This window comes from Pseudomonas sp. Marseille-P9899 (assembly GCF_903166565.1).
Lineage (GTDB): Bacteria > Pseudomonadota > Gammaproteobacteria > Pseudomonadales > Pseudomonadaceae > Aquipseudomonas > Aquipseudomonas huaxiensis.
The window spans coordinates 1,201,090-1,316,432 of sequence record NZ_CAESCG010000001.1 but is presented as its reverse complement, the minus strand read 5'-3'; the positions used below and the strand labels follow the sequence as shown (position 1 = coordinate 1,316,432).

99 protein-coding genes and 3 pseudogenes (2 of these 102 only partly in view) are annotated in these 115,343 nt (G+C 63.2%); 56 read left to right on the top strand and 46 right to left on the bottom strand.

Features of this window, described 5'->3' with window-relative positions:
* The 3 genes from HWV67_RS05885 to HWV67_RS05875 form a co-directional block, all read left to right on the top strand.
* On the top strand, positions 1-131 hold the final stretch of the coding sequence (locus HWV67_RS05885) for a PhzF family phenazine biosynthesis protein (RefSeq protein ID WP_175650340.1). The gene continues 664 nt to the left of window position 1, outside the view; 131 of the gene's 795 nt are visible here — the last part of the coding sequence; the start codon falls outside the window, past its left edge; its stop codon occupies positions 129-131.
* Positions 128-1,048, top strand: coding sequence for a pyridoxal-phosphate dependent enzyme (locus tag HWV67_RS05880; protein WP_175650339.1), 921 nt, complete (start codon positions 128-130; stop codon positions 1,046-1,048). The genes HWV67_RS05885 and HWV67_RS05880 overlap by 4 nt, the downstream gene beginning before the upstream one ends.
* A gap of 103 nt (positions 1,049-1,151) precedes the next feature.
* Positions 1,152-2,057, top strand: coding sequence for an SDR family oxidoreductase (locus HWV67_RS05875; RefSeq protein ID WP_175650338.1), 906 nt, complete (start codon positions 1,152-1,154; stop codon positions 2,055-2,057).
* A gap of 63 nt (positions 2,058-2,120) precedes the next feature.
* Here the strand turns inward: HWV67_RS05875 and HWV67_RS05870 are convergent, their stop codons facing one another.
* Complete coding sequence (locus tag HWV67_RS05870; protein ID WP_175650337.1) at positions 2,121-3,239, bottom strand: aminotransferase; 1,119 nt, start codon at positions 3,237-3,239, stop codon at positions 2,121-2,123.
* A gap of 42 nt (positions 3,240-3,281) precedes the next feature.
* A complete protein-coding gene (locus HWV67_RS05865) occupies positions 3,282-4,724 on the bottom strand; it encodes an amino acid permease (RefSeq protein WP_256680013.1) in 1,443 nt (480 codons plus the stop codon).
* 171 nt (positions 4,725-4,895) lie between these two features.
* Here HWV67_RS05865 and HWV67_RS05860 point away from each other — a divergent pair, with 171 nt between their 5' ends.
* Positions 4,896-5,252, top strand: a complete 357-nt coding sequence (locus tag HWV67_RS05860) for a RidA family protein (protein WP_175650336.1) — start codon at positions 4,896-4,898, stop codon at positions 5,250-5,252.
* 51 nt (positions 5,253-5,303) lie between these two features.
* Here HWV67_RS05860 and HWV67_RS05855 read toward each other — a convergent pair whose 3' ends face one another.
* The 3 genes from HWV67_RS05855 to HWV67_RS05845 form a co-directional block, all read right to left on the bottom strand.
* Positions 5,304-5,951, bottom strand: coding sequence for a helix-turn-helix transcriptional regulator (locus HWV67_RS05855; RefSeq protein WP_175650335.1), 648 nt, complete (start codon positions 5,949-5,951; stop codon positions 5,304-5,306).
* Between the two features lie 108 nt (positions 5,952-6,059).
* Positions 6,060-6,836, bottom strand: coding sequence for an ABC transporter substrate-binding protein (locus tag HWV67_RS05850; RefSeq protein WP_175650334.1), 777 nt, complete (start codon positions 6,834-6,836; stop codon positions 6,060-6,062).
* A 63-nt stretch (positions 6,837-6,899) separates the two neighbouring features.
* Positions 6,900-8,024: a succinylglutamate desuccinylase/aspartoacylase family protein gene (locus HWV67_RS05845; RefSeq protein ID WP_175650333.1), complete on the bottom strand. Its 1,125-nt coding sequence runs from the start codon at positions 8,022-8,024 to the stop codon at positions 6,900-6,902.
* Between the two features lie 169 nt (positions 8,025-8,193).
* On the opposite strand from HWV67_RS05845, the gene HWV67_RS05840 reads away from it, so the two are divergent.
* The gene (locus HWV67_RS05840) at positions 8,194-8,799 is read left to right on the top strand and encodes a DUF4142 domain-containing protein (protein WP_175650332.1); all 606 of its coding nucleotides are present in this window, start codon (positions 8,194-8,196) and stop codon (positions 8,797-8,799) included.
* Positions 8,800-8,842: 43 nt separating this feature from the next.
* Here HWV67_RS05840 and HWV67_RS05835 read toward each other — a convergent pair whose 3' ends face one another.
* Entirely contained in the window at positions 8,843-9,526 is a 684-nt protein-coding gene (locus HWV67_RS05835) for a histidine phosphatase family protein (protein ID WP_175650331.1), read from the bottom strand.
* A 252-nt stretch (positions 9,527-9,778) separates the two neighbouring features.
* Between HWV67_RS05835 and HWV67_RS05830 the strand changes: the two genes are divergently transcribed.
* The 6 genes from HWV67_RS05830 (at position 9,779) to HWV67_RS05805 (ending at position 20,051) form a co-directional block, all read left to right on the top strand.
* On the top strand, positions 9,779-10,813 hold the full coding sequence (locus HWV67_RS05830; RefSeq protein WP_175650330.1) for an ABC transporter substrate-binding protein: 1,035 nt from the start codon (positions 9,779-9,781) through the stop codon (positions 10,811-10,813).
* Between the two features lie 211 nt (positions 10,814-11,024).
* On the top strand, positions 11,025-13,931 hold the full coding sequence (locus HWV67_RS05825) for an FAD-binding and (Fe-S)-binding domain-containing protein (RefSeq protein ID WP_175650329.1): 2,907 nt from the start codon (positions 11,025-11,027) through the stop codon (positions 13,929-13,931).
* A gap of 91 nt (positions 13,932-14,022) precedes the next feature.
* Positions 14,023-15,576: a PucR family transcriptional regulator gene (locus HWV67_RS05820; RefSeq protein WP_175650328.1), complete on the top strand. Its 1,554-nt coding sequence runs from the start codon at positions 14,023-14,025 to the stop codon at positions 15,574-15,576.
* A 197-nt stretch (positions 15,577-15,773) separates the two neighbouring features.
* Entirely contained in the window at positions 15,774-17,057 is a 1,284-nt protein-coding gene (gene gabT / locus HWV67_RS05815; RefSeq protein WP_175650327.1) for a 4-aminobutyrate--2-oxoglutarate transaminase, read from the top strand.
* A 47-nt stretch (positions 17,058-17,104) separates the two neighbouring features.
* Complete coding sequence (locus HWV67_RS05810) at positions 17,105-18,553, top strand: NAD-dependent succinate-semialdehyde dehydrogenase (protein ID WP_175650326.1); 1,449 nt, start codon at positions 17,105-17,107, stop codon at positions 18,551-18,553.
* A gap of 85 nt (positions 18,554-18,638) precedes the next feature.
* Positions 18,639-20,051, top strand: a complete 1,413-nt coding sequence (locus tag HWV67_RS05805; protein ID WP_175650325.1) for an amino acid permease — start codon at positions 18,639-18,641, stop codon at positions 20,049-20,051.
* Between the two features lie 49 nt (positions 20,052-20,100).
* On the opposite strand, the gene HWV67_RS05800 is transcribed toward HWV67_RS05805, so the two are convergent.
* Complete coding sequence (locus HWV67_RS05800) at positions 20,101-20,325, bottom strand: FecR/PupR family sigma factor regulator (protein WP_175650324.1); 225 nt, start codon at positions 20,323-20,325, stop codon at positions 20,101-20,103.
* Positions 20,326-20,531: 206 nt separating this feature from the next.
* Between HWV67_RS05800 and HWV67_RS05795 the strand changes: the two genes are divergently transcribed.
* Complete coding sequence (locus HWV67_RS05795; protein ID WP_175650323.1) at positions 20,532-20,972, top strand: SRPBCC family protein; 441 nt, start codon at positions 20,532-20,534, stop codon at positions 20,970-20,972.
* Here the strand turns inward: HWV67_RS05795 and HWV67_RS05790 are convergent.
* Both HWV67_RS05790 and HWV67_RS05785 read right to left on the bottom strand, forming a co-directional pair.
* The gene (locus HWV67_RS05790) at positions 20,945-22,504 is read right to left on the bottom strand and encodes a sensor domain-containing diguanylate cyclase (protein WP_175650322.1); all 1,560 of its coding nucleotides are present in this window, start codon (positions 22,502-22,504) and stop codon (positions 20,945-20,947) included. The two genes, HWV67_RS05795 and HWV67_RS05790, sit on opposite strands and share 28 nt — an antisense overlap.
* Before the next feature lie 150 nt (positions 22,505-22,654).
* Positions 22,655-23,104 carry a GNAT family N-acetyltransferase gene (locus HWV67_RS05785; protein ID WP_175650321.1) on the bottom strand — a complete coding sequence of 150 codons (450 nt, stop codon included), beginning with the start codon at positions 23,102-23,104 and terminating at the stop codon, positions 22,655-22,657.
* Between the two features lie 177 nt (positions 23,105-23,281).
* Between HWV67_RS05785 and HWV67_RS05780 the strand changes: the two genes are divergently transcribed.
* From HWV67_RS05780 to HWV67_RS05770, 3 genes are all read left to right on the top strand, one after another.
* The gene (locus HWV67_RS05780; protein ID WP_175650320.1) at positions 23,282-23,695 is read left to right on the top strand and encodes a bleomycin resistance protein; all 414 of its coding nucleotides are present in this window, start codon (positions 23,282-23,284) and stop codon (positions 23,693-23,695) included.
* A 287-nt stretch (positions 23,696-23,982) separates the two neighbouring features.
* Entirely contained in the window at positions 23,983-24,870 is an 888-nt protein-coding gene (locus HWV67_RS05775) for a hypothetical protein (RefSeq protein ID WP_175650319.1), read from the top strand.
* A gap of 105 nt (positions 24,871-24,975) precedes the next feature.
* Positions 24,976-26,697 (top strand): hypothetical protein, encoded by a 1,722-nt coding sequence (locus HWV67_RS05770; RefSeq protein ID WP_175650318.1) that lies wholly within the window; start codon positions 24,976-24,978, stop codon positions 26,695-26,697.
* Positions 26,698-26,863: 166 nt separating this feature from the next.
* On the opposite strand, the pseudogene HWV67_RS32020 reads toward HWV67_RS05770, so the two are convergent.
* The 5 genes and pseudogenes from HWV67_RS32020 to HWV67_RS05750 all read right to left on the bottom strand — a co-directional run.
* Positions 26,864-27,379 (bottom strand): annotated as a pseudogene (locus HWV67_RS32020) (methyl-accepting chemotaxis protein); the annotation flags it as partial.
* A gap of 345 nt (positions 27,380-27,724) precedes the next feature.
* Positions 27,725-28,651: pseudogene (locus HWV67_RS32015) on the bottom strand (HAMP domain-containing protein); the annotation flags it as partial.
* Between the two features lie 343 nt (positions 28,652-28,994).
* Positions 28,995-31,394: a TonB-dependent siderophore receptor gene (locus tag HWV67_RS05760; protein WP_175650316.1), complete on the bottom strand. Its 2,400-nt coding sequence runs from the start codon at positions 31,392-31,394 to the stop codon at positions 28,995-28,997.
* Positions 31,395-31,473: 79 nt separating this feature from the next.
* Positions 31,474-32,412 carry a FecR domain-containing protein gene (locus HWV67_RS05755; protein WP_175650315.1) on the bottom strand — a complete coding sequence of 313 codons (939 nt, stop codon included), beginning with the start codon at positions 32,410-32,412 and terminating at the stop codon, positions 31,474-31,476.
* Positions 32,413-32,414: 2 nt separating this feature from the next.
* On the bottom strand, positions 32,415-32,939 hold the full coding sequence (locus HWV67_RS05750) for a sigma-70 family RNA polymerase sigma factor (protein WP_175650314.1): 525 nt from the start codon (positions 32,937-32,939) through the stop codon (positions 32,415-32,417).
* Positions 32,940-33,296: 357 nt separating this feature from the next.
* Between HWV67_RS05750 and HWV67_RS05745 the strand changes: the two genes are divergently transcribed.
* From HWV67_RS05745 to HWV67_RS05735, 3 genes are all read left to right on the top strand, one after another.
* Positions 33,297-34,166, top strand: coding sequence for a hypothetical protein (locus HWV67_RS05745; protein WP_175650313.1), 870 nt, complete (start codon positions 33,297-33,299; stop codon positions 34,164-34,166).
* A 22-nt stretch (positions 34,167-34,188) separates the two neighbouring features.
* Positions 34,189-34,500 (top strand): hypothetical protein, encoded by a 312-nt coding sequence (locus HWV67_RS05740; protein ID WP_095153388.1) that lies wholly within the window; start codon positions 34,189-34,191, stop codon positions 34,498-34,500.
* A gap of 92 nt (positions 34,501-34,592) precedes the next feature.
* A complete protein-coding gene (locus tag HWV67_RS05735) occupies positions 34,593-35,036 on the top strand; it encodes a hypothetical protein (RefSeq protein ID WP_175650312.1) in 444 nt (147 codons plus the stop codon).
* A gap of 114 nt (positions 35,037-35,150) precedes the next feature.
* On the opposite strand, the gene HWV67_RS05730 is transcribed toward HWV67_RS05735, so the two are convergent.
* Both HWV67_RS05730 and HWV67_RS05725 read right to left on the bottom strand, forming a co-directional pair.
* On the bottom strand, positions 35,151-36,521 hold the full coding sequence (locus HWV67_RS05730; RefSeq protein ID WP_175650976.1) for a heavy metal sensor histidine kinase: 1,371 nt from the start codon (positions 36,519-36,521) through the stop codon (positions 35,151-35,153).
* Positions 36,518-37,189, bottom strand: a complete 672-nt coding sequence (locus HWV67_RS05725; RefSeq protein WP_175650311.1) for a heavy metal response regulator transcription factor — start codon at positions 37,187-37,189, stop codon at positions 36,518-36,520. Before HWV67_RS05725 ends, HWV67_RS05730 begins: the two co-directional genes overlap by 4 nt.
* Before the next feature lie 146 nt (positions 37,190-37,335).
* Between HWV67_RS05725 and HWV67_RS05720 the strand changes: the two genes are divergently transcribed.
* Entirely contained in the window at positions 37,336-37,839 is a 504-nt protein-coding gene (locus HWV67_RS05720; RefSeq protein ID WP_175650310.1) for a GlcG/HbpS family heme-binding protein, read from the top strand.
* Between the two features lie 10 nt (positions 37,840-37,849).
* Positions 37,850-38,260, top strand: a complete 411-nt coding sequence (gene uraH, locus HWV67_RS05715) for a hydroxyisourate hydrolase (protein WP_175650309.1) — start codon at positions 37,850-37,852, stop codon at positions 38,258-38,260.
* A gap of 25 nt (positions 38,261-38,285) precedes the next feature.
* Here the strand turns inward: uraH and HWV67_RS05710 are convergent, their stop codons facing one another.
* Positions 38,286-39,167: a LysR substrate-binding domain-containing protein gene (locus tag HWV67_RS05710; protein WP_175650308.1), complete on the bottom strand. Its 882-nt coding sequence runs from the start codon at positions 39,165-39,167 to the stop codon at positions 38,286-38,288.
* Positions 39,168-39,278: 111 nt separating this feature from the next.
* On the opposite strand from HWV67_RS05710, the gene phnD reads away from it, so the two are divergent.
* The 5 genes from phnD to phnX all read left to right on the top strand — a co-directional run bounded on the left by phnD (position 39,279) and on the right by phnX (position 43,791).
* On the top strand, positions 39,279-40,148 hold the full coding sequence (phnD, locus tag HWV67_RS05705; protein ID WP_175650307.1) for a phosphonate ABC transporter substrate-binding protein: 870 nt from the start codon (positions 39,279-39,281) through the stop codon (positions 40,146-40,148).
* Complete coding sequence (gene phnC / locus HWV67_RS05700) at positions 40,145-40,939, top strand: phosphonate ABC transporter ATP-binding protein (RefSeq protein WP_175650306.1); 795 nt, start codon at positions 40,145-40,147, stop codon at positions 40,937-40,939. Before phnD ends, phnC begins: the two co-directional genes overlap by 4 nt.
* Positions 40,940-40,941: 2 nt before the next feature.
* Positions 40,942-41,760, top strand: a complete 819-nt coding sequence (phnE, locus tag HWV67_RS05695) for a phosphonate ABC transporter, permease protein PhnE (RefSeq protein WP_175650305.1) — start codon at positions 40,942-40,944, stop codon at positions 41,758-41,760.
* Between the two features lie 79 nt (positions 41,761-41,839).
* Entirely contained in the window at positions 41,840-42,928 is a 1,089-nt protein-coding gene (gene psrA / locus HWV67_RS05690; RefSeq protein WP_175650304.1) for an iron-containing alcohol dehydrogenase PsrA, read from the top strand.
* A 35-nt stretch (positions 42,929-42,963) separates the two neighbouring features.
* Positions 42,964-43,791, top strand: a complete 828-nt coding sequence (phnX, locus tag HWV67_RS05685; protein WP_175650303.1) for a phosphonoacetaldehyde hydrolase — start codon at positions 42,964-42,966, stop codon at positions 43,789-43,791.
* Between the two features lie 76 nt (positions 43,792-43,867).
* Here phnX and HWV67_RS05680 read toward each other — a convergent pair whose 3' ends face one another.
* From HWV67_RS05680 to HWV67_RS05660, 5 genes are all read right to left on the bottom strand, one after another.
* Positions 43,868-44,482: a dTMP kinase gene (locus tag HWV67_RS05680; protein ID WP_175650302.1), complete on the bottom strand. Its 615-nt coding sequence runs from the start codon at positions 44,480-44,482 to the stop codon at positions 43,868-43,870.
* 88 nt (positions 44,483-44,570) lie between these two features.
* On the bottom strand, positions 44,571-45,773 hold the full coding sequence (locus HWV67_RS05675) for an acyl-CoA dehydrogenase family protein (RefSeq protein ID WP_175650301.1): 1,203 nt from the start codon (positions 45,771-45,773) through the stop codon (positions 44,571-44,573).
* 46 nt (positions 45,774-45,819) lie between these two features.
* A complete protein-coding gene (locus HWV67_RS05670; RefSeq protein WP_175650300.1) occupies positions 45,820-46,872 on the bottom strand; it encodes an NADP(H)-dependent aldo-keto reductase in 1,053 nt (350 codons plus the stop codon).
* A 22-nt stretch (positions 46,873-46,894) separates the two neighbouring features.
* On the bottom strand, positions 46,895-48,247 hold the full coding sequence (locus tag HWV67_RS05665) for an LLM class flavin-dependent oxidoreductase (protein WP_175650299.1): 1,353 nt from the start codon (positions 48,245-48,247) through the stop codon (positions 46,895-46,897).
* Positions 48,244-49,506 carry an acyl-CoA dehydrogenase gene (locus HWV67_RS05660; RefSeq protein WP_175650298.1) on the bottom strand — a complete coding sequence of 421 codons (1,263 nt, stop codon included), beginning with the start codon at positions 49,504-49,506 and terminating at the stop codon, positions 48,244-48,246. The genes HWV67_RS05665 and HWV67_RS05660 overlap by 4 nt, the downstream gene beginning before the upstream one ends.
* Positions 49,507-50,048: 542 nt before the next feature.
* On the opposite strand from HWV67_RS05660, the gene HWV67_RS05655 reads away from it, so the two are divergent.
* The 4 genes from HWV67_RS05655 to HWV67_RS05640 all read left to right on the top strand — a co-directional run bounded on the left by HWV67_RS05655 (position 50,049) and on the right by HWV67_RS05640 (position 56,506).
* On the top strand, positions 50,049-51,614 hold the full coding sequence (locus HWV67_RS05655; RefSeq protein WP_175650297.1) for a sugar ABC transporter ATP-binding protein: 1,566 nt from the start codon (positions 50,049-50,051) through the stop codon (positions 51,612-51,614).
* Entirely contained in the window at positions 51,607-52,632 is a 1,026-nt protein-coding gene (locus HWV67_RS05650; protein WP_175650296.1) for an ABC transporter permease, read from the top strand. The genes HWV67_RS05655 and HWV67_RS05650 overlap by 8 nt, the downstream gene beginning before the upstream one ends.
* A 32-nt stretch (positions 52,633-52,664) precedes the next feature.
* Complete coding sequence (locus HWV67_RS05645) at positions 52,665-53,714, top strand: substrate-binding domain-containing protein (protein ID WP_175650295.1); 1,050 nt, start codon at positions 52,665-52,667, stop codon at positions 53,712-53,714.
* 407 nt (positions 53,715-54,121) lie between these two features.
* Positions 54,122-56,506, top strand: coding sequence for a TonB-dependent receptor plug domain-containing protein (locus HWV67_RS05640; protein WP_175650294.1), 2,385 nt, complete (start codon positions 54,122-54,124; stop codon positions 56,504-56,506).
* 174 nt (positions 56,507-56,680) lie between these two features.
* On the opposite strand, the gene HWV67_RS05635 is transcribed toward HWV67_RS05640, so the two are convergent.
* Together HWV67_RS05635 and HWV67_RS05630 are read right to left on the bottom strand one after the other, a co-directional pair.
* Entirely contained in the window at positions 56,681-57,145 is a 465-nt protein-coding gene (locus HWV67_RS05635) for a DUF3574 domain-containing protein (protein ID WP_110971587.1), read from the bottom strand.
* A 236-nt stretch (positions 57,146-57,381) separates the two neighbouring features.
* A complete protein-coding gene (locus HWV67_RS05630; protein WP_110971585.1) occupies positions 57,382-58,134 on the bottom strand; it encodes an SDR family NAD(P)-dependent oxidoreductase in 753 nt (250 codons plus the stop codon).
* A gap of 102 nt (positions 58,135-58,236) precedes the next feature.
* On the opposite strand from HWV67_RS05630, the gene HWV67_RS05625 reads away from it, so the two are divergent.
* Positions 58,237-59,163 carry a LysR family transcriptional regulator gene (locus HWV67_RS05625; RefSeq protein WP_175650293.1) on the top strand — a complete coding sequence of 309 codons (927 nt, stop codon included), beginning with the start codon at positions 58,237-58,239 and terminating at the stop codon, positions 59,161-59,163.
* A 7-nt stretch (positions 59,164-59,170) separates the two neighbouring features.
* Here the strand turns inward: HWV67_RS05625 and HWV67_RS05620 are convergent, their stop codons facing one another.
* The 14 genes from HWV67_RS05620 to HWV67_RS05555 form a co-directional block, all read right to left on the bottom strand.
* Positions 59,171-60,604: an aldehyde dehydrogenase family protein gene (locus tag HWV67_RS05620; RefSeq protein WP_110971583.1), complete on the bottom strand. Its 1,434-nt coding sequence runs from the start codon at positions 60,602-60,604 to the stop codon at positions 59,171-59,173.
* A 70-nt stretch (positions 60,605-60,674) separates the two neighbouring features.
* The gene (locus tag HWV67_RS05615; protein ID WP_175650292.1) at positions 60,675-62,174 is read right to left on the bottom strand and encodes a CoA-acylating methylmalonate-semialdehyde dehydrogenase; all 1,500 of its coding nucleotides are present in this window, start codon (positions 62,172-62,174) and stop codon (positions 60,675-60,677) included.
* A gap of 56 nt (positions 62,175-62,230) precedes the next feature.
* Positions 62,231-62,590: a RidA family protein gene (locus tag HWV67_RS05610; RefSeq protein ID WP_095153413.1), complete on the bottom strand. Its 360-nt coding sequence runs from the start codon at positions 62,588-62,590 to the stop codon at positions 62,231-62,233.
* Positions 62,591-62,624: 34 nt separating this feature from the next.
* Positions 62,625-63,659 (bottom strand): zinc-dependent alcohol dehydrogenase, encoded by a 1,035-nt coding sequence (locus tag HWV67_RS05605; RefSeq protein ID WP_175650291.1) that lies wholly within the window; start codon positions 63,657-63,659, stop codon positions 62,625-62,627.
* Positions 63,660-63,765: 106 nt separating this feature from the next.
* On the bottom strand, positions 63,766-64,557 hold the full coding sequence (locus tag HWV67_RS05600) for an IclR family transcriptional regulator (protein WP_095153415.1): 792 nt from the start codon (positions 64,555-64,557) through the stop codon (positions 63,766-63,768).
* A 61-nt stretch (positions 64,558-64,618) separates the two neighbouring features.
* Positions 64,619-65,788 (bottom strand): NAD(P)/FAD-dependent oxidoreductase, encoded by a 1,170-nt coding sequence (locus HWV67_RS05595; RefSeq protein ID WP_256680012.1) that lies wholly within the window; start codon positions 65,786-65,788, stop codon positions 64,619-64,621.
* Positions 65,785-67,266, bottom strand: a complete 1,482-nt coding sequence (locus HWV67_RS05590; RefSeq protein WP_175650290.1) for a 2Fe-2S iron-sulfur cluster-binding protein — start codon at positions 67,264-67,266, stop codon at positions 65,785-65,787. Before HWV67_RS05590 ends, HWV67_RS05595 begins: the two co-directional genes overlap by 4 nt.
* Complete coding sequence (locus HWV67_RS05585) at positions 67,263-68,078, bottom strand: ABC transporter permease (RefSeq protein ID WP_110971646.1); 816 nt, start codon at positions 68,076-68,078, stop codon at positions 67,263-67,265. The genes HWV67_RS05590 and HWV67_RS05585 overlap by 4 nt, the downstream gene beginning before the upstream one ends.
* A 4-nt stretch (positions 68,079-68,082) precedes the next feature.
* Entirely contained in the window at positions 68,083-68,964 is an 882-nt protein-coding gene (locus tag HWV67_RS05580; protein ID WP_095153418.1) for an ABC transporter permease, read from the bottom strand.
* A complete protein-coding gene (locus HWV67_RS05575) occupies positions 68,961-70,043 on the bottom strand; it encodes an ABC transporter ATP-binding protein (RefSeq protein WP_175650289.1) in 1,083 nt (360 codons plus the stop codon). The genes HWV67_RS05580 and HWV67_RS05575 overlap by 4 nt, the downstream gene beginning before the upstream one ends.
* 96 nt (positions 70,044-70,139) lie before the next feature.
* Positions 70,140-71,174 (bottom strand): polyamine ABC transporter substrate-binding protein, encoded by a 1,035-nt coding sequence (locus HWV67_RS05570; RefSeq protein ID WP_256680011.1) that lies wholly within the window; start codon positions 71,172-71,174, stop codon positions 70,140-70,142.
* 13 nt (positions 71,175-71,187) lie between these two features.
* A complete protein-coding gene (locus HWV67_RS05565) occupies positions 71,188-72,219 on the bottom strand; it encodes an ABC transporter substrate-binding protein (RefSeq protein ID WP_110971576.1) in 1,032 nt (343 codons plus the stop codon).
* Positions 72,220-72,349: 130 nt separating this feature from the next.
* A complete protein-coding gene (locus HWV67_RS05560; RefSeq protein ID WP_256680010.1) occupies positions 72,350-73,687 on the bottom strand; it encodes an NAD(P)/FAD-dependent oxidoreductase in 1,338 nt (445 codons plus the stop codon).
* Between the two features lie 203 nt (positions 73,688-73,890).
* On the bottom strand, positions 73,891-74,793 hold the full coding sequence (locus tag HWV67_RS05555; RefSeq protein WP_175650288.1) for a LysR family transcriptional regulator: 903 nt from the start codon (positions 74,791-74,793) through the stop codon (positions 73,891-73,893).
* A gap of 143 nt (positions 74,794-74,936) precedes the next feature.
* Between HWV67_RS05555 and HWV67_RS05550 the strand changes: the two genes are divergently transcribed.
* The 8 genes from HWV67_RS05550 to cprA all read left to right on the top strand — a co-directional run bounded on the left by HWV67_RS05550 (position 74,937) and on the right by cprA (position 85,035).
* Entirely contained in the window at positions 74,937-75,959 is a 1,023-nt protein-coding gene (locus HWV67_RS05550; protein WP_175650972.1) for a zinc-binding alcohol dehydrogenase family protein, read from the top strand.
* Positions 75,956-77,194, top strand: a complete 1,239-nt coding sequence (locus HWV67_RS05545) for an MFS transporter (protein ID WP_175650287.1) — start codon at positions 75,956-75,958, stop codon at positions 77,192-77,194. The genes HWV67_RS05550 and HWV67_RS05545 overlap by 4 nt, the downstream gene beginning before the upstream one ends.
* Before the next feature lie 31 nt (positions 77,195-77,225).
* Positions 77,226-78,443, top strand: a complete 1,218-nt coding sequence (locus HWV67_RS05540) for an MFS transporter (protein ID WP_175650286.1) — start codon at positions 77,226-77,228, stop codon at positions 78,441-78,443.
* A 117-nt stretch (positions 78,444-78,560) separates the two neighbouring features.
* Positions 78,561-80,369 carry an ABC transporter ATP-binding protein/permease gene (locus HWV67_RS05535; RefSeq protein ID WP_175650285.1) on the top strand — a complete coding sequence of 603 codons (1,809 nt, stop codon included), beginning with the start codon at positions 78,561-78,563 and terminating at the stop codon, positions 80,367-80,369.
* A 189-nt stretch (positions 80,370-80,558) separates the two neighbouring features.
* Positions 80,559-81,809 (top strand): capsule biosynthesis protein, encoded by a 1,251-nt coding sequence (locus HWV67_RS05530; RefSeq protein WP_175650284.1) that lies wholly within the window; start codon positions 80,559-80,561, stop codon positions 81,807-81,809.
* Positions 81,806-82,543, top strand: a complete 738-nt coding sequence (locus tag HWV67_RS05525) for a glycosyltransferase family 32 protein (RefSeq protein ID WP_175650283.1) — start codon at positions 81,806-81,808, stop codon at positions 82,541-82,543. Before HWV67_RS05530 ends, HWV67_RS05525 begins: the two co-directional genes overlap by 4 nt.
* A gap of 4 nt (positions 82,544-82,547) precedes the next feature.
* On the top strand, positions 82,548-83,513 hold the full coding sequence (locus tag HWV67_RS05520; RefSeq protein ID WP_175650282.1) for a polysaccharide pyruvyl transferase family protein: 966 nt from the start codon (positions 82,548-82,550) through the stop codon (positions 83,511-83,513).
* Positions 83,514-83,904: 391 nt separating this feature from the next.
* Complete coding sequence (cprA, locus tag HWV67_RS05515; protein WP_175650281.1) at positions 83,905-85,035, top strand: cationic peptide resistance protein CprA; 1,131 nt, start codon at positions 83,905-83,907, stop codon at positions 85,033-85,035.
* Positions 85,036-85,085: 50 nt separating this feature from the next.
* Here the strand turns inward: cprA and HWV67_RS05510 are convergent, their stop codons facing one another.
* Together HWV67_RS05510 and HWV67_RS05505 are read right to left on the bottom strand one after the other, a co-directional pair.
* The gene (locus HWV67_RS05510; RefSeq protein WP_175650280.1) at positions 85,086-86,417 is read right to left on the bottom strand and encodes a diguanylate cyclase; all 1,332 of its coding nucleotides are present in this window, start codon (positions 86,415-86,417) and stop codon (positions 85,086-85,088) included.
* 210 nt (positions 86,418-86,627) lie between these two features.
* Positions 86,628-87,848, bottom strand: a complete 1,221-nt coding sequence (locus HWV67_RS05505; protein WP_175650279.1) for an MFS transporter — start codon at positions 87,846-87,848, stop codon at positions 86,628-86,630.
* Positions 87,849-88,053: 205 nt separating this feature from the next.
* Between HWV67_RS05505 and HWV67_RS05500 the strand changes: the two genes are divergently transcribed.
* The gene (locus HWV67_RS05500) at positions 88,054-88,974 is read left to right on the top strand and encodes a LysR family transcriptional regulator (RefSeq protein ID WP_175650278.1); all 921 of its coding nucleotides are present in this window, start codon (positions 88,054-88,056) and stop codon (positions 88,972-88,974) included.
* 196 nt (positions 88,975-89,170) lie between these two features.
* Positions 89,171-90,418, top strand: a complete 1,248-nt coding sequence (locus HWV67_RS05495) for an IS256 family transposase (RefSeq protein WP_175650277.1) — start codon at positions 89,171-89,173, stop codon at positions 90,416-90,418.
* Between the two features lie 424 nt (positions 90,419-90,842).
* Here HWV67_RS05495 and HWV67_RS05490 read toward each other — a convergent pair whose 3' ends face one another.
* On the bottom strand, positions 90,843-91,760 hold the full coding sequence (locus HWV67_RS05490) for a LysR family transcriptional regulator (protein ID WP_175650276.1): 918 nt from the start codon (positions 91,758-91,760) through the stop codon (positions 90,843-90,845).
* Positions 91,761-91,872: 112 nt separating this feature from the next.
* Here HWV67_RS05490 and araD1 point away from each other — a divergent pair, with 112 nt between their 5' ends.
* From araD1 to HWV67_RS05415, 15 genes and pseudogenes are all read left to right on the top strand, one after another.
* On the top strand, positions 91,873-92,871 hold the full coding sequence (araD1, locus tag HWV67_RS05485; protein WP_175650275.1) for an AraD1 family protein: 999 nt from the start codon (positions 91,873-91,875) through the stop codon (positions 92,869-92,871).
* 73 nt (positions 92,872-92,944) lie between these two features.
* A complete protein-coding gene (locus HWV67_RS05480) occupies positions 92,945-94,264 on the top strand; it encodes an MFS transporter (RefSeq protein ID WP_175650274.1) in 1,320 nt (439 codons plus the stop codon).
* A 29-nt stretch (positions 94,265-94,293) separates the two neighbouring features.
* The gene (locus tag HWV67_RS05475) at positions 94,294-95,847 is read left to right on the top strand and encodes a UxaA family hydrolase (protein WP_175650273.1); all 1,554 of its coding nucleotides are present in this window, start codon (positions 94,294-94,296) and stop codon (positions 95,845-95,847) included.
* 34 nt (positions 95,848-95,881) lie between these two features.
* Positions 95,882-97,452, top strand: a pseudogene (locus HWV67_RS05470) (aldehyde dehydrogenase (NADP(+))).
* A gap of 122 nt (positions 97,453-97,574) precedes the next feature.
* Positions 97,575-98,483, top strand: a complete 909-nt coding sequence (locus tag HWV67_RS05465) for a LysR family transcriptional regulator (protein WP_175650272.1) — start codon at positions 97,575-97,577, stop codon at positions 98,481-98,483.
* 186 nt (positions 98,484-98,669) lie between these two features.
* Positions 98,670-99,572 carry a LysR family transcriptional regulator gene (locus HWV67_RS05460; RefSeq protein WP_175650271.1) on the top strand — a complete coding sequence of 301 codons (903 nt, stop codon included), beginning with the start codon at positions 98,670-98,672 and terminating at the stop codon, positions 99,570-99,572.
* 151 nt (positions 99,573-99,723) lie between these two features.
* Positions 99,724-100,182, top strand: coding sequence for a (2Fe-2S)-binding protein (locus HWV67_RS05455; RefSeq protein ID WP_175650270.1), 459 nt, complete (start codon positions 99,724-99,726; stop codon positions 100,180-100,182).
* Complete coding sequence (locus HWV67_RS05450; RefSeq protein WP_175650269.1) at positions 100,182-102,440, top strand: xanthine dehydrogenase family protein molybdopterin-binding subunit; 2,259 nt, start codon at positions 100,182-100,184, stop codon at positions 102,438-102,440. Before HWV67_RS05455 ends, HWV67_RS05450 begins: the two co-directional genes overlap by 1 nt.
* A 12-nt stretch (positions 102,441-102,452) precedes the next feature.
* Complete coding sequence (locus HWV67_RS05445) at positions 102,453-103,805, top strand: c-type cytochrome (protein WP_175650268.1); 1,353 nt, start codon at positions 102,453-102,455, stop codon at positions 103,803-103,805.
* Between the two features lie 16 nt (positions 103,806-103,821).
* Positions 103,822-104,844: an XdhC family protein gene (locus tag HWV67_RS05440; RefSeq protein ID WP_175650971.1), complete on the top strand. Its 1,023-nt coding sequence runs from the start codon at positions 103,822-103,824 to the stop codon at positions 104,842-104,844.
* Entirely contained in the window at positions 104,841-105,410 is a 570-nt protein-coding gene (locus tag HWV67_RS05435; RefSeq protein ID WP_175650267.1) for a nucleotidyltransferase family protein, read from the top strand. The genes HWV67_RS05440 and HWV67_RS05435 overlap by 4 nt, the downstream gene beginning before the upstream one ends.
* Before the next feature lie 83 nt (positions 105,411-105,493).
* Positions 105,494-106,423, top strand: coding sequence for a helix-turn-helix domain-containing protein (locus HWV67_RS05430; RefSeq protein WP_175650266.1), 930 nt, complete (start codon positions 105,494-105,496; stop codon positions 106,421-106,423).
* 175 nt (positions 106,424-106,598) lie between these two features.
* Positions 106,599-107,501 (top strand): DMT family transporter, encoded by a 903-nt coding sequence (locus HWV67_RS05425; protein WP_175650265.1) that lies wholly within the window; start codon positions 106,599-106,601, stop codon positions 107,499-107,501.
* A gap of 22 nt (positions 107,502-107,523) precedes the next feature.
* Complete coding sequence (locus tag HWV67_RS05420; protein ID WP_175650264.1) at positions 107,524-108,408, top strand: arginase family protein; 885 nt, start codon at positions 107,524-107,526, stop codon at positions 108,406-108,408.
* Positions 108,409-108,488: 80 nt separating this feature from the next.
* Positions 108,489-109,460, top strand: a complete 972-nt coding sequence (locus HWV67_RS05415) for a quinone oxidoreductase family protein (protein WP_175650263.1) — start codon at positions 108,489-108,491, stop codon at positions 109,458-109,460.
* Positions 109,461-109,506: 46 nt separating this feature from the next.
* Here HWV67_RS05415 and HWV67_RS05410 read toward each other — a convergent pair whose 3' ends face one another.
* The 5 genes from HWV67_RS05410 to HWV67_RS05390 all read right to left on the bottom strand — a co-directional run bounded on the left by HWV67_RS05410 (position 109,507) and on the right by HWV67_RS05390 (position 115,100).
* A complete protein-coding gene (locus HWV67_RS05410) occupies positions 109,507-109,839 on the bottom strand; it encodes an EthD domain-containing protein (RefSeq protein WP_175650262.1) in 333 nt (110 codons plus the stop codon).
* A gap of 60 nt (positions 109,840-109,899) precedes the next feature.
* The gene (locus tag HWV67_RS05405) at positions 109,900-110,766 is read right to left on the bottom strand and encodes a transporter (RefSeq protein WP_175650261.1); all 867 of its coding nucleotides are present in this window, start codon (positions 110,764-110,766) and stop codon (positions 109,900-109,902) included.
* A 97-nt stretch (positions 110,767-110,863) separates the two neighbouring features.
* Positions 110,864-112,219, bottom strand: a complete 1,356-nt coding sequence (locus tag HWV67_RS05400) for an MFS transporter (RefSeq protein WP_175650260.1) — start codon at positions 112,217-112,219, stop codon at positions 110,864-110,866.
* Between the two features lie 167 nt (positions 112,220-112,386).
* A complete protein-coding gene (locus tag HWV67_RS05395) occupies positions 112,387-114,039 on the bottom strand; it encodes a GMC family oxidoreductase (protein WP_175650259.1) in 1,653 nt (550 codons plus the stop codon).
* Positions 114,040-114,155: 116 nt separating this feature from the next.
* Entirely contained in the window at positions 114,156-115,100 is a 945-nt protein-coding gene (locus HWV67_RS05390; RefSeq protein WP_175650258.1) for a helix-turn-helix domain-containing protein, read from the bottom strand.
* Positions 115,101-115,290: 190 nt separating this feature from the next.
* On the opposite strand from HWV67_RS05390, the gene HWV67_RS05385 reads away from it, so the two are divergent.
* On the top strand, positions 115,291-115,343 hold the 5' end (the start) of the coding sequence (locus HWV67_RS05385) for a GMC family oxidoreductase (protein WP_175650257.1). Its footprint extends 1,606 nt past the window's final position; only the first 53 of its 1,659 coding nucleotides appear in the window; its start codon is at positions 115,291-115,293; the stop codon falls past the right edge of the window.

The window sequence follows — 115,343 nt, the reverse complement described above, 5'->3', positions numbered from 1 at the left end:
TGCGCGCCCGTCAGGGCGGCGCCCGGCGCGGGGAGTTGCAGTGCGACGTGCAAGACAACGGGCGGATCATCATCAGCGGCCAGGCCGCGCTCTACCTGCGCGGCACCCTTTACCTGGAGAATCGGCCATGAGCCTGCACCTGAACACACCGCTGCTGGAATCCCGTCCGCTGAGCCTGGCCAGCGGCCACGAAGTCTGGCTCAAGCTCGACGCCCTGCAACCGGCCGGCTCGTTCAAACTGCGCGGCGTTGGCCAGGCCTGCGAGCACCATGCGAAACAAGGCAAGCGCCGTTTCATTTCGTCTTCGGGCGGCAATGCCGGCATCGCCGTCGCTTACGCGGGCCGTTGCCTGGGCCTGCCGGTCACCGTGGTGGTGCCGGAAAGCACCACCGAGCGCGCCCGGCAACTGATCCGCCAGGAAGAAGCCGAAGTGATCGTCCACGGCAAGGTCTGGCACGAGGCCAATGAACTGGCGCTGTCCTTGGTGGGCGAGGACGATGCGTTCATTCATCCGTTCGATGATCCACTGCTCTGGTCAGGCCATGCGAGTCTGGTGGACGAAGTGGTCGCCAGCGGCTTCAAACCGGATGCGGTGGTGTTGTCGGTGGGCGGCGGCGGACTGCTGTCTGGCGTTTGCGAAGGTCTGGAGCGCAATGGCTGGGAGGACGTGCCGGTGTTCGCCGTGGAAACCTTGGGCGCGGCGTCGCTGGCAGCGGCCATGACGCAGAAGACATGGGCGGCGCTGGACAGCATCGACAGCATCGCCACCACACTGGGCGCGAAGCAGGTCTGTCGCCAGGCGTTCGAACTGAGCCAGCGGCGGCCGATCATCAGTCATGTCGTCAGCGACGGCGAAGCTTTGGACGCCTGCGAGCGTTTCCTGCTCGACCACCGCGTGCTGGTAGAACCGGCCTGCGGCGCCGCGCTGGCGTTGGCTTATGCACCGAGCGAAGCATTGCGGGCGTATCACCGGGTGCTGGTGGTGGTTTGCGGCGGCGTGACCGCGACCATTGACCAGATTCGCGAGTGGCGGGCCCAGGTCGGCTGACCGCCGGTCGGTGACGTGGGCGGTCCGGGCAAACCTTCCCGGACCGGCCCGTCTCGAACCTCACAGTAGCGCGCTGTTGCGCACCATCCTGTGGAGGTCTCCGATGCCGACCAAGAAGCACGACCAGTTCAGCATGCAGAACCCGCTGACCCAATACCCGCAACCGCCATTTCCGGCGCAGGGCCAGGAAGCACCGGGCCTGGATTCACGCATGAAACCCGAGCCCGATCACGGTGAAGACACCTACAAGGGCTTCGGCCGACTGGCCGGCCGCAAGGCGCTGATCACCGGCGCAGATTCCGGGATCGGCCGCGCGGTGGCGATTGCCTTTGCCCGCGAGGGCGCCGATATCGTCCTCAACTACCTTCCCATCGAACAGGCTGACGCCCGTGAAGTGATCAAGCTGATCGAAGCCGAAGGCCGCCGGGCGATCGCGATGCCGGGAGACCTGAAGGACGAGCGCTTCTGTAAGGAACTGGTGGACAAGGCCCACGAACAACTGGGCGGCCTCGACATTCTGGTGAACGTCGCCGGCAAGCAGGTGGCGCGCAAAGAAGTGGCCCATCTCACCAGCGAGCAGTTCGACGCGACGATGAAAACCAATGTGTATGCGCTGTTCTGGCTGTGCCAGGCGGCGGTGCCGCTGATGCCGGCCGGGGCGACCATCATCAATACCGCGTCGATCCAGTCGTATCAGCCCTCAGCGACCTTGCTCGACTACGCCACCACCAAGGCGGCGATCGTCGCCTTTACCAAGGCTCTGGCCAAGCAGGTGATCGAGCGCGGAATCAGGGTCAATGCGGTGGCGCCGGGACCGATCTGGACGGTGTTGCAGCCTAGTGGCGGCCAGCCCGCCGAGAAGATCCCGAACTTTGGCGGGCAGACCCCGATGAAGCGCCCGGGGCAGCCGGCCGAGTGTGCGCCGTTGTATGTGTTGCTGGCGTCGCAGGAGTCCAGCTATATCACTGGCGAGGTGTTTGGAGTGACGGGGGGTAATCCGTTGCCTTGACGGGCCTCATCGCTGCGGTTCGGGGCGCCGGACCGCAGCGATACGCCGCAAAGCAGCGCCCGATCAGATCTCCCGCAGGAACGCCGACACCAACGCCAACCCTTCCTTCAGCACCTCCGCGTTATTGGCATAGCCAATGCGCACATAACCTTCGATATCCAGCGCGCTGCCCGGGGTGAACATCACGCCCTTGGCGTCCAGCAACCGCACGCAGAAATCCCGCGACGACAGGTCAGTGTCGACTTTCAGCAGCGCCGTAGTCCCCGCTTTCGGCCGTACGTAAGACACCCGCGGTTCATTAGCTACCCAGGCATCGAGGATTTCCAGGTTGTCGCGGGTGATCGCACGGCTGCGGGCAAGGATATGCTCACGGTTTTCCAGGGCGATGGCGGCGAAGTGGTCGTCCAGCATGCCGACGCTGATGGTGTTGTAGTCGCGGTGGATCGACACGGCGTGGATCAGCGCTTGCGGGGCGACGATCCAGCCCAGGCGCAGGCCGGCCAGGGAGTAGGTCTTGGACATGCTGGCGGTGCTGATGCCTTTCTCGTAGAGGTCGGCCACCGAGGCGGTAAAGCCGTCGCCGTGCTGGTCAGTGCCACGATAGACCTCGTCGCACAGCACCCAGGCATCCACCGAGCGGGCGATTTCGACGATCTGCTCCAGCAGCGCACGGTCCATCAACGAGCCGGTCGGGTTGTTCGGGTTGTTCAGGGCGATGACGCGGGTCTTGGCGTTGACCATGCCGCGCAGTTCTTCGAGGTCCGGCAGGAAGGCGTTTTCTTCGCGCAGGCGCAGGATCGAGACATCGGCGCCGTAGCTTTCCGGGATCGAGTAATGCTGCTGGTAGGTCGGCGCCACCGACACCACGTGGTCGCCGGGCTCTACGAGGGTCTCGTAGACCAGCGCGTTGGCGCCGATGGCGCCGTGGGTGACGATCACGTTTTCACGTTCCTGGCTGTCGTACAGCGAGGCGATCAGATCACGCAGGCGGTCGGAGCCTTCGATGGCACCGTAGGTCATTTTCATCGGCAGCAGTTCATCGAGGATGCTGTCCTGCTTGCCGGCAAACGCCAGCAACTGGCCCAGGGTGATGGACTCCACGCAGGTTTCCGCGAGGTTGTAGCGGCACTTGTTCTCGTAGGCGTTCATCCAGATTTCGACGCCGAATTCCTTGATCTTCATGATTGCTCTCTTGTGGTTGTTGCAGGTTGATAAAAGCAGGGTTCAGGCGCGCTCGCACAGTTCAACGGGCCGTGCCTCGGGGTTTTCGTGGCGGGCGAGGCGGCTTTTGTACAACGCGGTGGCGTAGTAGCCGGCGTAGCACAGCGCGATAAACGGGATGCTCACGTAGAGCGCGATACGCTGTTGCGGATCGAAGGCGATGCCGATGCAGGCCAGGGTGCAGGACACCAGCGCGCCGAGTGGCGCCCAGGGATACCAGCGCACCCGATAGGCGAGGTCTTCGAGGCGGCCGCCGTCGCGTAGCCAGGTGCGGCGAAAGAGCATCTGGCAGGCGGCGATGCTCAGCCACACGGCGACAATCGCGAAACCGGCGATGGACACCAGCACCAGGTACACGGTGTCGGCAGCCCAGATGCTGCTCATCAAGGCAGCGACGCCGCCGAGCATGCTGAACAGGATGGCGTTGACCGGTGTGCCGCGTCGGGTCAGGCGGGCGAACAGACGCGGCAACTGGCCTTGGTCGCCGAGGCTCCAGAGCATCCGCGCGGCAGCGTAGAGGCCGGAGTTGGCGGCGGAAATCAGTGCGGTGATGATCACGAAGTTCATCACATCGGCGGCGTAGGGGATGCCGATGTTGCTGAACACCGTGACGAACGGGCTTTCTGAAAGCCCGGCCTGTTCCCGCGGCAGCAGCAGGCAGATGACCAGGATGGTGCCGATAAAGAACAGCACCAGGCGCACGACCGTGGCGCGCAGGGCGCGGGGGATGTCCCGTTGCGGATTGCGCGACTCGCCGGCGGCAATGCCGATCACTTCGGTGCCGGCGAACGCGAAGGCTACCGCGAGCAGGGCCAGGGCGATGGAGCCGAAGCCGGTGGGGAACCAGCCTTCGCGGTGGAAGTTGGCCAGGCCGGTGCTGGTCGGGTCGGTATGGCCGAGCACACCGAACACCGCCAGGGCGCCGACGATGATGAACACCCGCACGGTGATGACCTTGATCAGCGACAGCCAGAACTCGGTTTCGGCGAAGGCGCGCACCGAGAACAGGTTGTTCACGGTGACCACCACCCCGAACAGCGCGGCCCAGATCCACACCGGCACGCCCGGAATCCAGCGTTCCATCAGCACTCCGGCGCCGAGCAGTTCCGAGCCGATGGCCACGGCCCAGCTCAGCCAGTACAGCCAGGCCACGGTGTAGCCGGTGGCCGGGCCGATGAAACGGCTGGCGTAGTGGCTGAACGAGCCGGTCTCGGGCATCTGCACGGCGAGTTCGCCGAGGCAGGTCATCACGCAATAGATCATCAGGGCGCCCAAGGCGTAGGCGATCACCGCACCCAGCGGCCCGGCCTGGCTGACGGTGAAGCCGGAGGCGAGGAACAGCCCGGTGCCGATGGTCCCGCCGATGGCCAGCATCACCAGGTGGCGGGTTTGCATGTCCTTGCGGAAGCCATTCCGCGCGGCTGGGGTTTCATGGGGAATTGTCATTGTTGTTGTCTCACGAGGGCGACGCTGCGCGGCGTCACATGGGTGGTGCCCGGGTGGGAAATATTTATAGCCTAAAAGTCTACGGTAGACAATCAATCTATTTAAATGGATGATTCTTCCCGCCGGCTGACGTCCAGCCGTGCGTTTCCAGGAACAAGGAGCGGCACTGTCATGACTATCAAACGCCTGCTGACCGACGCGCGCATGAGCGCCATCGTCAAGCACGAAGGCACGGTTTACCTGGCCGGCGAGGTGGCCAACGATCTGGAAGGGGGGATTGCGAGCCAGACCCGCGAGACGTTGCGCAATATCGAGAGCCTGCTGGCCCAAGCCGGCACGGACAAAACCCGGATTCTCTCGGCGACGATTTATCTACGGGATATCGACGCGGACTTTGCCGCGATGAATGGCGTCTGGGATGAGTGGCTGCCGCTGGGCAGCGCGCCGGCACGGGCGACGGTGCAAGCGACGCTGTGCGATCCGCGCATGCGTGTGGAAATCAGCGTGATTGCCGCGGCGAACGGCTGACCGGCGAAGGAGGGCGGCGTGCTGTCCACGGGGCAGCACGCAGAAACAGCTTCAGGCGTGTGGCTGCGCCAGACCACGCTCGCCAACGGGGGCATCGCGCAGCGCCTTGACCCACTTGTAGACCGTCGCCCGGCCCATTGTCAGCACGTTGGCCACATAGTCGGCGGCACTGCGCCCTTCGAACGCGCCTTCGGCGAACAACGCCGCGATCAGCGCGCGTTTGTCTTTCATGCTCAAGGTGTTCAACGACAGTTGCCGCTCGGCCATCCACGCGTGCAGGAAGGTGTTGATGCGTTCCTGCCAGTCATCGCGGAACAGCGCTTCGGGCTGCGGAATCAGGCGGCTGACCTGGAAGAAGGCGTTCAGCGCCTCGCGAGCCTGGTCGAGCATCGAGAAATTGATATTGATGCACAGCAGCGCCTCGGGTTGGTCCTGGTCGTCGCGCAGCACGCTGGTGATTGAGCGGATCTTCTGGCCGTTCCAATTGAGTTTTTCATAGGGGCCGAGGCTGGAAACCTGATCGAAGTCGCCGGGCAACTCGTCCAGCGCCGAGTCGTCACCCAGGGTGCGCTTGGAGAAGTTGTTGGCGATGTGCACCACGGTCTGGCTGTGCAGATCGTGGACGATGACTTCGGCATGGGGGAAGAGCAGGGTGGCGATGCAGTCGGCGATGGTCTTGTAGTTGTCCAGTTTCTTCATGGTTGACGGCAGCGTCCTTGGGGTTGGATCGGGCAGTGGCGGGCATGATAGCAGTTGGTGTGCCGTCGGGCTCGCCACGCCCCGGGGTTGGCCGGTCAGGCCGGGCGCTTATTCACCGTAGACATCGAAATCGAAATAGCGCGCGTTGATAGCCTGGTAGGTGCCATTGGCCCGCAGTTGCTCCAGGGCCTGGTTGAATTGCCCGGACAACGCCTCATCGCCCTTGCGCACGGCGATGCCGATGCCGTCGCCGAAGTATTTCGGGTCGGTCAGCTTCGGCCCGACGAAGGCGAACGACTCGCCGATGGGCTTTTTCAGGAAGGTCTGGTCGAGGATCACATCGTCGGCCAGGGTACCGTCCAGGCGCCCGGCCTGCAGGTCGAGGTACACCTCGTTCTGCGAGCCGTACCGCACCACCTCGACACCCTTGTCTTGCAGTTCGGCGCTGGCGAAACGGTCGTGGATGCTGGCGCGCTGTACGCCGATGCGCTTGCCTTGCAGCCCGGAAAGGTCATCGCCGACCACCGCGCCGCGCTTCATCACCAGCCGCGCGGCACTGCGGTAATACGGGTGCGTGAAGTCCACGGCCTTGCGGCGCTCGTCGGTGATCGACAGCGACGCGAGGATGGCATCGACCTTGCGCACCTTGAGCGACGGAATCAGCCCGTCGTATTCCTGCTCGACCCATTTGCACTGCACCTGCATCTGCGCGCAGAGGGCGTTGCCGATGTCGTAGTCGAAGCCGGCCAGTTCGCCGTCGCTCTGCTTGTAGGCGAAGGGCGGGTAGGCGGCCTCGATGCCGATCTTCAGGACCTTGTCCGCGGCCTGGGCGCCAGACAGGGAAAAGCCCAGCATCAGGGTGCCGATCATCAATGCGGGTTTCATGAACGCTATACCTCGGTGTTGTTGTAGTGAGGGGGAAAGCGGTGGTGCGTTGGCGGGGACCGTTCAGATCCCCATCAGCTTGCCGGTCTGGCGACCGGGCAACGGAGTGGTGCCGGCGAGCATGCCGATCTTCTGGCCGCTGCGTGCCAGCTTGATGTGATGGCGGGCGACCAGGATGCCGTCGACATCGCTGGTCACGGCTTGACGCGCCGCGCCGGGGGCGAGGTCCAGCGCGACGATCTCGGCGATGAGTTCGCCACGGGTGACGGCTTCGCCAATGCGTTTCTTCCAGGCGACGATGCCGGTGCCCGGCGCTTTGAGGTGGCTGACGCCTTCCAGCGGATAAACCTGGATCCGTTCGTGACGCAGCGGCGTGGCGGGCTCGCCGCTGATCAGGCCTTCGTGCTGCAGAAAATCGAGGATGCCCTGGGCGTCGGCAGCGGCGATGTCGTCTTCCACATCGGCCTGGCCGCGCAGCTCCAACGTGGCGGAAAAGCCCAGGTGCGCGGTGTCCACCAGGCCCCGGCGGTGCAGCGTCTTCCAGGCCTTGGCGTAAGCCTCGTCCAGCGGGAAACCACCGGCTTCGTCTTCGAGGAACACCGCTTCGACGCCCGTTGCCGCAGCAAGATCAAGGGCGCGCTGGCGCTGATCGTGGTTGGCGTAGATGTGCAGGATGCTGGAGGTGTCGCAGTGCAGGTCGATCAGGATGTCGTGGTTCAGCGCTTCCTGCAGCAGCCAGTACTTGTTGGCCTGCACGGCTTCAAGGGGCGGCGGCATGTCCATCGCGGCGGCGAAGAGGGTCTTGAACACGGCGACGTCATTTTTCTCGAGTGCACATTGGTCGATTGCCTGTTCGAGCGAGCCGGTGATGTCGGGGAAATTGCGATTGAAGTTCTCGCCGTTGGCGAGGTTGTAGCGCCCCGGCATCTGCCCGAACACCTGCTGGCCAAGGCCCACCGGGTTGGCGAAAGGCACGATAACGATCGTACCGTCGAGACGGCCCTCGGCTTCCAGCGCCACCAGTCGCGACAGCAAATGCTGAATCACCAACAGGCCAGGGTGTTCGTCCGCATGCAGGCCAGCCTGGATATAGGCGCTGCGCCCGCCGCTGCCGAAGCGGTGTTTCAACAGACGGTGTTCGGTGCCAGGTGTGAGGGAGGGCAGGCGGATGGCTTCGCTGGTTGGCATGAAGATCAGCTCATTTGTGGAATATAAATCCACAGTAGACTTTTATGATCTATCGCACAAGCGCTGCTTCAGTCTCCAGGTGCCTGAAAAAAAGATGAACCTCTGTCAGCGCCGCTTGCTCAGATCAGTGAGTGATACGCAGATCTGGAACTGACAAGAGGATTCAATGATGAACACACTATTGCGTAGTGCAGGTTTCGCTCTGGCATTCACCCTGGCCGGCGCGGTGCATGCGGCCCAGGACGCCGATGATTTCGTCGAGGACGCTTCGGCCAAAGGCATCGCGGAAGTCGAAGCGGCGAGACTGGCGGAAGAGAAGGGCACGGCCAGCGACGTGAAGACGTTCGCGGCGATGATGCTCAAGGACCACACCCAGGCCAACGACAAACTCAAGGCACTGGCAGCGAGCAAGAAACTCGAAGTCTCCAGCGATGCCGACCTGATCGACAAGGCCAAGGCGATGATCCTGGAATTGCGCGGAGCCAAGTCGTTCGACCAAGCCTACGCCAACAACCAGGTCAACGCCCACGAAGCGGCGGTCAAACTGTTCACCAACTACGCCAAGGACGGCAAGGATGCGGAGCTGCGCACCTATGCCGAGCAGACCTTGCCGACCCTGAAAACCCATCTGCAGAAAGCCCGGGAACTGGCTGCGGCCCATGGCGGCAGTTCGGTCGATCCGCACGCCACCACCCGTGACGCCACCGACCCGGTAGTCCCCGGCCCCAACGGCGTTCCGGTGACCCCGAAAGATCACGCTGAAACCAAACCCTGAGTAACGGCCGAGCGGGGCGCCATTGCGATGGCCCCCGCAGGTTCTACGGGGCGCTGCAGAAAGGATCGGCGGGTTGCGGCAGCCCATCCGCACTGATCGGGTACAGCACCCGCCAGCCATCAAGCCCGAACGCCATCAGATAGCTCTGGCAATTGCCAAACGGCGCCGCCACATCCTGCTGGCGAAACGCGCGCATCCGCGCCGGTGTTGCTGCCTCATCGCCGTAGAGAATCAGCCAGGCCACGGCACGAATGAACTGGCCGTGACTGACCAGCAGAATGTCCCCGGCCTCATGCCGCGCCAGCCGGTCCAGCAAAACTTGGGCACGGTCCAGCAACTGGCGGAAAGACTCCGCATCCTCACCATCCCGAAACGTCGCATCGCCTTGCGCCCAGTAACCATCGGCCTGAGGTTTGCGCTGCGCCTGAGTGCTGCCATTGAAGCGGCGCGGGCTGAGGTAGGTGAACTCCTCGACGGGCCAGGTTGCAGTTGGCACATCCGGGAGTCGCTGGATGATGGGCTGGGCGGTCATGCGTGCTCGGTCGAAGGGCGAGTAGACGATCAGTTGCGGCGCATGGTCGAGGGAAGCAGCGAGCGCGGCGGCCTGTTTGTGGCCGTTTTCGGTCAGCGGGATCGTGTCTGGATCCGTGGTGACGAGGCCGGCGTTGGCGGCGCTTTCGGCGTGGCGAATCAGGCGGACGTGTTTGCGGTCAAGGGTGGGGCTCATGTTTGTGGGGCTCTGATTGTCTTCTGGGCCTGTGCAGGGCTTCGCAAGAGGAACTTCATAGTTCAAGTATCAGGTTTCCTTCCATTGTTCATGGTTCTCACCGGTAGCGGTGCCCGCCGGGCGCATGATTATATTTCCCCAGGCGCCAATAAACGCGAAACCAACAAAACCTCCAAGGCTGCCTCACTGTTTTCCCCTATTTCTTGAACGCTGCCCCAACCAATAAACGTTTGATAAAAAACAGGTGCTGCTATGAATGGCAAAGTTCTGCTGGCTCTCGTTTGCGGTGGATTCCTCTCGGGCAATGGATTTGCTGCGGATTCGGTAACCGTTATTTCCTACGGTGGGGCGAGCAAGGAGGCTCAGGTCGGGGCCTTTTACAAGCCCTTCGAGCGTCACTCCGGCAAGAAGGTGGTGGCCGGCGAATGGAACGGTGAAATGGCCAAGCTCAAAGCCATGGTCAGCACCAACAGTACGTCCTGGGATGTGCTGGATGTCGAGGACACGGACCTGGCCCGTGGTTGTGAGGAAGGCTTGTTCGAGAAGCTGGACCATGACCGCCTCGGTATCAAGGACCCGCTGGTCGAGGGCACTCGCAGCGAATGCGGGCTAGGGATCTTCGTCTGGTCGAATGTGCTGGCGTACAACGCCGACAAACTCAAGGAAGCGCCACAGGGCTGGAGCGATTTCTGGGACCTCAAGAAGTTTCCGGGCAAGCGCAGCCTGCGCAAATCAGCGCGGGGCTCGCTCGAGTTCGCGCTGATGGCCGACGGTGTTCCGCCAGCCGAGGTGTACAAGCTGCTTGCCACGCCGGAAGGTGTCGACCGGGCCTTTGCCAAGCTGGACCAGATCAAGTCCAGCATCCAGTGGTGGGAAGCCGGCGCACAGCCGCCGCAATACCTGATGGCCGGTGATGTGGTGATGAGTTCGGCGTACAACGGTCGCATTCACGCGGCCAAGACCAGCGGCGCGAATTTGCAGGTGGTCTGGTCCGGCAATCTGTACCAGTTCGATGATTGGGCCATTCCCAAAGGCACGCCGAACCTGGATGCCGCCTACGACTTCATCGCCTTCTCCATGCGCCCCGAGCAGCAAAAGCTCTACACCGAGAAAATGGCCTACGGCCCGTCCAACACGGCGGCTGCGGCGTTGCTCAGCAAGGACCTGGAGGCAGACCTGCCGACCAATCCAGAGAACATGAAGAACGCCCTGCAAATGGATGTGAATTTCTGGCTGGATCATGGCGAGGCGCTGGAGGAACGCTTCATGGCCTGGTCCAGTCGCTGAAACCACGCACGTTTTCCCTTGGCCGAAAGGCCCGTCGATGGCGCCTTTCGGGGCGCCATCGGCGTTTTTGCCTGAACACTCGATACCTTCTTGAAGTAGGTAGTTAGCCAGGGTTCTTCGTTGCTGGCGGTCGTAGAGCGACGCCGGGCTGGCGCCCTAAAGTACCGGCCTATCGACGCGACCGTGCTGATGACCGAGAAGGCTTCGCCCCATGACCAAGAACAATTCCATCCCCCTTGACCTCAATATCCTGCTCAACCTGCGCCAGAAGCTGGAGGCGCAGACCACGGCGGAAATCCGCTTCGATGCCGCGACACGCGCGGTGTACGCCTCCGAAGCGTCCAACTACCGGCAATTGCCCATCGGCGTGGTGATTCCGCGAACCCTCGAAGACATCGTCACCACGGTCGCCCTTTGCAAGAGCGCGGGGCTGCCGTTGCTGCCCCGTGGCGCGGGCACCTCCATGTGCGGGCAAGCGGTGAACGCGGCCGTGGTGATCGATGCCTCGAAATACTTGCACGGGATAGCGTTCATCGACGCCGAACGGCGGCTGGCACGGGTGCAGCCGGGCGTTATCTGCGACCAGCTCAAGGATGAGGCGGCGAAAGTCGGGCTGACCTTCGGTCCCGATCCCGCAACCCATAGCCGTTGCACTCTGGGCGGCATGATTGGCAACAACTCCTGCGGCGCGCACTCGGTGATGGCGGGCAAGACCGTCGAGAATATCGAGCGACTGGAGGTGCTGACCTATGACGGCGAGCGCTTCTGGGTCGGTCCCACGGATGACGACACCTTCCGCGAGCATCTGCAGGCCGGCGGCCAACGTGCAACGATCGTCCAGGGGCTCAAGGACCTGGTGGATCACTACGAAGACGAAATTCGCCAAGGCTTCCCGAAACTCAAGCGCCGTGTCTCGGGCTACAACCTGGATCAGCTCCTGCCGGAAAACGGCTTCAATATCGCCCGGGCCCTGGTGGGCGTGGAGGGGACCTGTGTCACGGTCCTGCAGGCGGAAACCTTGCTGGTGAAGAACCCGACGCACCGTGTCCTGGTGGTGCTCGGTTACGCGGAAATCTACGAAGCCGCGGATTCGGTCCCGCAATTGCTGCCGCTGAACCCAATCGCAATGGAAGGGCTGGATGACGGCATCATCGGCGGCCTGAAAGAACGCGGCATGAAGCTCGCCGACATCGCCGAACTGCCCGCCGGCAACGCCTGGCTGATGATCGAGTTCGGCGCCTTGTCGAGTGAAGAGGCCACCGCGCTGGCCCGTCGGGCGGTGGACATCGCGCCGCTATTGCCCGGCCAGCCCAGCGCTCGCCTGGTGACGGACAAGGGCCTGATGAACCGGATCTGGACCATTCGCGAAACCGGAGCCTCCGCGACGTCCCTGGGGCTGGACCCCAACGCGCCGGATCCGGTGGTCGGCTGGGAAGACGCGGCCGTCGAGCCGGAGCACCTGGGCAAATACCTGCGGGAATTCAGGGCGCTGGTCGGGCAGTACGGTTACAAGACCAACCTGTACGGCCACTTCGGCGACGGCTGTATTCATTCGCGGATTACCTTCGACCTCAAATCCGCCAGCGGCGTGCAGGACTGGCGTGCCTTCCTTGGTGAAGCGGCACGGCTGGTGGTGCGTTACGGCGGCTCGCTGTCCGGCGAACATGGTGATGGTCAGGCCAAGGGTGAGTACCTGCACATCATGTACCCACCGGCGATCATGCAGGCCTTCGCCGAATTCAAGGCCCTGTGGGATCCGCTCAACCGGATGAATCCGGGCAAGCTCATTCATGCCATGCCGGTGGATGCCAACCTGCGGATGGGCCCTGACTACAGCCGTCGCGAGGTCGAAAGCCAGTTCACCTACGATGCGCGACTGGGGAACAAGGGGCTGGCCCGCGAGTCGGAGCGTTGCATTGGCATGGGCAAATGCCGCTCGCTGGACGGTGGCACCATGTGCCCGAGTTTCCGCGCGACCCGCGAAGAGAAATACTCCACTCGAGGCCGCGCCCGGTTGTTCTTCGAATTGCTCAAGGGCGAGGTGATCGAGGACGGCTGGCAGAGCGAAGAGGTCAAGGACTCCCTCGATCTGTGCCTGAGCTGCAAGGGCTGCAAGACAGACTGCCCGACCAATGTGAACATCGCCCGCTACAAGACCGAGTTCCTCAACCGTTACTACGCGGATAAACGCCGCCCGGTCATGGATGCAATGATCGGCCGCATCGGCGAATGGCTGCCCCATGCCACCAAATTGTCTCCGGTGCTGAACTACGCCATGGGCAATCCGCTGGTGCGCACGGCAGGTGCCTGGCTCGGGCTGGCAAGGGACGCGAAATTCCCGAAGATCGCGCCGCAAAGCTTCCGCTCCGGCGCGACGGCGCAGCGGATTCTAAAGAGCGACGGCAGCAGCCGTGGCACCGACGTACTGCTGTGGGTGGACAGCTTCAATAACGGTTTCACCCCCAGCGTGCTGGAAGCCGGCGTACAGGTACTGGAGCGGCTTGGCTTCAGCGTGAAGCTGATGAAGCGCCACGTTTGCTGCGGCCGCCCTTATTACGACGTGGGCATGATCGATCAGGCCAAGGCCAATCTCGCGCAGATTCTCGACCAGTTGGAACCGGTACTGCAGGAGAACATGCCGGTGCTCGTGCTTGAACCGAGCTGCCTGTCGGTGTTCCGGGACGAAATGCCGGGGCTGTTCCCGGACGATGTGCGGGCGAAGAAGCTGGAAAAGTCGATCATGACCCTCAGCGAGTTCATCCGCAGCCGCGCCCTGGAACTGCCGGTGCTCGACGAGGACGTGCGGATCCACGGGCACTGCCATCAGAAATCCTGCGGCGGAATGGGCGCCGAACAAGGGGTGCTGGAGAAGCTCGGCGGCAAGGGGCAGGTGATTCAGGCCGGCTGCTGCGGTGTCGCGGGCGCCTACGCCTATCATTCCAAAACGGCCCCGATTGCCAAGGTGATTGGCGAACAGGAGTTCAAGCCGCATCTCGACCGCATCCCCGAGGAAACCCCGGTGGTCGCCGACGGATTCAGTTGTCGGGGGCAGATTCGTAATGTCAGTGGCCGCGAAGCAATGCACTTGGCCGAATATCTGGCAAAGGTCCTCTCCTAGCGTTTCATGACAGGGCAGATGGCTGCTATGGTCGCTCCACGACAGGCCGCCTTCTGCTGCGCTTTCGATACACCTTCAGGAAAGCTGGACAATGAAGCTCGACGTCGCGATTGAACATACGGTGCTGCGCGAAGCCACGGTGGTTGCCGGGGCAGGGGCGATGGACCGGGAAATCACCTGGGTCCATATCGTCGACCACCCGGAAATCACCAACTGGCTCAAACCCGGTGAGTTGCTGCTGACCACCGGTTACAACTGGCCGGAGGCGGATGAAGACTCCCGCGACATGGTGCGCCGCCTCAGCGAGATCGGTCTGGCCGGCGTGGTGCTGGCGGTTCCGCACTTTCGCGAGCACTTCACCCAGGCTGCCATCGACGAGGCCAACCGGTGCAATTTGCCGTTGCTGGAACTGCCCTGGGAGATCCAGTTCAGCGAGATCATGCACGACGTGCTGGCCCGCATCATCAATATCCAGGCGGAAACCATCCGCCGCTCGGACCTGATCCACCGCACGCTGACCGAAGCTGCGCTGGAGATGAACAACCTCGAAGGTCTCGCCAGGGCGCTGCATGCTGCCCTGGACAAGACGGCCACGGTGGTTTCCATCGATGGCACGCTGCTTGGCAGTTCCGACCCGCAGGCCCGTGAGGAATACGAGCGTGAAGTGATTCGCGACCTTACCGCGCACAACAGTCTTGCCGAATTGTTCAAGGACAACGCCCCGGTGGTCTTGCCGGGCGGTTCACGGCTAGGAGGCGCGATCAAGCTGCGCGGGGAGATTGCCGCCGTGGTGTGGCTGGAGGGTGAAACCGATCAATTCGGCGAGCTCGACACCCGGGCCCTGGAGCATTCGGTGGTCATTGCCGCCTTGCACCTGGCTTACCAGCGCCAGTTGTCCGATCAGGAAACCCGCCTCGGTCATGCCTTTGTCGCCGGTCTGCTGGAAGGCAAGTTTTCCGCGACGCCCAGCGCTATCGAGCGCGCCCGGGCTTCTGGCTGGAGTGAGAGTCGCAGTTACAGGGTCTGTCTGGTGCTGGTCAACGAGCCCATTCCACTGTCCATCGAGGGTTTCAATCGCCGCGCGAAACTGGCTGACCGGATCGCCTCGGCGATGCAGACCTTCAGCGTGGCGCCGCTGATTTCGGTGTCCCTGACCCAGATCAGCTTCCTGCTACCCGCCGAAGTAGCCCCCGAGTCGGTCTGGAAAACCATTCGCACCGAGGGCAGCGCGCTGGCAGTGAGTCGGGTTCATCGCGGCGTGGATGGAATGGCGCTGGGTTCCGAGGATGTTGCGGCGCTGCTTCCGTTATTGCGGCCGGGGAAACTCCACGATTTCGATGAAGTGCTTTTCCCCCGGGCCCTGATGGGCGACGCCGATGCCCGGCGGTTGTTGCTGGAGCGGATGATTGTGCCGCTGGAACACCCCAAGCGTGGCAACTCGCTCACCGATACGGCGTTGCGCCTGGCGCGCGAGGGCTTTCAGCTACTCAATACCGCGAAGGCACTGGATATTCATATCAGCACCTTGCGCTATCGGGTCGAGCGCATTGAAAGCCTTCTCGGGATTTCCCTGGATAACCCGGAAGATCGCTTCAAGCTGCAAGTCGCGGCGCAGATGCACAGGTTGGTCTGCGAGGAATTCTGAACCGGTCCGCACTTGAGAAACGTCGCGCCCCAAAAGCCCGCCTGGTGATAACCGGCGGGCTTTTTCACGTTCCCCGTTCGGGTTTGTCGTTCCTGTTTTGGGTGTGAAACACCCGCCTCATCCTCCTGCGCCGAGTACGTATCTGCGTCAGGGCGGTCTGAATAGCATGTGCTCACTGACACACAAAGGTGAACGCCATGTCCTCTCAACAAAAACCGCCAGTCTCCGCCCGTGCACAGCATGTCTCCAACGGCATTGCTATTGCTCACCCGATTACCGTAAGCCGCGCTGCCGGCGCCTACCTCTGGGACGACCAGGGCAAGAAGTACCTGGACTTCGTCGGTGGCATCGGCGTGCTCAACGTCGGCCACAACCACCCGCGCGTTGTCGAAGCCGTGCGCAAGCAACTGGAGACGTTCTCGCATATCTGCTTCCAGGTGGCCGCCTATGACCAATACATCGAGTTGGCTGCCCAACTGAACAAGCTGGTGGGCGGTGAAGAACACTACAAGTCGGTGTTCCTGACCACGGGCGCCGAAGCGGTGGAAAACGCCATCAAGATCGCCCGGGCCCACACCAACCGTCCCGGCGTGATCGCCTTCCGCGGCGGCTTCCACGGGCGCACGCTGATGGGCATGACCCTGACGGGCATGAGCCAGCCGTACCGGCAGAATTTCGGCCCGCTGGCGCCGGACATCTATCACACCCCGTACCCGAACGAGTACCGCGGCGTAACCACCGAAAAAGCCCTGGCGGCCTTGCAGGAAGTATTCGATACCCAGATTGCGGCCGACCGCGTCGCCGCAATCATCATCGAGCCGGTGCAGGGCGATGGCGGCTTCCTCGCCGCGCCTGTCGAGTTCATGCAAGCCCTGCGCAAGAAGACCGAGGAGCTGGGCATCGTGCTGATCTGCGATGAAATCCAGACCGGCTTTGGTCGCACCGGCAAGCTGTTCGGCTTCCAGCACTCGGGTATCCAGCCTGACCTGATCACCGTCGCCAAGAGCCTGGCCGGCGGTCTGCCGATCTCCGGCGTGGTCGGCCGCGCCGAAATCATGGATGCACCGTTGCCAGGCGGTTTGGGCGGCACTTATGGCGGCAACCCACTCGGCTGCGCCGCGGCACTGGAAGTCATCAGCATCTTCGAATCGGAAAACCTGGTGGAACGCAGCCGCGCGATCGGCGAGCGGCTGATGACCGGCTTCAAGGCACTGGAAGGTCGCTTCAGCAGCATCGGTCAGGTGCGCGCAATCGGCGCGATGGCGGCGGTCGAGTTCGTCACCGATCGCGACAGCAAAGAGCCGAATGCCGCCCTGGCGCAGCGCGTTATCGATGCGGCGCGGGAGGAGGGCTTGCTGGTGATCAAGTGCGGCGTGTACCGCAACGTCGTGCGCTTCCTTTGCCCGCTGGTGATCTCCGAACAGGATGTCGCCGAGGCGCTGGTCATGTTCGAGCGCGCGCTGGTCGCCGTTAACGCCTGATTCCGCGCTCGATCTGTCCTTTTCAAGTTTTTGATGGAGTACCTTCAGTGACGACCACTGCAGATGATGTAAAGGCGTGGACGCTGGCCTCGCTCCCCGCCGGCAGCGCCAACAACCAGTCTTACCAGGTGATCAATCCGGCGACCCAACAGGCCTGTGCCAGCGTGCCGGATTGCAGCGCCGCCGATGCAAAAAAGCTGGCCGATGCTTCAGTCACAGCGTTTGACACCTGGAAGCACACCAGCGCGTTCCACCGCAGCCAGTTGCTGCGCAAGTGGTTCGACCGGATCGTTTCCGGCGCCAATGAAATTGCCCAGGCGATTTCCAGCGAAATGGGCAAGCCCATCAAGGAAGCCGTGGGGGAGGTGATGTACGCCGCCGGCTTCGCCGAGTGGTATGCCGAGGAAGCCAAGCGGCTGTACGGCGAGACCTTTGCCAGCCAGCACGAGAACAAGCGCCTGTATGCAACCCGCCAACCGGTCGGCCCGGTTTATGCGGTAACGCCGTGGAATTTCCCTGCCGCGATGATTACCCGCAAGGTCGCGCCGGCACTGGCAGCCGGTTGCACGGTGATCGTCAAGCCTGCAGAGCAATCGCCGCTTACCGCGCTGCTGCTGGAGCAGTACTGGCGCGAAGTGGGCGGCCCGGAAGGCACCTTTCAGGTCATCACCTCCAACAACCCGGCCGAGATTTCCGGGGTGTTCTTCCAGGACCGGCGCATCCGCAAGCTGACCTTCACCGGCAGTACCGAAGTCGGCGTGTTGCTGTATCGCCAGTCGGCGGAAACCATGAAGCGGGTATCGTTGGAACTGGGCGGGCATGCGCCATTCATCGTGTTCGCCGACGCCGATATCGAGCGCGCCGCAGAAGAAATCATGGCCTGCAAGTTCCGCAACGCAGGGCAAACCTGCGTGTGCACCAACCGCATCTATGTGCACCGGTCGATCAGCGCTCGTTTGATCGATGCGCTGGCGACCCGGATCTCGGCACTGCGGGTCGGTGATCCCGCCGATGAGGGCACCCAGATCGGTCCGCTGGTTGATGAGCAGGGGCTGAACAAGGTTCGCGAGCACGTCGAGGATGCGGTGGGTCGTGGCGCCCGTGTGGTGGTCGGCGGTCAGGCGCTGGGCGGCTTGTATTTCCAGCCAACCTTGCTGTGCGACGTGGCGCCAGGCATGCGCATTCTTGAAGAAGAGACCTTCGGGCCGGTGGCACCGATTCTCGAGTTCGACACCACCGATGAGGTGGTGGCCGCAGCGAACGATACGCCGTATGGCCTCGCGGCCTATCTGTGGACGCGGGATCTGGATACCGCCCACCGCGTTTCCGAGCGCCTGGACTACGGCATCGTCGGCATCAACGACGGCGCACCTTCGACCGCGCAAGCGCCGTTTGGCGGCGTGAAGATGAGTGGGTTGGGGCGTGAAGGCGGGGTCTGGGGGATTCAGGAATACCTGGACACCAAGTTCGTCTCCGTGGCCCTGGCACCTCGCTGATTCCGTGATGCCCGTGCGAGGCCAGCGCTTGCGAAGACGCCGGCCTCGCATGCCCTTAACTACAAAAACAAAAAGGTAAACGTAGATGGACGCGAGTGTAGCTGTCGCCAAGTCGCAGCATGAAAGCCATCTGAAGGCGGGACTGAAGTCCCGGCATCTGACCATGATGTCCATCGCCGGTGTGATCGGCGGCTCATTGTTCGTTGGCTCCGGAAGCGTGATTCACAGTGCAGGTCCGGCTGCCGTTCTGGCATTCCTCACGGGTGGCATTCTCATGATGTTGATCATGCGGATGCTCGGCGAAATGGCCACGGCCTCGCCGGACACCGGTTCTTTTTCCACGTACGCCGATCGGGCGATCGGTCGTTGGGCGGGTTTCACCATCGGTTGGCTGTACTGGGGCTACTGGGTCGCGCTCATGGCCTGGGAAGCCTATGTCGCCGGCAAGATTCTCAACGGCTGGTTTCCGTCAGTCAGTGTCAACGTCTTCGTCCTGGCGACCACGTTGCTGCTGATCAGCATCAACTTCTTCAACGTGAAGAACTACGGCGAGTTCGAGTTCTGGTTCGCGTTGATCAAGGTGGTCGCCATCGTGTGCTTCCTGCTGGTGGGTTGCCTGGCCGTGCTGAACATCTGGACGGTCGGCGAAGTCAGCGGCATCAGCAACCTCACCGCCCATGGCTTTATCCCCAACGGCTTCGAACCGGTGGTGGGGGCGATGCTCGGGGTGATGTTCGCGTTTCTCGGCGCGGAAATCGCCACGATTGCCGCGTCGGAATCGAACAATCCATCCCAGCAGATCATCAAGACCACCAAGTCGGTGGTGTGGCGTGTCGGCATGTTCTATGTCGGTTCGATTTTCCTGATCGTCTGCCTGGTGCCGTGGAACGACCCGATGCTCGGTCAATCCGGCTACGGCTCCTACCGTCGCACCCTGGAACTGCTGGGCGTACCGGGCGCCGAGTGGCTGATGAACTTCGTCGTGCTCACCTCGGTCAGCAGTTGCCTGATCTCCGCGCATTACACCGCTTCGCGGATGCTGTTCTCGCTGGCCAGCCGTGGCGATGCGCCGGCGTTCTTCAAGCTGACCAAAGCCGGCACTGGCGTGCCGATGTACGCGATCATCGGCTCGTGCCTGGTGGCGGTGGTGATGGCGCTGATCAACTTCAGTGACGAACTGCGCCCACGGGATGTACTGGACACCCTGATGAACATGACCGGCACCATCGCGCTGCTGGTCTACTTGGTCATCGCCTGTTCGCAACTGAAGATGCGCCGCAAGCTGGAAGCGAGCGGCAAGGACATTCCGCTGAAGATGTGGCTGTTCCCGTGGCTGACCTGGGCGGTGATCGTGTTTATCGTGACCTGCCTGAGTGCCATGTGCTTCATGCCTGACTACCAGGTGCTGGTAATTTCCACTGGCGGCGCAGGGCTGTGCCTGGCGTTGCTTGGCATGCTGCATCAGGCGCGCTGTTCCAAGCGCGCCCGTCACCGCTGATCAGACCGCGGCCGGCCCAGTGAGGGCCGGCCGCGGTGCATTTCACCGCTCAATCCTGTTTTGCCGGGAGTGGTTGCTTGGGCAGGCTATTGCTCAATTCCCAGGTTTCAAGCACCCGGGCGTACTCGAAGGCATGCCGCGGATCGGCCTGGATCCACTGCGCAAAGGTTTCGCGTTCGGCGCTGGTGCACGCGCCTTCCTGCAGGCGCAGGCACCAGTCGGCGGCCTGGTTGAGAATCTCGTCGCACAGCGGATAGGGGAAGTAGGGTTTCATCGGGCGGCTTCCTGTCGTGACCGGGAGCGCCACCCTAAGCGGACGAACGGCAAAAAAACGTCAAAAAAACATGATCGGATCGCGAGCCTGACGTTATCCCAAAGTAGCGGTTCGCACCTGGCGTTTGCGCCATTGGGAGAATGGGGGCAGGGCGCCGGGCCTGTAACACTGGCGCTGGCCAAACAACCCAAAAGGAGCGAACGACCATGGCAACGAGTTTCCTGCACGCACAACGTCAGATCACCCTGAATGCCACACCGGACGAGGTCTGGCAGCGCATCGGCGACTTCAACGGCCTGCACCTCTGGCACCCGGCGGTCAGCGCTAGCCAGTTGCTCGCCGGCAGCAACAACCAGGCGGGCGCCGAACGGCTGCTGACCCTCGGCAACGGCGCGACCATTCACGAGCGGCTGCTGGAACACTCGGACAGCCAGCGGCTGTATCGCTACGGCATCATCGAATCACCGTTGCCGGCGCGGGATTACCAATCGCTGCTGCGCGTCGAGCCGGCAGCCGATGGAAAGACTCTGGTGACCTGGCAAGCGGAGTTCGTGGCGGACGGCGCGTCTGATGATGAGGCCTTGGCGGTTGTTGAAGGCATCTACGCTGACGGCCTCGATCAGTTGCGGCAGTTGTTTGCTTCCTGATTCAGCGTTGTTGTCGCGCTGATCAGGGGAGGGCAGGCAACCACCAGACGGTTGCGCCCACCTTCCTTGGCCGCATACAGCGCCCGGTCGGCGGCATCGATCAGGGCCTGCTGCGGTTCCAGGGCGGGCCCCGACGCGCAGGCCAGGCCGATGCTCACGGTAACGTGACCAAAGGGGCTTTCGGCATGAAGGATATCCAGTCGGTTCAGCGCCTCCAGTACAAGCTTCGCGACCACTGTCGCGCCTTCGACATCGGTGTTGGGCAGGATGATCGCCATTTCCTCGCCACCGTAGCGCGCCACCAGATCCGGCGGCCGGCGGATGCAACCGGCCAGGGCGCTGGCCACCTCGCGCAGACAGGCATCGCCGGCCGGATGGCCGTAGCGGTCGTTGTAGCGCTTGAAGAAATCGATATCGAGCATGAGCAGCGTCAGGGGCGTTGCATCCCGTTGCGCGCGGCGGATTTCCATGGCCAGGGTCTGGTCGAAACAGCGTCGGTTGGCCAGTCCGGTCAGGGCGTCGTCCATGGCCAGGCGTTCGAGCTGCTTGTTGCTGTCGAGCAACTGCTGTTGCGCCACCCGCAAATCGCCTTCCACCGTGATCCGCCGGCGGATATCACGGATCAGTAACCAGCCGATAACGCCGATGACCGCCAGCAGCCCGGATACCACCAGCAGCGACAGCATCGCCTCGAGGCGCCAGGCGGCCAACGCTTCGTGCTTGCCGAGGGCGACCGTGGTCACCAGCGGCAGGCGGTCGCTCTTGCGAAACGCATAAAGCCGCTCGACGCCGTCCAGGCTGGACGTGAATGAAGCGGTGCCCACCGTCTTGTCGACCAGGTACTTGGCGTAGATCGGCGAGTTGGAAAAGTTGCGGCCCATATCCTGTTCGCGGAACGGGTAACGTACCAACAGCGTGCCGTCGGTGTTGGTCAGGCCGATCGCGCCGTCCTGGCCAAGATCGAGGGTGCCGAACAAGCGCAGGAAGTTCTCGATACCCAGGGTGACCGCCACGACGCCGGCGAAACTGCCGTCCGCATAATTGAAGCGGCGGCTGATGGTGATCACCCACTCCTGGTTGGCGCGGCTGCGGATCGGCGGGCCAATGAAGGGCTCGCGGGACGGGTCGTCGCGGTGATGGATGAAATAGGCGCGGTCGCTGCTGTTGGCGCCGGCGGGAGTCGGTCGGTTGGACGCCATCAGCCAGCGACCTTGTCGGTCATACACGGTGATGCCGCTCAACTGCGGCATCAAGGGTTGCTGGCGGGCGACCAACTGACTCAACCGGGCGATCTGCGCAGGACCGCTGCCTTCGGTTTCCAGGCGTTCGACCAGGCCGAGCAACAGCAGCGAGCTTTGCCGCACAATCCCTTCGGAATAGGTCACCAGCGCCTGGGTCAGGTTCAAACCGTGGACATCGATTTCGGCTAGCGCTCGTTCGCGGGAGGCCATGACCTTCCACAGCGTCAACGAAGCCAGCGAACAACCGATAAGCAAAAGCAGAAGGACAACGAGCTGGATGTCACGCTTCACGTCAGTACCTGATGGAGAGTCCGGATTCCGGTGCTGACAGTCGTGGCGACCGCAGCGAAAGGCACATTCCTGGCCTGGGGCAAGAATACAGGCTGTTCCGATGGAGCAGTAGAGGCGAAGAGGAGGGCACGACGCTCTGGAACGGGGCCTTCAGGTGCCGAGGTACTTGTGATAGGTCAAGAACATGCCTTCCCTCTGATAGCCGAGAGACTCATAAAGCGCCTGCGCGGCCTTGTTCGAGGTGGCGGTGTCCAGACTGATACGATCGGCGCCTTCGGCGGTAAGCAGGGTGGTGAGGTGGTTCATCAATTGGCGGGCATGCCCGGACTTTCTTGCCTGCGGAGCGACGAACAGGTCGTAGAGCCAGTAGAAGCGCTTCATCGCCAGGGAGCAGAGCGCCGGGTAAAGCTGGGCGAAGGCGACAGTCTGGCCGTCGTCATCGAGGAGCAGGAAGATTCGCGAGCGATTGTTCTCAAGGTTGGCCCGGAGGAAATCGCGAGAGGTCTCCAGGTCATCCGGCAGTTCGTAGAAGATCCGGTATTGATTGAACAGGGTGGCAACGTCGTTCAATTGCTCGAGCGTACATTCGATGATTTGCATGGGCGGTTCCTTCTCAGATGTTCAGAGTCTTGCTGAATATAACTAAACTAAATAGACATTTAGCGTAGTTATTATTTAATTGAATAATATAAGGCCAGGGCAGGCCATTTATCTTTCTCAGTGAACCCTCATGACCACCCGTTGACCACGCAGATTTGCTTGAACTGTGCGTTGAAAATGAATCCGTTGATTCCTGAGCTTATCGTCTCTGACCTGCAACGCAGCCTGGATTTCTACTGCCAGGTACTGGGATTCAAAATCGAGTACCAGAGGCCAGAAGACAAGTTCGCGTTTCTTTCTTACCACGGCAGCCAGTTGATGTTGGAGGAAGATTATGAGGACGAATCTCCTTGGCGCGTTGGCCCTTTGGAGCGTCCGTTTGGCCGAGGGATGAATCTGTCTATTGAATGTCCGGACTGCGAGGTTCTGTCGCTGGCGATTGAAAGCGCAGGCCTACAGTTGCGTAAACCCATTGAAGAGCGCTGGTATCGCGACAATGACCTGATGCGCGGGCAACTCAATTTCCTGGTGCTTGATCCTGATGGTTATCTGTTGCGGTTCAACCAGAGTCTTGGATCGAAGGCTGTGTGAGGGTCATGAGGGTTTTCAACGGCCGGTGCGTGGCTTGCAATCGGCTTCACACTGGCCCAAAAAGCGTAACAAGTTGTTACGCATAATGTATATTATGTTAAATGATATGTCATGCTCAGTGATCATTCCCCTGAATGGCAGCCCTGCAGAATTACCAAATTTCAGTGATATCTTATTGCCACCAACTCTTGTCCAATCGTCCTATCAATGGCGCGCTGGGCTTCTTTGCATAACAGTCGGCCCAGGCGCTCCCATTCGCTGATCGCGACAATGGAAGGACTGACTTCATGCAACTGGACAGAGGAATCAGCGCACCCGGCATTCAAAAAGTCATGCGCCCCGCCAGGGCACTCATTGGCTGGATGAACGAATCCTCGGCCATACGCATGCTTTCCCATGCCCCCGGCGCGCTCTCGGAGGCCGACCGTCTCGGCCTGATCCACGCAGCCCAGGCCCGTGTGGCCGAACGTGAAATCGGCGTGGACCAGAGCGACGCGATCATCGAACCGCCCGCTGAACTGGACGACTACATCAAGGCCCTGCGCCAACATGCGGTCATGGAGCAGTTCACCAAAGAAGGATGGCGGGTCTGCCTGGCCAACTTGCGCAAGCTGTGCAGCATTCAACCCGCGGTGTTTCTCGATCATGCCGCCGAACGTACCCGCACCGCCCGGCCGGACGACCTCAACGCACTGGCGCGGATCACCCTGCCAATGGAGCAGTCATCGAGCGAGTTCTCCACTGCGTTCGATGACACCCACCAGCGCTTCATCCTGACCTCGCGCAACCCGAATTTCCGGATCGTCGGATCGTTCAACAATGCCATGGCCGCCAAGGGCCAGATCGGGATTGCCGTGGGCTTCGTGAATGTCACCACACTCTCCCTGCTGCAGGTGATCAAGCACCGCGGTCGCTACATGCTGCGCGACGGCAACCATCGTGCACTCGGCCTGCTGGCCAACGGCATCGACAGCGTGCCGGTGCTGTATCGCGAGTATGGCGAGTTCGACAACCTGGAGCTGGCTTCCGGGCTGTTCCTGCCCAAGACCTTTCTAGGCGAGCGTCCCCCCCTGCTGGTGGACTATCTGGACGACGCCGTCGCCACCGAGGTTTCCCTGCCGGCCTCCCACAAGGTGGTGATCGTGCAGGCAATAGAAACGAGCGTCGTGGGCTAAGTTCCATGCGCTCGCCATCCGCCCTGAAGGACCCAGGTAAGGCCCAACCCAGGCACTTGCCGACCCGAAGCACGGGCATCCGCACGTCGAGAAAGGAGTTAAGTCGTGAGTAAAACCAGCAATCCCCTGCAGTCGGTCACCCTGGCCTTGTCCAACAAGGGCATCAACAATCTGTTCAAGACCCTGACCCCCGCCCTGATCGGTAATGGCTTTACCGCCTCCAGTACCTCGGTGCTCTCCAGTCCGGTCAACATTCCCAGCACCGATCAACGCATCGATGTCAACCAGATCACGCTGTCAGGCGGCAGCATCAACAACATCCGCGTAGCCTCGACGCCAAGCATCAGCTACAACATGGTCCGCACCCAACCAACTGCCGCCCCCACCCTGATGCCTTGCGTCTCGCTCGGAGGCGCTCTGCATGTGCACTACGACAGTTGGTACGAACAAGGCAGCACCTTCACCGAGGGTGCCACGCTGCCGAGCTCATACTCGCTGGAGTGCGGGGCTTTCGATTTCGATATCAGTAATATCGATCTTGCCTTCAACTTCCTCATTTCGGGCGGGACGTCAGCCTCGCCGCTGGAGTGGAAAGTTACCGTGTACAACCCCCAGCAGAGCAATGTCAGCGTAGCCAACGTGGCGGTTCCATCGAACTCCGAAATCCACGGCGGCGACATCCACTCGTGCATAGCCGGAAGGGTCGACAGCATCGTCGACTCGAAGGTCGCCGACGTCAATTTCGCGGGAAAGGTGGCCGACACCCTCACTGGCGTACTGGCCAACATTCCCGACAGCGGCCATCTCACCTCCAGCATCGTGTATCAGTTCGCTCCTTCCTGCAGCCCGAGCTACCCCGCCCAAGATGGTATCGTGCTGGGCATCACCGGTGCCGTGCAGTTCAATGGTTCAAGCTATTGCGCCAGCCCCGTCTCCATCCCTCTGCCGGCCATCCAGCCGGATCTGGACGTCAGCCTCAACGTAGCGGCCTACGAGCTCAATGCCCTGCTCTGGGCCGCCTACCTGAACGGCGACTTCGCCCTCAACCTGACGCCGCAAAGCGACAGCGACAGCCAAACACTCAACAGCGCTTACTACGACGTGATCTGGCCGGCGCTGTACAACTTTGGCCAGAGCAAGAGCGACGGCGGCCTTCCCCTGCAGGTCATCATCGAGGTCGCTGAAGCACCGACACTGACCATCGGCGTAGCCTTCCAGCTAAGCAAGGAGGTCTGCGCGAAGCTGCAGCCCCAGGTCGATACGTCCACCTACGATAACCTGAACCGTATGGTCGGCATCATCTACTACTCCTCGAGCGCCTTCAGCGAGGCCTTGTCCGTGTACCTGACCCCGGCCCAGGTCAGCCAATACGGCACTGTCATCGTCAATGCCGTTGTCGACGCGGCTGGCCCGCCGGTGCTCAGCGCGCCGCTCAAGGTCAACGCGGCGTTCAACTACATGTTCCAGGGCAGTTGGAATCCGCTGCTGTCGTTCTCGCTCAACCGCAGCAACGTACTCTCCAACCTGTCGCTGAGCAATCCAAGCGGCAACGCCGATCTGCTGGGCTTTGAGTTCAGCCAGCAGAACGCTGACAGCATCACCGATGTCAACGTCCTCGAGCCCGCGCTCGATGGCGCGGCCACGCTGATCCTGGACCTGGTCTGGGCGCTGTTTTCTGCCAACCTGGACATCGCCATCAGAGCGGTTGGCGCTCGCGGCCTGCCACTGCCGACCTTCGACGGCATTTGCCTCGGCAGCCCCAGCATCAGCCTCTGTGTCGATAGTGGCGGCTATATCTCCTTGAGCGCGAATATCCAGAACAGCTAGAAGGAATACGCCAACTTCGCCCACAGGCGTGGTTGGCGTTCACTGACCACCAACGTACGCACCCTCCTCCAGTTCGTCTCTGACAACGCTTTGATCAAAGAACCTGCGGCGTCACTTGCGACGCCGCAGCAACTGGTCTGGCTGTGCTTTCACCCGGCCAGAACTACTAATATTTGAACCGACCCACCAAGCCCTTGAGCTGACCAGAAATCTCTATCAATCGACCCGACCCCGTCTGCGAGGACTGGGCAAAGCCTTCCACCAGTTGCGCATCGGCATGGATCTGCGCGATGTGCCGATTGATCTCTTCGGCCACCTGATGCTGCTCTTCGGCAGCTGTGGCGATCTGGGTATTCTGGTCGCGGATCGAGTCCACCGAGCCACGGATCTTGTCGAAGCTGTCACGTGCCTGCTGGATGCGTTCCACACTGGCGTGGGACACCTGCAGGCTGCCCTGCATCTGCTGCGTGACTTCCTGGGTGCGGCGGGCGAGATTGCCCAGCAAGCTGTCGATTTCGCCGGTGGAGTCGGCTGTCCGACGAGCCAGAGCGCGGACTTCGTCGGCGACCACGGCGAAGCCGCGGCCTTGATCACCGGCACGCGCCGCTTCAATCGCCGCGTTGAGCGCGAGCAGGTTGGTTTGCTCGGCAATCGAGCGGATGGTGTCGAGAATAGTGTTGATGTTCTGGCTGTCCTGCTCCAGCAACTGCATGGTCTGAGTCGACTTTTGCAGGTCTTCGCTGAGCTTGAGCACGCTGCCGGTGGCTTCGCCGATGTGCTGCTGACCGTCATTTACGTCGCGGTAGCCTTCATCGGCACTCGACGCGGCGGCACTGCATGAACGCGCAACTTCGTTGGCGGTAGCGACCATTTCGTTGAACGCGGTGCTCACCAGCTCCACGGCTTCACGCTGGCGACCTGCGGCCTGGTTCATGTTGTTGGCCACTTCGCGGGTATCGACGGCGGCGGTCTGCAGGTCCGATGAGGCGTTGCCGATGCGCTGCACCAGTTGTGCAATCATGCCCAGGAACTGGTTGAACCAGCCTGCCAGGCTGGCGGTTTCGTCCTTGCCCTGCACCTTTAGTTGGCGCGTCAGGTCGCCCTCCCCCTCGGCCATTTCTTGCAGGCCGTCGGCCACGCCGCGAATCGGGCGCACGATGACACTGGCAAAGCTTGCGCCTACAACCGCGAACACCAACGCCAATGCCGCTGCTATGGCCGCAATCAACCAGGTCAGGCGGGTGGCTTGGGCCATCACTTCCTCACGCTGGATCAGGCCGATAAAGCGCCAGCCCAGATCTTTGGAACTGACCACGTTGGCCATGTAGGGCACGCCATCAATCTCGATCTGTGTCACTCCGTCGCCTTGCTTGGCAAGTTCGGCGTAGTTGGGGCCCAGGTCGGCCAGGGGTTTGAAGTTGTGCTTGGCGTCGCTGGGGTCTACCAGTACGTTGCCGTTGGCTTCCACCAGCATCAGGTAGCCGCTGTCGCCCAGCTTGATGTTGCGCACCAGTTCGGTGAGCTGTTTGAGCGACACGTCCAGGCCCACCACGCCGAGGATATTTCCTGCAGCGTCGGCAACAGTGTGCACCGTGCCGATCAACGTCACATCGTCCGGCGCCCAATAGTAGGCACCGGTGCGCACGGTGGTGCCTGGCGCGGCGATGGCCGCTTTATACCAGGGACGTACCCGTGGGTCGTAGTTGCTCAGCTTGGTGTCGTCCGGCCAACTGGCGTAGCCGCCGTCTTTCAGCCCCAGGGACAGGTAAGCGGTACTCGGATGGCTTTTGGCGAACTGCTCGAATATCGCCAGCAGCTCTTTGTTGGTCTGGGTGAGGGGAATTTGCGCTGCTTCGGCGCCAGCGTAGCTCTTGAGGTCTTTGGCGGCGACAACGCGCGGGTCCTTCGCTACGTAGTCGACGTTTTGGCTGATACCGTCGAAAAATTGCTTCATGCCATTGTCGATCTGGCGGATCTCGCGGCCGCTGCTGTCGAGGAAATTGACCAGGGCCCCCTCTCGCAGATTCAGCACCACCAAAACGGCGACCAGGATGACCGGGACGCACGCGATAGCCGCGAACGCCCAGGTCAGCTTCTGCTTGATATTCATGACTTCACCTGCGGGTATTTATAGTTTTGGCAAGGAAAACGCAATACTGAACGTCGCATGTGTTGTTATGAGGAGAAAGCGCCCATGCGTACCCTGATTTATCGACCGCGATGGTGCGCACTTTAGAACGATGCGGGGTGCCTTTGCGTGGAGGCCAGGTAACAGCCACGGACGACCGGCAACACCGCTACCAGTTGTAACTGACCGCCCCGACCACACTGCGCTCATCGCCATAGCGGCACGAGTTTGCGCAATACACATAGCGCTCGTTGGCCAGGTTCTGGGCGCGAGCACTCACTTGCCATTGGTCATTCACCCGGTAGGTGACGCGTGCATCGAACAGGGTATAGGCCGGAATCTTGCGGTCGCTCACGCTCGGCACGGTGTGGGTAGTGCCGTTGTATCGGGCACCGGCGCCAACCGTGACGTCGGGCAATCCCAACAAGCCCAACCCGTAATCCAGCCACAACGCGGCACTGTGATATGGCGTGCCTTCGATGCGCGACCCTTCGAGCGTCTTGTCGTTGTCGGACAGGATGTGCGCATCGGTGTACGCGTAGGTGGCGTTCATCGCCAGGTTGGTCGTCAGTTGTGCCTTGGCCTCAAGTTCGACGCCCGTGCTGCGTTCCTTGCCGGTCTGCTCGTCGAAGTCGGAGCCGGCGATCGAGGTCAACACATTACGCTGGGTCAACTGGTACACCGCGGCGCTGATCAGCAGCTCGCGATCGGCAGGCTGGTAGCGCACACCAATCTCATACTGTTCGCCTTCGGTAGGCTCGAAGGTGTCGCCATTGCTGTCGGTGCCTGCAGACGGCAGAAACGACTGGCTGTAGCTGACATACGGCGCCCAGTCGTTCTCGGTGAGGTACACCAGCCCCACCCGGCCGGTGGTCTTACGGTCGGTGACGGTGCTGCGCGAGCCGTCGCGGTAGTTGCGGGTGTTGTTTTCGGCCCAGTCCTGGCGCATTCCCAGCACCACCACCCAACGCTCGTCGAACGTGGCCTGCTCTTGCAGGTAGATCCCCATCTGCGTGCTGTGCAGGTCCGACCCGCTGTCGACGGCGGTATTCACCTTCGGCAAGTTGCCATGGACCGGATTGGCCAGGTCCAGGGTCGGCGCGCTGCCACTGTGCCGATGGCTGTCGTAGGTCTTGCGGTAGTAGTCGATGCCGCCAAGCAGGGTGTGGCGCCAGTTGCCATGCGCGAGGTCGAGGGTCAGGTTGCTGTCGCTGGTCCAGCCGGTGGAAATGTCCTCGCGGGCATTGTAGCTGCGGGTCAGGTTGTTCAGGTTCGGCCCGGTAACGCGACTGCTGTTGAGGGTGATGTAGTCGTAGTCGCTGCGCGACTCGAAGTAACGGAGAGCATGGCGCACTTGCAACTGATCGCTCAGACGGCTTTCCAGCAGGTAACCGAAGGTCTCCAGGGTGCCGTCGTAATCGTCGAAGTCCGGTTCGCCGGCGAACAGGTCATACGGCACCTTGTAGCCTGGCGTCTTGCTGAAAGTGGTCAGGTCGTAGCGGATCGGTGGAGTCAGCGTGGTCTGGGTGCGCTGGTGGCTGGCCAGCAGCGTCAGGCGAGTGTCGTCGTCCATTTGCCAGGTCAGGGCCGGCGCGATGTATTGCTTGTCGTCATCGATCTCGTCGTATTGCGTGCCACTGTCGCGAACCAGGGCGGTCAGGCGGTAGCTGAAGCGCCCCTCGTCATCCAACGCGCCACTGTGGTCGGTAGAAATCTGCCGGCGCTGATGATTTCCGTATTCCAGGTTGAGCTCGTGCAACGGGGCCAGGGTCGGTCGCTTGCTGGTGGTGTTGATCAAGCCACCCGGTGCCAGTTGTCCATAAAGCACCGAGGACGCGCCCTTGAGCACCTCGACACGCTCCAGGCCATAGGGCTCCTGCCCTCCTTCGAACTGAGTGCTCTGCATCTTCATGCCATCACGCAGCACGCTTCCGGTGCGTGGGCCGATGTCGAAACCGCGCAATCGGTAGTCATCGGCCACCCGGCTGTAGCCGTTGGGCTGCGTGACCACGCCGGCGGTGTAACCCAGCACGTCTGCCAGGCTGTCGTGCTGGCGCGACACCATCTCCTCGCGGGTGATGACCGACACTGACTGGGGTATCTCCAACAGCGGCGTATCGGTCTTGCTCATCGTCGCGCTGCGCCGGGCGACCTTGCTGTACGCCGGCCCCCAGGCATCCTGCTCGAACGCCAGTCCGGATACGCTGGTGTCGGAGAGGTGCAACACATCGTCCGCACGCGGCCCGATACTCAGGGCTCCGCCGGGTGTGACGGCCAGTTGCAGCGAGGTGCCTTGCAGCGCCTGATTCAACGCCTGCTCGGTGCTGAACCGGCCACGCAGCGCAGGCGCCGTCAGGCCACGGGTCAGCGACGCGTCATAGGAAATGCCGCGCCCGCTTTGCCGGGCGATGGCGGTCAGGGTGGCATCCAGCGCGCCGGCCGGCAGGTCGAAACCATGCACCTGCTGCTGAGCGTCGGGTTCGATCGCCGCAACGACAGGCGCGTGCAGTGCGCTCAAGGTCAGGGCAAGGGCCAGTGGTGTCAGGCTGAAACGGTATGTCCGGTACATGGGCAGCGGTCCCGATAGGTAGTCGATGCCACCTATGTGACGCGAGGGGCTCCGTTATTAAGGGGACGATGAAAAAATTTCAGCGCCGGCTCACCTGGGTCCACCAGGCGAAACGCTGTTCGACGCGAACCGGCAAGGTTTCTTGCAGCGTACGCAGGACCTGCGTGCTGTCGTCCAGCGCAAATACTCCCGAGACCCGCAACGCGGCGGCGTCGGGGCTGATACGCAGCACGCCACGTCGATAGGGCCGCAGGGCATCGATCACTGCACCCAGGGGCTGATCGTGAACTTCCAGATAACCGTCTTCCCAACGGCCCTCGCCGGCACGGTTGGGATCGAGCGCATGGATCCCGCTGCCGGACAACACTGCGCCCTCACCGCTGGCCAACTCCAGGCGGGCGCCGTTGGGTGCTTGCACTTGCACCCGTGACTCCTGCACCCAGATGCTGGCAGACCGCTCATGCAGGGTGACGGTAAAGCGCGTGCCCAAGGCGCGCACCTCGCCAAAGGCAGTGACAACGATCAGCGGCCGTTGCGGGTCAGCGGCCACCTGAATGCTCAGCGCCCCTTCACGCAGGATGAGCGTGCGCGACCGGCCGGCGAAGGCAAGGTCTACGCGGCTCTGGGCGTTGAGCACCACGCGGCTGCCGTCCTCCAGGGTGAATGCCCTGCGCTCGGCGAAGCCGGTGTGCAGGTCGCTCCCCGCAAAGGGCAGCAGACCCAGGCGCTGTAACCACCAGCCACCGGCACCAATGCCGGCGACCGCCAGCGCTCCGCGCAACAACCGGCGACGGCTACCGGCCTCGGTGCTGAGCACCTGACGGGCCATCGGGGGCATATCGGCGAAGACCTGGCCAAGGCGTTGCTCGAGGCGCTGCCAGGCCTGCGGGTGCTCAGGACTGAGACTCAACCAGTGCTGAAAACGCTGGCGATCGGCGTCGCTCATGCTGCCTGAGCGGTGAAGCGCCAGCCATTCGATCGCTTCGGCCACCGCTGTTGGCAGTCGTGTCTGCGGCATGCTCACTCCAGCGCCAGGTAGCACAGGGCCAAGGCCTTGGCCACGTACTGATGCACGCGGGGCGCGGAAATACCCAGGCGTGAACCGATTTCGGCGTAAGTGAGGTTTTCCAGTTGGCTGTAAAGAAAGGCACTGCGTCCCAGCGGCGACAAGCCATCGAGCATGCGGTCGAGGTTGCTCAAGGTTTCCAGCGCCTGCACCTGCTCTTCCGCCGACGGTTCGTAACCCGGTACTTCTTGAGCCAGCGCTTCCAGGTAGGCACGCTCCAGATCGCGTCGCCGCCAGGTGGCGAACACCAGTCGCTTGGCGATGGTGGTGAGCAGGGCTCGCGGTTCGTGTATGCCCTGCGGGTCGGGCAGCTTCACCACCTGGGCGAAAGTCTCGGAAGCCATGTCGGCAGCGTCATGACTGCAGCCCAGGCGTGCGCGCAGGCGCTGCAACAGCCAGTCATGGTGATCGCCGAACATCTGCTGCAGGACGCGGTTACGTAGGGCGAGACGCTGATTATCGAGAGGGACGGAGGGCATGGAATAATTTGCTAATGGGAATTATTAGCAAATGATGCCTTTAGATTGGTATTACCGCAACTGAGCGGCTGGGTGCCAAGGGTCTTGGATAGCGCCCCCCTGCTGGTCATTGCGCAAATGCTGACACAAGCCACGGATGGTTAGTGCAGGAGATGGCGCTGCAAGCGGCGGCCGGCTTCTTTAGCGTTCATGGCGAACCACGAACTAGCCTTGGAGATCCATTCCGGTGATTCAAGCATGATGGTAGATTGCCATCCTCGCCGTTGTGGTCAATGACCAAAGGAGTGCACCTTGAGGAAGGATTCACTAGTCGCCTGCCTGGCTCTCTCACTTGCGGGGTGTGGAGATGGCGGCGAGGTGTACAAGAAGCAGGCCGAAAGCCTTCGCTCGGACGTCAAATCCCTGCAGGCGCAAATTGCCGCTGCCAAAGACAGGATTGCGCAGCTTGAGCAGGAAAATACGACGCTCAAAGAGACTCCACCCGTATTACTGGCTCAGGTAAGAAAGGCGTCCGACAGTGGAGACGAAGCGGCCACTAGAGCAGCCTTGGCATCGCTGGCATCCCGCTACCCTGACTCCGCTGAAGCAGCAACCGGAAACAGCTTTCTGCAGAAAATGATCAAAGATCGTGAGGCCAAGGAACAAGAGACTCGCCGGCTGGCGGCGCTTGGGATGAAAGCGATTCCGGTCAAAGGCTCATTCTCAGCGGACGATAGCTCTTTATCACTCCAATCAGCCCAGATAACCGGCCAATGGAGCTTCAACGATTACGGGGATGAGTATGAGTACCGATCTGCCGAGCGTGGTTCAAAGTACATCACGGCGAAAGTCACATACTCATCCAAGAGCAAAGACCCTCGGCTGGCGCCTCTCGTTGTCTACGCATCAAACGGCGGCGAGCTCAAACGACTGGGCGTCATGGGTTTCGAATTCGTCAGCTGGAGTAGCTATGCGACGTTCCTTGGTAATTACCACGACAACGCGAACGATTTTGCTCACAAGGCAAGTATCAGGTTCTCCATGGGCCTCCAAGTCCCCAATGAGGCCATAACCAAGCCGCTGTACATCGTTGCCTCTTCGTCAGGTTGCGCGGAGCGGAGCTCGGATCGATTTGGTAATCCCCCCGTGAGCTACTCCACCTACAGCTGCGACCAAGCTGCCCCCGATATACTGCGAGCCAGCGACTTTAAAGAAGGCCGGTTCGGAATCGTCAAGCGGATAGACTGAACCCGAGACAGGACTCTCACTCATGAAGAAGGCTCTAATCGCAGCAGGCATCGCCCTGCTCTGTTTGATCGTATACACCCAGATTACGATATTCGCCGTACCGCCAATCGGAGCGGTACCCGAGGGCAGGACAGTCATCATGCTCCGCCTCAACAAGACAAACTTTATTGATAGCGCTGATGCCATGTGCGTTCGAATCCAAGGCTATGTCAGCCTGCTTTGCAGAGGGATGACCATGGCGGCAGTAGTGAACGCTACTACCATCATTGCGCGCTTGCCTTATTCGGAAACCCTATACAAGATCAGCACTGGTGGTGAGACCTACGATCGATAATTCAGGGAGACCAGGTGTTCAGGCAACACCAGCCGCGATTCCGGCGCAGCTGAAGCGAGCGCCATGGGGGCGACACACGATCGAGAGAATCTATGGACGACAGAATCAAGAAAATCGACTCACCTGAGAAATGCGAGATTTTTGCAAAGAACGCGGTTCAAAAGGGACGCCAGGATTTGGCTAATGAGGCGCTCCTTCGTGCAACTGAGCTACGAGCAGAATCATATGGGGCTTCTACTCCAGCGGAGAAGGAGGCGCTGCAAGCGATCTACGCATATGAGGAAACTCTACGTGTCAAGAATGGGAAGAAAACTCGCGCTTCTCGCACATGGCAAATGATTGAGAGACACGGGATTATAGAGTCTGTAAATCGGGCTGTGTGTCGTCCAACAGAAACCCCGGGGTACAGAGCGCTGCTAAATATGGGCCTCGGAGAGTTCGCGTTTGAAGCGGTCATTCTCAGATACCCGGAGGTATTTTCTACAGAGGCGGTTGAGGTTTCCAAAGAGCGAATTTCAAGTTGGGAAGGCATATAACAATCGACTCAAATCGTTTGCTGCGCTGGCAAATCGGTTTCTGACGTCCACTCTCTCAACGGGCCATGCCGTTACCCATACTCGCTCCTTCCATTTCCATTTAAGCCACACAACTCAAGCCTTCCGCACAGCAAATTCCAAACAAAAGCTCGTCCCTGACTGACCGCTATCCACAGTCACCCTGCCCCCATGCAACTGCATGATCGAACGCACGATTGCCAACCCCAAACCGCCAGAATCATCCGGCTGATTGCGTGAAGGATCACACCGATAAAAGCGCTCAAACAGTCGAGGCAGATGCTCTGCTGAAATCGGCTGACCCAGGTTGTGCACAGTAACTACAACCCTGCCCTCCCACACTACGCTGCTGATAGTCACTGCCTCAGCGGGAGCCCCATAACGCAGTGCATTGGCGAGCAAATTAGCCAATGCTCGACGTATCAACGCAGGATCAGCCCGTAACTGACCATGAGCATGATTGATCAGCGTGACATCACGTTCTTGCGCCACGCCTTCGAAGTACTCACACAGTTGCTCGGCTAGATCGTGTAGGTCGATAAGTTCTTCATTTACCGATGCCTGGGGCTGCTCGGTGCGCGCGAGAAACAACATGCTGTCGATCATCCGCGCCAGACGCTCATATTCTTCCTGATTGGAAACCAGCAGGTTCTGGTAGTCCTCGATGGAGCGGCAGTGCCTCAAGGTTTGTTGGGTATGCCCCATCAAGTTGCTGAGTGGCGTACGCATCTCATGGGCGAGGTCTTCGGAGAATCGCGAGAGCTGGGCGAACCCTTCTTCAAGGCGTGCAAGCATTTGATTGAGTGAGCGACTGAGCGCCTGTAGTTCACTCAGTTCGTTGAACTCGTCCAGCCGCAGATGCAGATGCTGAACATCAATGCCGGCCGCATGCTGCGCCAGCACGCGAACAGGTTGTAAGCCTCGTCGGCTGACCCACCCGCCGAGCACAAACGCCAAAAGTGCGCCGACTGACATGGCGAGCCAGAGTTTGAGTCGATAAGCCGCCAGCATCTGCTCACGCTCACCTAATAACTTGCCCGCAATCAGGGTCAAACCGCGTTGCCCCTTCATGACATTCTTCCAGGCAAGCCGCACGCCCTGCGCCGCATCGCCGTCACCAAGCCGGGCCTGGGTTGCGGCAGGTAACGTGGGCAAGCTCATGTTTACCGGGTTTATCTGGATCAGCACCTGGCCAGTGTCATCGACAATCCACAGCAGGTTGTCGCGATTGCCCAGCATATTCTCGTAGAGCTTGGGCCGATCTCTTAGTTGCTCGACGCTGACACTGTCGTTGATCAACGCCTGCATGCGCTCCAGGCGCCCGAGCAGGGCCTGGTCGTCGCGCCACGCGATTTCTCGCTGTAACGACTGATAAAGATAAAAGCCAATGGCGCCCAGCAGCAGCGCACTGACCAACGCGAACATGGCCGCCAGACGCAAACTCAGGGAGCGCGGAAAGAGTTTCAGGATTGCACCTCAAGCATGTAGCCGATGCCGCGCACGGTGTGGATCAACTTGAGCGGGTAAGGATCGTCAATCTTGGCCCGAAGTCGACGGATGGCGACATCGACCACATTGGTATCGCTATCAAAGTTCATCTGCCAGATCTGCGAAGCAATCAACGAGCGCGATAGCACCTCCCCCTCACGACTGACGAGCAGGTGCAACAGAGCAAACTCCTTGTTGGTCAAGGTCAGGCGCTCCCCGCTGCGCGTAACCTTGCGCCGCAACAGATCCAGGCTCAGGTCTGCAACCAGGAATTGCTCGACCTCGCGGGGCGGCCCCCGGCGCAGCAGGGTGCGGACCCGTGCCAACAATTCGGCATAGGAAAATGGTTTGACCAGGTAATCATCGGCCCCTGACTCAAGCCCTTTGACCCGATCCTCCACAGAATCTCTGGCGGTAAGGAAAAGCACCGGGGTTTGCCACTTGCGCCGAATGATCTGAAGCAATTGCCATCCGTCCAGGCCCGGCAGCATGACGTCCAGAATGATCAAGTCGAACTCGCTTTCCTGCGCCAGGTACTGGCCCTCCACGCCATCCAGGGCGACTTCGACCATATAACCCGATTCAGTCAGGGCTTTATGCAGGTAATCAGCTGTTTTCGCTTCATCTTCAACAATCAGGATACGCATCTTTTTCTCCGGGGCCGGACCATAGGCTAACGCGCCCGCCCGTGTTGGCACATTACATCTTCGTAATCATCAGGCAATCATTCTGAGCGAGCGCACTGGTCATCATCTCGTTCGATGAATCAGCCAGACAAAACAAAGGAAAAAGTATGCGTATAAGCCTATCGAGCTCATTGCTGATATCACTCGCAATGAGCTCTGCACTCGCCGTTGCAGCCCCGAATCAAGTTGTGCAGCGCAGCGACGTGTCACTGGCAATGGCCAATGATTTGCTGGATGCCGCACTGTCCGCATGCCATGCCGATGGCCGCACGGGTGTTGCTGCAATCGTCGACCGCGGTGGAAATCTGGTAGCCCTGCAGCGCGACGATAACGTTGGCCCGCACAACACATTAGCCGCCCAACGCAAGGCCTATACCGCCCTGTCGACCAAGACGCCAACACGGCTATTGGCAGAGCGTGCTCGCAGTACGCCCGACGCTGAAAACCTCAACACCCTGGATGAGCTATTGCTGCTGGGCGGCGGCGTGCCGTTGGTGTTTGAAGGGCAAGTCATTGGCGCTATCGGAGTGGCCGGTGCTGGTGGAGCAGCATTCGATGAGGGTTGCGCATTAACCGCTATCAACAAAGTTTTACCTGCCGTTAAAAACTAAGGACTTCATCATGACTTTATTGAAAACTTTCTTCGCGGGCCTTGTATTGAGTGTCGTATCGACACTGGCATTAGCGGCAGGAAACCCGCTCAGCGTGCATGTACTCAACTTGCAGGATGGTTTGCCGTCTCCGGGCGTAAATGTCACGTTGGAAAAACAGGACGGCAAGAACTGGAATAGGCTCAACAGCGCAGCGACCAACGAGCAAGGTCGTATTCCCGGGCTCTATCCCGAGGGTAAGGCCCTGGAGAAAGGCACCTACCGTGTCACCTTCAAAACCGGTGAATGGTTCAAGGCTCACAACGTCGCAAGTTTCTTTCCAGAGGTACCGGTCATTTTCGAGGTAGACGGTACCCTTGCGCACTATCACATCCCCTTACTGCTCAGCCCGTACGGTTTCTCTACCTACCGAGGGAATTGAGCGTCCACCCTGCGGAGAGGCTGCGCTAGCCCGCGCCTCTCCTGCCCCCCGCAGCCTTCAAGCACTGCTGAAACGAAGCAATGACCTGGCTACTGCGCCGCTCCGCCAGGTAATACAGAAACGTCTCGGTATACACCGGATCGCCGACAATCCTGATCGCTTTCAACTGCGGGTCGGCGATGTACTCCGCCTCCGACACGGCCCCAACCCCGATCCCGCGAATAACCGCTTCGCGCAGCGCCTCACGGCTGCCAATTTCCATGGCGATTCGCGGGGTCACCTCCGCGGCATCCAGTGCTCGCTCCAATGCAAGCCGCGTCGTGGAGCCCTGTTCGCGCCGCAATAGCGGCTGTCCCTGCAGGGCCTGCAAGGGCACTTCGTCATGCCGCGCCAGAGGGTGATCGACATGGGCGAACAGAATCACCGAATGCCGCGCATAGCGCTCGACGACAAAGGCTGGATCATCCTGCAGCCCCGCCAGCACGCCGATATCGGTCACGTAGTTTTCCAGGTCTGCCAGCACCGACGCCGAGTTGCCGACCCGGATCGATACGTCGATCTGCGGGTACTCCTGCCGGTAACGGTCAACCATTTCGATCACATGAAACGGCCCCACCGCGCCGATTTTCAACTGACCCCGATTGAGCTTGCCGGAGTCACGCAGCAGGTTGAACGCCTCGGATTCGAGCATCGACATCTGCTGGGCGATGGGCAGCAAGGCACGGCCCACCGCCGTCACTTCGATACGCCGGCCGCGGCGATGAAAGAGTTCGACGTTGAATTCCCGCTCCAGGCCCTGGATCTGATTAGTAGCGGTCGGCTGGCTCAAGCCGAGGGCTCTGGCCCCGGCACTGAAGCTGGCATGGCGGGCAACGGCGAGAAAGGTGCGCAGGCGGGCGGTGGACATCCATAGATCCTTTGAATGGTTTGGCGTTAAAACCCATATTGAATTGATGGGGTGACTGTCACATGACAGCCCTACTTTGGCGTTACCGACAACAACCACTCCGGTACTGCCATGACCACCCTCACCCGCCTGTTCCGCTCTGCCCGCCTCGCCCTGCTGCCGCTGCTGCTCGCGCCCGCCGTGCAGGCCCAGCAAACCCTCACAATCGGCCTGATCCCGTCCGAGGACTCGCAGGCCATGATCAAGAGCAGCCAGTTGGTCATCGACCAGCTTCAGGAGCGCCTGGGCATTCCGGTCAAGCCGTTCGTGGCCACCGACTACAACGGCGTGATCGAAGCACTGCGCGCCGGCAAGCTGGATGTTGCCTATCTCGGGCCCTTCTCTTATGTCCTGGCCAACAAGGTGGCCGGCGCCGAGGCGTTCGCCGTGGCGGTGACCAAGAAGACCGGCACCAGCGCCTACCACAGCCTGATCGTCGCCCGGCAGGACAGCGGCATTCGCAGCCTCGACGACCTCAAGGGCCGCACCTTCGCCTTCGTCGATCCAAGCTCGGCCTCCGGCCACCTGTTCCCCAAAGCGGGCCTGGAACAATCCGGCCACGACCCGAAAGCGCTGTTTTCCCGGGTGATCTTCTCCGGCTCCCATGACGCCAGCATCCTCGCCGTGGAAAACCGAAAGGTGGATGCCGCTGCCGTCGCCGACCGCATCCTCGCCGGCGCAGTGAACAGTGGTCAGGTGAAAAAGGAAGACTTCCAGGTGGTCTGGACCTCCCAGGACATCCCCGAGTCGCCGATGGTCTGGCGCAAGAACCTCGACCCCGAGTTGCAAGGCAAGCTGCGCACCGCCTTTGCCGCCATCAAGGATGTGCCATGGGGCGACCAGGGCATGCTCAACGGCTTCCAGCCCACCTCCGACGCCGCCTATGACGTGGTGCGCGATACCGCCAAGGTGCTCGACCTCGACCTGAAGGGCCTGAAATGATTCGCGTCGAACAACTGACCAAGGATTACGCCGACAACCCGGTGCTGCGGGGCATCGACCTGGAGGTTCGGGCCGGCGAGTTCGTGGTGATCCTCGGTCAGTCCGGCGCCGGCAAGTCGACCTTGCTGCGCTGCATGAACCGTCTGGCCAAGGCCGACAGCGGCCAGTTGGAAGTGGCCGGCGTCAACGCCATGCGTGGCCGCGACCAGCGTGAGCTGCGTCGGCGGGTGGCGATGATCTTTCAGCATCACAACGTGGTGCCGCGCCTCTCGGTGTTGAAAAACGTACTCACCGGCCGCCTCGGCTACACCGGCACCCTCACCTCACTGCTGCAACTGTTTCGCCGCGAGGATGTAGAACTGGCTCGGGACTGCCTGCGCCGGGTTGAACTGGAGCACAAGGCCGGCGCCCGCACCGACTCGCTGTCCGGCGGGCAGATGCAGCGGGTCGGCATTGCCCGGGCGCTGGCCCAGCGGCCCAAGGTGATACTCGCCGATGAGCCGGTGGCCAGCCTCGACCCGAAAACCGCTCACCTGGTGATGCATTACCTGCGCGATGCGACCCGCAGCCTCGGCATCACCGTGGTGTGCAACCTGCATCAGGTGGACCTGGCCCGTGAGTTCGGCGACCGCATCGTCGGCCTGGCCAGCGGCCGGATGGTGTTCGACGGACGCCCCGACGAACTGGACGATGCTGCCCTCCAGCGCATCTACCACAGCCCCACGACCAGCGAGCCGCACGCGCCGCTGGCCACCGCCCGCACCGCGCTTTCCAGCGGCACAGGAGCCTGAGCATGAACCCGCAAAGTCATCAATGGCTGGTCAACACCCCCACCAGCACCCGTGGCTGGCTGAGCAGCGGCGCCCTGCTGCTGGCGGCACTCTGCGTGCTGCACTGGAGCGCCGAGGGCGCGCAACTGAGCTGGAGCGAACTGGCCAACGGCCTGCCACAGATCGGTGATTTCATCGGCCGTTCGATTCCGCCTGACATGAGCATCCTGCCCAGCCTCTGGCGGCCGGCGATGGAAACCCTGCAGATCGCCTTGTGGGGCACCCTGCTGGGCATCATCGGTGCCGTGCCGCTGGGCTTTCTTGCCGCGCGTAACCTGCACAGCAACCGCTGGCTGTACCAAGGCACCCGGCAACTGCTCAACGTGATCCGCAGCATCAACGAACTGATCCTGGCGTTGGTGTTCGTTTCGGCGGTCGGCCTGGGCCCCTTCCCTGGCGTGCTGGCCCTGGCGCTGCATGGCGTGGGCATGCTCGGCAAATTCTTCGCCGAGAGCATCGAGGAAATCGACCAGGGCCCGATCGAAGCCTTGCAGGCCACCGGAGCGCGGCCGTTGCAGGTGATCGCCTTCGGCGTGTTGCCGCAAGTGATCACCGCCTGGATCGCCGTGGTGCTTTATCGCTTCGAGGTCAACCTGCGTGCCGCCACGGTGCTGGGCATGGTCGGTGCCGGTGGCCTGGGCTTCGAACTGGTGAGCAGCCTCAAGCTGTTCAAGTACCAGGAAACCGCCACCTGCATCCTCGTTATCACGCTGATGGTGGTGCTCGCTGACCTAGTCTCGACCCGCCTGCGCAAAGCCATTCAGGGCAACGGCCGCCACTGATTCCACCCTGTTCATCTTTCCCTGCCACGTGCGTCCCTTCGGGCGCGCGACGGGCAGACTCATGCCTGGAGCCACTGCAATGCCCGCCTGTTACTACAACCCGGTCACCACCGTCTTCGGCGCTGGCAGCCTTGAGCGGATCGCCGATCTGTGCCAGGGCAAGGTCGCCCTGGTGACCTTCCCTGAAGCCGCGCAACTGGGGCTAGTGGAGCGGGTCCGCGATCTGCTCGGCGAGCGCCTGGCCTGCGTGATCGACAACGTACAACCCAACCCCGACGTAGCCTGGCTGCGCGACATGCACCAAGGCTTCTGGGCCGAACACGCCGACTGCGACACGGTGCTGGCCCTGGGTGGCGGCAGCGCCATCGATACCGCCAAAGCACTGATCGTCGGCACCGCTTCCGGCCGTTTCGACGAACTGCTGGACCTGCTGGCCAGCGGCAAACCGTTTGTCACGGCCCGGCACAAGACGCTGATCGCCGCCCCGACCACGGCCGGTACCGGCAGTGAAGTCACGCCCTGGGCAACCCTGTGGGATACCGCTCAGCAGAAGAAATACTCCCTGCACCTGGAGTGCACCTGGCCCAAGGCCGCGATCATCGACCCCGACTTGATGCTCACCGTGCCTGCCGGCGTGACGGTCTCCACCGGACTGGATGCGTTGTCCCACGCGCTGGAATCGATCTGGAACGTCAACGCCAACCCGCTCTCGGACAGCTTCGCGGTGTCGGCCATCGAAGACATCCCCGACTGCCTGCCGCGCCTGCACCACGACCTCGGCAACCGCGAACTGCGCGCCCGCATGGCCCTGGCCGCGCTCAAGGCCGGGATGGCCTTCTCCAATACCAAGACCGCCCTGGCCCACTCCATTTCCTATGAAATGACCCTGCGCCACGGCCTGCCCCACGGCATCGCCTGCTCCTTCACCCTGCCGCGCGTGCTGGGCCTGGCCTGGGGCCGCGACGCCGGGCGCGACCGGACCCTGCAAAAAGTCTTCGGCTGCGACCTGCCCGACGCCCAGCGCCGCTTGCGCGACTTCCTCCAGCGCCTCGGCGTCAAGACCGAATTCGAAGACTACGGCGTATCTGCCACCGAAGCCGACGCGATCATCGATTTCGCCATGCAGGGGGCTCGCGGCCGCAATTTCATTGGTTCACCCAACTCCTGACACGCCATTCCTCTTTCACTCTCTGGAACAACGCCATGAACTACCAACCGCCAAAGCAACTGCAAGCCGCCATTCTCGATTGGGCAGGCACCGTCGTGGATTTCGGCTCCTTCGCGCCGACCCAGATCTTCGTCGAGGCCTTCGCCGAGTTCGGCATCCAGGTCAGCCTGGAAGAAGCCCGCGGCCCGATGGGCATGGGCAAGTGGGACCATATCCGCACCTTGTGCGATAACCCGGCCATCGCCGAACGCTACGAAGCCGCTTTCGGCCACCGGCCGACCGACGAAGACGTGACCGCCATCTACGAGCGCTTCATGCCGCTCCAGATCGAGAAAATCGCCGATCACTCGGCACTGATTCCCGGCGCGCTGGAAGCCATCGACCAACTGCGCCGGCAAGGGCTGAAAATCGGCTCCTGCTCGGGTTACCCGGCGGTGGTGATGGAAAAAGTGGTGGCCCTGGCGCTGGGCAACGGCTATGTCGCCGACCACGTGGTGGCCACCGATGAAGTCCCCAACGGTCGCCCCTGGCCCGCGCAGGCCCTGGCCAACGTCATCGCCCTGGGCATCAGCGACGTGGCGGCCTGCGTCAAGGTGGACGACACCTGCCCGGGGATCCTCGAAGGTCGCAGCGCCGGGATGTGGACCGTGGCCCTGAGCTGTTCGGGCAACGCCCTTGGCCTGACGTACGAGCAGTACAAGGCGCTGCCCGAGGCGCAACTGGAACAGGAGCGCCTGAGGATCGGTCAATTATTCGAGGGCTCGCGCCCCCATTACCTGATCGACACTATCGCTGAATTGCCGGCGGTGATCGCCGAGATCAATGCACGCCTGGCTCGCGGGGAGATGCCACAAGGCTGCTGATCCGTGTGAGGCCGACCTTCATTGTGAGGCAGATGTCTTCACGGGGTGTCAGGGTATTGGCAGCAGATTTATCCATCTATCGCCGCAGCACGCCCTGTATCTCGGAAACCACCTGCCTCGTTGCGTCCTCAATGCTTCCCTCATTACGGCATAACACCCAACCGTTATCCGCCACTGCGCGCTCGAATGCCTCGGTACAAGCAACATGCTCTTCCAACCTGTGAATCAGCGTACTGCCCAGCCCACGCGATCGAGCCGCCGCTCTCTGCCATGAAATATCAGGGTCGGTAACAACCCCGACATGCAGATCCGGCACTTGCACGTGTCGAGCAATGTTCAACTGGAGGATTTCGGCAAACGGGACCAGCCGGCGAAACGCGGCGTCAGACGGGTACCAGCGGTCCATCAGGATGATGCTGTCCGCTGGCTGTTCAGGCAGAACGTGTTGGGAAATCCAGGCGCGGCTATCCGCCAGGCGCTGACAAACCCTCAATTCCAAATCACGGTCGGGATTTCTGACGAGCTGGTTGACGAGGGCCATCGTCTCACCCCGGTAAGGGTCGCTTTTCTTCTCGCAAAGCCGGACCACTTTCCTGTTGTCGGCCCTCAGTGCTTTGGTGACGGCCTCCAACAGGGTGGTTTTTCCGGTGCCCTTGGGGCCATCGAGCGTGACAAACAGCGGACGATTCATTCTTCAGACAACGATTGGTAAGGGTTGCACTTCCTACCAGTAAAACGGGCGGTCCGCCAGCGGTAATAGCTCAGCGCTGGCGGGACGGTCAGAACAGTCCGGACATTGGCGGTGGCGTTCCGCTCAGTTGCCAGGCGCCCACTGCGGCCGCTTTCCATTGCCGTGGGTTGTGGTTGGCAACGGTACGGGCGTTGCGCCAATGCCGATCCAGGTTGTGCGTCCGTCCTGTAGTGGAGGCACCGCCCACATCAAAGATCAACTCCGCGGCTTTCAATGCCGACTCGGCAGCAATGTACTGCGCCTGGGCAACATCCACGGCGGCCTGATCCACCACCCGCGTGTCAAGCCTGCTGGCCCACGCCCGGTCGATCGTTTCAGCCGCCCGCAGGACCACCGCCTCGGCGGTAAATGCGCGGGCCGAGACTTCCCCGACACTGAATTGCACATACGGATCGTCCACCGAACGGCTGGCCGAGCTGTGTTTGATCGGCCGCGCGTGCTGGTTGGTGAAGTTCACCGCGTCATTCAGCGCGTTGCGCGCAATACCCGCCTGAACGGCGGCCAGGAACAATTGCAGGAACGGCGTGACGATCGTGCGCTTGCCTTCTTCGACAATCCGCGTGCAGATCTCGTCGCGATGGACCACCACTTCGTGCAGGTGCGTGGTGCCGCTTGCCGTCAGGCGCTGCCCCATCGCATCAAAGTCGTCGAGCAGTTCCAGGCCCTGGCGATCGCTGGGAATGATGAAGGTCACCGGCTGTTCATTGTCATCCAGTGCCATCGCACTGATCCAGTCGGCGTACAGCGCGCCGGTGCTGTAGAACTTGCTGCCGGTGGCTCGGTAGTGATCGCCTTCAGCAACGATCCTGGCGCTGATCGTGCCGCTGGCGCCGCCCACTTCCCAGCCAGCATTACCGATCACGGCGCCTTGCAGATAGCGGGCGAACCAGCGCTCGCGCTCGGCCTCGGCGCCGTCGGCGGTCGAGGCCAACAGGCCTTCGAGGAAGCCGAAGCCGGGCCGCAGCGCCTGCGCCACGTTGGAGTCGACCGAGGCGATGCGGATCAGCAAGGCAATCACGTCTTTCACCGATGCGCCGGCACCACCGTGGCTGACCGGAATACGTGCGGTGAACAGGCCGGCCTTGGCGAGCTGGGCGACGGCCTCGTAAGGCAGTTGCCGGTCGCGTTCGCGCTGCGAAGCACGGGCGCCGATGGCGGGAAGCAGTTGATCGATACGGGCGTTGAGCTGCTCCAGGGTGACGGTCGGGGGTACGGCGGACACGCTGTTCATGACAGTTCCTTGTTCAAGGTCTCGCGTAAAGAGTGGGTGCGCGGGTTCATGGCGCAGGGTTCGGAATCTGCTGGTGAATCGCCTGGATCTGCGCCTTTATCTCGTCACTCAGCGTGACCCCCAGCGCACCGAGGTTTTCTCTGAGCTGGGCCAGGCTGGTTTGCCCCGTCAGCGCGCTGGCGACGAAGGGCTTGTCGATGACAAAGGCCAGCGCCAGTTGCGCCGGCGTCAGCCCATGCTGCCGGGCGATGTCCACATAGCCGGCAATGGCCTCCTGCGCCGAGCGGCTGTCATAGCGGTTGAACGACCGGTACACCGCCGACAGCCGCGAGCCCTCGGGGCGAGCGCCATTGAGGTATTTGCCGGTCAACGCGCCGAAGGCCAGCGGCGAATACGCCAGCAGACTTACGCCTTCACGGTCGCTGAACTCGGACAAACCGCCTTCGAACAGCCGGTTGAGCAGGCTGTAGGGATTCTGCACGCTGACAATGCGCGGCAGCCCCAGGCGCTCGCTCTGCTTGAGGAATTCGGCGACGCCCCACGGCGTTTCGTTGGAGACGCCGATGTGCCGGACCTTGCCGGCGCGCACCTGCTCTGCCAGCACACTGAGGGTTTCTTCGATGGCAACGCTCTCGGCATCGCCCTGGTACACGTACTCGCGCTGACCGAAGGTGGTGGTTTTACGGTCGGGCCAGTGCAACTGGTACACATCCAGGTAGTCCGTGCGTAAACGCTCGAGACTGCCGTCGAGGGCTTCGACGATGTTGCGCCGGTCATGCCGGCTCAGTCCGCCACGGATATGTTGCTGGCTCTGAAGCCCGTTGGCCGGTCCGGCGACTTTGCTGGCCAACACCACCTCGGCGCGGCGGCCGCTAGCGGCGAGCCAGTTGCCGATGTAACGCTCGGTGGTGCGCCAGGTCTCGGCGCTGGTCGGCGTCGGGTACATCTCGGCGGTGTCGATCAGGTTGATGCCTTCGGCGAGTGCCAGCTCGATTTGCTGGTGAGCGTCGCGTTCGCTGTTCTGATGGCCCCAGGTCATGGTGCCCAGCCCCAGAACGCTCACTTCGATGCCGCTGCGGCCCAATTGGCGATAACGCATGCTGAATCCTTGTCGCCGGTGCTCAGGAGCGCGGACGGTACTGGTTGACGGGGAACGGCAGGCCAAGGTGCTCGCGCAGCGTGCTGCCGGTGTATTCATGACGGAACAGCCCGCGCTTGCGCAGCAGCGGCACGACCTCATCGACAAACGCCTCGACACCGGACGGGAACATGTCCGGCATGATGTTGAAGCCATCGGCGGCATGGGCCAGGAACCACTCGGCGAGCGTATCGGCCACCTGCTCGGGCGTGCCGACCACCAGGCGATGGCCCACCAGGATGCGTCGGGAAAGCTGGCGAACGCTGAGGTTCTCCTGGCGGGCCAGGTTCAGTTGCGCTTCGAGGAAGCCTTGCGAGCCGCGCTCGAAGTCCGCCACCGCGCCGATGCGGTCCCACGGCAGCGGCGCATCCGGGTCGAGCTCACTCGCCGGGATGCCGAACCGACCCGCCACCAGATCGAGCAAGCCGTGCTCGCCATGCCAGGCATTGAGGTCGTCGAAACGTGCCTGGGCCTCGGCTTCGGTACTACCGATCACAGTGGACAGCCCCGGCATGATCTTCAGGTGCTCGGGGTTGCGCCCCCAGCGCACCGCCCGCTCTTTCATTTCCCGGTAAAACTGCTGGCCGGCGTCCAGTGTCGTCTGGGTGGTGAAGATCGCATCGGCATAGCGTGAACCGAGGGCCTTGCCGCCCTCCGACGAACCCGCCTGCACCAGCACCGGACGACCCTGGGCCGAGCGCGGCACGTTCAACGGCCCTTTGACCGAGAAATGCTGGCCGACGAAATCAATGGCACGGACCTTTCGCGGATCGGCAAATTGCCCGGTGCGGGCATCGCCGATGATCGCGTCGTCTTCCCAGCTATCCCACAGCTTCAGGGTGACATCGATGAACTCGTCGGCCCGCGCATAACGGTCGACATGCAGCGGCGCGCCGCCCAGGCCGAAGTTCTGCGCGGCGTCGTCGCTGGCGTTGGTCACCGCGTTCCAGGCCGCCCGGCCGCGGCTGACATGGTCCAGCGAGGCAAAACGCCGCGCGATGTTGTACGGCTCGTTGTAGGTGGTCGAGGACGTGGCGATCACGCCGATACGCTGGGTGGCGGCGGCGACGGCGGTCAGCACGATGGCCGGGTCCAGATGGCCGACCGGCTGGTTGGACACGTCGCCCGCCAGGGCTGACCAGTCGGCGAGAAACACCGCGTCGAGACAGCCACGCTCGGACAGCCGCGCGATGTGCTGGTAATGCTCGATATCCAGGTGAGCCGTGGCGGCGAGTTCGGCTTTGCGCCAGGCGCCCAGGTGCGCGCCGAAACCCAGCATGTTCATGCCCAGGCTCATCTGGCCGCTACGTTGGTTGCCGTTGTTTGCGCTACTCATACCGCGCTCGCCTCGTCGCGGGCGCCGGTCGTATCGGCGGCTTGCTGGGCAAGCCAGGCGGCGTCCGGAGTGACGCCATTCAGGTAGTAGTTGCCCAGCACCCGCTCGCGGTAGATCGCCGGGTTATGCGAGGCCAGCGTGCGGGCATTGCGCCAGTGACGGTCGAAACGCCGGGTTTCACTGGTGGCCGAAGCACCACCCACTTCGAACAGCAACGTCGTGGCCTCCAGCACCTGGCCCAGAATGATCTGCTGAACCTGGAAGGTGCGAACTTCGGCTTCGGTGTAATGGTGCTCCTGGGCGTAACCGCCCTGCTCCGCCTCGTACACCTCCTGGACAATCCCGGCGACTGCCAGCACCTGGGTCTCAGCCGAATAGGCCAGGCTTGAAAGACGCCCGATAACCCGCTGCACCAGCGGATCGTCCTTGGGGCTGGCATGTCCCGGGAAGCCGAACGCGCGGGTGCGCCCCTTGACGAACTCGGTGGCATCGCGCAGCACCGCATTGGCGATCCCGGCCAGGGCTGCAAGATGGAACAGCTGATAGAACGCGGTGAGATACGACTCGGCGCGAACCTCGTCTTTCTTGAAGCGGCGAATGATGTGCTGTTCCGGCACCGCTACCGCAGCAAACCGCGTGGTGCCGCTGCCGGTGAGGCGCTGGCCGAAACCGTCCCAGTCATCCACCACCGATACACCCTGGGCATCGGTCGGCACCGCGACGCTGACAAAGTCCTCGCCCTCCAGCGCGACGGCGGCGATCCAGTCCGCGTACAGGGTTCCCGTGCAGTAATACTTCTCGCCATCCAGTTGCCAGCCGGCCGTTGCCGATCCCGCACTGACAGGGCTGAGCACAACCGAATTGCCGGTGGTGCTGCTGCGCTCAGCCATGGCAGCGCCCCAGAGCTGACCATCGGCCACCTTGGACAACCAATAGTCCTGCGATGCCCGGTCACGGCTGGACAACCGCCCCTCCACGAAACCGAAATGCGCCCGGAAGATCTGCGGCAAGTTGGAGTCCGCCTCCCCGAGTTCGATCAACAGGCGAAAAAGCTGCGGCAGGGTCGCGCCCAGTCCGCCTTGTGCGACCGGTACCCGCAGGGCGCCGAAACGGGCTTCACGCAACCACTTGACCGGCTCAAAGGCGAGTTCACGCTGCTGCTCGCGGGCAACGGCGGTGTCGGCAATGCGGGCGAACACCTCGGCAAAGCGCTGGTGCAAGTCTGCGTAGGTCGGATCGGGAGAAAGTGTCGAACTCATTATTTTTTCCTGGTGGGTTCATGTGCCAAGCCGCCCTCACTGGCGACTCAATGCAATACAGCGAATGATGTTGCGCAACCACAAAGTTCAGCGGTTACTACTGGGAGAGGGGCAGTTCGATGATGTATTTGAAAAAATCGGAATCACGATCAACTTTATTTTGAAATCACCGTTACCGCCTCACACAGCAGATTGCAATCAACATGCCACGCCGAAAAAACATGCGCCCACTAGTCGGCCATTGCTTACGCTATAAACAAGGAAAGCTATTTCTTTAAAAGCACTCCCGGACAATAAATCATTACGCCAGGCTTGAGGCACTAGCGCGCTGCGCAACCCTGCACGCCTGTCGTTGCACCAACACTTTGTTGCTCAAGTGTTGGCCCCTGAACAGTGAAATTGAAGTTGCTGATGGCTTATAACTAAAAAACTTTTTCTATGCGATCAGGTTAGTTGATTTTGTTTGCGTTAGTGAATTTAATCCCGGAGTCAACTTTTGCGAACACGAACTAATCCCACCTCAGTTTGTCCGGAATTACAGCATGACACTTCCAATGGCCGCGCTACCCGAACCGCTTGTCCGGGTACGTGGCCTGAGTAAAACCTTTGCGGCTAACCACGCGCTCGATCAGGTTGATCTACAGATTCTCCCTGGCGAAGTTGTCGCGTTACTGGGCGCCAATGGCGCCGGCAAATCCACCCTGGTCAAGATTCTCGCCGGCAGCCAACCCCATGACGCCGGCGAACTCTGGGTGCAGGGCCGCTTGCAGCATTTCACCTCGCCGCTCGCTGCCCGCAGGGTTGGGATCGTTGCGGTGCACCAGCACGTCAATGACGGTATTGCCCCCGGTTTGAGCGTCGCGGAAAACCTGGTGCTGGACGAACTGTGCCTGCCGCAGGCGCGCTGGTGGGTCAGCCGCAAGCGCCTGGCCGCGCGGGCCGCCGTTATCGCCGCCGGGCTGGAGCTGGACCTGCCGTTGCACGAGCCCATCGAGCGTCTCGGCCAGGCCGAACGCCAGCTTGTGATCCTGGCCAGGGCCCTCGCCTTGCAGCCACGGTTGCTGATTCTCGACGAACCCACCGCGGCGCTCTCGGACACCGAAGCGCAGCGCCTGTTTGCCCTGATCGACCGGCTGCGCGAGCGCGGCGTAGCGATTATCTACATCTCCCATCGGCTGTCCGACTTGCAGCGTGTTGCCCAACGTCTGGTGGTCCTGCGCGACGGCCGGCTGGCCGGGGAATTCGCCGCGTCGCAACTGCCCGACGCGATTCAGGCCATGCTAGGCGAAGCGATCGAAACCCGGCCCTTCGTGCCAAGGGCGCCGGGGCGCGAGGTGCTGAGCCTGCGCGGCGCCCGCGTTGCGCCGCACACCCCGCCCTTTGATCTGACCCTGCATGAGCATCAGGTGGTTGCCATCACCGGGCTGCTTGGCGCGGGCAAAAGCGAAATCGCCGAGCTGCTGTTCGGCTTGCGCCGCCCGGCGAGCGGCACCCTGCATCTGGACGGTGTCGCCTGGAACCCGGAGTCACCACGCCAAGCGGTTCGCTCCGGGGTGTTCTACGCCGCTGAAGACCGGGCGAACGGCTCGCTGGTCCCCGGCTTTTCAGTGCGCAAGACCCTCACCCTGCCTTTCCTGGAGCGCTTCACCCGCGCCGGATTTATCAACGCCCGCGCCGAAGCGGCATCGGTCGAGGAACACGTGACGGCGCTGGGAATCAAGACCGCTGGCATCGACCTGCCGATGGAAGCGCTGTCCGGCGGCAACCAGCAGAAGGTCATCCTCGGTCGCTGGCTGCTGGGCGGCGCCCGCGTGCTGATTCTCGACGAGCCCTTCCAGGGCGTCGATGTCCGCGCCCGCCGCGATATCGGCCAACTGTTGCGTGAAAGCGCCGAAGGCCGAGCAACGCTGGTGATCTGCGCCGATATCGACGAAGCCCTGGACATCGCCGACCACATTCTGGTGGTGCGCAACTTTGCCGTGGTCGCGCAGTACCCCCGCGCCGAGCTGTCGCGCACGGCGCTGGTGGCGCAGTTGGCCCGCAACGAAGTTGAAGCACCGCCGGTTGTTGCATCCCCTACATCGCCAAGGAGTACCGCGAGTGTCTGATTCGCTTTCCCCGTCGCACAGCGCGCCGGCCCCGTTCCAGCGTGGGCTGGAAATATTGATTCGTTACGGCCTGCTACTGGTGCTGGCGGTGATCGTCGTCGTATTCAGCGTTGCCGAGCCCGCGTTCATGCGGGTGAACAACCTGTTCCTGATCCTGCAGTCGGTGTCGATCGTCGCCTTGCTGGCCCTCGGTGTGACGCTGACCATGGCCGTCGGCGGACTGGACCTGTCGATCGGTGCCGTGGCCGCCATGAGCCTGATGATCGCCAGCTATGTGATGGTGGTGCTGGAGTGGGACGCGCTGTCTGCCATCGTCATCAGCCTGGCGGGCGGTGCCCTGGTCGGTCTGCTGAACGGCTGGTTGATCGTCAAGCTGCGCATCCCCGACATCCTCGCGACCTTGGGCAGCATGTTCCTGATTATCGGCGTGCAGTTGATCCCTACCGGCGGGCGCTCGATCGCCGTGGGCATGACCCTGCCCAATGGCCGCGAAACCGAGGGTGAATTCAGCGCGGTGTTTCTCGCCATCGGGCGTGGCCGGCTGTGGGACACCGTACCGATTCCGGTAGTGATCACGGCGCTGGTGGCGCTGGCCGTCTGGCTGTTTCTGGAGCGCACGCGGATCGGACGGCTGTTCTACGCCATCGGCGGCAACGAACAGGCCGCGCGCCTGGCCGGGGCCCCGGTCCAGCGCTACAAATTGCTGGCCTACGTGGTGTCGGCACTGCTGGCGTCTGCAGGCGGACTGTTGCTGGCCGCCCGCCTCGGTCGCGGTGATGTCAGTTCCGGCAACGGCCTGGTGCTCGACGCCCTGGGCGCCGCGCTGATCGGCTTTGCCGTGCTCGGCGCGAAAAAGCCCAACGCCTTCGGCACCCTGGCCGGAGCCCTGCTGGTGGCCACCTTGCTCAATGGCCTGAGCATGCTCAACGCGCCTTATTACGCACAGGATTTCGTCAAGGGTCTGGTCCTGGTACTGGCCCTGATCTTCACCTTCGGTCTGGCCCATCGGGCGCGCTGAAACCGCATTTCATCTACCCGCAAGGACCCTCTATGCACCCTTTGTTCAAAGACGCTGTTCGTTACCTGACCGTCGGCTTGCTCGGCCTGGCCTGGCAGGCCCAGGCTGCGGCGCTGCCGGGCGCCCCCGCGCCGTTCAATGAAGGCAAGGTGCAGATCGCGCTGGTCGGCTACCTGTTTTCCGGGGATTTCCCCGAAGCCTACCTGCAAGGGGTCGAGAAACAGGCCGCGTCGCTGGGCGTGACGCTGCGGGTGTTCGATGCCCGGCAACAAGCCTCGCGGCAACGAGAACTGATCGAGCAGGCGATCGATCTCGGGGTCGATGGGATCATCGTCCAACTGGGGCTGCCCGAAACCCTAGGTGACGCGGTCGACAAGGCGATTGCCAAGGGCATCAAGGTCGTGGCGTTCGACGTTGACCTGAACAACCCCAAGGTCACCCAGATCGAGCAGGACCACCATGCGCTGGCCCGCCTGGCCTTGGACAAAGCCATCGCCGACAACGGCTCGACCTTCAATGCCGGCTACGTCTACATCAGCGGTTTCACCCCGATGGAGCGTCGCGACGAAGTCTGGCGCCAGGTCAAACAAGACAATCCCGGCGTGGTGGAAAAAGCCCGCTTCGGCACGCTCAATGCGCCGATTGCCAACTCGGTGGCCGACCAGGCCAGCGCCGTGCTGCGGGCCAACCCGGACATCAGCGTGATTTTTGCCCCCTTCGACGAGTTCGCCAAAGGCGCGAAGATCGCCGTGGACGAAGCGGGACTGGGGTCGCAGGTGAAAATCTACAGCGCCGATATCTCCACGGCCGATATCCAGATCATGAAAGAGCCCCACAGTGCCTGGGTCGCCACCGCCGCCGTCAACCCGCAAGTCGCCGGCGCCATCAGCGTGCGTAGCCTGGCAATGCTGATTGCCGGTGAGAACCCAGGGCCCCGCCTGCTGGTGCCGCCGACACTGATTACCCGTCAGCAGTTACTGGACCTGGATGTAAAGAACGTTCGCGACCTGGCAAAGAAACTGCCGGCGTTTGGCGATGCCGCTGATATTGCCCGTCCGGCGTGGATACCAAAAGACAACTAAGGCATGCACTAAAAGACCCTATAAGCTCCGCAAAACTGCAACTTGCAACTTGAAAGCCCTGTTGCACTAACGACACTACTGTTGCCGGCACAACAGTATGTGTTGAAAGCCGGTCATTATCGGCTGCGGGTTCTAATCAGTGTGAAAAATGTTCTTTTGCATCTATCCCGCACTTGGGTAATGTTTGAACTGCCAACTTTACGCACTACCTGACTGCCCTTGCGCGCACATGTGCAGGTAGTGCGTGATTATTGTGAAGTCGCACCGACTCACATGTTCACTTCAAATCAATAATGCAAAGTGCAGTGCCGTGTCTGGTTATTGGCAGCATCAGGCTGTTTACGATTTCGTATAAAGCCCAACTTGCACGCCATGACGGCCCTCGCACTTATACAAGGAGCTGTTTCATGCATCACCGCCTTTCAATCCTCGCTGTCGCCGTCGTTTCGGCATTGACGCAAATGAACGTTCAGGCCGATGAACCTACGGGGGCCGTGGAGGAGGCAAGTCGACTGGATACCGTGCTGGTGACGGGTACCCGCGGCACGTCACGTACCGTGCTCGATTCCCCGGTGCCGGTGGATGTGCTGACCGCACAAGACCTCAAGGCCACCGGTGCCAGCAACGGCGAACTGGGCCAGGCGCTGCAGACCTTGCTGCCGTCATTCAGCATGCCGCGTCAGTCGAACTCCGGCGGTGCCGACCATATACGGGCCGCGCAGCTGCGTGGCATGAGCCCTGACCAGGTGCTGGTGTTGGTCAACGGCAAGCGCCGCCACACTTCGGCGCTGGTCAGCGACTCATCGAAAACCGGTCGCGGCACCGCGCCGGTCGACTTCAACTCCATTCCCATCAGTGCGATCAAGCGCATCGAAGTGCTGCGCGACGGCGCCGGCGCGCAATATGGCTCGGACGCCATCGCCGGGGTGATCAACATCATCCTCGATGACGCGCCGGAAGGCGGTGAAGTCTCCAGCACCTTCGGCGCTTACCATACGCACCAGGACGCCATCGACAAAACCACCACCGACGGCCAGAACACCATCACCACGGCCAAGATCGGCACCCGCCTGGGCGAGGATGGCGGCTTCATTCGCGGCGGCGCCGAATACAAGGACCGCAACCCGACCGAGCGCGCCGGCTTCGACGCCTTCGCCGACACCCCGGGCCAGATCAACTATGCCAAGGGCGACGGATCGGCGCGGGACGTCAACCTGTGGTTCAACAGCGCGTTGCCGATCGGCGACCTCAAGGCGTATTCCTTCGGTACGTTCAACGAACGCCACACCACCGGCGCGCAGTTCTACCGCTACCCCTACCAACAACCGCAGTTCTACCCCAACGGCTACCTTCCGCAGTCCCTCGGCACCAACAAGGACCTCTCCGCCACCGCGGGGATCAAAGGCCTGATCGGCGAAGACTGGGACTTCGACAGCAGCATCACCCACGGGCGCAACCACTTTGATTCAGGCGCACGGCGCACCCTCAACGTCAGCCTCGGCGCGGACTCGCCCACCCGCTTCGATACCGGCCAATACGAGCTGCGCCAGACCACGACCAACTTCGACTTCAGCCGTGAACTGCGCATCGCCAACCGGCCCTTCGTGTTCGCGGCGGGCGCCGAATACCGCTACGAGAACTACCTGACCACCGCGGGCGACGCGGCGTCCTACATCGGTAGCGGCGCTGACGGCGCCAACGGCCTGCGTCCCAATGAAGAGGCGGATCTGGACCGCAATGTGTTCGGCACCTATGCCGAGCTGTCCGCCGACCTGACTGACCGGTTGTTTGTCGACGCCGCCACGCGCTGGGAGCGCTACGACGATGCCGGCAGCAAACTGACCGGCAAGCTCAGCGGCCGCTATCGCCTCACCGATCAATGGGCATTGCGCGGCGCGGTGTCGAACAACTTCCGCGCGCCGTCGCTGGCGCAGGTCGGCTTCCAGCACACCACCAGCAACTTCGGCGAAGGCGGCACGCTCACGGACGTGCAAGTGCTCTCGGTCAATGACCCGATCGCACAGGCACTGGGCGCTGAAGCGCTGGTTCCCGAAACCTCGAAAAACTTCAGCCTGGGCCTGACCGCGCAGTTGAGCGAGCGCTTCGATGCGTCGCTGGACATCTTCCATATCGCCGTGAAAGACCGGATCACCCTGTCCCAGCGTATCGGCGGCGACGCCCTTGAACAGTTCATCAACGACCAGTTTGGTCAAGCGGGCGTCCACGACGTCAACTTCTTCACCAACGCCGCCGACACCCGCACCAACGGCGCGGAACTGGTGCTCAACTATCACCAGCCACTGTTGGAAGGGGAACTGGGCATTACCACGGCCTACACCTACAACGACACCAAGGTCGTCAAGACCAAGGGCACCCCGTCGCAACTCACCGCCCTGGGCATTGGCAACGATGCACTGGTGGGTGTCGAGGAACGCAACACCCTGACCGACGCCGCGCCCAAGGACCGCTTCATCCTCTCGGCCAACTGGACCAGCCAGCACTGGGGATTGCTGGGCCGCCTGACCCGCCATGGCAAGACCACCCGGGTGTTCGACTTCGGCGACTCGCAGCCAGAGCAGACCTACGGCACCGACTGGCAACTGGATGCGGAAGTGCAATACAAGTTCACCCCGGCGTTTGATGTGACCGTGGGTGCCAACAACCTGACCGACCAATATCCGGAGCGTTCCAACTCGGATATCAACTACGGCGGTAACTTGCCCCATGACGTACTGTCGCCGCTTGGCAGTAATGGCGCTTATTACTACGCGAAGGTGACCTACGGTTTCTAGAGTGAGTATCAGCGCCGCTCGCGCAGCGCATCGTGAGCAAGCTCACTCCTACATGTTTCTATGGTGCATTACCCCCCTTGTAGGAGCGAGCTTGCTCGCGAAGCGCCGCATAAGCGGCGCTCGCTCTTGAGAACCCAGAAAAACTATCGACTAATACTCGGCAACTTCAATCAATCAGAATGAAATCTGCGCAGGCTGAGACACCTTCAGCACAGAAAGATCACCAGTAACGCGCTTCCACGCAAGACGAATAGCCTCGATACGTTCGGCATTCTGCGCATTGTCTTCATGCAACTTCACAATTACCTTGGTCAACAGCCGCTCAGGTTCCTTCGCGCCCTGGTCGCGCCATTGCCCATAGGCATCCAGAACACTGAACCCCGCAGGAAAGCGCGGCGTCACTTCAGTGTCGAGAAACGCCTGCCACTGCGCGGGACTGATGACTTCTTGTGCTCCGCCCCCTACTCGCCCCAGCGAGAAATACAACTCCGTGCGCAACCACTTCGCCTCTGCTGGCCGGGTCGGGTCACCTTGCAGGGTGGAACTGGCGGGGTCCTTGGTGTGAACAGGAGGGAGTGGCTCGCTGGCACACCCGGACAATGCAATGAGAACCGAGGCCAGAACAATGCGTTGAAACATGAAACTTCCTTATTGAGATTTAATGGCAACACACTATAGAGGCGGAACTTATCGGCTCAAAATAACCAATTCACAGGTAACTAGACTGACTTTTACAGTGCGCCATAAACTTCAGCAGGACCTGCAAACCCGCAAGTAAAGTTGATTGATCTGTTTTACAAATTAGTCGTTAAAACCGACTTTATTTTCAGCCGCAGTACAAACTCGCCATTCGTACAGCGGCTGAGCACCCCTGTTCAGACCTGAGCCTGCCCACCGTCGACAAACAACTCCGCGCCGTTGACGAAGCTCGAATCATCGCTGGCCAGGAACACCGCAGCGTTGGCGATCTCGACCGGCTCTCCGACACGGCCCAGCGGCACTTGTGACGCCAGGTAATCCAGCAAGCCCTGTTGTTGCCCGGCATCCGGGCCGGCCAGGTCAACCAGGCCCGGTGTGCGCGTCGCGCCCGGGCTGATGGTATTGACCCTGACCGCACGGTCCTTGAGGTCCAGAATCCAGTTGCGGGCAAAGGCGCGCACCGCGGCTTTGGACGCTGCGTACACGCTGAACGCCGCAGTACCGGAGCTACCCGCCGTGGAGCCGGTCAGGATGATCGATGCATTTCGCGCCAGCAGCGGCAGGGCCTTCTGCACGGTGAACAGCACTCCTTTGACATTGCGATCAAAGGTCTCGTCGTAGTGCGATTCAGTGATTTCACCCAGTGGCAGCATGGAACCACCGCCGGCGTTTGCGAACAGCACGTCGAGGTGACCGTGGGCCTCGCCGATGCGGGCATACAGCGCATCGAGCTGATCGAGCCGGGTGGAGTCCACCGCGATGCCCGTGGCGTTGCCGACCAGGGCCACTGCCTTGTCCAGTTCTGCCTGGCGGCGACCGGTGATGTAAACGTGGGCGCCCTCCTCGGCGAAGCGTATGGCGGTGGCCAGGCCGATGCCGGTAGTGCCGCCGGTAACCAGGGCGATTTTGCCTTCAAGTTTCTTGCTCATGGTGTTTCTCCCGTCAGGTGGTGTTTGGCTGTGGGAGAAGCTTATCGACCGGTAGATGATTTCAAAATAGAATCGTTTGAAACTCATCATTGCAGAATTGAAATGGCAAAACTTCCGGACTTCGAAGGACTGGCGATGTTCGCCAAGGTGGCTGAGGAAGGTTCATACGCCGCGGCCGCCCGCGCCATGGGCGTCTCTGTGCCCACGGTTTCCCGAGCGGTGGCGCGCCTGGAGGAGCGTTTGGGCGGTCGCTTGTTCAACCGGACGTCTCGACAACTCTCGGTGACCGAGTTCGGTTTGCGCCTGGTCGAACAGGCCAGTGCGCTCTACCGCGAAGCCGAGGACATGGAAAGCTCGGCGCAGGAACTGTCGGTTCAGCCGCGTGGATTGGTGCGTCTGGCGGTGCCGATGTCGTTCGGTCTGCGCTGGGTTGCGCCGTTGTTGCCGGAGCTATTGGCCCGCTATCCAGGGCTGGAAGTCGATCTTCATTTATCGGATTCGACAGTCGACATCGTCGCCGAGGGCTTCGACGCGGCATTGCGCATCGCCGCCCTGCCCGATTCGTCGCTGGTTGCCCGCCGGATCTGTTTGGTGACCCAGTATCTGGTGGCCTCCCCGACGTACCTCGCGCAGCACGGCTGCCCCGACCATCCACGGGAGCTGTCCGATCACGTCTGCATGAGTTACGCCTACCGGGCACGCAGTCAGGTGTGGCGCTTCACCCACACCGATGGCACTGAACAGGATGTGGTGCCCAACGGCCCCCTGCGCGTCACCAACTCGGATGCGCTGGTTGCGCCACTGCTGGCGGGCCTGGGGATCGCCGAACTGCCAGAATTCATCGCGGCCGAATACCTGGCCGATGGGCGTCTTGAGCAGGTGCTGCCGCACTGGAGCATGACCCAGGGCGGACTGCACTTCGTAACACCCTCGGCGCGTACCCGGCCGAGAAAGGTCCAGGCGCTCGCCGAATTTTTCAGCGAGCACCTCTCCAACCCGGGATGGCAACGGCCAACTGATCCGTCCTGAGCGACGGTCAGCCTTGGTTGCCCCAACCCACCACGCCCTTGATTTCAAGGAAGTCGTGAATGCCCCAACCCGCGTATTCACGGCCGTTGCCCGACTGCTTGTAACCACCGAACGGCGCAAAGGTGTCCCAGTTCGGGTAGTTCAGGTACACGGAGCCTGCACGCATGCGCCCCGCTACGCGGCGGGCGTGTTCGATATCGGTCGACTGCACGTAGGCCGCCAGGCCATAGACGGTGTCGTTGGCGATTTCGATGGCCTGCTCTTCGGTTTCGTAAGGAATGATCGACAGCACCGGGCCGAAGATTTCTTCGCGGGCAATGGTCATCTGCGGGGTGACGTTGCCGAACACCGTTGGCTGCACGTAGTAGCCCTTTTCCAGGCCCTCGGGACGGCCCAGGCCACCCGCCACCAGAGTGGCGCCTTCGTCGATGCCGGTGGCGATCAGGCCCTGGATCTTGGCGAACTGCGCCTCGCTGATGACCGGACCCAGGTTGGTGCTGGCCTCCAGCGGGCTGCCGGTGACCAGTTGCTCGGCGGTCTGCCGGGCAATTTCCAGGGCGCGGGCATGTTGCGCAGCCGGCACCAGCATGCGGGTCGGCGCATCGCAGGACTGCCCGGAGTTGGAGAAGCAGCCCTGCACGCCCTTGGCCACGGCCACGTCGAAATCGGCGTCTTCGAGCAGGATGTTGGCCGACTTGCCGCCCAGTTCCTGGGCCACACGCTTGACCGTATCGGCCGCCGCCTTGGCGACGCTGATGCCGGCGCGGGTGGAGCCGGTGAACGAGACCATGTCGACGTTCGGGTGGCTGGCCAGGTGCTGACCGACGTCAGGGCCGGTGCCGTTGAGCAGGTTGAACACCCCGGCCGGAACGCCCGCTTCGTGCAAGATCTCGGCAAAGATGATGCCGGTCAGCGGCGCGATTTCGCTGGGCTTGAGCACCACGGTGCAGCCCGCGGCAATGGCCGGCGCGACCTTGCAGACGATCTGGTTCAGCGGCCAGTTCCACGGCGTGATCAGCGCGCACACGCCAATCGCTTCGCGGACCACCCGGGTGCTGCCGTGGAACTCGCTGAACTGGAAGTTTTCCAGGGCGCTGATGGTCGATTCCAGGTGCGCGCGACCACTCCAGATTTGAGCATCACGGGCGAAATGCAGCGGCGCGCCCATTTCCTGGCTCACGGCCTTGACCAGGTCTTCGTAGCGCAGGTTGTACACCCGCAGGATTTCCTTGAGCAGCGCCAGACGCTCGCTGACGCTGGTCAGCGAAAATGCCGGGAAGGCTTTGGCCGCGGCGCTGACCGCATCCTCGACATCCGCCGCATTGCCCACGGCAATGGTGGTGAACGCCTGTTCGGTGGACGGGTCGATCACGTCGAGGGTGTTGCCGGAACGGGCATCGGTCCATTGGCCGTCGATGTAGAACTTGAGCGCATTGTTCATGGTTTTTCTCGCTTGACTGGGACGCCGGGTGAGGACATCGCCCTCACCACGGGTGAATGGGTCAGGTAACTCAGCCGTTGCTGGGGAAGGCAAACTGCGCCGCCTCATGGCTGGCGCGGCGCGGCCAGCGCTGGGTGATGGCCTTCTTGCGGGTGTAGAAACGCACACCGTCCGGGCCGTAGGCGTGCAGGTCGCCGAACAGCGAACGCTTCCAGCCGCCGAAGCTGTGGTAGCTCACCGGCACTGGCAACGGCACGTTGACGCCGACCATGCCCACCTCGATCTCGTCGCAGAACAGCCGCGCCGCTTCACCGTCGCGGGTGAAGATGCAGGTGCCGTTGCCGTATTCGTGATCGTTGATCAGTTGCATGGCTTCTTCCAGGCTGCCGACACGGACGATGCACAGCACCGGGCCGAAGATTTCGTCGGTGTAGATGCTCATCTGCGCATTGACCCGGTCAAACAGCGTGCCGCCGACGAAGAAGCCGTTTTCATTGCCCTCCACCACCAGATCGCGACCGTCCACCAGCAGGCTGGCACCCTGGGCGACCCCGGCGTCGATATAGCCCTTGACCTTGTCCCGCGCCGCGCCGGTCACCAGCGGGCCCATGTCCAGGCCAGTGGACGTGCCGGCACCGATTTTCAGTGCGCGCACCTCCGGCACCAGCCGGGTCACCAGCGCATCGGCGATGGCGTCGCCGACACACACCGCCACCGACAGCGCCATGCAGCGCTCGCCGCACGAACCGTAGGCCGCGCCCATCAGCGCACCGACCGCGTTGTCCAGGTCGGCATCGGGCATCAGCACCGCGTGGTTTTTCGCCCCGCCCAGTGCCTGCACGCGTTTGCCGCGCTTGGTGCCTTCGCTGTAGATGTATTCGGCAATCGGCGTGGAGCCGACAAAGCTCAAGGCTTTGACGTGCGGCGACTGGATCAGGCCGTCCACCGCTTCCTTGTCGCCATGCACCACGCTCATCACGCCCTTTGGCAGGCCCGCTTCGATCAGCAGTTCGGCGATGTACAGGGTGGAACTCGGGTCGCGCTCGGACGGTTTGAGGATGAAGCAGTTACCGCAGACGATCGCCAGCGGGTACATCCACAGCGGCACCATGGCCGGGAAGTTGAACGGCGTGATGCCCGCCACCACGCCCACCGGCTGCAGGTCGGTCCAGGCATCGATATGCGGCCCGACGTTGCGGCTGTAGTCGCCTTTGAGCAGTTCCGGTGCGCCACAGGCGAACTCGACGTTTTCGATCCCGCGCTTGAGTTCGCCGGCGGCGTCTTCCAGGGTCTTGCCGTGTTCCTCGCTGATCAGTTGCGAGATCTTCGCTTCGTTCTGCTCCAGCAGTTGCTTGAAGCGGAACATCACCTGCGCGCGCTTCGCCGGCGGCGTGTTGCGCCAGGCCGGGAAGGCGGCGCGGGCGGCGTCGATCGCCTGTTGCAGGGTGGCGCTGTCGGCCAGCGCGACTTGCCGGACCACGGCGCCGGTGGACGGGTTGTAGACATCCGCGGTGCGACCCGTGCCCTGCACGCGTGCGCCGTTGATCAGATGAGGAACGATACTGCTCATTGAAAACTCTCCAGTGCCGGTCGAGACCTCTCGCCGGCAGATCGTGAATGGCTGACTCAGGCCTTGACCGCCGCCTGCAGGGCGATTTCCACCAGGATATTGTCCGCCGCCATATTGGCCTCGACGGTTGCCCGGGCCGGCAGTGCGTCCTGTGGCACCCACTCGCGCCAGACCGCATTCATCGCGGCGAAGTCCTGCACGGCGTGCTTGAGCCAGATCTGCGCGAACAGGATGTGCGACTTGTCGGAGCCAGCCTCGGCCAGCAGCGCATCGATGCGCGCCAGCACCTGGGCGGTCTGGCCGGAAACGTCCTGGGTGCGGTCGGCCGGTACCTGGCCGGTGATGTAGACGATGCCGTTGTGCACCAGCGCGTGGCTGAGCAGGCCGGGATTGGGTTGCAGGCGGGTGATGGTCATGAAGGTGACTCCTGTTGAGGACAAAGGGCTTGGATCAGGCAATTTTCAGCACGGTGCGACCGACCAGTTGGCCTTTGCGCATGCGGGAGAAGATGTCGTTGATATCGTCCAGGCGTTCGAGGCTGACCTGCGCTTTCACCTGGCCGCGGGCGGCAAAGGCCACCGCTTCGTTGAGGTCGTGGCGGGTGCCGATATTGGAACCGGTGATCGACAGCTCCCAGCCGCTGATGGCCGAGATAGAGGCGCGCACGCTGTCGGCATCGCCGCCCGGCAGGCCGATGAACACCGCCGTGCCGCCGGGGCGCAGCATCTTCACCGACTGCTCGAACGCGGCATTGGCGGTGGCGGTCACCAGTACCGCGTGGACGCCGCCGGAAATCTGTTGTTTGAGGGTTTCGACCGGGTTATCGAGGGCGTCGATCAGGCATTCGGCGCCATAGCTGCGGGCCAGTTCGAGCTTGTCCGCGGACACATCGATGGCCGCCACGCGCAGGCCCATGGCAATGGCGTACTGCACCGCCACATGGCCGAGGCCGCCGATACCCATGACCGCAACCCACTGCCCCGGCCGGGCCCGCGAGCGCATCAGGCCACGGTAAGTGGTCACGCCCGCGCAGAGGATCGGCGCCAGGGCATACAGATCGACACCGTCCGGGATGCTGGCAACGAATGCCGCCGGAGCGACCATGTATTCGGCATACCCGCCCTGCTTGCTGTAGCCGGTGGATTCGCGGCGCTCGCAGATGGTTTCCATGCCGCCGAGGCAGAACTCGCAAGTGCCGCAGGCGCTGTACATCCACGGCATGCCGACCGCAGTGCCGATCGCCGGCTCGCTGACACCGTCGCCATGGGCAACGACATGTCCGGTGATTTCATGGCCGGGAATCAACGGCAAGGTCGGCAGGTCCGACCAGTCACCGTCCATGGCATGCAGGTCGCTGTGGCAGACGCCACAGGCGACGATGCGGATCAACAGTTCGCCCGGGCCAGGCTGCGGAATCGGGACCTGTTCGATACGCAGGGGCTCGCCGACGCCGTGCAGAACGGCAGCCTTCATGGTTTGACTCATCGCTCTCTCCTGATACATCCACCCGGTTTTCGGGCAATTGAGCACCTATACCGCCAGCCTGGGCTGGCGGCGGTGTGTGCGGGTCGAAAGGTGTTGCCCGGGGGCGCTAGCCCACGGGACGTAAACTGCGTGTCGCGCTGGCGATGGTGCGCGCGGTATTGATCACTTTAGGCGCCAGTTGCTTGCGCGCGTCTTCCAGGTTCCAGCGACTGAAGGGCACGGAGATATTGACCGCCCCCAGCGGGTAGCCATCGGCGTTGACCACTGCGGCGGCGACGCTGATATCCCCGGCGAAATACTCTTCCTGGGCGTAGGCATAGCCTTCGCGGCGGGCCTCGGCGACCATCGTGCGCAACGCGTCCAGGTCGGTGACCGTGCTCGCGGTGTAGCCCTGGCGCTCGGAGGCGATCAGGATCGCGTCCGCTTCCGCCTCCGGCAGTGCGGCCAGGTAAGCGCGGCCCGCCGAAGTGCAGTACATCGGCAGGTGACGGCCCAGCGGCATATGAATGGCGATCTGCTTGTGGCTCGGGAAACGGGCGACGTAGAGCATGTCCAGCCCGCACGGTTCAAGCAGGTTGCAGCTTTCCTCGACGTTGCGGTTGAGTTCGTGCAAGTACGGGTTGGCACGCTCGATCAACTCGCTGGTCTGCAGGTAGCCGGTGCCCAGGTCGAGGGACTTGGGGGCCAGGCGCAAGCGCTTGGTCACCGGTTCCTTGTACAGGTAACCCAGCGCTTCAAGGGTGAAGGCCGAACGTTGCACGGTGCTTTTGTTCAGCCCCGTCGCCTCGGCCAATTCGATCAGACTCATGCTCGGGCGTCCGGCACGGAACGCCGTCAGGATCGCCAGCCCCTTGGACAAAGCAGTAATGAACAGTGGCGAGTCTTCTGCAGTACTCATGGGGTTTTCCTTGTTTTTGCCGCGAAAAACGCGGTTATCACGGTGCTTTCAACGCTGTGTTTCATTCGAAATGACTCAAGACAATGCCAGGTTCCACGACCGGCGCGTTGCGTTCAAACCTGTCCACGGCGAAGGGGCGCATGCGCTCATCCACCTCGCCGCTGACGATGGCCTTGGCCAGTAATTCCCCGGCGGCCGGTGCGCCGGCGTGGCCGTAACACCAACCCGCACTGACAAACAGGCCCGGCAGTTGCTGATGGGCCCCCAACAGCGGCCCGAAATCCTTGGAGATATGCACCAGGCCGGCCCATTGACGCAAGATCCGCGCATGGCCCAACTGCGGAAACATCTCCAGATACGCCCGTGCTGTCGCCGCCATCACCGGCACATCGGCATTCAAGGTGTGCTGTGGCCGCTCGGCGACTTCGGCGCCGCCCACCACTTCACCGCGCGCAGTCTGGTGCATGTAGCAGAGCCGATCCAGCAGTGCCACGGCGGGACCGATCAGGGGCCGGGTCGGTTCCAGCGCCATGGCTTCCAGGCGCATCGGGTAACCGTCCAGCGCCACCCCCGCCAATTGCGCCAGGCGATTGCTCTCGGCGCCTCCGGCGAGGACCACGGTATCGCTGGCAATCCACTGCTGCCCGACCCGCACCCCGGAAATACGCCCGGCGCTCTGGTCGATGGCGGTGACTTCGGTGCGGTAATGAATCGCCACCCCGCGTGCCTCGCATGCCTGCCGATAGGCATGCATCGCGGCATGGTGCGGCGCCACGCCGCTGTCCGGCAGGTGCAGCGCCGCGCTCACCCGCTCATGGGCCAGGGCCGGCAGCACTTCGCGCAGTTGCGCCGGGTTCAGCAGGCCGGAAGTGATGCCGCATTCCTTGTGCACTTCCCGCGTGCGCTCCAGCAGCGTCGCCGTGGTGTCGCGTTCGCCCACCATGGTGTAGCCACGGCGCGAATACATGACGTTCTCGCCCAGACGTTTCGACAGCCCCTGCCACAAGTGGCAGGAATGGGCGAAGAAACGCGTCCACTCCGGCGAGCTGAATGCGCCGCGAATCAGCGTGCCGTTGCGGCCCGAAGCGCCGCCCTGCCAGTAACCGGCATCGAGCACAAGAATGTCGCGCACGCCCAGCTCCGTCAGGTTGAACGCCAGCGACAGGCCCTGGATACCCGCGCCGGCGATGATGATCGATGCCTTGCCAGGCAATGGCTTGACGGCATTCATTGCAGTGGCTCGACAACCGCAGCCAGGCCGGCAGCCTGGGCAACGGTCAAAGCACGGCGTGGCGGGCGCAGCGTCGGCCGGGCCAATGCCGTCAGGGCGATGCCGCTACGGGCACTGACCAGCGCCCGCAACGAATCCCAACAAGGTTGCCCCTGACACGGGCCCATGCCGCAGGACGTCAGGCGCTTGATCACTTCCAGGTCGGTAATGCCTTGGGCGATCAGGGCCTCGACTTCATGACCGGACACGTCGAAGCACGGGCACAGCAACGCCGCGTGCCGCGATCGCGCGGCCACCGGCAGCGGCTGATCGGTTTCGCTCGCTGAACCCACGGTGCGCAGGCGGCTCTGGCGTTGCTCGCGCAATTGCAGCAAACCTTCGGCGCGGCTCTGGAAGGTCAGGCTGGCTTCGGTCAACCACGGACCGGCATGAACCAGTGCATCGCAAGGAATCGCTTCGTCGAACAGCGCCGCCGTGACCTGGCGGTGCCCCACCACCCGGCGCAACCCGGCCACCGGCAGCGCGGCCACCACGTTTACGCCCAGTTCGCCCAAACGGCTGGCCACCGCCTGCTGGTCGCCATTGCCGACCACCACCACCCGTGCGCCCGGCGCCACCGCATGTTGATGGGCCATGATCAATGCCGTGCGTACCTCCATCACTCCGGGCAGCCACATGCCCGGAACCACGGGCGGACAAGCACGGCGGCCGCTGGCCAGAATCACTTCATCCGCATCGAGGGCCAGCGCGCCTTGCGCGGGGTCTTCAGGCGCGGCGAGCAGCAACTCGCCTTCACGGTAGGCGCCGAACACTTCGACGCCCGTCACCAACCGCACCCGTGGGTCCAGCACCGGCCGGGCCACGCCCGCGGCGCAGGCAAAACGGGCCAGTGACTGACCACGGGTCACCAGCAACACATCACGTCCGCCGGCCGCCGCCTGATTGGCGGCAGCACAACCCGCCAGCCCGCCACCGATTACCAGCACCTCGGCACTCAGGTGCTGCGCCGCAGGCACGGCGACCTCGCCGGTGCGCTCAGCCGGTTTGGCTGAGCCCGCGAGAAACGCCAGCAGCGCTTCCCAGCGCTGGAACAGCGCCGTGCCGCTGGGCACCAGATTGGTGTGCTCGAAACCGCCCTGAATCCAGCCTGCGGGAATCAGCCGCGACAGCCGCAACAGGTCGAACGCCGGGGTGGGCCAGCAATTCTGCATCTCTACCCGTGCGCCGGCGCTGACCGGCAGCAGGTCCAGGCGCACGTTCGGCACGCCGTTGACCCGTGCCAGCACGCCGGCGACGTAGTTGCCGGAATAGCCCAGCGGCCGGTGCGACTTGCGGCTCCAGGCCAACGTGCGAATACCGTTGGCCAGCAACGCCGCCGCCACGCTTTCGCCCTGGCGACCCAGCAGCGCACGGCCATTCCAGAAGAACTCGACGCTCGCCGTGGCGGCATGCCCGAGGCGCAGGTTGACGCGACTCATGCGGCGTTCCTCCGGGCCTTGCGCTGGGCCATGATGCTGATGCACAGCATGATGATCGACAGCAGGGTCATCAGCGTCGCGACCACGGCGATCAGCGGGTCGATCTCCGAGCGCAGCGAACTGAACATCCGCTTGGTCAGGGTGGAGCTGTCGCCACCGCTGATAAACAGCGAGATCACCGCTTCATCCAGGGAAATGGCAAAGGCGAACATCGCCGCGGCGATCACCGAAAAACGGATCTGCGGCAAGGTCACGTCGAAGAACGCCCGCAGCCGGGTGGCGCCGAGGATGCAGGCCGCCTGTTCCTGGGTCATGTCGTAGCTGCGCAGCCCGGCACTGACGTTGATCACCACGTAAGGCAAGGCCAGCAGCGTGTGCGCCAACACCAGGCCAGGGATGGTGTTGTTCATGTCAAGCCGCGCATAAACGAAGAACAGGCCGATGGCGATGAAGATGGTCGGCACGATCATCGGCGCCATCAACAGCCCGCGCAGCACGCCGGACAGCCGCGACTGGGTGACATGCAGCGAATACGCCGCCGCAGTGCCCAGGGTCGTTGCCAGCAGCATGGTCAGGGTCGCGGTAATCAACGACACCGTGGTTGCCGCGCGCCATTCCAGCGAGGCGAAGTAGCTGAAGAACGGTTCGATGCTGAACGACTTCGGCGGGAAGTTCAGGTAACGCGCATCGGACAGCGACATCGGGATCACGATCAGCGTCGGCAACACCAGGAACAGCATCGTCACCAGCACCAGCACGTACAGCCAGGAAGCGCGCAGCGCGTCGGTCAGGGTTTGTTTCAGTCGGGCCATGATCTCACTCGCTGCGCCGGCCAAGGCCCGCGCTCCTCTTGACGATAAACAGCATGAGCAGGGTGGCCACCAGCAGCACCACACCCAGCGACGAGGCCGCGCCCCAGTTGGCGTACATCGACACATCGCTCTCGATCCGCATCGAGATCATCTGCACCTTGCCGCCGCCCAGCAGTGCCGGGGTGACGTAGAAACCGAGGGTAATCACGAACACCAGGGTCGCACCGGCCGCCAGTCCCGGCAGCGACAGAGGCAGGAACACATCGCGGAAAGCACGCGACGGCGACGCGCCAAAGGCTGCGGCCGCCTGGTTGTAGATCGGGTCGATGCTCTTCATCGCGGCAAACAGCGGCAGGATCATGAACGGCAGCATGATGTGCACCATGCCGATCACCGTGCCGGTCAGGTTGTGCACCAGTGGCAGCGGCGCGTCGGTCAGGCCCAGGCTCATCAGCAGGTCATTGGCCATGCCACGGCGTTGCAGGATGATCAGCCAGGCATAGGTGCGCACCAGCAGCGAAGTCCACAGCGATACCAGCAACAGGCCCATCGCCAGGTTGGCCAGCCAGCGCGGGCCCTTGATCATGAAATAGGCGTAGGGGTAACCGATCAGCACACAGGCAATGGTGACGATGATGCTGATCTTGAAGGTCTGCACGAACGTCAGCACATAGATCGGCTCCAGCAGCCGGGTGTAGTTCTCCACGGTCAACTGGCCATTGGCATCGAACAGCGACAGCCAGAACAGCCAGCCGATCGGCAGCACGAAGGTCAGCAGTACCAGCAGCAATGCCGGCAGCCCGGAGCCGAACAGGAACCAGCGTTGCCGCCGTTCTGCGCTGCGCAGTTCGCGCGCATTGCGCGCAACCGATCCGCCGCCGCTCATTGCTCGTCTCCCACCACCAGGGTGTCTTGCAGATGCAGGCCCAGCACCACGCGCTCGCCACGGGCCGGCAGACGGCCGCTTTCGGAACTGCGGGTTGGCTGGCGAATCGCGACGGCCATGCCCTGCCCCAGGTCGATCTGCACCAACTGGCTTTCACCCTGGAAAATCACATCGGTAACCTGGCCGTGCAGCAGGTTGTAGTCGGCGGCGTTGGCGGTCACGAACTGCAGTTTTTCCGGACGCACCACCAGGCTCGGGTTCTTCAGCCCGGCGGCGATGCCGGCCGCCCGCAGCGGGCGGCCCTGGAACTGCACCTTGCCGTCCTCCAGGGTCACCGGCAGGCAGGACGACTCGCCGACGAACTCGGCAATAAAGCGGTTTGCCGGGCGCTCGTAGAGATTGATCGGCGTGTCGATCTGGCGAATCCGACCCTTGCTCATCACCGCGATGCGGTCCGACATGGTCAGGGCTTCGCGCTGGTCGTGGGTCACGTAGACCACGGTCATGCCCAGGCGCTCATGCAGGCGGCGCAGTTCCAGCTGCATGGTTTCGCGCAGGCGTTTGTCGAGGGCCGAGAGTGGTTCGTCCATCAACAGGATCTTGGGTTCGAAGACGATGGCGCGGGCCAGGGCGATGCGCTGGCGCTGACCACCGGACATCTCGGTGATGCCGCGCTCGATCAGGTGATCCAGTTCCACCGTGGCCAGGGCCTGTTCGACCCGCTGGCGAATGTCGGCCCGGCTGTAGCCGCGCAGTTTCAGCGGATAGGCGACGTTCTGGAACACGTTCATGTGCGGGAACAGCGCGTAGCTCTGGAACATCATGCCGACGTCGCGCTTGTGCGGCGGCTCGAAGATCATCTCGCGCCCGCCGAAGCGGATGCTGCCGGCGTCGGGCCGGACGAACCCGGCCAGGGCCATCAGCAAGGTGGTCTTGCCGGAACCGGAAGAACCGAGCAAGGAGAGGAATTCGCCGCTCTTGATCGACAGCGAGACATCATCCAACGCAGCAAAGCTGTCGTAGGTCTTGGTCAGGTTTTCGATGTCGATCGACATCGAAAGTTTAGCGTCTTCGGACATGCTCACACTCGGCACAAATCGGACGTCCAGCGTCCTTCTTATCGAAGGTGGGGGCCTTCGGCGCCCCACCCCACTTCTCACATCACCCGCGGCGGATCAGTTGGCGAGGAACAAGGCGAATCGCTGGCGCACCGCTTCCTGATTCGCCACCCACCACTCGGGCGACACCGTGACCACCTTGTCGATGTTCTGCGGCGAGGTCGGCAGGCGCGCGGCCAACTCCTCGGTGATGACCGGCAGCTCGTAGGCCTTGGCGTTCACCGGCGAATACGGGATCAGCGTGGCCAGGGCGGCCTGGCTTTCCGGCTTGATGATCTCGGCGATCAGCTTCATGGCCAGTGCCTTGTTGGGCGAACCCTTGGGCACGATCAGGCAGTCATGGCTCAACAGCGCACCGTCGAAGCTGTAATCGACCTTGTCGCCACTGGCCTTGACCTCGGCGACGCGACCGTTCCAGATCGCCAGGAAATCCACCTCGCGGCTGCGCAGCAACTGCGCCGAATCGGCGCCCGCGCTCCACCAGTTGGCCACCTGCGGCTTGATCCGGGTGAGCACCTTGATCGCCCGCTCGACATCCAGCGGATACAGGTCTTTTGGCGCCACGCCATCGCCGAGCAAGGCCGCTTCCATGGTCAGCCAGGGCTGACGATAGAGCGCACGCGCGCCCTTGACCTGCGGATCGAAGAATTGCTGCCAGTTTTTCGCTACCGGCGCGCCGCTGTCTTCGGCCCAGGCAACCACGGTTGCGTAGGCATGACTGGCGATCCAGTGGCTGGCGACCACCGATTTGTCGACATGGGTGGCATCGATCACCGAATAGTCCAGCGGCTCGGCCAGCCCTTCGTGCTGGGCCTGGGCGCACTCGGTGCTGCCCAGTTCCACCACGTCCCACTTCGGCTTGCCCGACATGACCTGGGCACGAACGGCGGCCAGGCCGTCCATGTTGTCTTCCTTGATGGTGATGCCCAGCGCTTTGGCGGCGGGCTCGAGGTAGGCCTTGCGCTCGGCGTCCTGCAAGGCGCCGCCCCAACCGGAGAAGGTCAGGCTGTCGGCCAGCACTGCGGAACTCGCAGCCATTGCCAATGCTGCAACGACGGCGCCCTGGAGCATGCTTTTCTTGAGAGTCTTCATCGTGGCCGCCTTGTCAATTCTGGATGAACAGGTCGAAACGTCGTTGTACTTCTGCCTGATGCGCCTGCCACCAGACCGGGTCGAAGAACACCACTTTGTCGAGGTTGGCGGGGGCCGTCGGCAGGGTGGCGGCCATGGCGGCGGGAATGATCCCGGTGTCATAGGCCTTGACGTTGATCGGTGGGTTCGGGATCAGGGTCACCAGGGTGGCCTGGCTGTGCGGCTTCATGATTTCGGCGACCAGCTTCATCGCCAGCTCTTTGTTCGGCGCGCCTTTGGGCACGACCACGCAATCGTAGTCGAGCAAGGCATGGTCGTAGGTGTAATCGACATCGTCGCCGGACTGCTTCAACTCATCGACCCGCGAGGCCCAGATCGCCAGCGCATCCACTTCACGGCTACGCAGCAGTTGCGCGGAGTCGGTGCCGCTGCGCCACCAGTTGATCACCTGCGGCTTGATGCGTTCGAGCACCTTGAAGGCGCGGTCGACGTCCAGCGGGTACAGCGCCTTGGGCGATACGCCGTCGGCAATCAACGCCAGTTCGAGCGTGGTGTAGGGCTGCCGGTACATGGCCCGCGAGGCTTTGACCTCAGGGTCGAAGAAGGCTTTCCAGGTTTTCGGCGTGGTGGCGCCGGCATCGTTGGCCCAGGCCAGCACGGTGGAATAGGCATTGCTGGCGATCCAGTTCTTGCCGTAGAAGTTCGCGGCCACGCCTTCGGTGCTGATCACCGAGTAGTCCAGCGGTTCGGTCAGCCCCTGCTCCTGCGCCAGCACGCAATCGTTGGACGCCAGTTCGACCACGTCCCACTTGGGCTTGCCCGACATGACCTGGGCGCGCACGGCCGCCAGGCCGTCCATGTTGTCTTCCTTGATCGTGATGCCCAGCGCCTTCGCGGCGGGTTCGAGGTACGCCTTGCGCTCGGCATCCTGCAACGCACCGCCCCAGCCGGCAAAGGTCACGCTCCCCGCGGCCTGCACCTGGGCCACGGCACACAAGGACATGGTCAACGCCAGCCCCGCCATTCGCTTGTTGATTGATCGCATTTTCAACTCCTGAGGTTATTGTAATTAGACAGTTGAATCGAACGCCGGGCGTTGCGGCCCCTGTTGCTGTTGTTATACCGGGAGACGTTATCCGTCTGCCTCGCTGGCCACTGCGGGCCGGTCTCGCTGCTTACTGCGCATCCTTGAAACGGTACCAGGCGTAGGCCATCCGCTGGCCGACGCGCAGGAACGGCTGAAACGGAAAGCGTCTCGGGCTCTGGTGGAGAAAATCGATGCCGGTGGGCTGCTCATCGCCGGCCACCATCTGCGCCAGGCGCTTGCCGGTCTGCACCGAGAACGACACCCCGCTTCCGGCATAACCGCCGCCGGAGAACACATTGTCCAGGCCCGGCACGCGACAAATGAACGGCAGCGAGTTTTCGCTCACCGCGACCCAGCCGCCCCAGTTGTAATCCACCTCGATGCCCTGCAATGCCGGAAACTTGCGGCACAACGCGTCGTGCAGGTTCTGCCGGTGGCGCGGGTTTTCCGCATCGCGACCGGTGATCGCACTGCGGCCGCCGAACAGAATGCGGTCGTCCGGCAGACGGCGGTAATACGAGAGCAGGTTGCGGGTATCGAACATGCATTCGCTGCCCGCCAGGCTCTGGCGTTTCTCGTCGGCGCTCAACGGGCGCGTGACGATGATCTGCGAGTGAACCGGCAGCACCCGTCCGGCCGTGGCCTTGTTCAGCGCGCCGGAGGTGTAGCCGTTGGTGGCCACCACCACGCGGCGGGCGGTCACCACGCCGCCCGGCGTCACCAGCCGATGGCGGCCGTTGTCGCTATGCCATTCGGTCACCGGCGAGGCCACATGGACCTTGGCCCCGGCTTCGCGGGCCAGACGCTGGACGCCCCAGGCCAGTTTCAGCGGGTGCATGGAAAAGCCGTCCGGCATATACAGCGCCCCGAAGGCCTCCGCGCCGCTGTGCACGCCGTGCACCTGGGATGCCTCGACAAAGCGGGCGCCGTACTTCAAGACGTCGTTATAGAGGCCGACTTCGCGCTTGAGCGCAACCACATGCCCGGCATGACTGGCGACCTTGAACACGCCGTCCGGCTGCGCATCGCACTCGATCTGCCCTTCACGAATCAGCCCGCGCACGGTGTTCAGCCCCGCCGACATTTCATCGAAATAGGCTTTGGCCGTGCTGACGCCATACCGCTCGATCAACTCGGCCAGCGGCACCCGCCCCCCGGAAATACGGGCGAAGCTGCCATTGCGACCGCTGCAGCCCCACGCCACCTGATTCGCCTCCAGGACCACGGCGTGAATCCCGTGCTCGCGGGCCAGGTGCAGCGCGCAACTCAAGCCCGTGTAACCGGCGCCAATGATCGCGACTTCAACGTCCATGGCCCCGGTAACCGGCCCATCATCCTGCGGTGCGTTACCCGCCGTATCTACCCAGTAGGACGTGGAATGTGGCAATCCGACGCCTGGGTGCGCATTGACCAGTGGATCGTACAATTTATTCTCCGTATCGCTGTGCGATATACATAAATCACTTAAACGAAATACTCGAACAGATAGTGATTCATGTCAATCGAAAATCTTTGCAGCCGTGCAAAACAAAAACGCCGCCCCGGGATTCCGAGGCGGCGTTAGGCAGAACAGTTAAAAGGCCATATCAGGCGCTAGAGCGCTCGGGCGGGGTTTTCAGCGAGCCGGCGTCAGCGCTGTGCGTCTTGCGCAGGAAACACCCGGGCACACAGGTAATCGACGAACACGCGGACTTTCGGCGACGCGTGCTTGCTGGCCGGCCACAGCACATTGAACACACCGCTGCGCCCCTCGTGGTCATCCAATACCGCCACGAGCTGGCCATCGGCAAGCAGCTCGCGGATGGAAAAGTCCGGCAGGCAGGCGATGCCCAGCCCCTTCAGCACGAAGTGCACCCGGGTCTCGATGTTGTTGCAGATCATTGAGGTGGGCAGTTGCAGCTCGGCCGTGCCGGGCGCCTGCTGCAGCGACCAGTGTTCGAGCTTGCCGCTGTAGGGAAAGCGGTAGTGAAGACAGGTGTGTTGCAGCAGGTCCTCGGGCACCTTGGGCGTGCCGCGCCGTGCCAGATAGGCAGGTGACGCGACCAGTATCGAACGGAAGGCGCCCAGCCGGCGGGCGGTCAGGCGCGAGTCACTGGGCTCGCCGGTGCGCACCACGGCGTCGAAGCCCTCCTCGATCACATCCACCAGCCGGTCGGTGAAATCCAGGTCCAGCTCGATGTCGGGGTAATCGCGCATGAAGTCGGCGAGTACCGGCAAGACCAGCGGACTCACCAGCGGCAGGCTCACCCGCAAGCGCCCGCGTGGCGCGGCACTGGCCTCGGACAACTCCAGCTCCGCCGCCTCGATTTCAGACAGGATGCGCCGGCTGCGCTCCAGAAACAGCGCGCCTTCCGCCGTCAGCGTGACGCTGCGCGTACTGCGATGAAACAGCCGCACGCCGAGCCGCTCTTCCAGACGCACCACGCTCTTGCCCACGGCAGACGCGGAAACACCCAGCAGCCTGCCGGCCGCGACAAAACTGCGGGTTTCCGCGACCTGGACGAACACGGCAAATCCATTCAAGCGGTCCATACACCACCTCGATTGCGGACATTCCAGTCCGTAGAGCAAGGAACTCTACTCGGCTTTTTCTTTAATCGCCGGATTTCTATCGTCTGCGCCTGGTTTATCGAATCAAGGACATCGCTGTGACGCACCCTACCCTCCGCTCCCCCATGAAGGCCGTCGGCTTTCGCCGAGGATCGTCGCTGGCCGACCCGTTGTGCCTGACCGATATCGAGGTCGAACGCCCAGAGCCCGGACCGCACGACGTGCGAGTGGCCGTTCACGCGGTCTCGGTCAATCCGCTGGACACCAAGGTCCGCGCAGGTCTGGTGTCGACGCCGGGCCCCGTCCGCTGCCTGGGCTGGGATGCCGCCGGGATAGTCGACGCCGTCGGTAGCGCGGTGACGCTGTTCCGGCCCGGCCAGAAGGTCTATTACGCGGGCTCTTTCGATCGCAGCGGCAGCAACGCGCAGTATCAACTGGTGGACGAACGCATCGTCGGGCACATGCCGCAAAGCCTGGGCTATGCCGAGGCGGCGGCGTTGCCGCTGACAGCGCTGACGGCCTGGCAACTGCTGTTCGACCGCCTCGCCGTGCCGCCGGGCAAACCGGCCCATGCCGGCAGCCTGTTGGTACTCGGCGGCGCCGGCGGTGTTGGCTCGATGCTGATCCAGCTTGCGCGCCGGTTGACCGGCCTGACGGTCATCGCCACGGCGTCCCGTGGGCAAAGTCGCGACTGGTGCCTGGCCCTGGGCGCTCATCACGTCATCGACCACCGCGCGCCGCTAGCGGCGCAGGTCAGTGCACTGGCGATCGCACCGGTCAGCCATGTGGCGGCGCTTTCGCACACCGCCGATCACCTGCATGAGCTGGCGGAACTGATTGCGCCACAGGGCCGGCTGGCCATCATCGACGACCACGACAGCCTGGACGCCACGCCTTTCAAAGCCAAAAGCGTGTCGCTGCACTGGGAAATGGTGTTCACCCGGCCGCTGTACCGGACACCGGACATGATCGCGCAGCATCAGATCCTCAACGAAGTCGCCGCGCTGGTGGACGCCGGCGTGCTGCGCCCTACCTCAAGCCAGGTGCTCCATCCGCTGGATGCCACGCGGCTGATCGAGGCGCACCGTCTGTTGGAAACAGGTGGTGTGGCCGGCAAAGTGGTCGTTGCACGGGAGGCCGGGCAATGAGCAACCTCACCCACAAACCCTTACCGATTGCCGCCCTCCTGGCCCTCGCACTCGCAGGCTTCGTCACCGTTCTGACCGAAGCATTGCCGGCCGGCTTGCTGCCGCAGATCAGCGCGAGCCTGGGGGTTTCCGAGGCGCTGGCCGGGCAGCTCGTCACGGTCTATGCCATCGGCTCGCTGCTCGCGGCCATTCCGCTGACTACCCTGACCCAAGGCCTGCGTCGGCGCCCCTTGTTGCTGGTAGCGATTGCCGGTTTCGTCGTCGCCAACACCCTCACCGCACTCTCCGGCAACTACGTGCTGACGCTGGTGGCGCGCTTTCTCGCCGGTATGTCCGCAGGCCTGCTGTGGGCGCTGATCGCCGGCTACGCCGCGCGCATGGTGCCCGAGCACCAGAAAGGCAAAGCCATCGCCATCGCGATGGTCGGTACGCCGGTAGCGCTGGCGCTCGGCGTGCCGGCCGGCACCGCGCTCGGCACCCTGCTGGGCTGGCGCCTGTGCTTCGGCATCATGAGCGTTCTGGCGCTAGGGCTGATGCTCTGGGTGCGTATCAAGGTCCCGGATTTTGCCGGGCAGACCGCGGACCAACAGCGCTCGCTGGGACAAGTTTTCAAGCTGGCTGGCGTGCGCTCGGTGCTGTTCGTGGTGCTGGCCTTCGTGCTGGCGCACAACATCCTCTACACCTACATCGCGCCCTTCCTCGCGGCGGCCGATATGGCCAAGAGCACCGGCCTGGTGCTGCTGGTGTTCGGCGTAAGCTCGCTGCTGGGCATCTGGGTCATCGGCGTGCTGATCGACCGTCATCTGCGCACGCTTACCCTGGCCAGTACGCTGCTGTTCGGCCTGGCTTCGCTGGCGCTGGGCGTGGCGAGCGATATCCCGGCCCTGGTGTATGCGGCGGTGGCGGTCTGGGGGCTGGCCTTCGGTGGCGTGCCCACGCTGCTGCAAACCAGCCTGGCCAATACCGCCGGGAGCGCCGCCGATGTCGCGCAGTCGATGCTGGTCACGGCCTGGAACCTGGCGATCGCCGGTGGCGGCCTTCTCGGCGGCGTGTTGCTGGACCGCTTCGGTGTCGGCGCCTTCCCGCCGGCCCTGCTGGTGCTGTTGAGCGCGACGTTTGTGGTGGTGTGGGCGGCCCGGCAGCACGGTTTTGCGGCGGCAACGGCGGATACATCGGGCGCGCGCAATCTTCACTCCAGCGATCTCACACCTGTCCTGGGAGAAAGCCGTGATTAGATGAGCCGCCTTATCAATCACGGAGAACACGATGTCCTCGGTATCCGATACAGGCGCGGTGCCCGCGCCTGGGTTGTTCGGCACGTTCTGCCTGAGCAGCTACCTGCTTTCGCTGTCGTACGGCACCACCTTCCTGCTGGCGAAGATGCTCAGTGCCCATGGCGGCAGCGAGTCCGATGCGGGCTCGGTGATATCCGTGGCCATGCTCAGCACCTTCCTCGCCGTGATCTTTTCCGGGCACTTGACCGACAAGATGGGCGCGCCAAAAGCCATCGCCACCGGCGCGGTGTTCCTCTCTGCCGCCTGCTTGGGCTTTGCCCTGGTGCCCAGTGTCGGCACCACGTTACTGCTATTCGGCCTGTTGCTCGGTTTTGGCTGGGGCGTGTTTTACACCCTGGGCCCGATCATCGTGGCGATGATCGTCGAGCCGGCACGGCGGGTCAGGTACTTCGCCCTGCTGTCGGGCAGCATGATGACCGGCATCGGCACCGGCCCTCTGGTAGGGCGGCTGTCGGAAGCACTGGGGTATCCGGTGGAAGCGGCCTTTGTCGTCGCGGCGGCGGCAAGCCTGCTGGGCGGCGCGCTCTTCCTGCTGATGGGCCCGCGGATTCGGCAACAACAAGCCCATCTCGGGCCGGTGGTGGTGTGCCGGATCACCCCCGCTGCTGCACGTTCAGTGTTCAGTTCCAAAGCAGCGTTCGCCATTCTCATGGTGGGCCTGGGCGGTGCGATCTTCGGCGGGCTGTCCAGTTTCCAGACTTCATACGCCACGCTAAAACATCTGGATTACTCGTTGTTTTTCCTCGGTTTCATGTCTGCGGCCATATCTTGCCGGATGCTGATCGCGGGCTTTATCGTCAAGCGCGATCCTTACCGTACGTCCTGTGTGCTGACTGCCCTGATGGTGCTGTCGGTACTGATGTTCATGTTCCTGGTCGACAGCGCCACCACCTACCTGCTTGCCGCCATCGTCCTCGGCGTCGGCTACGGCCTGACCTACTCGGTAATCAATGGCCTGGCGGCCAATGAAGCACCCAGCGGCCACACCGCGCAGGCGCTGCTGCTGTTCAGCCTTGCCTACTTCGTCGGGGTTTTCGGCTTCCCGTTGCTGGCCGGCTCGATCATTGTCCACGCCGGCATCCCCGCGCTGTTGCAACTGGTGCTGGTGATTGCCCTGGCCAACTGGGCCATCACCGCTGGACGACTCATGTGGCGAAGCCAGCGCAGCCAAATGGGTCTGGCCCACTAAAAACCCGGGCAGAGTACATCTGTACTCCGTCGGTTTTTTCTCCATTAAAGATTCCTTCACCCACGCCCACTCGCGACTCATCTAGGCTCAGGTCAAATCTCGCGTGGAACCCCGCCGATGGAAATGGACTGGCATCAAGCACTACAGGAGAGCCTGCGCTGGCTCGCGATCGCTTCGCTCATCACCTTCGTCTCGCTCGCGGTCTGCGCCAGGCTGGTGGTGCGCTTTACCCGGTGGGGTCAACAGTTCTGGCAGATCGCCGGGCCGTACCTGCGACCGCAACACAGTTGGCGACCGCTGCTGGTGTTCAGTCTCTTGCTGTTGCTGACGCTGTTTTCGGTGCGCCTGAATGTGCTTTTTTCCTTCTGGTACAACGGCTTCTACAGCGCTTTGCAAGGACTGGATCAAGTTGCGTTCTGGTACCTGCTCGGGGTCTTCGCGGTGCTGGCGACCATCCATGTGCTGCGCGAACTGTTCACTTATTACGTGACCCAGGCCTTCAGCATTCGCTGGCGCACCTGGCTCACCGAGCGCCTGACCCGTGACTGGATGGACGGCGACGCCTACTACCGCGGCCAGTTTCTCGAACACCCGGTCGACAACCCGGACCAGCGTATCGAACTGGACGTGAATGCCTTCGTGACCGGCTCGGTTTCGCTGACCCTGGGTGCGGTCAGCGCGCTGGTGTCGCTGGTGGCCTTTACCGCGATTCTCTGGGGCCTGTCGGCGCCGCTGACCGTCGCCGGCGTGGAGGTGCCGCGCGCCATGGTATTCGCGGTGTACCTCTACGTGCTGGTCGCCACCTGGATCGCGTTCAAGCTGGGCAAGCCGCTTATTCGCCTCAACTTCCTCAACGAAAAACTCACCGCCAACTTCCGTTATGCGCTGATGCGCCTGCGCGAATACGCGGAAAACGTGGCGTTCTACCAAGGCTCGGCGATCGAACGGGACACCTTGCTCGGCCGGTTCAAGGCGTTGATCGGCAATGTCTGGGCGCTGGTGTTCCGAAGCCTGAAATTCGATGGCTTCAACCTGTCCGTCAGCCAGGTGGCGGTGGTGTTTCCGTTCATTCTCCAGGCGCCGCGATTTTTCAGCGGTGCGATCAAGCTGGGGGATGTGATGCAGACGTCCCAGGCGTTCGGCCAGGTGCAGGATTCGCTGTCGTTCTTCCGCTCGTCCTACGATGCCTTTGCCCAGTACCGCGCGACACTGGACCGCCTGACCGGTTTTCTCGACGCCAACGAACAGGCCCGGGAATTGCCGCAGGTATTGCGCGTGAATCAGGCCGAGGCCCTGGAGATCCGCGCTCTGCAGGTGCTGCGCCCCGATGGCCATCACCTGCTGGACAACCTCAACCTGCGCCTCGCCCCCGGCCAGTCATTGCTGATCAAAGGCCCTTCCGGTTGCGGCAAGACCACCCTGCTCCGCGCCGTCGCCGGCCTTTGGCCGTATGCCGAAGGTGAAGTGCGTTGTCCGGGCGGCACGGCGGCGCTGTTTCTGTCGCAGCGGCCTTACCTGCCACTGGGTGAACTGCGCACCGCCGTCGCCTATCCGGCCACCGGCGCGCCGGTTGATGACGAGCGTCTGCAACAGGCGTTGCGTCAGGTCAATCTGGCGCATCTCGCAGACAAGCTGGGTATCAGCGATGACTGGGCGCGCATTCTGTCCATCGGCGAGCAGCAGCGTCTGGCATTCGCCCGGGTGCTGGTCAACCAGCCGCGGATCGTCTTCCTCGACGAATCGACCTCGGCCATGGACGAAGGCCTGGAACACGCGCTCTATTCGCTGCTGCGCGAGCGCATGGGCGACAGCGTGCTGGTGAGCGTCGGCCACCGCGCGACACTCGCGGGGTTCCATAGCCATCATCTGGATCTGGATGGAAACGGTGCGTGGAAGGTCAGCGAAATGGCGGAAAAAGTGGGCTAACACAACCGCCCGCCTGGCAAAGACCGGAGTTCAACAATGGATTGCGCGATGTTTGGCATTTTGAAAAGCAAAAGCCCGCAATGTCTTATCGGCAGCTTTGTAATTTACTTAAACCTTACTTAGCACTGACAAAATTGGATCCCGGACGCTGTTAGCATTTTTTGGTCAATAGCAAGCTAAGCAACTTCGATGACCAATCAAACCACAGACCTCTGGCAAATCCGCGCCCGCCAGCTCGATGCCTATCGCTGGGCACTCTGGCGTGAACGTTATGGGCTGATCGGCGCAGCCGTGCGGGTCGTGCGTGATGCGATCCTCGATTTCAAGTACGGCATCGGTGCGCGACTACGCGCGAGCACCGCGCCGGACAGCGCCGCCAAGCGAATACTGGTGCTGCACGGCTCGCCGAAACTGCTGGCGCAGCGCCGCAAGACCGGGCTGATCAAAGCGCTGCGCGAGCGCGGCCACGAAGTGGTCGAAGCCGCCATCGAGCCGCTCGACGTGGCCATCCGACAGAAACTGCTGTATCGCCCACCGGCCAAGGTGCCCCTGCGTTACTACGCCCATGCCGCCTACGCCGAATGGCTGGCGCGGCATCACCAGCCGGGGCTGGTGCTGAGCGAGCGGCATGGCAGCCTGGTCACCCCGTTTCTGCGCTTGTCCCTCAATGCCCAGGACAAACACCTGGCGCAACTGGCTCACGCCACCACCGTCGAACGTTCGCGCCGATTGAGCATGACCGACTACGACTACTACCTGCTATTCGGGCAAAGCTCGCTGGCGGCGCTGCAACGCCGGACGCTGCGCTTCGGCACCACCCAGGCCATCCTCACCGGCTCCTACCTGATCGATCAGCGCTACGACATGCCGCCGGCCACCAAGGAGCCGAATGTGCTGGTGCTGGGCGTGGGCCCCGACAAGGAAAAGCGCGCCGGCTATCAGCGCACCTACGCGCTGATCCGCGACTGGGCGGCCCGCCACCCGGATGTTCCCGTCAGCTTCAAGCCACACCCGCGAAGCCCGATGACGTTCTGGAAAGACGCCTCGGCAGCGCCGTCGAACCTGCGCCTGCTGTCGCCGGAAATGCCCCTGGCCGAGGCGCTCGAACAGAGTTCCGTGGTGCTCAGCATCATGTCCAACGCCGCGCTGGAGGCCAGCCTGGCAAGCCGGCCGGTCATCTACATCAACACCAGCGAAGACCAGGACGACCTCGAACAGACCCGCTTTTTTGGCGAGTGCGTGACCAGCCTGGAAATGCTCGACGACCGCCTCGACTGGCTGTGCGGGCACTACCAACAGGCGCTGCGCAACGCCCGGGCCTTCGCCGACTACCACCTCGCCCACGGCGTCCACGGCCAGCGCAAGACCGCCGAGGCCATTGACCGCCTGATCCACGGGCAGCCACTGCCTACCACTCGACTGGAAGGAACCCTGGGGTGATCGCCAAGAAAATCCACTACTGCTGGTTCGGCGGCAAACCGATGCCCGTGCTGGCACGCCGTTGCCTCGCGTCCTGGGCCTACCACCTGCCGGACTACGAACTGGTGCGCTGGGACGAAAGCTCTTTCGATGTCTACAGCCACACCTTCACCGCGGCGGCCTATACCGCCAAGCGCTATGCCTTCGTCGCCGACTACGTGCGCATGCAGGTGCTGCACCGTGAAGGCGGTATCTACCTGGACACCGACGTCGAGGTGCTGGGCGCGTTCGACGACCTGCTCGACAACGATTTCTTTATCGGCCTGGAATGGGACGACCGCTTCGGCACCTCGGTGATAGGCGCCGCGCCCGGCCACTGGCTACCCAACGCGATGCTTGGCTACTACGAGCGACAGCGCTTCGACGAGTCCCGACTGTCCAGCCTGGTCAACGTCAACGAGGTCAGCCGCCTGCTGCTGGCCAAGGGCTTTGCCGGCGTCGGGCACGAACAAGTAATCGGCTGGGACCGGGTGTTCCCGGTCGGGGTCTTTGCTGATCCACGCCATCAGGCGCCAGATGGCATCCAGCCCGTCGCCCGGCACCTGTACGCCGGAAGCTGGCGCAATCGAGAACGCAAAAGCGCGCTCAGCCGCACATGGCGCGCACTGCGCAAAGCGCCGGGCAACCTTGGCCATGGCCTGCAACTGTGTCGCTACACGCTAGCCGCCCGGCTTGCCCAGGCCTTTGGAGAGTGAGCAAGTGAAAGCCGTTTTTGCCGCTGGCAGCGCCAATGTGGGCGACGAATTGAACGAATGGATCTGGCCCGCGCTGCTCGGCGACGTCCAGCAGAAAGGCGCTGCGGTACTGGGCGTCGGCACCTTGCTGAACGAGGACTTCTGCCGTCGTATGGCGGATGCGCGGAAGATTCTGGTCATGGGGTCCGGCGCCGGATACGGCCCGGTCCCCGCCCTCGACGAACGCTGGAGTTTCCATGCGGTGCGCGGCCAGCGTACCGCGCGGGCGCTGGGGCTCGACCCGGACCGGGCGGTGGCGGATTCCGCCTACCTGCTCGCCAGCCTGGACTGGGCGTCCCTGCGCCAGCCGCACGGCGAGGTAGTGGTCGTGCCCCACCATCGTTCGCTGCGTTATGTGGATTGGCAGCAGGTTTGCGAACGCGCCGGGACCCGCTTCGTATCCCCGTTGCTACCGGCGGCGCAGTTCATGACAGCAGTGGCCGGCGCGCGGTTGGTGCTGACCGAAGCCATGCACGGGGCGATCCTCGCGGATATCGTCCGGGTTCCTTGGCAAGGCTTCGCCTTCGGCGGCCAGTTCAACGCCGACAAGTGGCTGGACTGGGCGGAGATGTTCGACCTGGATCCACAGGTACGCGCCCTGCCCGGCTTCTACGATCCGGACCGCTTCAGCGAGGATCGCCCGCTGCGCTACCACGTCGCAAAGGTGCTCAAGGTGCACCTGAGCCGGATCGGCCTCGGCCGCGAGAAGTGGAAACGCATGACCCTGCCGTCATTCCGGGCGCACACGGCAGGCAGCCGACTCGCCCGACAGTTGCGAGAGTTGGCCCAGGCGCCGGGAATGCTCAGTTCGGATGCTGTGCTGACCCTGCGGATTGATCAGCTCTACGAGCGGGTTGACCAGTTGCGGGCCGAATTGAATGCGCAGCCCGTCGGTCGATTGACGGGTGATCCCCTGATCTTTTTGCGCTGAAACAAGGGTGGAGTACATTTGTGCTCCGCCCATATCCCACTGACATGAATAAGTCAGCAACAAAGACACCCCACAACAATTAACTCCCGCCCCTGTCATCAAACCGTTATTAAAATTCTTTCATCGGTTTAACCACTTTCGTTAATTGAAACGGCGCGAAGATGCCGTAACAATGACTCGCCGCCCCCTCTCGGGTGAAAACGCCACAGGCCCCACGGCCAGCGCCGCTCCGTCAATCAAGACCCTGCCGACCTCGACTCAAAGTTCTCGAGGCGAACGGTTTCGCGCGGCCGAAAGTTACAACCAACCTCAATCCAGGTTAATCCAGAAGTTCCCGGCGCAATGTGTTCGCCATGAAACATGGGTAACCCGCTTATCAACTGGTGAACATATGACTTCGAATACGACCCTGGAACGCATTCTGCTGACCGGCGCCACCGGTTTTCTCGGTGGTTCGGTAAGCGCCCAACTGATCGCCGAGGGCCAAGGCGCCAACCTGTCGTTTCTGGTGCGCGCCGAAAGCCGCGAACAAGGCCTGCAACGTCTGCGCGACAACCTGCGCCAACACGGCGTCAGCGAAGCCGACAGCCTGGCGCTGGAACCTGCGCAAATCATCTGCGGCGACTTCCTCGACACCGCCTGGCTGCCCCGCGAAACGCCACGCCTGATGCAGATCGACCGGGTGATCAACTGCGCCGCAGTAGCGTCGTTTTCGAAGAACCCGACCATCTGGCCGGTGAACGTCGAAGGCACCTTCGCCTTCGCCGAGGTCATGAGCCGTTCCAAGCGCCTCAAGCGCTTCCTCCACGTCGGCACCGCGATGTGCTGCGGCCCGCAACAGGCCTCGCCGATCAGCGAATCGTGGGTATTTCCCGAGGCACGTGAGCAACTGGTGGACTACACCGCGTCCAAGGCGGAAATCGAACGGCGCATGAGCGAGGAGTTGCCCGGCCTGCCGCTGGTGGTCGCGCGGCCGTCGATTGTCGTGGGGCACCGGACCTTGGGCTGTCAGGCGTCCGGCAGTATTTTCTGGGTGTTCCGCATGGGCTTTGCCCTGGAGAGTTTCACCTGCGGACTGGAGGAGCAGATCGACGTGATTCCGGTCGACTACTGCGCCGAAGCGCTGATCAGCCTGACGCTCAAGCCAACCCTGGGACACAACCTCTACCATATTTCCGCCGGGCATCAGTCGGCCTGCACCTTCGCCGAGATCGACGCCGCTTTTGCCCAGGCCAATGGCGCGGCGCCGGTGGGCGAGCGCTACCGCAAGATCGGCGTGGACGACCTCAAGCAACTGGCCGGCGACTTCGAGTCGCGCATCGGCCCGGCCAACCCGCGTCTGGTCCTGCGGGCGTTGCGCCTGTACAGCGGCTTTGCCGACCTGAACTACCTGTTCGACAACAGCCGGCTGATCAATGAAGGGATTGCCATGCCGCCGCGCTTCACCGACTACCTGGGCGTGTGCGTGCAGTCGTCCAGCGGCGTGAGCATCGCCACGCAGATGCAAGCCGACTTCAAGTAACGCTCACCTTCAGCGCGCGGCCTTGCGCTGCGCGCTGAAGATCAACCGCCTCAGGCAATCTCGTCGAACGCCACCACCCGGTTGCGCCCGCTCTGCTTGGCCTGGTACATCGCCTGGTCGGCCTGGCGCAGCAGGTGCTGGTAGTCCGGGTGACCGTTGTACGTCGCCACGCCAATACTCACCGTCACCTGATGCTTGCGGCTGTCGGTAAGTTGCAGCTTTTCCTCTTCGATCTTGCGACGCAGCTTCTCCGCGACTTTGCGCGCATTGCTGTCGTTGATGTCCACCAGGATCATCAGAAACTCTTCGCCACCCATGCGGAACACGTAGTCGCCCGCGCGGCTGTGGCTGCTGAGGATTTCAGCGGTCTGCTGGAGGATCATGTCGCCGGCGTCGTGGCCGAAGTTGTCGTTGATCGACTTGAAATGATCGATATCGATGGACAGCACCGAGAAGCGCTGCCCGGTCTTCTGCGCAATGGTGATTTCATTGCCGATGACCACCGGCAGGAATTTGCGGTTGAGCATGCGCGTCAGCACGTCACGGCCGCTTTCCAGCTCGTTGGCAGTGTTGAACAGGCTGTCGAGGTTGAACATCAGGCTCTTGGTCTGATCGCGAATGTCCCGCAGCAGGCCCATCCGCGACGTTTCCGAGGCAGCCAGGAACATCGGCAGCAGCACCTCATCCATGTTGCGGATGATCTGCAGGATCTGATTGCTCTCATCGGTGTTCTGGAAGGCGTAGGCGCCTTTGTGACGGAACCACAGACCGAAATCCGAGGCGGCCAGCCGAGGCAGGTTCACCCCGCTGGAACCCATCACCAGATCGAACATCAGGCTGTTTTCCCAATCGAGCAAGGCGCCGCGCTGGCGTTCGCGCTCGGTGGTGATGTTCTGCAGCACCGAGAACAGCCGGTAGCCTTCCTCGTTGCGCGAGTTGCGGTCATGGGAGCGGGAATAGGCGTGGCTCATGATTTCCATGGCCAGGTCCATGCTCTCGCTGGACAGGTGCAGCGCTTGCGCCCGGGCTTCGACAGGCCAGTCCTGCTGGATGATCAGTTGGAACAACTGCTTTTTCAGGTTGCGTGCACCGCTGAGCACCAGGTGCAGCGGGACGTCGATGCGCGCGTGGACTTCACCGACCTGCTTCTGCAGGGCCACCAGCGGCAGGAAGTCTTCCTCGGCGGACGCCGAATACACCTTGACCAGCCAGGCCTGCATCGAACTGCCGAGGCGGTTCTTGACCTCGTCGTGGGACAGGATCAGCGAGGCGTTGGGGTCCGCCAGCATGTGTTCATAGAAGCGAGCGGCCAGGGTGACCTTGTTGCTTTCGACCAGGCTCTTCAACGATTGAGTGAGTGCGCCGGGAAAATGCGCAACCATCTTGTGCCATTCCCTGGCTTGTATTTCTGGAGCGACGCTGGGCATGTAGGGCCTATTTTCAGTTCAGCAAAAAGCGTGCTGCCTCGACGATGATCCAGAGGCGCTCAGCACATGGCGGACCGTACCGCGTCCGCCAGGCGAGCATTCTATTGCACGATGACCCTGAAAGTCTTTGAACTGAAGCCGCGAAAAGGCTTTTGGCCATCTCCGTCAGTGACGGGTCACCCCACGGCCACCCAGGATGAACTTAACCAACGCCAGGCCCGGCAGCAGCGCCGACAGCAGCACGAACGCCGCCCAGCCGAAGGTTTCGTAGAGCGGGCTGGCAACCAGCGAGCCCAAGGCGCCGCCGACGAAAATGCTGGTCATGTACACCGCATTCAGCCGCGCCCGGCTGTGCGGGTCGAGGGCATAGACCTCACGCTGGCCGAGCACCATGTTCAGTTGCACGGCAAAATCCAGCAGCACCGCGGTGACCACCATCCACCACCACCCTGCCCCTGGCAATGCCCCGGCGAACAAGGCCAATGGCGCCAGCAACAAGGCGATCAGGGTGCCGCGCTGGCCATGCCCGGCGTCCGCCAGACGGCCAGCGATGGGCGCGGCAATCGCGCCGACCGCGCCGACCAGAGCGAACAGCGCGATGCCGTTCTGGCTGAAACCGTGCTGACGGATAAGCTCGATCGGCGCGATGGTCCAGAAACTGCTGAACGTGGCGAACAGCAAGCCCTGATACAGCGAACGCTCACGCAGCACGCCATAACGACGGGCCAGGGTGAACACCGAACCGATCAGCGCCGGGTAACTGACCCGATGCGCCGGCACCCGGCGCGGCAACAGCCAGCCCATCACCAGCGCCATCACCACCATCAAAGCCGCCGCGCTGAAGAACACACCGCGCCAGCCGAAGGCTTGCGCCAGGGTGCTGGCTAACGGGCGGGAAAGCAGGATGCCCAGCAACAGGCCGCTCATGATGTTGCCCACGACCCGGCCACGGGATTCTTCCGGCGCCATGTGCGCGGCCAGCGGCACGAGAATCTGCACCGCCACCGAGGTCAGGCCGATCAGCAGCGAACACAGCAGGAACAGCGAAGGCGTCTGGCTCAACGCCGCCGCGGCAAGGCACACCGCCGCGGCGAGGGTGAAGGTCACCAGCAGCCGGCGGTTCTCCAGCAGGTCCGCCAACGGCACGAGGAACAGCAGGCCCAGGGCGTAGCCGAACTGGGTCAGCGACACGATCAGGCTGGCGTGGGTGGTGGACAAGCCAATGGACGGCGCGATCATTTCCACGATCGGCTGCGCGTAGTAGAGGTTGGCGACCACCGCGCCACAACAGAACGCGAGAAACACCACCAGGGCCGTGGGCAGCGCCGGCGAGGCGCTGGCGGACGGGCTTGCGGGAGCGGCGGTAGCTGAATTGCCGGAGGACATTGCGACACCTCATCAGGGTGAATCGGGAGTAAGGACGCCAGCGTAGAGCGTGCCGTCAGCCGAGAGAATCCATCTATCGGGCAACGCGGCGTTGCGTATTACGCAACGATCCAATGCAGAACAGCTCAAGCCTCGCTTGACGGACCCGGCACAGCCCACAGAAGATTCGGAAAATTTCGTTGCACCTAACGCAATGGGGACAACCATGGACAGTTTCGCGGCGCTCAAAGCCTTTATCGCCACCGTCGATGCCAGCGGCTTCGCCTCGGCCGGGCGGCAGTTGGACCTGGTAACCTCATCGGTCACGCGCCAGGTGGATGCGCTGGAAGAGCACCTCGGCACCCGGCTGCTCACCCGCCCGACCCGCGGGGTGACGCTCACCACCGCCGGTGAAGCCTACTACGAACATGCGGTGCGGTTGCTGGCGGATCTAGAGAGCGCCAACCTGGAAGCCAGCGAAGCGCAGGGGCCGCCGCGGGGTCAACTGCGCGTCAGCCTGCCGGTGGCCTTCGGGCAACTGCACATCTCCCCGGCGCTGCCCGCCTTTCTGGCGCGCTACCCCGGCATCACCCTGGAACTGCTGCTGTCCGATGACGTGGCGGACCTGGCCGAACAGCGGCTCGATCTCGCGATTCGGCTGGGCAGCGTCAACTCGCCGGATGTCGTCGCGCGGCGACTGGCACCGCACCACCGGCTGCTGTGCGCCAGCCCCGATTACCTGCAGCGCCATGGCGCGCCGCGCACCCCGGCCGACCTAGCCCAGCACGCCTGCCTGACGTTCGCCTACAGCGGTGGCAACCACCTTTGGCATTTCAGCGGGCGCAGCGAAGAAAGCGTGCGGGTCAGCGGTCCGTTGCGGGCCAACAACTCGCTGGTGCTGCGCGAGGCCGCGCTGAATGGCATGGGTTTGCTGTTGATCGCCGATTGGCTGGTGGGCAAGGATATCGAGGCCGGGCGGTTGCAGATTGTGCTGCCGGAGTGGAAGGCCCATGTGAACAGCGACGACAGCGGCGTGTACGCGGTGTACCTGCCCAACCGGCGCAATTCGAAGAAAGTGCGGGCGTTTTTCGAGTTCTTTGCCGAGCATTTTGGTGAGCCGCCGTATTGGGGGCAGTCGGGTGGGTGATGTGTTGTCTGGTGGGGGCGCATCGCTGCATGCGTATCTACACATCATTTGTGAATGGTCACGCGGCCTTAAAGCGCTTGCCGTGAGGCCGGGTTATGGCTGCTGTGCGCATGTCGATAGATCTTCAGCGCTCTTGAGATCGAGGAGGGTGTCAGAAATTTTGTGTTCGGGCATAACATGAGTAAGAGGTGCATGTATGCCAACCAAAAAGAAACCCTTGCGTGACCTGCCCAAAATCCCCAAAGAGCTGCTGGAGCAGTTCGGCGAGGGCATGATGTCCGCAGAGGCTATCGAGGATGCCTCTGCGGCGTTCAAGAAGGCCCTGATTGAACGCGCTTTGAGTGCCGAGCTTGGCCACCACCTGGGTTATCCGCTGGGCGCGCAGCGCCCAGAGGATGAAACCAACCAGCGTAACGGCAAGAGTGGAAAGACGGTTTTGACCGGGGATGGCCCATTGCGGCTGGAAATTCCTCGTGATCGAGACGGAAGTTTTGAGCCCATTCTGATCCCCAAACATGAGCGCCGTTACACCGGATTCGATGACAAAATCATCGCCATGTACGCCCGTGGAATGACGGTCAGAGAGATCCGAGCCTTTCTGTTCGAGCAGTATGGAACCGACGTTTCACCCGATTTCATCAGCTCTGTGACAGACGAGGTCATGGAAGAGATTGGCGCGTGGCAACAGCGGCCATTGGAGCCGATGTACCCGGTCATTTTCTTTGATGCACTGCGGGTAAAGATTCGCGAAGAAGGCCTGGTGCGCAACAAGGCCATTTACTTGGCTTTGGGCGTTCTACCCGACGGGACGCGCGACATCCTGGGCATCTGGATCGAGAACACCGAGGGTGCGAAGTTTTGGATGAAGGTCTTTAACGATCTCAAGACGCGTGGTGTCGAAGATGTGCTGATTGCCGTGACCGATGGTCTCAAAGGTATGCCAGAGGCCCTCAGTGCCGTGTTTCCAGAGACGACGTTGCAGACGTGCATTGTGCACCTGATCCGCAACAGCCTCGACTACGCGGCCTGGGACAAGCGACGGGCTCTGGCCAAGGAGCTGAAACCGATTTACCAAGCCATCAATGCCGAAGCAGCTGAGCAAGCACTCGATGAGTTTGAGAACGGGCCGTGGGGCGAGAAATATCCGACGGTGGTGGCTGCCTGGAGGCGCGCCTGGGATCGAGTGATTCCATTTTTCGTCTTCCCACCGGCCATCAGGAAGGTGATTTACACCACCAATGCCATTGAGAGCATCAATGCTCAGCTGCGCAAGATCATCAAAACCCGGGGTCATTTCCCGAATGATGACGCAGCCACCAAACTGATCTGGCTGGGGCTGCGAAACATCACGGCAAATTGGGGCTCAGCGGCGCATGATTGGAAAAGTGCAATGAATCAGTTTGCGATTCTGTACGGAGATCGGTTCATCAGGCCGACCTGGTGAAAATTAGGGCCTGCCTGACGGCAGGCCGCTACCGGCCCGCACACAAAAAATCTGACAGTCCCAGATCGAGCGCCGCCCACGCGGCGCATCGCGGATGAATCCGCTCCTACATTTGCTGCAACGTACCTATGCCTGTCAGGCCATGGTTGACCGCCTTGGTGGTACGACGCGGCATCGAGTCGACCTCAACAGTCACCCCGCGATTAATCGCCAAGCGTCAAAAGCGGACAACACCTCTCTGACAGGCCATGGCACGTTGCAGCAAATGTAGGAGCGGATTCATCCGCGATGCGCCGCGCGGGCGGCGCTCGGTCTTGAGAGCGCTAGAAAACTTCCGACATGCGCATGGTGGCCATTACTCGGTTTTTTGACAGGCGCCTTCCAGCCACCACATGACCGAAAGATCTGCAAATACCCATGCTCATCACTCCATCAAGATCCCGATCAACACCTGCGCCGGCCCGCTCAACTCCACGCCCCGCCGCGTCACCACTTCATACGGCTCGCTGCGCGACTGCATCTGCAGCGGCAACTTCACCAGCATGCCGTGCTCCACCGCCACCTTGGCCACGTCCCACGGCATCACCGCGAGCAACCCCGTGTCCTGGCGCAACAGCGACAAGGTGGTGAAGGTGGACGAGGTTTCGATCGGGTACTGCGGAAAGCTCAGCCCCGCTTGGCGAAATTCACGCTCCAGGGTCAGGCGCAGGGGCATGTTCACCGGGAACACCACCCAACGCGAATCCGTCAGTTGCGTCAGGTTCAAGGTTTCGCTGCCAGCCAGCGGATGCTTCGGGTTCGCCACCAGCACCAGTTGCTCCTGATGCTTGACCCGGCTGTCATACGCATCCGGCCGCCGGCTGACGCTGGTCCGGCAGATCACCACGTCGAGCCGGCCCTGGTCGAGCAGGCTGAGCAGGCGGTCGCTGGTGTCTTCAACCACGGTCACCGACAGGTCCGGCTGGCTCTCGCGCAACTGCGCCAGGCTCTCCACCATCATCGGCACGGCGCCCATGATGGTGCCGACCGATAACCGCCCGCCATGGCCCTGAAGAATGCCCAGCATCTCTTCGCGCAAATGCGCCAGGTCGGTATTGATCAGGCGTGCATAACGCACCACGCAACGCCCGAGATCATTGGCTTCCAGGCCCTTGCTGGTGCGCTCGAACAGCACCGCGCCGAGGGTCGATTCGATTTCGTTGAGGGCCTTGGTCGCGCCGGGCTGGGTGATGGACATGGCCTCGGCGGCCTTGTGGATCGAGCCCAGCTCGTCAAGGCTGATAAGCAGGCGCAACTGGCGCAGACGCAGGCGTGAAGCCATGGAACTCAAGGAAGGCAGCATAGGGGATCACTAAAAGTTATCACGGGGTAAACAGCTCTCATTAGGCAGCATCGCCCGGGAAAATTAAAGTGGCCGTCAGACGATCCTCCACAAGAACAAAACAGGAGCCCCTATGCGCCTGATCCAATTCGAGACTGCACAAGCCAAACGCCACGTTGGCGCAGTCGAAGGCGACCTGATCCAGGTTGTACGCAACACCACCCACATGCGCGAGCTGGCCCTCGCCGCCATCCGCAACCAGCGCAGCCTGAGCGCCGAGGTTGTGGCGCGCGGGCTGGACAGCGGTACTGAAAGTTATTCCCTGGCGCTGGCCGAGTGCCGCGTGCTGCCGCCGCTGGACCACGAAGACCCGGCCCACTGCCTGATCAGCGGCACCGGCCTGACCCACCTGGGCAGCGCTTCGACCCGCGACAAGATGCACCAGCAGAAAATCGATGACGCCGCCGCCCTGACCGACACCGCGCGGATGTTCCAGTGGGGCATCGACGGCGGCCGTCCCGCCGCCGGCACCGTGGGCGCGCAGCCGGAATGGTTCTACAAGGGCGACGGTTCCACCGTGGTCCGTCCGGGACAGGCATTCCAGAGCCCTGCCTTCGCCGAAGACGCCGGCGAGGAACCGGAACTGGCCGGCCTCTACGTGATCGGAGATGATGGCCAGCCTTACCGCCTGGGTTTCGCCATCGGCAACGAGTTTTCCGACCACATCATGGAACGGCGCAGCTACCTGTACCTGGCCCATTCGAAGCTGCGCAACTGCTCCTATGGCCCGGAACTGCGGGTCGGCGAGCTGCCCCGCCACCTGGAAGGCACCAGCCGGATCCGCCGTGGTGACACCGTGCTCTGGGAAAAACCCTTCCTCAGCGGCGAAGACAACATGTGCCACTCGCTGGAGAACCTGGAGTATCACCACTTCAAGTACCGCCAGTTCCTCCGCCCTGGCGACGTGCATATCCATTTCTTCGGCACCGCGACGCTGTCGTTCGCCGACCAGATCAAGACCGTCGAAGGCGATGTGTTCGAGATCAGCCTGGCCGAGTTCGGCGCGCCGCTGCGCAACGGCGTTGCCCACGCCGCCGAACCGCTGCAACCGGGAGCCGTGAAGCCGCTCTGACCCGGCACAGGTGAATCAGGCGCAGGGAGGCGCCGCCCCGGCATTTCATAACAACCATAAGAGTGAGATGAGCATGAAGAACAGCCCCTATCCGGCGGCCCCCTCGCCCGCCCTCGCCGCCACTGACAGCGCTCGCCCGACCGCCGTGCGCTGGCGCATTTTCCTGATCCTGCTGTTGCTGGCAGCGATCAACTACATCGACCGTGCCTCACTGTCGGTCGCGCTGCCGCTGATTTCCGCCGAGTTCGAACTGACCCCGGCCCTGGAAGGCCTGATCCTCAGCGCCTTCTTCTGGTCCTACGCGCTGATGCAGATCCCCAGCGGCATGCTGCTGGACCGCTTCCAGGTGCGCAATATCGTCGGTGTCGCCACCGTCGGCTGGGGTGCGTTCCAGGCGCTGGGCGGCTTCGCTCACAACTGGATCACCCTGCTGGTCACCCGTGTCGGCCTGGGCGTTGCCGAGTCGCCGATCATGCCCGCCGGCGCCAAGCTCAACGGCGCCTGGCTGACCCCCAACGAACGTGGCCGCGGCGCCACCCTGGTGGACGGCGGCGCACCGCTGGGCACCGCCTTTGGCGCGATCATCATCGCCGGCCTGATCACCTGGTTCGATTCCTGGCGCATCGCCTTCTTCATCGCCGGCGTTGGCACCGTGGTGGTCGGCATCTGGGCCTGGTGGTACATCCGCAACCACCCGAGCGAACACCCGCAGGTCAACAAGGCCGAACTGGACTACATCACCCAGGCCAACGACGCCGCGAGCAAGAACAACGGCAACCGCAAGGCCGTGCTCAAAGAGCTGCTGAAAAGCCGCTCGGTGCTGTGCATGTTCGCCGGCTACGCCTGCTACAACAGCGTGTTCTACGGCCTGCTGACCTGGATGCCGAGCTACCTGCACCAGGCCCACAACCTCGATATCAAGGCCATGGGCGGCGCGACCTTCCTGATCTTCATGTGCGGCTTCGTCGGCGAACTGATCGGCGGCTGGGTGGCCGACAAGTGGAAAACCAACGGCGGCCAGCCAAACACCGTGATGCGCAGCATGTTCGCCGGCTCCGCCGCCGTGGCCGCACTGTGCATCCTGCTGGTGGCCTACACCCCGGATGCCGCACGGGTTATCGCCCTGCTCTGCGTCGCGCTGTTCTTCATCCGCTGGTGCGGCATGTACTGGTGCCTGCCGGCGATCCTCGGCGGCAAGTCCAAGGCCGGCGTGCTGGGTGGCAGCATGAACTTCTGCGGCAACATGGTCGGCGTACTGGTGCCGATCCTGATCGGCCTGATCGTGCAGTTCACCGGTTCCTACTTCCTGGCCCTGATCTTCTTCGTGGTCATGGCTTTCGGCCTGATGCTGTTCTCCGGCCTGATCGACTATCGCGAGCGCGGGCTGGCCTGAGCCCCCGCTGTACTTCTGAGGTAACCGCCATGCAACTCATTACAAGAACAGGCAGTGAAAGCGCTGCCAACGCCGTGATCCGACTCAACCCGCTGGACGACGTGCTGATCGCCCGGCAACCGCTGCCCGAGGGCCTGGAGCTGGAAGAAGGCATCCGCGTATTGGCACCGATCCCGGCCGGGCACAAAGTCGCCGCCCGTGCCATCGCCGCCGGCCAGCCGCTGCGCCGCTACGGGCAGATCATCGGCTTCGCCAGCCAGGCCATCGCGGCCGGTGAACACGTTCACGTGCATAACCTGGCGATGGGCGACTTCTCCCGTGACTACGCCTTCGGCGTCGATGCCAAGGGTGTGCAGGCGCCCAGCGGCGACACCTTCATGGGCATTGTCCGCGCCGACGGCCGGGTCGCCACCCGCAACTACATTGGCATCCTCACCTCGGTGAACTGCTCGGCCACGGTGGCTCGCGCCATCGCCGATCACTTCCGCCGCGACATCCACCCCGAAGCCCTGGCGGCCTACCCGAATGTCGACGGCGTGGTCGCCCTGACCCACGGCGTCGGTTGCGCGGTGGACCCGGGCGGTGAAGCGCTGGCCATGCTGCAACGCACCCTTGGCGGTTACGCGGTGCACGCCAACTTCGCCTCGGTGCTGATGATCGGCCTGGGCTGCGAAACCAACCAGATCCCCGACCTGCTCGCAGCCCAGGGCCTGGAAAGCAGCGACGCCCTGCGCACCTTCACCATCCAGGGCACCGGCGGCACCTCGAAGACCATCGCCAGCGGCATCGCCCAGGTCAAATCGCTGCTGGCCGAGGCCAACCGCGTCGAGCGCGAGCCGGTCAGCGTTCGCCACCTCACCGTCGGCCTGCAATGTGGCGGTTCGGACGGTTACTCGGGCATCACCGCCAACCCGGCGCTGGGCAATGCGGTGGACCGTCTGATCGCCGCCGGCGGCACCGCGATCCTCTCGGAAACCCCGGAAATCTACGGTGCCGAGCACCTGCTGACCCGCCGCGCAGTGAGCCAGCAAGTCGGCGAAAAACTCATCGCCCGCATCAAGTGGTGGGAAGCCTACTGCGAGCGGATGGGCGCCGAGCTGAACAACAACCCGTCCGCCGGCAACAAGGCCGGGGGCCTGACCACCATCCTGGAGAAATCCCTCGGCGCCGTGGCCAAGGCCGGCTCCAGCGATCTGGTCGACGTCTACGAATACGCCGAGCCGGTGCGCGCCCACGGCCTGGTGTTCATGGACACCCCCGGCTACGACCCGATTTCCGCCACCGGCCAGGTCGCCGGCGGCGCCAACCTGATCGCCTTCACCACCGGCCGCGGCTCGGCCTACGGCTGCGCGCCCTCGCCGTCGATCAAGCTGGCGACCAACACCCGCCTCTGGGAAACCCAGGAAGAAGACATGGACGTCAACTGCGGCGGCATCGCCGACGGCAGCATGACCATCGAAGAGCGCGGCGAGCACATCTACCGCCTGATGCTGAGCATCGCCTCGGGCGAGCGCAGCAAGAGCGAACAGCACGGCTACGGGCAGAACGAATTCGTGCCGTGGCAGATCGGCGCCATCACCTGATTTTCTTGTTTTTATCTGAATTACGGAGACCCCAATGACCTCGATCCTCGGTCACAACTACATCGGCGGCCAGCGCTCAGCCCAAGGCGACACCTGGCTGCAAAGCCTCGACGCCAGCACCGGCGAGGCGCTGCCGCACCGGTTCAGCCAGGCCACCGAGGCGCAAGTGGATGCCGCCGCCAAAGCGGCCAGCGCCGCCTTCCCGATCTACCGCAACCTGAGCGCCGCCACGCGTGCGGACTTCCTCGACGCCGTCGCTGACGAACTCGACGCCCTGGGCGACGACTTCGTCGCCACCGTGTGCCGCGAGACGGCGCTGCCTGCCGGGCGGATCCGGGCGAACGCGGTCGCACCAGCGGTCAGATGCGCCTGTTCGCCAAGGTGCTGCGCCGTGGTGACTTCTATGGCGCGCGCATCGACCGCGCGCAACCCCAGCGCCAGCCGCTGCCGCGCCCGGACCTGCGCCAGTACCGCATCGGCGTCGGCCCGGTGGCGGTGTTCGGTGCCAGCAACTTCCCGCTGGCCTTCTCCACCGCTGGTGGCGACACCGCCTCCGCCTTGGCAGCCGGCTGCCCGGTGGTGTTCAAGGCCCACAGCGGCCATATGGCGACGGCGGAATGGGTCGCCGACGCGATCCTGCGTGCCGCCGAGCGCACCGGCATGCCGGCGGGCGTGTTCAACATGATCTATGGCGGCGGCGTGGGCGAATGGCTGGTCAAGCATCCGGCGATCCAGGCCGTGGGCTTTACCGGTTCGCTCAAGGGCGGCAACGCCTTGTGCCGCATGGCGGCCGAACGGGCGCAACCGATCCCGGTGTTCGCCGAGATGTCCAGCATCAACCCGGTGATCCTCCTGCCGGACGCGCTGCAGGTCCGTGGCGAAACCATCGCCCGCGAACTCAGCGGTTCGGTGACCCTCGGTTGCGGCCAGTTCTGCACCAATCCCGGCTTGATTCTCGGCCTGCGCTCGCCGGCGTTCAGCGCCTTTGTCGAACAGTTCAAGGCCAGCATGGCCGACCAGCCGGCGCAGACCATGCTCAATGCCGGCACCCTGGCCAGCTACCGCAAAGGGCTGGAGCACCTGCACGCCCACGCTGGCATCCGTCATTTGGCCGGCGCCGCGCAAACCGGCACGCAGGCGCAACCGCAACTGTTCCAGGCCGATATCAGCCTGCTGCTGAACGGCGACGAGCTGTTGCAGGAAGAGGTGTTTGGCCCGGCCACGCTGGTGACCGAAGTCGAAGATCAGACCCAACTGAGCGCTGCGATCCAGGCCCTGCGCGGACAACTGACCGCCACCCTGATCGGTGAGCCGGACGAGCTGCGCACCTATGGCTGGCTGAGTGAGCTGCTGCTGGAAAAAGTCGGCCGGGTCTTGCTCAACGGCTATCCGACCGGCGTCGAAGTCTGCGATGCGATGGTTCACGGTGGTCCGTATCCGGCCACCTCGGATGCCCGTGGCACGTCGGTTGGTACGCTGGCCATCGATCGTTTCCTGCGGCCGGTGTGCTTCCAGAACTACCCCGATGAGTTGTTGCCTGCGGCGTTGCAGGATGCCAATCCGCTGGGCATTCCGCGTCTGATCGATGGTGAGTTCAGCAGGTAAAGGCACTGGGTGTTGGCGCGGTGAACTCGATGCGCCGACACCCAGGTTCAAAGCATCTACCCTTCAAAATCCTTCCCCAAGCCATTACCGTGCATCAATCCTTTCAGTGAGATGCGCCAGCCATGGAGCACAAATCCCTCCGCGAGGCCTTCAGCGGCCTCCCGGTTTTCTTCGCCGTCGCCCGTGAAGGCAGTTTCACCAAGGCCGCCGCACGCCTGAGGGTCACACAAACAGCGGTCAGCCATGCCGTTCGCGCCCTCGAAGCGCGACTGGGGGTGCAGTTGCTGGCCCGCAACTCACGCACCGTCACCCCCACCGAAGCCGGCGAGCAACTGCTGCGCACGGTGGCCCCGCACATGGAAGCGATCGACAACGAACTCGAGGCCCTCAACGCGTTTCGCGACTGCCCGGCCGGCACACTTCGTATCAGCGCTTCGGACCATGCGATCAACGCGGTGCTGATGGACAAGCTCACGCAGTTCCTGCCGCTCTACCCGCATATCAAGGTCGAACTGATCGCCGACAACGGCTTCGTCGATATCGTCGCCGAACGCTTCGATGCTGGCGTGCGCATGGGCGAGTCGCTGGACCAGGACATGATCGCGGTGCGCATTGGCCCTGATGCGCCGTTCGCGGTGGTGGCCAGCCCGGACTATCTGCAGCGGCATGGCCGGCCAGAAACGCCGGCAGACCTGCTCCAACACAATTGCATCAATGTACGCCTGCCCAGTCTTGGCAATCTGTGGGCCTGGGAGTTCGAGAAAGACGGCACGCCGCTGAATCTGCGGGTAGACGGCCAACTGGTGTGCAACAGCAGCTTCGACTGCGTGGAGGCGGCAGTGGCCGGGCTGGGCATTTGCTATATGCCGGCAGAAATGACCAGACTTCACTTGCAGTCCGGCGCGCTGGTGCAACTGCTGCGCGACTGGTCCCCGACCTGGCCCGGGCTGCACCTGTACTACCCGAGCCGACGCCAACCGTCCACGGCCATGACGTTGCTCATCGCGGCCTTGCGCTATCCCGCAGCCTGAGTCCTATTTATCAATCCGGTGCATAGGTGCATGCGCTTTATCCGGGTTTTTGCAGGGCATGCCAATCCCTAGACTGGTGCCATCGTCCCGTAGCCCGATTGACGACCTGTCAACGTCGAGCGCGACCCCGGCCGTTCCTCGCCTGTTTTCGAGCCTGGATTTCAAGCCACTTCAAGGAACCCCCGGATGGCCAAAGAGCCCTACAGCGACTTGCTCGCATTGATCGCCGTGGCCCGCGAACGCAGCTTTACCCGCGCCGCGGCGCAACTGGGCATGTCGCAGTCGATGCTCAGCCATACGATCGGCGCCATGGAGGCGCGCCTGGGCGTGCGTCTGCTGGCCCGCACCACCCGCAGTGTGGCGGTGACCGAGGCCGGCGAGCGGCTGATCGCCAGCGTGGCGCCGAGGCTGGAGGCCATCGAGGCGCAGTTGCATGCGATCGCCGAGTTCACCGATTCCGTCAGCGGCACCCTGCGCATCACCGCCGGCGACCATGCTATCGACTCGCTGCTGTGGCCGAAGCTGGCACCTTTGCTGGCCGTTCATCCCCGGCTGAACCTGGAAATGCACGCCGACTACAACCTCGTCGACATCGTCCAGGGCCGGTTCGATTTTGGCGTGCGCCTGGGTGACGGCCTGGCCCGGAACATCCGTGCGATCCCGATAGGCGCGGATTTCGGCATGGCAATCATCGGCAGCCCGGCGTACTTCGCCCATCGCGAACCACCGCGTACTCCCGGTGAGCTGATGGATCACGACTGCATCAACTTGCGCCTGCCCACCTACGGCAACCTCTACGCCTGGGAGCTGCAGCACGATGAGCAGGCGCTAAGCGTCAGGGTTGGCGGGCGCCTGGTGTTCAACGGTATCTATCAGGTGCTCAACGCCGCGCTGGACGGTCACGGCCTCGCCTATGTGCCGAAAGACCTGGCCCGCCCACACCTCGCGACGGGCCGCTTGATTGCGGTGCTGGAGCAGTGCTGGCGGCGCTTTCCCGGTTATCACCTGTACTACGCGGCGCAGCGCGAGCCATCGCCGGCCATGCAGGTGGTGATCGACGCCCTGCGGCTGCCACCCGACGCGCCCTGATTCATCAATCCCGTTGCTGGGCTCATGCGATGAACGCGAAGAATGCCCCGTGCAGCCTTGTGCTAGCGTTTCTGGTTTGGGTCACGCGTCTGTGCGTGGCACCTGCCTATAAGAAAACCAAGACATCAACCGACTGATTAGCAGGTGAACCATGGAGCTACGAATCAACCAGAAGACCTATCAGGTCGAGGCTGACGCCGATACGCCCCTGCTGTGGGTGATCCGCGACGACCTGGGGCTGACCGGGACAAAGTATGGCTGCGGCCTGGCACAGTGCGGCGCCTGTTCGGTATTGGTGGACGGCAGCGTGGTGCGCTCCTGCGTCACCCCGGTGGCGGCGGTGAGCGGGCGCGAGGTGACCACCATCGAAGCCATCGAGGCCGACGAGGTGGGCAAGCGCGTGGTGGCGGCCTGGGTCGAACACCAGGTGGCCCAGTGCGGTTACTGCCAGTCCGGGCAAGTGATGGCGGCGACCGCGTTGCTCAAGCACACTGCGAAACCGAGCGACGCGCAGATCGACGCGGCCATGGTCAACCTGTGTCGCTGCGGCACCTACAACGCCATCCATGCCGCCGTGCATGACCTGGCGACGCAACAGGAGAATGTCTGATGAACACCCCCATCGACGCTCCTGAAGCATTGACTGCCCTGCTCAAGGGCGAACCGGTCAACCTGTCGCGCCGGAGCTTCCTGCTGGCATCCGCCGGCACCGCGGTCGGCGCTCTGGTCATCGGTTTCGGCCTGCCGCTGGGTTCGGCCAGGGTCCAGGCTGCCGCCGCTGCAGCCCAGGAGCGCGGCACCCAGGTGCCGGCCTTCCTTGAAATCCGCCCGGACAGCACCGTACGCCTGCTTTGCCCGTTCATGGAAGGCGGACAAGGCACCTACACCGCCATGGCGCAGATCGTCGGCGAAGAACTGGACGCCGATCCCGCCACCTTCCTGGTCGATAGCGCACCACCGGGCGATGCCTATGTGGTGATGGAAAACGGCATGCGCATCACCGGCGGCAGCATGTCGGTGCGCATGAGCTACCCGACCATGCGCCGTCTCGGCGCCCTGGCCCGGGCCATGCTGCTGCAAGCCGCGGCCGAGCGTCTCGGCGTACCGGTGAGCGAGCTGTCCACCGAGCCCGGCAAGGTGTTGCATGTGGCTTCGGGCCGCTCGCTGGCCTACGGCGAGCTGGCCGAACGTGCCATGGACCTGCCAGTGCCCGATCCGGCCAGCGTGCAACTGCGCGACCCCAGCCAGTTCCGCTGGATCGGCAAGCCGGTACGCCGCGTGGATGCCTACGACAAGTCCACCGGCAAGGCGCAGTACACCATCGACATCAGGCTCGACGGCATGCTCCATGCTGCGGTGCAACACGCGCCGCGCCTGGGCATGACGGTGGGCGAATTGCGCAATGAAGCGCAGGTCAAGGCGATGAAAGGCGTGCATTCGGTCCATCGCCTGCCCGGCGCGGTCGCCGTGGTGGCCGAGCGCTGGTGGCATGCCAAGCGTGCGGTCGAGGCCATCCAGGTCGACTGGCGAGAAGCGGCCAGCGACGGCAAGATCCGGGCGATGCCCGCAGATTTCTCCAGCGATGCCTTCCGCGAACGCCTCGCCGCCGAACAAGGGCCGGCCCGGGATGATGAGCACGAGGGCGATGTCGCCGGCATCCTCGCCGCAGCCAAGACCACGGTCGAGGCCACTTATCACAACCAATACCTCAATCACGCCCAACTGGAGCCGCCATCGGCCCTGGCGCGCTTCAACCCCGATGGCTCGCTGGAAGTCTGGCTGCCCAACCAGGCGCCGGACATGTTCCGCGCCGACATCGCCAAACGCACCGGCCTCGATCCCGCCCGGATCACCCTGCACTCGCCGCTGCTGGGCGGCTTTTTCGGCCGGCACTTTCTCTACGAGTCCGCCAATCCGTACCCACAGGCCATCGAGCTGGCCAAGGCGGTCGGCCGCCCGGTGAAGCTGATCTGGAGCCGCGAGGAAGAATTCCTGCGTGATGTGCTGCGCCCGATCGCCGCGGTCAGGTTCCGCGCCGCGCTGGATGGCGACGGGCTGCCGCTGGCCATCGAAGCGATCAGTGCCACCGAAGGGCCCAGCGAAGCCCTCGCCGGCAAGCAGGGCGACAAGCTCGACCCCACCGCCCTGGAAGGTTTATCGGGCAAGTCCTACGCCATCCCCAACAAACGTATTGCCCAGCGTTACGTCCAGGGCCCGGTGATGCTCGGCTACTGGCGTTCGGTGGGCAACTCCCTCAATGACTTCTTCTACGAGGCGTTTCTCGACGAACTGGCCGACAAGGGCGGCAAGGACCCCTTCGAACTGCGCCAGCACTTGCTGCGCGACAACCCGCGGTTGACCACCCTGCTGAATGCGGTGGGCGAGCTGTCCGGCGGATGGAAGCGCGGCCCGTTTACCGCTGAAGACGGCACCCGGCGCGCCCGCGGCGTGGCCATGGCCTCGCCGTTCGGCTCCGAAGCTGCGGTAATCGCCGAAGTGTCGATCGAGAATGGTCAGGTCAAGGTGCACGACATCTGGCAGGCAATCGATCCGGGCAGCATCGTCAACCCGGCGATCATCGAGGCGCAGGTCAATGGCGCCGTGGCGCTGGGCCTGTCCCAGGCGCTGCTGGAGGAAGCGGTGTTCATCGACGGCAAGCCACGGGCGCGCAACTACGACCTGTACCCGATCCTGCCGCCGTCGCGCATGGCCAGGGTGCATGTGCGCATCATCGAGAGCGGGGCGAAGATGGGCGGTATCGGCGAACCACCGTTGCCGGCGGTAGCGCCGGCAGTGGCCAACGCGGTAGCGCGGCTGACCGGGCAGCGCATTCGCAGCATGCCCCTAAGCCGCTACACCTTCACCTGACGGGGAACGCCCATGACTCGCAGCCGATTCGCAAGAGCCGCCGGCTGGCTGGTGCTGCCGTGCCTTGTCGCGGCGGGCCTGCTGGCCTGGTACGTCACCCGCGAGCCCGACTCGCCGTTCGACGCCGCGCCGCGCGCTGACGCCAGTGCCGACCCGGCGCTGGTCAGCCGTGGCGAATATGTGGCGCGCCTGAGCGATTGCGTCGCCTGCCACAGCCTGCCGGACGGCGCGCCATTCACTGGCGGGTTGCCGATGGCGACACCGCTGGGGGTGATCCACGCCACCAATATCACCCCCGAACGGGAGACCGGTATCGGCGGCTACAGCCTCGCCGACTTCGACCGCGCCGTGCGCCATGGCGTCGCGCCCGGTGGTCGGCGTTTGTACCCGGCCATGCCCTACCCGTCCTACGCCAAGCTCAGTGACGACGATGTCCGCGCGCTCTATGCATTCTTCATGCAAGGCGTGCGGCCAGTCAGGCAAGCCAACCTTGCGGGGAGCATTCCCTGGCCGCTGAACATGCGTTGGCCCATCGCTCTATGGAGCGGTGTTTTCGCCGCGACCACGCCCTACGCGGCCAAGTCCGGACAGGACGCACAGTGGAACCGCGGCGCCTACATCGTCCAGGGCCCCGGCCATTGCGGCAGTTGTCACACCCCTCGCGGCCTGGCATTCAACGAAAAAGCCCTGGACGAAACCGGCAAGCCCTACCTTGCCGGTGCCCTGCTCGACGGCTGGTACGCACCCAGCCTGCGCGACGATCACAACACCGGGCTGGGGCGCTGGAGCGAGGCCGAGATCGTCCGGTTCCTCAAGACCGGGCGCAATCAGCATGCGGTGGTCTACGGCTCGATGACCGAGGCCTTCAATAACTCCACGCAGTTCATGAGCGACGATGATCTGGCAGCAATCGCCCACTACCTGAAATCGCTGCCCGGCGATGCACAACGCGACGGCGAACCCTGGCAATACCAGGCGGTGTCCGCCGCACAGCACCTGGACAATGCCGGCGCGCGCACCTACGTGACCCGCTGCGCTTCCTGCCATGGCCTCGACGGCAAGGGCCTGGCCGAGTGGATGCCGCCGCTGGCCGGGGCGACTTCGGCGCTCGCCCGCGAGGACGCCTCGGCGATCAATATCACCCTCAATGGCTCGCAACGGGTGGTCGCCGCCGGGTTGCCGGATGCCTACCGCATGCCGGCGTTCCGCGCGCAACTGACGGACCAGGAAATCGCCGATGTGCTGAGTTTCATCCGCACCACCTGGGGCAACCAGGGTGGCAAGGTCGAGCCCCAGGCGGTCGGCAAGCTGCGCGGTCACACCGATCCGGCCAGCAGCAGCCCGATCATTCTGCAGATGCGCTGAAGAGGTGATGGCAGTCATAGAAAGCATTGATTTGCTGGTCCTGCGTAGCGTCCGCGACTGGGTCAAGGCGGGCGAACCGGTGTTGCTGGCCACCATCGCCCGCACCTGGGGTTCGTCACCCCGGCCGGTGGGTTCGATGATGGCGCTGCGCGGCGATGGCCGGGTGGTGGGCAGCGTCTCCGGCGGCTGCATCGAGGATGACCTGATCCATCGCTACACCACCGCCTATGGCGGCGCCGGCATGCGCGGTGGCTTGCCCGAAGTGGTGCGCTACGGCGTCAGCGCCGACGAAGCCCACCGGTTCGGCCTGCCCTGCGGCGGCACCCTCGAACTGATCCTCGAATTCGACCCGGCACCGGCCCGCCTGGAGCAGTTGCTCGAACTGCTCGACAGCGGCAGCCTGGTTCGCCGCGACCTAGACCTGAGCGACGGCCAAGTCACCCTGACCCCGACCCCTCTGCCGGAGCAGTTCAGCTTCGATGGCCGGCACATGTTCAACACCCTCGGCCCCGGCTACCGCGTGCTGTTGATCGGCGCCGGGGCGCTCGCCGAATACCTGGCGACCATGGCCCTGTTCAACGGTTTCAAGGTCTCGGTATGCGACCCACGGCCCGAGTACATGGGTGGCTGGAACGTCGCCGGGGTCGAGAAGATCGTCGGCATGCCGGATGACGTGGTCCGCGCCTACCGGGTCGATGTGCGCACCTGCATTGTCGCCCTCAGCCACGACCCCAAGCTGGATGACCTGGCCCTGCTGGAGGCCCTGCACAGCCCGGCGTTCTACGTCGGCGCCATCGGCTCGCGCCGTAACAGCCAGTTGCGCCGCGAGCGGCTGATCGAGCATTTCGGTGAAACCGAAGCCTCGCTCAAACGCCTGCATGGCCCCATCGGCATCTATATCGGGAGCAAGACCCCCGCCGAAATCGCGGTCAGCGTCATGGCCGAAATCCTTGCCGCCAAGAACGGCGTTGCCCTGCCTGGCGAAATCAGCGTCTCGCGGGCCAAGCACAGCCGCGAACTGCAGGTACCAGCGGCATGAGCATCTGCGTGGCGTTGGTACTGGCCGCCGGTCGAGGCAAGCGTTTTGGCAGCGACAAGCGGCTGGCGTGGCTACCCTCTGGCCAGACCGTGCTGGCCGCGACGGTGGAGCGGGCGCTGACCTGCTTCGACGAGGTCCACGTGGTGCTGCGGCACGACGATGACCCTCGGCAGTTGGGCCTCGATAGCCGGGTCGCGCTCATCCGCGCCGAATACGCCGACGAAGGCATGGGCGCCAGCCTGGCCGCTGGCATTGGCGCGCTGGCGGTTAATCCCGCCGTGGCCGTGGCGGTGTTGCTGGGCGACATGCCCTGGATCGAGACGCAGACGCTGCGGCAGTTGTGCGCCCAAGCTGATAGCGAGCGGATCCTGATGCCGCTTCACCACGGCCAGCGGGGCCATCCGGTGCTGTTCGGGCGCCGCTTCTGGCCCGCGTTGTTGGGAGCAAACGGCGATCAGGGTGGCCGGCAGGTGATCGGCGACAACCCCCAGGCCTGTGTGCGGATCGAGGTGCAAGACCGCGGAGTTGTGCGGGATATCGATCTGCCTGGGGATCTCGCCGGTTAAGCCACCCGTCGCCCCGGTCCACAGCTCCCGCAGACCTGTTATCGTGGACACCGTGCCATCAGCCCATCGGTCCGCGTCCTGCCATGAACATCCTCTTCCCCACCCGCGATATTGGAACGAAGGAGCGTTTCGACTATTGGCAGGACGTCGTCTGCTCCAACTTCGTCCCGACCGCCAACCGCCAGTTGAGCGATGACCGGTTCGACGGCTCACTGACCTCGGTCGCCAAGGGTGGCGTGGCGTTTTCGCGGATCCAGTCGCTGCCCGTCGAGTACGTGCGCACCCGCAGTGACGATGCGGTCGATGAATTTTTCGTGTCCCTGACGCTGTGCCCCGAAGCCTATGTGCGCCAGGGTGACCATGTCTCCCGGCAAGGCCCCGGCGATATCGTGCTGTTCGACAGCGCCCGGCCGTTCACGTGTTCGTTCCCCAAGGGCGATGACCAGATTGTCCTCGCCGTGCCGCGCGCGTTGGTGCAACGGCATATCCCGGAGGTGGAACGTTTTCTCAACCGCACGCTGGAAAGTCACTCGCCGCTGGGCAGCCTGGCGAACACCCTGTTGCGCGAGGCCTGGCAGGCCCAGAGCGTGTCAGACGCGATCAGCGAGCGGCTCAATGGCGCGTTCCTCGACGTGCTGTGCAGCGCCTTCGAAGCCGCGTTCGGTGCCAGGGCGCCGGCGACCGAGCAGCGGCGCGAGTTGCAGGTGGAGCGGGTCAAACGCTACCTGCTGGCGAACCTGGAACGCAGCGAATTGACGGTCGAGCACATCGCCGCAGCCACCCACCTTTCCACCCGCACCCTGAGCCGGATCTTCGCCAGCGAAGACTCCACCGTCATGCGCTGGCTCTGGCAGCAACGCCTCGCGGCCTGCCATGACGCGCTGCTGGCCGGGCGCTTCCAGCAGGTCAGCGTGGCCGCCCTGAGCTTTGGCTTCACCAACCTTTCCCACTTCAGCCGGGCCTTCAAGCAGGCCTACGGCATCTCCGCGCAGCAACTGCTCCGCCAGCCCTGACCCGACTGGCGCTTCCAGCACATCCCTTGGCCCCTGCGGCAAAGCACACCCCGCCCCGGCAGCGCAGCATGAACTGCGCGTGCCCAAGCCCGTACCTCCTATAAAAACCACGGCCCGGCCCGGCGCAGTCGCACTTTTTTCGTAGCTGCCATAACGCCAACAACCGAGGTCAACCATGAACCGAGGCTACGTCTACGTATTGCTTTGCTATTGCCTTATCGGCATCAGTTACCCCATCGCCAAGGACGCCATGACCCAGATCCCGATCTGGCTGTTTACCTGCATCACCTTCGCCATCGCGTTCCTGCTGCTCATGCCCTTCGTGCACTTCGGCGACCGCCTTGTCCTGCACCGCATCGGCCGACGGGCCTGGCTGGCCATCGTCCTCCAGGCGCTGCTTGGTGCGGTGCTCTACATGGTGTTTCTGCTGTATGGCTTCGCCTCGGCCAGCGCCATCGTCGCCTCGGTGTTCAGCAGCCTGGCCCCCGCCGCCGTGCTGTCCCTCGCCTCACTGCTGCTCAAGGAGCGGCTGAGCCTGAGAAAGGTGATGGCGATCTCTCTGGCGATCGCCGGGGTGCTGGTGCTGACCCTGCCCGGTGCCGAGGGCAGTGGCGAAACCTCGCTGGCGGGCGTGGCCTTCCTGCTGCTGTCGACGCTGTCTACCGCGAGCGCGGTGATCGCCGCGAAGAAGATCGATGTCGACTTGCCGCCCGCGACCCTGTCCGCCGGCGTCTGTCTGGCCGGCACCCTGCTGACCCTGCCGATGGCCGTCGAACAGGGCCTGACATTCGATTGGCGGCAACTGGGTCCGGCCGATGCCGGGGTGATGGTCTATTACGGCGCGCTGGTCTGGGCGGTGCCCTACCTGCTGTATTTCAAGGGCGTGCCGCGTATTCCCGCGAGCGCCACGGGGATGGCGATTGCGGTTATCCCGATTGCCGCCAGCTTCTTTTCAATCCTGTTCTACGGCGAGCAACTGCACCAGACCGACTGCCTCGCGCTGCTGCTGGTGACGCTGTCGATCATTGCCGCCGAAGCCCGCGAAACGCGCAAGGCCGCGCTGGCCAATACCGCCTGATCCTCCAACCGATGGTGACCTGATGACCCACACCCCTGACAAAACCCTGCGCCTGCTGTTCCCGCAATGGCAAGGCGGCAACAACCCGCCCTACTTCTTCGGCGCGCAACTGCTGGCGTGGCTCGCCCCTGAAGCCAGCGGCCCGGTGGAGCACGTGCCGGTGGCGGCGCCCGACGGGCAGCCGCTGCCACTTGAAGACGGCATCGTCGCGCGCACCGCGTTGCTCCAGCAACTGGAGCACGCCCGCCAGTTGATCGACCGGCACCAGCCCGAGCGCCTGGTGGTGCTGGGCGGCGATTGCCTGGTGGACCTGGCGCCGTTCGCCTACCTGAACGAGCGCTACGACGGTGAACTGGCGGTGCTGTGGGTCGATGCCCACCCCGATGTGATCACCCCGAAAGACTTCCAGCATGCCCACGCCATGGTGCTGGGCAACCTGCTGGGCGAAGGCGACCGCGATTTCGCAGACACGGTTCGCGTACCGCTGAAACCGGCCAATGTGATGTACGCCGGGCTGCGCGAGACGATGGCGGTGGAAACCGCAACCCTCGAACGCCTGGGCCTGCGCAGCGCCGGTCCCGCAGAACTGGCGGACACCAGCGCGCCGGTCCTGCAATGGCTGCGCGAGACCGGGGCCCGGCACCTGGCGATCCATCTTGACCTCGACGTGCTCGATCCCGGCCTGTTCCGCTCGTTGCTGTTCGCCCAGCCGGACATCCCCGCCGACACCTTCGACGGTATCGCCCAGGGGGCAATGCGCATGGAACAGGTGATCCGCCTGCTGGCCGATGTCGCCGAGGTGGTCGATGTGGTGGGTATCGGCGTCGCCGAGCACCTGCCGTGGGACGCCCTGGCGATGAAAAACATGCTGGCGCGCTTGCCGCTGCTGGGCAATTCGCGGCGCTGAAACGCAACGCCCCTCCCCTCAACGCGCGCTCGGGATTACCCGAGCGCGCGCTCCTGTTTGTCCCTGTCTGGATCTGAACCATGAAAGCACTTGTAGCAACCCGCTTCGGCTCGCCCGCGCACATGACCCTCGAAGAACGCCCCATGCCCGTTTGCAAGCCGGGCCACAGCCTGGTGAGGATTCATGCTGCCACGGTCAATCCACTTTCCAGCCTGGTGCGTTCGGGCAGGGTTGCGGCGGCCCGGGCACCCCGCGTGCTGAGCAATGACGGCTCGGGCGTGGTCGAGGACAGCGCGACCTTCGCCCGTGGCACCCGGGTCGCCATCTACGGCGGCGCCCAACTGGGGATCAGCGAGGATGGCCTGCAGCAGCAATGGGTGGTGGTCGAGGACAAGCGCCTGATCGAACTGCCGGAAAGCTTCGACCTCGACGAAGGCGCCGCCCTACCCATCAACTACGTCACCGCATACCAGGCGCTGACCCGTGTCGGCCAGGTGCAGGCGGGCCAGATCGTGCTGGTGTCGGGGGCGTCTGGCGCGCTGGGCCATGCGCTGATCCAGATCGCCCTGGCGCTGGAGGCGACACCGGTCGGCATAGTCTCGACGTCGCGCAAAGTGCCTTATGCGCAGCGTTCGGGGGCGACCACGGTGATCGATCTTTCCCGTCAGGACCTCAAGCAGGCAGTGCTTGATGCAACCGCCGGCAGCGGCGCCGACCTGGCCTTCGATCCGGTGGGCGGTGAGTTGCTCGGGCAGTTGATGGGTGCGTTGCGCACACGTGGCGCTGTGGTCTCGATCGGTTTCGTCGGCGGCACGACGGCTAGCGTCGACGTGGCGGACCTAGTGGTCGAGGAGAAACGCATTCTCGGCTACGACGCCTGGCTGGAGACGGACGAGGATGTGGCGTCGGCGTTCGCGGCGATTCGCGGGTTTATCGCTAAGGGGTTGTTGCGGCCGTCGATCGACAGTGGGTATGCCTTGGCCGAGTACGCCGCAGCCCATGAGCGGCTGGCGTCTCGCGAGGCGACCGGGAGCATTCTGCTGCGGCCTTGAGAGGTGTGATGCGGTGGAGGCGCTGGCCTTCACCGCCGTCCATGGTTCATTCGGCCTGGTACACCGTGTGCGCACTGACCGCCAGGGTGACCATGCTGGAAAAATCGATGAAGCGCTCGCTGTCGGCCGCCACTGTTTCAAGCCGGGTGGTGAAGGCGGCGTCTTCTTCGCTGCGGTAGGTGTAGATCGACAGCGCGTCGTATCCGCTGTCGCAGGGAATACCGCCCACGGTAGTCGCGGGCAGGGTCTTGTGCTGCACATAACTGATCAGCCCGCGGGCTTCACGGGTCATGACCTCGCGGTGGGCCTCGTAGAGGGCGTCGAAGTCCATCCGGCTCAGGCCAGGTTTGCGGCGGAAGATGAAGGCTACGGTGAACATGTCGTGGGGCTCCTCTCAGTTGAAAAAATGCCCCCGACTAGCGGGGGCACATCTGTCACATCAGAACGCGTGAACGAACCGCACCCTGGCTCCGCGGGTTTCAAAGGCGTTGTCGACCTTGATGTCCTGGATGTACTCCACCTGCACGTTGTCCTGGCGGGTCAGCTGCTTGGCGATGCCAAAGGCAAGGGTCTGGACCTTGGCCTTGTCGTCCTGGTTCTCGCCAGCCAATTGCGTTTCCCCACCGCTGGCCCAGGTGTACTTGGCCGACGCCCAGACGGTCGGGGTCAGGTTGTAGGCGTAGATCGCCTGAGCACTCCAGACCTTGTCCTTTTTCTGGCTCTGGCCCAGGTAGTCGTCGTTGCGGCCGAAAAAGTCCACGGCGGCGATCAAGTCGACGGTGGTGTTTTCACCGAAGCCCTTGGTCATGCCGAATTCGGCGGTGTAGCTCCAGCGGTTGCTGCCCAGGCTGGTACCCGGACGGTCGTCGTTGTAGTTGCCGGTAGGCACCGTCACATAAGGGGTAAAGGCAACCCAGGTCTTGTTCGCCGGATCATTCACGAACCAGAACGAACTGAGCAGGATCATGTCGCCCATGCTGCTGCGCCGGTCATCCACGGCGCCGGGAATATTCACGTTCAACTGGCCCATGGGCAGGATGATCTGCGGGTCGATGATCATTCCGCCCACTTCCATGAAGTGCACGTAGCGGGCAATCAGCAGGTCGGACGAGAAGTCCGCGCCAGTGTCCTTGCCATCGGCGACATAGGTATTGGCCTGCTTGTGGGCGTAGTAGCCCACGGCGAGGTCCACCCCCGCCGGCGCGGCGATGTAGTCGCGGGCCATGGCGTCGCCCGCCGCCTGGGCGTGCAGGGAAAGGGACAGCGACAGGGCGAAGCCGGAAATCTGGATGAGTGTTTTGTTCATTGGGTGCTTTCTTGTTTTTGTTGGAAAAGCCGTCCGCGCGGCTGGCACCGAAATGCCAACCTTGTGTGCGGGGTTGATGGGTGTGGCGCGGGTTGCGTCAGCTCTTGGCCTGGCCAGACGCGAAGCGCGGCGCCGCAGCGGCGTTGCGTTTGCGGCGGTGGTCGTAGAGCCAGGCGGCAGCGAAGAACACCACCACGATCAGCGGCAGGAACGAAGCGGTCTGGAAGATCGAGGCCGCGGCATCGACCATCACCTGGTCATGGGCCGGCGAGCCTTCCTTGAGCGCCTCGAAAGCTGAGCTGCCGCCAGCGCTGGCGATCTTCGCCTGGTCGAACAGCTTGCCGAAGGTCGGCATCAGCACATAGGTCGAGAGCATCCCGGCCGAGGCGGTGATGCCGATGGCCAGCGAACCGCCCTCGGGAAAACGCTCGGAGGTGCCCGCCAGCATGGTCGGCCACAGCACGCTGGTGCCCATGCCGAACAGCAGCGCGGCGAACAACCCGGACGCCGGGCTCGAGGCCTGACTCAGCAAGGCCAGGCCGACGAAGGCGAACAGGCTGCCGAAGAACAGGATGCCGCTGGAGCCGAGGTGCCGATTGAGGATGCCGGTAAACAGCCGCACGACGATCTGCACCGTGTAGATGAACGCCACCAGCCAGAAGCCCTGGATGCCGACGATCCGCGTCAGGGTCAGGTCGATCCAGCTACTGGGGACCAGTTCCGTGGAGGCGGTGAGGAACATGGCGCAGAGAAACAGGTAGAACGCGGGCCGGGTCAGGGTGTGACGGAACATGCCGGCAAACGAGACGCCCTGGGCGACCCGTTCGCTCGGCGGGTAGCTGACCCGGGAAATCAGCGCCAGGGCGACCATCGCCGGGATGAACACCAGGCACAGTTGCAGCTTCCAGCCCAGGGCGAGCTGCTCCACCAACACGCAGGCGGGCGCGGCGATCAACATGCCCAGGGCGAACGCCGCATGGAACAGGTTGAGCTTGAGCACCTTGCGGGTGGGATAGATCGACACCACCAGCGGATTCAGCGCCGCCTCGATCGAGCCCCAGGCCAGGCCCTGCAGCAGCGAACCGCCCCACAGCAGTTGATAGGCCCAGGCCGATTCCGGTGTCGCCGAAACCAGAGTCAGCGTGCCCAACAGGTACAGCAGGACACTCAACACATGGGTGCGGCGCAGGCCGATGGCGTCCACCAGCGGCGCCATCAGGAAGTTGGCGATGGCGAAGCCGAGAAACAGCACGCCCAGCACTTCGCCGATCATCGCGCCGGAAGTCAGCGCGTTGGTCGCATCGAAGAAGTCGTGCTTGATCGAACTGGCCGCATTCAACCGCAACAGCACTTCAAAGCCCATGCAGAACTGGGTGATGAAGGCGGCGATGAAGATCTTCGTGACCGGAATGCCGTCCAGATAGCGCGGAAGGCCCGCAGGATTGCTTTGCATAAGTGTGCTCCTTCACCGGCTCGTGTCCGGTGAATGCAGGATGTTGTTGTTTTTGTTTTGCTGGTTCGAAGCGGTTGGCAAGGCGTTGGAATAAGCGCGGTGGCGATCCTCGGGCGTGATGGGGTGCCCTGGCCTGCGTCCCAGGCCAGGGCGTTCGGCGTTGCGGGTCAGGCGTTGGCGTACTTGCGCGGGGTCTCATCGACGCGCTGTTGCGCCGAGATGAAGGCGGCAGCACGCTCGGCGATCATGATGGTCGGGGCGGTGGTGTTGCCGCGGATGATCACCGGCATCACCGAGGCATCGGCAATGCGCAGGCCGTCGATGCCGTGCACCTTGAGTTGCGGATCGACCACGGCATCGGGCCCGGTGCCCATGGCGCAGGTGCCCGCCGGGTGAAAGGCGTTCTGCGCATGGGCGCGGACGTAAGCCTCCAGCGCCACCGGGTCATCCCCGACGCTCGGGCCGGGCATCAACTCGCCGTCCATGTAGCGCGCCAGCGCCGGGGCCTTGAGGAATCGGCGGGCAACGCGCACGCCATTGACCAGGTTCTGCACGTCGCGCGGATCGCTGAGGAAGTTGGCGTTGATCAGCGGCGGATCCAGCGGGTCGCGGCTGCGCAGACGGACCTGGCCGCGCGAATGGCTGGTCAGGCAGCACGGCGCGACGGAGTAACCGTGGGCCGGCTCGACGTCGTCCAGTTTGCCCCAGGCGGTGGAGGCCATTGCCAGCGTGTGAATCTGGATTTCCGGGCGGCCATCGCCGTCCAGATCCATGAAGCCGCCGGTTTCCACCAGGCAGGAACTGAGAATGCCGCTGCGAAACAGACACCATTCCAGACCGTGGCGCAGTGCATTGAGGCCCTTGTCCTGGCCGAGCAGGCTGATCGGGGCCTTGAGCCGGCCGTCCACCGGCACCACCAGGTGATCCTGGAAATTCTCGCCCACGCCTGGCAGGTCCATCCGCAGCTCGATGCCGTGTTCACGCAGGTGCTGCGCCGGGCCAATGCCGGACAGCATGAGCAGCTTCGGGGTGATCAGGGTGCCGGCGCACAGGATGACTTCCTGGCGGGCACGGATCAGCTGTTCCTGGCCGTCACGGCTGATGACGATGCCAGTGGCCCGCTGCCCCTCGATCAGCACCCGGGCCACCCGGGTGTTGGTGCGCACGGTCAGGTTGGCACGGGATTTCGCCGCACGCAGGTAGGTCCGCGCAGAGCTGCCGCGCTCGCCCCTCTGGCTGGTGATCTGGTAGTAGCCGAAGCCGTCCTGACGCTCGCCGTTGAAGTCGTCGTTGTAGCCAAAGTGCTTGCCGTTGTCGTCCCGGGTTTCCTGGGCGGCCTTGACGAAGGCTTCGCTCAGCACATGCCGGTGGCGGTTGTCCGAGACCACCAGCGGCCCGTCATTGCCGTGCAACGGGCCACCAAAGCGCTGGTTGTTCTCGGCCTTGCGGAAGAACGGCAGCACTTCATCGAACGACCAGCCCTGGCAACCCGCGCTGGCCCAGCCGTCGTAGTCTTCGCGTTGGCCGCGAACGTAAAGCATGGCGTTTATCGAGTGCCCGCCGCCGAGGGTGCGGGCCTGCATGATCTGGATCGGGCGGTCGCCCACATGGGCTGAAGGTTCGGTGTGGTAGGTGCTGGTTCGCTTGCTGCCCATCATCCTGAAATAGCCGCCATTCATGCGAATGAACAGGTTGTCGTCATCAGGCCCTTCTTCGACCAGCAGCACATTGTTGCGGGGATCTTCACTGAGCCGTGCGGCGACGACGCAGCCACCTGCGCCTCCACCGACGACAATGAAGTCGTAAGCTTGGGTACTCATATCATCACCGTCTCGCTGTTGTACTTGTTGGTAGCGGGTGATGACATGCTAGGGCCGGGGACTGTCCCCGGCTTGGGTGGCCGTGCCAACGATTTGGTTGGTCGCGCCAGTGTCCGTCACTGTGGCCGGGCGGCGTCGCGCAGTAGCTGGTTGGGCGTTACACCATAGGCTTTCTTGAACGCCTTGCTGAAGTGGGAAAGGTCATTGAAGCCGCAGTTCAGCGCGGCCTCGCTGACCTGGCGGACCTTTCTCTCGCTCAGCGCCTTGTAGCTGGCTTCCAGGCGCTGCTGCCACAGCCAGCGGTTGGCGCTGGTGCCCTCGGCCGCGAACAACCGGTGCAGGGTTCGCAGCGACACGTTGTGCTGGCTGGCGACCTCGTCGAGGTTGAGATCTGGGTTGTCCAGGTGGCTGCGGATGTAGCGCTTGATCGGTTCCAGGGGATTCCTGCGCGGGGCACAGGCCACACTGCCCGCCGGGTTTTCGAAGGCGAAGCACATGATGTCGAGCATGCCGCTGGACAGCCGCGGCTCGTCGCGACCGCCCTGCTCCATGCCCCAGTTGAACGACTCGCGAATCATGGTGGCGAGCATCGCGCCAAACGGCGAGCTGGCCTTGAGCGACAGCGCCAGGGCCTGTTCACGGCCGTGCAGGCGGCTGATCACATCGGCCCGCGGCACCTTGACGGCGATGGTCCGCGAGCCCGACGGATAGGCGATGCTGGACGGTGCCCAGGCGCTGTACAAGGCGACGTCGCCGGGCATCAGCAGGGTCTGGCGGTCGTGCTGCTGCAGGGCGCCGGTGCCGGTGACCTGCAACACCAACTGGAAATGCTCATCGGAGCGGCCCTGAAGCTGGGCCGGGCCACGGTAGTACTCCATGGCCGGCGAGACCACGTCGATCAGGTCGAGGCTGCCCAGGTGGCAGCCTTTCATTTCGCCATGGAACGGAGTGTCGCCCTGCTGCCGGCAGTCGACGGTGAGAAAGGTTTCGCAGATGGCTTCGGTCCAGTAGGCAAGGCGTTTGCGCTGGTCTATGGAGCCTGTGTTGAAGGCATTGAACATGGCGTGCAGCCTCGCGATCAGTGATCTGTCATTATTTTGTTAACAAGTTAACTGTGCCGTATTTCGTTCGTCAACAGCCCCTCGTCCAGCGGATTGGCGTGCCCGATCCAACGACTGGCGCAGACAACCAAGCGCCTGCCATCCGCCCTTCGTAGCCTTCTTCCAGGACAAAAATAAGAAGGCGTTCAACATGCAAATTGCCAATGGCCGTTCCGGCCTCGACACCTTTGACTACATCGTGAT

Coding starts and splice junctions, on each gene's coding strand:
- HWV67_RS05880 (WP_175650339.1), top strand. CDS start 128: ATGAGCCTGCACCTGAACACACCGCTGCTGGAATCCCGTCCGCTGAGC.
- HWV67_RS05875 (WP_175650338.1), top strand. CDS start 1,152: ATGCCGACCAAGAAGCACGACCAGTTCAGCATGCAGAACCCGCTGACC.
- HWV67_RS05870 (WP_175650337.1), bottom strand. CDS start 3,239: ATGAAGATCAAGGAATTCGGCGTCGAAATCTGGATGAACGCCTACGAG.
- HWV67_RS05865 (WP_256680013.1), bottom strand. CDS start 4,724: ATGACAATTCCCCATGAAACCCCAGCCGCGCGGAATGGCTTCCGCAAG.
- HWV67_RS05860 (WP_175650336.1), top strand. CDS start 4,896: ATGACTATCAAACGCCTGCTGACCGACGCGCGCATGAGCGCCATCGTC.
- HWV67_RS05855 (WP_175650335.1), bottom strand. CDS start 5,951: ATGAAGAAACTGGACAACTACAAGACCATCGCCGACTGCATCGCCACC.
- HWV67_RS05850 (WP_175650334.1), bottom strand. CDS start 6,836: ATGAAACCCGCATTGATGATCGGCACCCTGATGCTGGGCTTTTCCCTG.
- HWV67_RS05845 (WP_175650333.1), bottom strand. CDS start 8,024: ATGCCAACCAGCGAAGCCATCCGCCTGCCCTCCCTCACACCTGGCACC.
- HWV67_RS05840 (WP_175650332.1), top strand. CDS start 8,194: ATGAACACACTATTGCGTAGTGCAGGTTTCGCTCTGGCATTCACCCTG.
- HWV67_RS05835 (WP_175650331.1), bottom strand. CDS start 9,526: ATGAGCCCCACCCTTGACCGCAAACACGTCCGCCTGATTCGCCACGCC.
- HWV67_RS05830 (WP_175650330.1), top strand. CDS start 9,779: ATGAATGGCAAAGTTCTGCTGGCTCTCGTTTGCGGTGGATTCCTCTCG.
- HWV67_RS05825 (WP_175650329.1), top strand. CDS start 11,025: ATGACCAAGAACAATTCCATCCCCCTTGACCTCAATATCCTGCTCAAC.
- HWV67_RS05820 (WP_175650328.1), top strand. CDS start 14,023: ATGAAGCTCGACGTCGCGATTGAACATACGGTGCTGCGCGAAGCCACG.
- gabT (WP_175650327.1), top strand. CDS start 15,774: ATGTCCTCTCAACAAAAACCGCCAGTCTCCGCCCGTGCACAGCATGTC.
- HWV67_RS05805 (WP_175650325.1), top strand. CDS start 18,639: ATGGACGCGAGTGTAGCTGTCGCCAAGTCGCAGCATGAAAGCCATCTG.
- HWV67_RS05800 (WP_175650324.1), bottom strand. CDS start 20,325: ATGAAACCCTACTTCCCCTATCCGCTGTGCGACGAGATTCTCAACCAG.
- HWV67_RS05795 (WP_175650323.1), top strand. CDS start 20,532: ATGGCAACGAGTTTCCTGCACGCACAACGTCAGATCACCCTGAATGCC.
- HWV67_RS05785 (WP_175650321.1), bottom strand. CDS start 23,104: ATGCAAATCATCGAATGTACGCTCGAGCAATTGAACGACGTTGCCACC.
- HWV67_RS05780 (WP_175650320.1), top strand. CDS start 23,282: ATGAATCCGTTGATTCCTGAGCTTATCGTCTCTGACCTGCAACGCAGC.
- HWV67_RS05775 (WP_175650319.1), top strand. CDS start 23,983: ATGCAACTGGACAGAGGAATCAGCGCACCCGGCATTCAAAAAGTCATG.
- HWV67_RS05760 (WP_175650316.1), bottom strand. CDS start 31,394: ATGTACCGGACATACCGTTTCAGCCTGACACCACTGGCCCTTGCCCTG.
- HWV67_RS05755 (WP_175650315.1), bottom strand. CDS start 32,412: ATGCCGCAGACACGACTGCCAACAGCGGTGGCCGAAGCGATCGAATGG.
- HWV67_RS05750 (WP_175650314.1), bottom strand. CDS start 32,939: ATGCCCTCCGTCCCTCTCGATAATCAGCGTCTCGCCCTACGTAACCGC.
- HWV67_RS05740 (WP_095153388.1), top strand. CDS start 34,189: ATGAAGAAGGCTCTAATCGCAGCAGGCATCGCCCTGCTCTGTTTGATC.
- HWV67_RS05735 (WP_175650312.1), top strand. CDS start 34,593: ATGGACGACAGAATCAAGAAAATCGACTCACCTGAGAAATGCGAGATT.
- HWV67_RS05725 (WP_175650311.1), bottom strand. CDS start 37,189: ATGCGTATCCTGATTGTTGAAGATGAAGCGAAAACAGCTGATTACCTG.
- HWV67_RS05720 (WP_175650310.1), top strand. CDS start 37,336: ATGCGTATAAGCCTATCGAGCTCATTGCTGATATCACTCGCAATGAGC.
- uraH (WP_175650309.1), top strand. CDS start 37,850: ATGACTTTATTGAAAACTTTCTTCGCGGGCCTTGTATTGAGTGTCGTA.
- HWV67_RS05710 (WP_175650308.1), bottom strand. CDS start 39,167: ATGTCCACCGCCCGCCTGCGCACCTTTCTCGCCGTTGCCCGCCATGCC.
- phnD (WP_175650307.1), top strand. CDS start 39,279: ATGACCACCCTCACCCGCCTGTTCCGCTCTGCCCGCCTCGCCCTGCTG.
- phnC (WP_175650306.1), top strand. CDS start 40,145: ATGATTCGCGTCGAACAACTGACCAAGGATTACGCCGACAACCCGGTG.
- phnE (WP_175650305.1), top strand. CDS start 40,942: ATGAACCCGCAAAGTCATCAATGGCTGGTCAACACCCCCACCAGCACC.
- psrA (WP_175650304.1), top strand. CDS start 41,840: ATGCCCGCCTGTTACTACAACCCGGTCACCACCGTCTTCGGCGCTGGC.
- phnX (WP_175650303.1), top strand. CDS start 42,964: ATGAACTACCAACCGCCAAAGCAACTGCAAGCCGCCATTCTCGATTGG.
- HWV67_RS05680 (WP_175650302.1), bottom strand. CDS start 44,482: ATGAATCGTCCGCTGTTTGTCACGCTCGATGGCCCCAAGGGCACCGGA.
- HWV67_RS05675 (WP_175650301.1), bottom strand. CDS start 45,773: ATGAACAGCGTGTCCGCCGTACCCCCGACCGTCACCCTGGAGCAGCTC.
- HWV67_RS05670 (WP_175650300.1), bottom strand. CDS start 46,872: ATGCGTTATCGCCAATTGGGCCGCAGCGGCATCGAAGTGAGCGTTCTG.
- HWV67_RS05665 (WP_175650299.1), bottom strand. CDS start 48,247: ATGAGTAGCGCAAACAACGGCAACCAACGTAGCGGCCAGATGAGCCTG.
- HWV67_RS05660 (WP_175650298.1), bottom strand. CDS start 49,506: ATGAGTTCGACACTTTCTCCCGATCCGACCTACGCAGACTTGCACCAG.
- HWV67_RS05655 (WP_175650297.1), top strand. CDS start 50,049: ATGACACTTCCAATGGCCGCGCTACCCGAACCGCTTGTCCGGGTACGT.
- HWV67_RS05645 (WP_175650295.1), top strand. CDS start 52,665: ATGCACCCTTTGTTCAAAGACGCTGTTCGTTACCTGACCGTCGGCTTG.
- HWV67_RS05640 (WP_175650294.1), top strand. CDS start 54,122: ATGCATCACCGCCTTTCAATCCTCGCTGTCGCCGTCGTTTCGGCATTG.
- HWV67_RS05635 (WP_110971587.1), bottom strand. CDS start 57,145: ATGTTTCAACGCATTGTTCTGGCCTCGGTTCTCATTGCATTGTCCGGG.
- HWV67_RS05630 (WP_110971585.1), bottom strand. CDS start 58,134: ATGAGCAAGAAACTTGAAGGCAAAATCGCCCTGGTTACCGGCGGCACT.
- HWV67_RS05625 (WP_175650293.1), top strand. CDS start 58,237: ATGGCAAAACTTCCGGACTTCGAAGGACTGGCGATGTTCGCCAAGGTG.
- HWV67_RS05620 (WP_110971583.1), bottom strand. CDS start 60,604: ATGAACAATGCGCTCAAGTTCTACATCGACGGCCAATGGACCGATGCC.
- HWV67_RS05615 (WP_175650292.1), bottom strand. CDS start 62,174: ATGAGCAGTATCGTTCCTCATCTGATCAACGGCGCACGCGTGCAGGGC.
- HWV67_RS05610 (WP_095153413.1), bottom strand. CDS start 62,590: ATGACCATCACCCGCCTGCAACCCAATCCCGGCCTGCTCAGCCACGCG.
- HWV67_RS05605 (WP_175650291.1), bottom strand. CDS start 63,659: ATGAGTCAAACCATGAAGGCTGCCGTTCTGCACGGCGTCGGCGAGCCC.
- HWV67_RS05600 (WP_095153415.1), bottom strand. CDS start 64,557: ATGAGTACTGCAGAAGACTCGCCACTGTTCATTACTGCTTTGTCCAAG.
- HWV67_RS05595 (WP_256680012.1), bottom strand. CDS start 65,788: ATGAATGCCGTCAAGCCATTGCCTGGCAAGGCATCGATCATCATCGCC.
- HWV67_RS05590 (WP_175650290.1), bottom strand. CDS start 67,266: ATGAGTCGCGTCAACCTGCGCCTCGGGCATGCCGCCACGGCGAGCGTC.
- HWV67_RS05585 (WP_110971646.1), bottom strand. CDS start 68,078: ATGGCCCGACTGAAACAAACCCTGACCGACGCGCTGCGCGCTTCCTGG.
- HWV67_RS05580 (WP_095153418.1), bottom strand. CDS start 68,964: ATGAGCGGCGGCGGATCGGTTGCGCGCAATGCGCGCGAACTGCGCAGC.
- HWV67_RS05575 (WP_175650289.1), bottom strand. CDS start 70,043: ATGTCCGAAGACGCTAAACTTTCGATGTCGATCGACATCGAAAACCTG.
- HWV67_RS05570 (WP_256680011.1), bottom strand. CDS start 71,174: ATGAAGACTCTCAAGAAAAGCATGCTCCAGGGCGCCGTCGTTGCAGCA.
- HWV67_RS05565 (WP_110971576.1), bottom strand. CDS start 72,219: ATGCGATCAATCAACAAGCGAATGGCGGGGCTGGCGTTGACCATGTCC.
- HWV67_RS05555 (WP_175650288.1), bottom strand. CDS start 74,793: ATGGACCGCTTGAATGGATTTGCCGTGTTCGTCCAGGTCGCGGAAACC.
- HWV67_RS05550 (WP_175650972.1), top strand. CDS start 74,937: ATGAAGGCCGTCGGCTTTCGCCGAGGATCGTCGCTGGCCGACCCGTTG.
- HWV67_RS05545 (WP_175650287.1), top strand. CDS start 75,956: ATGAGCAACCTCACCCACAAACCCTTACCGATTGCCGCCCTCCTGGCC.
- HWV67_RS05540 (WP_175650286.1), top strand. CDS start 77,226: ATGTCCTCGGTATCCGATACAGGCGCGGTGCCCGCGCCTGGGTTGTTC.
- HWV67_RS05535 (WP_175650285.1), top strand. CDS start 78,561: ATGGAAATGGACTGGCATCAAGCACTACAGGAGAGCCTGCGCTGGCTC.
- HWV67_RS05530 (WP_175650284.1), top strand. CDS start 80,559: ATGACCAATCAAACCACAGACCTCTGGCAAATCCGCGCCCGCCAGCTC.
- cprA (WP_175650281.1), top strand. CDS start 83,905: ATGACTTCGAATACGACCCTGGAACGCATTCTGCTGACCGGCGCCACC.
- HWV67_RS05510 (WP_175650280.1), bottom strand. CDS start 86,417: ATGGTTGCGCATTTTCCCGGCGCACTCACTCAATCGTTGAAGAGCCTG.
- HWV67_RS05505 (WP_175650279.1), bottom strand. CDS start 87,848: ATGTCCTCCGGCAATTCAGCTACCGCCGCTCCCGCAAGCCCGTCCGCC.
- HWV67_RS05500 (WP_175650278.1), top strand. CDS start 88,054: ATGGACAGTTTCGCGGCGCTCAAAGCCTTTATCGCCACCGTCGATGCC.
- HWV67_RS05495 (WP_175650277.1), top strand. CDS start 89,171: ATGCCAACCAAAAAGAAACCCTTGCGTGACCTGCCCAAAATCCCCAAA.
- HWV67_RS05490 (WP_175650276.1), bottom strand. CDS start 91,760: ATGCTGCCTTCCTTGAGTTCCATGGCTTCACGCCTGCGTCTGCGCCAG.
- araD1 (WP_175650275.1), top strand. CDS start 91,873: ATGCGCCTGATCCAATTCGAGACTGCACAAGCCAAACGCCACGTTGGC.
- HWV67_RS05480 (WP_175650274.1), top strand. CDS start 92,945: ATGAAGAACAGCCCCTATCCGGCGGCCCCCTCGCCCGCCCTCGCCGCC.
- HWV67_RS05475 (WP_175650273.1), top strand. CDS start 94,294: ATGCAACTCATTACAAGAACAGGCAGTGAAAGCGCTGCCAACGCCGTG.
- HWV67_RS05465 (WP_175650272.1), top strand. CDS start 97,575: ATGGAGCACAAATCCCTCCGCGAGGCCTTCAGCGGCCTCCCGGTTTTC.
- HWV67_RS05460 (WP_175650271.1), top strand. CDS start 98,670: ATGGCCAAAGAGCCCTACAGCGACTTGCTCGCATTGATCGCCGTGGCC.
- HWV67_RS05455 (WP_175650270.1), top strand. CDS start 99,724: ATGGAGCTACGAATCAACCAGAAGACCTATCAGGTCGAGGCTGACGCC.
- HWV67_RS05450 (WP_175650269.1), top strand. CDS start 100,182: ATGAACACCCCCATCGACGCTCCTGAAGCATTGACTGCCCTGCTCAAG.
- HWV67_RS05445 (WP_175650268.1), top strand. CDS start 102,453: ATGACTCGCAGCCGATTCGCAAGAGCCGCCGGCTGGCTGGTGCTGCCG.
- HWV67_RS05435 (WP_175650267.1), top strand. CDS start 104,841: ATGAGCATCTGCGTGGCGTTGGTACTGGCCGCCGGTCGAGGCAAGCGT.
- HWV67_RS05430 (WP_175650266.1), top strand. CDS start 105,494: ATGAACATCCTCTTCCCCACCCGCGATATTGGAACGAAGGAGCGTTTC.
- HWV67_RS05425 (WP_175650265.1), top strand. CDS start 106,599: ATGAACCGAGGCTACGTCTACGTATTGCTTTGCTATTGCCTTATCGGC.
- HWV67_RS05420 (WP_175650264.1), top strand. CDS start 107,524: ATGACCCACACCCCTGACAAAACCCTGCGCCTGCTGTTCCCGCAATGG.
- HWV67_RS05415 (WP_175650263.1), top strand. CDS start 108,489: ATGAAAGCACTTGTAGCAACCCGCTTCGGCTCGCCCGCGCACATGACC.
- HWV67_RS05410 (WP_175650262.1), bottom strand. CDS start 109,839: ATGTTCACCGTAGCCTTCATCTTCCGCCGCAAACCTGGCCTGAGCCGG.
- HWV67_RS05405 (WP_175650261.1), bottom strand. CDS start 110,766: ATGAACAAAACACTCATCCAGATTTCCGGCTTCGCCCTGTCGCTGTCC.
- HWV67_RS05400 (WP_175650260.1), bottom strand. CDS start 112,219: ATGCAAAGCAATCCTGCGGGCCTTCCGCGCTATCTGGACGGCATTCCG.
- HWV67_RS05395 (WP_175650259.1), bottom strand. CDS start 114,039: ATGAGTACCCAAGCTTACGACTTCATTGTCGTCGGTGGAGGCGCAGGT.
- HWV67_RS05390 (WP_175650258.1), bottom strand. CDS start 115,100: ATGTTCAATGCCTTCAACACAGGCTCCATAGACCAGCGCAAACGCCTT.